This window comes from Phyllobacterium pellucidum, from assembly GCF_013327855.1.
Classification (GTDB): Bacteria; Pseudomonadota; Alphaproteobacteria; order Rhizobiales; family Rhizobiaceae; genus Phyllobacterium; species Phyllobacterium pellucidum.
The window spans coordinates 1-115,343 of sequence record NZ_JABUMX010000007.1 but is presented as its reverse complement, the minus strand read 5'-3'; the positions used below and the strand labels follow the sequence as shown (position 1 = coordinate 115,343).

The 115,343-nt window shown below is 58.5% G+C and carries 102 protein-coding genes, 1 tRNA gene and 2 pseudogenes (1 of these 105 running past the window's edge); 51 read left to right on the top strand and 54 right to left on the bottom strand.

The features are described 5' to 3' along the window. The 8 genes and pseudogenes from fdnG to HQ945_RS20905 all read left to right on the top strand — a co-directional run. Positions 1-1,293, top strand: the final stretch of a protein-coding gene (gene fdnG / locus HQ945_RS20940; RefSeq protein ID WP_113282168.1) for a formate dehydrogenase-N subunit alpha. Its footprint begins 1,794 nt before the window's first position; 1,293 of the gene's 3,087 nt are visible here — the last part of the coding sequence; its start codon lies off the left edge, out of view; the stop codon is at positions 1,291-1,293. Between the two features lie 11 nt (positions 1,294-1,304). After that, on the top strand, positions 1,305-2,249 hold the full coding sequence (gene fdxH / locus HQ945_RS20935; protein WP_113282167.1) for a formate dehydrogenase subunit beta: 945 nt from the start codon (positions 1,305-1,307) through the stop codon (positions 2,247-2,249). Then, complete coding sequence (locus tag HQ945_RS20930; protein WP_091925208.1) at positions 2,246-2,947, top strand: formate dehydrogenase subunit gamma; 702 nt, start codon at positions 2,246-2,248, stop codon at positions 2,945-2,947. The genes fdxH and HQ945_RS20930 overlap by 4 nt, the downstream gene beginning before the upstream one ends. A gap of 59 nt (positions 2,948-3,006) precedes the next feature. After that, on the top strand, positions 3,007-3,924 hold the full coding sequence (gene fdhE, locus HQ945_RS20925; RefSeq protein ID WP_113282166.1) for a formate dehydrogenase accessory protein FdhE: 918 nt from the start codon (positions 3,007-3,009) through the stop codon (positions 3,922-3,924). Between the two features lie 9 nt (positions 3,925-3,933). Next, complete coding sequence (gene selA, locus HQ945_RS20920) at positions 3,934-5,358, top strand: L-seryl-tRNA(Sec) selenium transferase (protein WP_113282165.1); 1,425 nt, start codon at positions 3,934-3,936, stop codon at positions 5,356-5,358. Further along, positions 5,355-7,181 (top strand): annotated as a pseudogene (selB, locus tag HQ945_RS20915) (selenocysteine-specific translation elongation factor); the annotation flags it as partial. The gene selA and the pseudogene selB, both read left to right, overlap by 4 nt. A gap of 126 nt (positions 7,182-7,307) precedes the next feature. Next, a tRNA-Sec gene (locus HQ945_RS20910) sits at positions 7,308-7,403 on the top strand. A gap of 26 nt (positions 7,404-7,429) precedes the next feature. Then, positions 7,430-7,891, top strand: coding sequence for a hypothetical protein (locus HQ945_RS20905; RefSeq protein ID WP_113282164.1), 462 nt, complete (start codon positions 7,430-7,432; stop codon positions 7,889-7,891). Positions 7,892-7,893: 2 nt separating this feature from the next. Here the strand turns inward: HQ945_RS20905 and HQ945_RS20900 are convergent, their stop codons facing one another. Both HQ945_RS20900 and HQ945_RS20895 read right to left on the bottom strand, forming a co-directional pair. Continuing rightward, on the bottom strand, positions 7,894-9,516 hold the full coding sequence (locus tag HQ945_RS20900) for an autotransporter family protein (RefSeq protein WP_174208467.1): 1,623 nt from the start codon (positions 9,514-9,516) through the stop codon (positions 7,894-7,896). Further along, positions 9,476-11,359 carry a hypothetical protein gene (locus tag HQ945_RS20895; RefSeq protein WP_174208466.1) on the bottom strand — a complete coding sequence of 628 codons (1,884 nt, stop codon included), beginning with the start codon at positions 11,357-11,359 and terminating at the stop codon, positions 9,476-9,478. Before HQ945_RS20895 ends, HQ945_RS20900 begins: the two co-directional genes overlap by 41 nt. Positions 11,360-11,756: 397 nt before the next feature. Here HQ945_RS20895 and fae point away from each other — a divergent pair, with 397 nt between their 5' ends. Further along, positions 11,757-12,296: a formaldehyde-activating enzyme gene (gene fae, locus HQ945_RS20890; RefSeq protein WP_027233032.1), complete on the top strand. Its 540-nt coding sequence runs from the start codon at positions 11,757-11,759 to the stop codon at positions 12,294-12,296. A gap of 358 nt (positions 12,297-12,654) precedes the next feature. Here the strand turns inward: fae and HQ945_RS20885 are convergent, their stop codons facing one another. After that, positions 12,655-14,109: a sensor domain-containing diguanylate cyclase gene (locus tag HQ945_RS20885; protein ID WP_027233033.1), complete on the bottom strand. Its 1,455-nt coding sequence runs from the start codon at positions 14,107-14,109 to the stop codon at positions 12,655-12,657. A gap of 118 nt (positions 14,110-14,227) precedes the next feature. Next, a complete protein-coding gene (locus HQ945_RS20880) occupies positions 14,228-16,498 on the bottom strand; it encodes an NADP-dependent malic enzyme (RefSeq protein WP_113282162.1) in 2,271 nt (756 codons plus the stop codon). Positions 16,499-16,739: 241 nt separating this feature from the next. On the opposite strand from HQ945_RS20880, the gene HQ945_RS20875 reads away from it, so the two are divergent. Beyond that, complete coding sequence (locus HQ945_RS20875) at positions 16,740-17,081, top strand: PilZ domain-containing protein (RefSeq protein ID WP_027233035.1); 342 nt, start codon at positions 16,740-16,742, stop codon at positions 17,079-17,081. A 7-nt stretch (positions 17,082-17,088) separates the two neighbouring features. Here HQ945_RS20875 and HQ945_RS20870 read toward each other — a convergent pair whose 3' ends face one another. The 7 genes from HQ945_RS20870 to HQ945_RS20840 form a co-directional block, all read right to left on the bottom strand. Then, on the bottom strand, positions 17,089-17,562 hold the full coding sequence (locus HQ945_RS20870; RefSeq protein ID WP_113282161.1) for a hypothetical protein: 474 nt from the start codon (positions 17,560-17,562) through the stop codon (positions 17,089-17,091). Then, the gene (locus HQ945_RS20865) at positions 17,559-17,987 is read right to left on the bottom strand and encodes a hypothetical protein (RefSeq protein WP_027233036.1); all 429 of its coding nucleotides are present in this window, start codon (positions 17,985-17,987) and stop codon (positions 17,559-17,561) included. The genes HQ945_RS20870 and HQ945_RS20865 overlap by 4 nt, the downstream gene beginning before the upstream one ends. 26 nt (positions 17,988-18,013) lie before the next feature. Continuing rightward, the gene (locus HQ945_RS20860; protein ID WP_027233037.1) at positions 18,014-18,586 is read right to left on the bottom strand and encodes a rod-binding protein; all 573 of its coding nucleotides are present in this window, start codon (positions 18,584-18,586) and stop codon (positions 18,014-18,016) included. A 70-nt stretch (positions 18,587-18,656) separates the two neighbouring features. Further along, positions 18,657-19,052 (bottom strand): hypothetical protein, encoded by a 396-nt coding sequence (locus tag HQ945_RS20855; RefSeq protein WP_091925183.1) that lies wholly within the window; start codon positions 19,050-19,052, stop codon positions 18,657-18,659. Position 19,053: 1 nt separating this feature from the next. Beyond that, positions 19,054-19,794: a flagellar biosynthetic protein FliR gene (gene fliR, locus HQ945_RS20850; RefSeq protein ID WP_425500682.1), complete on the bottom strand. Its 741-nt coding sequence runs from the start codon at positions 19,792-19,794 to the stop codon at positions 19,054-19,056. A 19-nt stretch (positions 19,795-19,813) separates the two neighbouring features. Beyond that, the gene (gene flhA / locus HQ945_RS20845) at positions 19,814-21,904 is read right to left on the bottom strand and encodes a flagellar biosynthesis protein FlhA (RefSeq protein WP_113282159.1); all 2,091 of its coding nucleotides are present in this window, start codon (positions 21,902-21,904) and stop codon (positions 19,814-19,816) included. Between the two features lie 95 nt (positions 21,905-21,999). Next, entirely contained in the window at positions 22,000-22,305 is a 306-nt protein-coding gene (locus HQ945_RS20840; protein ID WP_027233041.1) for a hypothetical protein, read from the bottom strand. 139 nt (positions 22,306-22,444) lie between these two features. Between HQ945_RS20840 and HQ945_RS20835 the strand changes: the two genes are divergently transcribed. After that, positions 22,445-22,852, top strand: coding sequence for a nuclear transport factor 2 family protein (locus tag HQ945_RS20835; RefSeq protein ID WP_113282158.1), 408 nt, complete (start codon positions 22,445-22,447; stop codon positions 22,850-22,852). 46 nt (positions 22,853-22,898) lie between these two features. On the opposite strand, the gene HQ945_RS20830 is transcribed toward HQ945_RS20835, so the two are convergent. The 4 genes from HQ945_RS20830 to HQ945_RS20815 all read right to left on the bottom strand — a co-directional run bounded on the left by HQ945_RS20830 (position 22,899) and on the right by HQ945_RS20815 (position 35,117). Beyond that, positions 22,899-27,560, bottom strand: coding sequence for a hypothetical protein (locus tag HQ945_RS20830; protein ID WP_174208465.1), 4,662 nt, complete (start codon positions 27,558-27,560; stop codon positions 22,899-22,901). Between the two features lie 11 nt (positions 27,561-27,571). After that, positions 27,572-31,879, bottom strand: a complete 4,308-nt coding sequence (locus HQ945_RS20825; protein WP_207719728.1) for a hypothetical protein — start codon at positions 31,877-31,879, stop codon at positions 27,572-27,574. Positions 31,880-32,619: 740 nt separating this feature from the next. After that, positions 32,620-33,837, bottom strand: a complete 1,218-nt coding sequence (locus HQ945_RS20820; RefSeq protein ID WP_113282157.1) for an MFS transporter — start codon at positions 33,835-33,837, stop codon at positions 32,620-32,622. A 383-nt stretch (positions 33,838-34,220) separates the two neighbouring features. Further along, on the bottom strand, positions 34,221-35,117 hold the full coding sequence (locus HQ945_RS20815; protein ID WP_246272754.1) for an adenylate/guanylate cyclase domain-containing protein: 897 nt from the start codon (positions 35,115-35,117) through the stop codon (positions 34,221-34,223). A 291-nt stretch (positions 35,118-35,408) separates the two neighbouring features. On the opposite strand from HQ945_RS20815, the gene HQ945_RS20810 reads away from it, so the two are divergent. Continuing rightward, entirely contained in the window at positions 35,409-36,134 is a 726-nt protein-coding gene (locus tag HQ945_RS20810) for a phytanoyl-CoA dioxygenase family protein (protein ID WP_246272753.1), read from the top strand. A gap of 85 nt (positions 36,135-36,219) precedes the next feature. Here the strand turns inward: HQ945_RS20810 and katE are convergent, their stop codons facing one another. The 3 genes from katE to HQ945_RS20795 form a co-directional block, all read right to left on the bottom strand. Beyond that, positions 36,220-38,340: a catalase gene (katE, locus tag HQ945_RS20805; RefSeq protein ID WP_174208462.1), complete on the bottom strand. Its 2,121-nt coding sequence runs from the start codon at positions 38,338-38,340 to the stop codon at positions 36,220-36,222. A 49-nt stretch (positions 38,341-38,389) separates the two neighbouring features. Beyond that, a complete protein-coding gene (locus HQ945_RS20800; RefSeq protein WP_207719727.1) occupies positions 38,390-38,893 on the bottom strand; it encodes a YciE/YciF ferroxidase family protein in 504 nt (167 codons plus the stop codon). Positions 38,894-39,109: 216 nt separating this feature from the next. Beyond that, positions 39,110-39,727, bottom strand: a complete 618-nt coding sequence (locus HQ945_RS20795) for a Type 1 glutamine amidotransferase-like domain-containing protein (protein ID WP_174208461.1) — start codon at positions 39,725-39,727, stop codon at positions 39,110-39,112. 307 nt (positions 39,728-40,034) lie between these two features. Between HQ945_RS20795 and HQ945_RS20790 the strand changes: the two genes are divergently transcribed. The 6 genes from HQ945_RS20790 to HQ945_RS20770 all read left to right on the top strand — a co-directional run bounded on the left by HQ945_RS20790 (position 40,035) and on the right by HQ945_RS20770 (position 50,011). Further along, on the top strand, positions 40,035-41,249 hold the full coding sequence (locus tag HQ945_RS20790; protein ID WP_113282152.1) for a glycosyltransferase: 1,215 nt from the start codon (positions 40,035-40,037) through the stop codon (positions 41,247-41,249). Positions 41,250-41,350: 101 nt separating this feature from the next. Continuing rightward, the gene (glf, locus tag HQ945_RS20785) at positions 41,351-43,603 is read left to right on the top strand and encodes a UDP-galactopyranose mutase (RefSeq protein WP_174208485.1); all 2,253 of its coding nucleotides are present in this window, start codon (positions 41,351-41,353) and stop codon (positions 43,601-43,603) included. Continuing rightward, positions 43,596-45,659, top strand: coding sequence for a glycosyltransferase (locus HQ945_RS23165; protein ID WP_343051290.1), 2,064 nt, complete (start codon positions 43,596-43,598; stop codon positions 45,657-45,659). The genes glf and HQ945_RS23165 overlap by 8 nt, the downstream gene beginning before the upstream one ends. Before the next feature lie 439 nt (positions 45,660-46,098). Next, entirely contained in the window at positions 46,099-46,776 is a 678-nt protein-coding gene (locus HQ945_RS23210) for a zinc-dependent alcohol dehydrogenase (RefSeq protein WP_425500685.1), read from the top strand. Beyond that, positions 46,769-49,018 carry a glycosyltransferase family 4 protein gene (locus tag HQ945_RS20775; RefSeq protein WP_113282150.1) on the top strand — a complete coding sequence of 750 codons (2,250 nt, stop codon included), beginning with the start codon at positions 46,769-46,771 and terminating at the stop codon, positions 49,016-49,018. Before HQ945_RS23210 ends, HQ945_RS20775 begins: the two co-directional genes overlap by 8 nt. A gap of 255 nt (positions 49,019-49,273) precedes the next feature. Beyond that, the gene (locus tag HQ945_RS20770) at positions 49,274-50,011 is read left to right on the top strand and encodes an SDR family oxidoreductase (RefSeq protein ID WP_174208460.1); all 738 of its coding nucleotides are present in this window, start codon (positions 49,274-49,276) and stop codon (positions 50,009-50,011) included. Here HQ945_RS20770 and HQ945_RS20765 read toward each other — a convergent pair. After that, positions 49,974-50,897 carry a LysR family transcriptional regulator gene (locus HQ945_RS20765; protein ID WP_091944573.1) on the bottom strand — a complete coding sequence of 308 codons (924 nt, stop codon included), beginning with the start codon at positions 50,895-50,897 and terminating at the stop codon, positions 49,974-49,976. The genes HQ945_RS20770 and HQ945_RS20765 overlap by 38 nt on opposite strands. A gap of 220 nt (positions 50,898-51,117) precedes the next feature. Between HQ945_RS20765 and HQ945_RS20760 the strand changes: the two genes are divergently transcribed. Beyond that, positions 51,118-51,468 (top strand): hypothetical protein, encoded by a 351-nt coding sequence (locus HQ945_RS20760; protein WP_162737289.1) that lies wholly within the window; start codon positions 51,118-51,120, stop codon positions 51,466-51,468. A gap of 68 nt (positions 51,469-51,536) precedes the next feature. Then, positions 51,537-52,199, top strand: a complete 663-nt coding sequence (locus HQ945_RS20755; RefSeq protein ID WP_113282149.1) for a hypothetical protein — start codon at positions 51,537-51,539, stop codon at positions 52,197-52,199. Between the two features lie 86 nt (positions 52,200-52,285). Here HQ945_RS20755 and HQ945_RS20750 read toward each other — a convergent pair whose 3' ends face one another. Further along, positions 52,286-53,590 (bottom strand): PQQ-dependent sugar dehydrogenase, encoded by a 1,305-nt coding sequence (locus HQ945_RS20750; RefSeq protein WP_174208459.1) that lies wholly within the window; start codon positions 53,588-53,590, stop codon positions 52,286-52,288. A gap of 779 nt (positions 53,591-54,369) precedes the next feature. Here HQ945_RS20750 and HQ945_RS20745 point away from each other — a divergent pair. The 9 genes and pseudogenes from HQ945_RS20745 to HQ945_RS20710 all read left to right on the top strand — a co-directional run bounded on the left by HQ945_RS20745 (position 54,370) and on the right by HQ945_RS20710 (position 63,393). Further along, entirely contained in the window at positions 54,370-57,798 is a 3,429-nt protein-coding gene (locus tag HQ945_RS20745) for a response regulator (protein ID WP_174208458.1), read from the top strand. Then, on the top strand, positions 57,795-58,634 hold the full coding sequence (locus HQ945_RS20740; RefSeq protein WP_174208457.1) for a CheR family methyltransferase: 840 nt from the start codon (positions 57,795-57,797) through the stop codon (positions 58,632-58,634). The genes HQ945_RS20745 and HQ945_RS20740 overlap by 4 nt, the downstream gene beginning before the upstream one ends. Beyond that, entirely contained in the window at positions 58,634-59,197 is a 564-nt protein-coding gene (locus HQ945_RS20735; protein ID WP_091925138.1) for a chemotaxis protein CheB, read from the top strand. Before HQ945_RS20740 ends, HQ945_RS20735 begins: the two co-directional genes overlap by 1 nt. 7 nt (positions 59,198-59,204) lie before the next feature. After that, positions 59,205-60,263, top strand: a complete 1,059-nt coding sequence (locus HQ945_RS20730) for a response regulator (RefSeq protein WP_091925135.1) — start codon at positions 59,205-59,207, stop codon at positions 60,261-60,263. 70 nt (positions 60,264-60,333) lie between these two features. Further along, a pseudogene (locus HQ945_RS22990) lies at positions 60,334-60,453 on the top strand (cysteine hydrolase); the annotation flags it as partial. A 120-nt stretch (positions 60,454-60,573) separates the two neighbouring features. Continuing rightward, positions 60,574-61,191: a flavodoxin family protein gene (locus HQ945_RS20725; RefSeq protein ID WP_174208456.1), complete on the top strand. Its 618-nt coding sequence runs from the start codon at positions 60,574-60,576 to the stop codon at positions 61,189-61,191. 76 nt (positions 61,192-61,267) lie between these two features. Then, complete coding sequence (locus HQ945_RS20720) at positions 61,268-61,501, top strand: hypothetical protein (RefSeq protein WP_091944596.1); 234 nt, start codon at positions 61,268-61,270, stop codon at positions 61,499-61,501. A gap of 988 nt (positions 61,502-62,489) precedes the next feature. Next, a complete protein-coding gene (locus HQ945_RS20715) occupies positions 62,490-62,939 on the top strand; it encodes a MarR family winged helix-turn-helix transcriptional regulator (protein WP_425500681.1) in 450 nt (149 codons plus the stop codon). Positions 62,940-63,009: 70 nt separating this feature from the next. Next, positions 63,010-63,393 (top strand): hypothetical protein, encoded by a 384-nt coding sequence (locus tag HQ945_RS20710; RefSeq protein ID WP_113282234.1) that lies wholly within the window; start codon positions 63,010-63,012, stop codon positions 63,391-63,393. 221 nt (positions 63,394-63,614) lie between these two features. Here the strand turns inward: HQ945_RS20710 and HQ945_RS23060 are convergent, their stop codons facing one another. Next, positions 63,615-63,749 (bottom strand): hypothetical protein, encoded by a 135-nt coding sequence (locus tag HQ945_RS23060; protein ID WP_280139099.1) that lies wholly within the window; start codon positions 63,747-63,749, stop codon positions 63,615-63,617. 17 nt (positions 63,750-63,766) lie between these two features. On the opposite strand from HQ945_RS23060, the gene HQ945_RS20705 reads away from it, so the two are divergent. After that, positions 63,767-64,987, top strand: coding sequence for a hypothetical protein (locus tag HQ945_RS20705; RefSeq protein ID WP_175585083.1), 1,221 nt, complete (start codon positions 63,767-63,769; stop codon positions 64,985-64,987). Between the two features lie 117 nt (positions 64,988-65,104). Here the strand turns inward: HQ945_RS20705 and HQ945_RS20700 are convergent, their stop codons facing one another. From HQ945_RS20700 to fliF, 14 genes are all read right to left on the bottom strand, one after another. Next, positions 65,105-65,374 carry a flagellar biosynthetic protein FliQ gene (locus HQ945_RS20700; RefSeq protein ID WP_027233065.1) on the bottom strand — a complete coding sequence of 90 codons (270 nt, stop codon included), beginning with the start codon at positions 65,372-65,374 and terminating at the stop codon, positions 65,105-65,107. A 2-nt stretch (positions 65,375-65,376) separates the two neighbouring features. Next, positions 65,377-65,778, bottom strand: coding sequence for a flagellar hook assembly protein FlgD (flgD, locus tag HQ945_RS20695; protein WP_113282235.1), 402 nt, complete (start codon positions 65,776-65,778; stop codon positions 65,377-65,379). Then, on the bottom strand, positions 65,775-66,215 hold the full coding sequence (gene flbT / locus HQ945_RS20690; protein ID WP_113282236.1) for a flagellar biosynthesis repressor FlbT: 441 nt from the start codon (positions 66,213-66,215) through the stop codon (positions 65,775-65,777). Before flbT ends, flgD begins: the two co-directional genes overlap by 4 nt. Positions 66,216-66,217: 2 nt before the next feature. Further along, a complete protein-coding gene (flaF, locus tag HQ945_RS20685; protein ID WP_027233068.1) occupies positions 66,218-66,562 on the bottom strand; it encodes a flagellar biosynthesis regulator FlaF in 345 nt (114 codons plus the stop codon). Positions 66,563-66,605: 43 nt separating this feature from the next. Next, positions 66,606-67,655, bottom strand: coding sequence for a flagellar hook-associated family protein (locus tag HQ945_RS20680; protein ID WP_113282237.1), 1,050 nt, complete (start codon positions 67,653-67,655; stop codon positions 66,606-66,608). A 2-nt stretch (positions 67,656-67,657) separates the two neighbouring features. Further along, positions 67,658-69,130: a flagellar hook-associated protein FlgK gene (gene flgK, locus HQ945_RS20675; protein ID WP_027233070.1), complete on the bottom strand. Its 1,473-nt coding sequence runs from the start codon at positions 69,128-69,130 to the stop codon at positions 67,658-67,660. Between the two features lie 31 nt (positions 69,131-69,161). After that, entirely contained in the window at positions 69,162-70,424 is a 1,263-nt protein-coding gene (locus HQ945_RS20670) for a flagellar hook protein FlgE (protein ID WP_027233071.1), read from the bottom strand. A 125-nt stretch (positions 70,425-70,549) separates the two neighbouring features. Then, on the bottom strand, positions 70,550-71,221 hold the full coding sequence (ftcR, locus tag HQ945_RS20665) for a flagellar transcriptional regulator FtcR (protein ID WP_027233072.1): 672 nt from the start codon (positions 71,219-71,221) through the stop codon (positions 70,550-70,552). A 231-nt stretch (positions 71,222-71,452) separates the two neighbouring features. Then, positions 71,453-72,052, bottom strand: coding sequence for a transglycosylase SLT domain-containing protein (locus HQ945_RS20660; protein ID WP_113282238.1), 600 nt, complete (start codon positions 72,050-72,052; stop codon positions 71,453-71,455). Next, positions 71,985-73,205: a flagellar hook-length control protein FliK gene (fliK, locus tag HQ945_RS20655; protein WP_113282239.1), complete on the bottom strand. Its 1,221-nt coding sequence runs from the start codon at positions 73,203-73,205 to the stop codon at positions 71,985-71,987. Before fliK ends, HQ945_RS20660 begins: the two co-directional genes overlap by 68 nt. Continuing rightward, positions 73,202-74,425 (bottom strand): chemotaxis protein MotC, encoded by a 1,224-nt coding sequence (locus HQ945_RS20650; protein WP_228020285.1) that lies wholly within the window; start codon positions 74,423-74,425, stop codon positions 73,202-73,204. The genes fliK and HQ945_RS20650 overlap by 4 nt, the downstream gene beginning before the upstream one ends. Then, positions 74,422-75,663 carry a MotB family protein gene (locus HQ945_RS20645; RefSeq protein WP_113282240.1) on the bottom strand — a complete coding sequence of 414 codons (1,242 nt, stop codon included), beginning with the start codon at positions 75,661-75,663 and terminating at the stop codon, positions 74,422-74,424. Before HQ945_RS20645 ends, HQ945_RS20650 begins: the two co-directional genes overlap by 4 nt. Then, positions 75,660-76,316, bottom strand: coding sequence for a hypothetical protein (locus tag HQ945_RS20640; RefSeq protein ID WP_113282241.1), 657 nt, complete (start codon positions 76,314-76,316; stop codon positions 75,660-75,662). Before HQ945_RS20640 ends, HQ945_RS20645 begins: the two co-directional genes overlap by 4 nt. A gap of 1 nt (position 76,317) precedes the next feature. Then, positions 76,318-77,964 (bottom strand): flagellar basal-body MS-ring/collar protein FliF, encoded by a 1,647-nt coding sequence (gene fliF, locus HQ945_RS20635; RefSeq protein WP_113282242.1) that lies wholly within the window; start codon positions 77,962-77,964, stop codon positions 76,318-76,320. Positions 77,965-78,133: 169 nt separating this feature from the next. Here fliF and HQ945_RS20630 point away from each other — a divergent pair, with 169 nt between their 5' ends. After that, entirely contained in the window at positions 78,134-78,703 is a 570-nt protein-coding gene (locus HQ945_RS20630; protein WP_027233077.1) for a DJ-1/PfpI family protein, read from the top strand. Positions 78,704-78,745: 42 nt separating this feature from the next. Further along, entirely contained in the window at positions 78,746-79,096 is a 351-nt protein-coding gene (locus HQ945_RS20625; protein WP_027233078.1) for a ribbon-helix-helix domain-containing protein, read from the top strand. Between the two features lie 71 nt (positions 79,097-79,167). Here HQ945_RS20625 and HQ945_RS20620 read toward each other — a convergent pair whose 3' ends face one another. The 15 genes from HQ945_RS20620 to HQ945_RS20550 all read right to left on the bottom strand — a co-directional run bounded on the left by HQ945_RS20620 (position 79,168) and on the right by HQ945_RS20550 (position 89,904). Then, positions 79,168-79,950, bottom strand: a complete 783-nt coding sequence (locus HQ945_RS20620; protein ID WP_027233079.1) for a flagellin N-terminal helical domain-containing protein — start codon at positions 79,948-79,950, stop codon at positions 79,168-79,170. A gap of 212 nt (positions 79,951-80,162) precedes the next feature. Beyond that, entirely contained in the window at positions 80,163-80,900 is a 738-nt protein-coding gene (gene fliP, locus HQ945_RS20615) for a flagellar type III secretion system pore protein FliP (protein WP_113282243.1), read from the bottom strand. Continuing rightward, the gene (locus HQ945_RS20610; protein ID WP_113282244.1) at positions 80,897-81,385 is read right to left on the bottom strand and encodes a flagellar basal body-associated FliL family protein; all 489 of its coding nucleotides are present in this window, start codon (positions 81,383-81,385) and stop codon (positions 80,897-80,899) included. Before HQ945_RS20610 ends, fliP begins: the two co-directional genes overlap by 4 nt. A 12-nt stretch (positions 81,386-81,397) precedes the next feature. After that, the gene (gene flgH, locus HQ945_RS20605) at positions 81,398-82,111 is read right to left on the bottom strand and encodes a flagellar basal body L-ring protein FlgH (RefSeq protein ID WP_027233082.1); all 714 of its coding nucleotides are present in this window, start codon (positions 82,109-82,111) and stop codon (positions 81,398-81,400) included. Then, positions 82,108-82,635, bottom strand: a complete 528-nt coding sequence (locus HQ945_RS20600; RefSeq protein WP_343051287.1) for a MotE family protein — start codon at positions 82,633-82,635, stop codon at positions 82,108-82,110. Before HQ945_RS20600 ends, flgH begins: the two co-directional genes overlap by 4 nt. Continuing rightward, positions 82,632-83,846: a flagellar basal body P-ring protein FlgI gene (locus HQ945_RS20595; protein WP_113282245.1), complete on the bottom strand. Its 1,215-nt coding sequence runs from the start codon at positions 83,844-83,846 to the stop codon at positions 82,632-82,634. Before HQ945_RS20595 ends, HQ945_RS20600 begins: the two co-directional genes overlap by 4 nt. Next, entirely contained in the window at positions 83,846-84,328 is a 483-nt protein-coding gene (flgA, locus tag HQ945_RS20590; protein WP_174208455.1) for a flagellar basal body P-ring formation chaperone FlgA, read from the bottom strand. The genes HQ945_RS20595 and flgA overlap by 1 nt, the downstream gene beginning before the upstream one ends. Positions 84,329-84,336: 8 nt before the next feature. Further along, positions 84,337-85,128: a flagellar basal-body rod protein FlgG gene (gene flgG, locus HQ945_RS20585; protein WP_027233085.1), complete on the bottom strand. Its 792-nt coding sequence runs from the start codon at positions 85,126-85,128 to the stop codon at positions 84,337-84,339. Positions 85,129-85,178: 50 nt separating this feature from the next. Next, the gene (gene fliE, locus HQ945_RS20580) at positions 85,179-85,511 is read right to left on the bottom strand and encodes a flagellar hook-basal body complex protein FliE (protein ID WP_027233086.1); all 333 of its coding nucleotides are present in this window, start codon (positions 85,509-85,511) and stop codon (positions 85,179-85,181) included. Next, positions 85,511-85,930: a flagellar basal body rod protein FlgC gene (gene flgC / locus HQ945_RS20575; protein WP_174208454.1), complete on the bottom strand. Its 420-nt coding sequence runs from the start codon at positions 85,928-85,930 to the stop codon at positions 85,511-85,513. The genes fliE and flgC overlap by 1 nt, the downstream gene beginning before the upstream one ends. A 4-nt stretch (positions 85,931-85,934) precedes the next feature. After that, complete coding sequence (flgB, locus tag HQ945_RS20570; RefSeq protein ID WP_113282247.1) at positions 85,935-86,315, bottom strand: flagellar basal body rod protein FlgB; 381 nt, start codon at positions 86,313-86,315, stop codon at positions 85,935-85,937. Positions 86,316-86,423: 108 nt separating this feature from the next. Then, a complete protein-coding gene (locus tag HQ945_RS20565; RefSeq protein WP_246272752.1) occupies positions 86,424-86,999 on the bottom strand; it encodes a hypothetical protein in 576 nt (191 codons plus the stop codon). Further along, entirely contained in the window at positions 86,996-88,369 is a 1,374-nt protein-coding gene (gene fliI / locus HQ945_RS20560) for a flagellar protein export ATPase FliI (RefSeq protein WP_113282248.1), read from the bottom strand. The genes HQ945_RS20565 and fliI overlap by 4 nt, the downstream gene beginning before the upstream one ends. A 30-nt stretch (positions 88,370-88,399) precedes the next feature. Then, positions 88,400-89,125, bottom strand: coding sequence for a flagellar basal-body rod protein FlgF (gene flgF / locus HQ945_RS20555; protein WP_091925073.1), 726 nt, complete (start codon positions 89,123-89,125; stop codon positions 88,400-88,402). Further along, positions 89,122-89,904 (bottom strand): DUF1217 domain-containing protein, encoded by a 783-nt coding sequence (locus tag HQ945_RS20550; protein WP_091925293.1) that lies wholly within the window; start codon positions 89,902-89,904, stop codon positions 89,122-89,124. Before HQ945_RS20550 ends, flgF begins: the two co-directional genes overlap by 4 nt. A 142-nt stretch (positions 89,905-90,046) precedes the next feature. Between HQ945_RS20550 and motA the strand changes: the two genes are divergently transcribed. The 7 genes from motA to HQ945_RS20515 are packed head-to-tail and all read left to right on the top strand — an operon-like array spanning position 90,047 to position 95,252. After that, positions 90,047-90,919, top strand: coding sequence for a flagellar motor stator protein MotA (motA, locus tag HQ945_RS20545; protein ID WP_027233093.1), 873 nt, complete (start codon positions 90,047-90,049; stop codon positions 90,917-90,919). 7 nt (positions 90,920-90,926) lie between these two features. Continuing rightward, complete coding sequence (locus HQ945_RS20540) at positions 90,927-91,865, top strand: FliM/FliN family flagellar motor switch protein (protein ID WP_162737300.1); 939 nt, start codon at positions 90,927-90,929, stop codon at positions 91,863-91,865. Further along, complete coding sequence (locus HQ945_RS20535) at positions 91,846-92,298, top strand: BAB2_0123 family type IV secretion system effector (RefSeq protein WP_113282250.1); 453 nt, start codon at positions 91,846-91,848, stop codon at positions 92,296-92,298. Before HQ945_RS20540 ends, HQ945_RS20535 begins: the two co-directional genes overlap by 20 nt. A 22-nt stretch (positions 92,299-92,320) precedes the next feature. After that, positions 92,321-92,671 carry a flagellar motor switch protein FliN gene (gene fliN, locus HQ945_RS20530; RefSeq protein ID WP_036815168.1) on the top strand — a complete coding sequence of 117 codons (351 nt, stop codon included), beginning with the start codon at positions 92,321-92,323 and terminating at the stop codon, positions 92,669-92,671. A gap of 5 nt (positions 92,672-92,676) precedes the next feature. After that, the gene (locus HQ945_RS20525; protein WP_113282251.1) at positions 92,677-93,705 is read left to right on the top strand and encodes a flagellar motor switch protein FliG; all 1,029 of its coding nucleotides are present in this window, start codon (positions 92,677-92,679) and stop codon (positions 93,703-93,705) included. A 14-nt stretch (positions 93,706-93,719) separates the two neighbouring features. Further along, positions 93,720-94,784, top strand: a complete 1,065-nt coding sequence (flhB, locus tag HQ945_RS20520) for a flagellar biosynthesis protein FlhB (RefSeq protein ID WP_113282252.1) — start codon at positions 93,720-93,722, stop codon at positions 94,782-94,784. 27 nt (positions 94,785-94,811) lie between these two features. Then, positions 94,812-95,252: a hypothetical protein gene (locus HQ945_RS20515; protein WP_027233099.1), complete on the top strand. Its 441-nt coding sequence runs from the start codon at positions 94,812-94,814 to the stop codon at positions 95,250-95,252. On the opposite strand, the gene HQ945_RS20510 is transcribed toward HQ945_RS20515, so the two are convergent. Then, complete coding sequence (locus tag HQ945_RS20510) at positions 95,249-96,040, bottom strand: helix-turn-helix transcriptional regulator (protein ID WP_027233100.1); 792 nt, start codon at positions 96,038-96,040, stop codon at positions 95,249-95,251. The two genes, HQ945_RS20515 and HQ945_RS20510, sit on opposite strands and share 4 nt — an antisense overlap. 331 nt (positions 96,041-96,371) lie before the next feature. On the opposite strand from HQ945_RS20510, the gene HQ945_RS20505 reads away from it, so the two are divergent. After that, complete coding sequence (locus HQ945_RS20505; RefSeq protein WP_113282253.1) at positions 96,372-97,526, top strand: DUF3095 domain-containing protein; 1,155 nt, start codon at positions 96,372-96,374, stop codon at positions 97,524-97,526. A 5-nt stretch (positions 97,527-97,531) separates the two neighbouring features. On the opposite strand, the gene HQ945_RS20500 is transcribed toward HQ945_RS20505, so the two are convergent. Then, the gene (locus HQ945_RS20500) at positions 97,532-98,869 is read right to left on the bottom strand and encodes a nucleotide sugar dehydrogenase (RefSeq protein ID WP_174208453.1); all 1,338 of its coding nucleotides are present in this window, start codon (positions 98,867-98,869) and stop codon (positions 97,532-97,534) included. Between the two features lie 360 nt (positions 98,870-99,229). On the opposite strand from HQ945_RS20500, the gene HQ945_RS20495 reads away from it, so the two are divergent. Together HQ945_RS20495 and HQ945_RS20490 are read left to right on the top strand one after the other, a co-directional pair. Beyond that, positions 99,230-100,567, top strand: coding sequence for an adenylate/guanylate cyclase domain-containing protein (locus tag HQ945_RS20495; protein WP_027233103.1), 1,338 nt, complete (start codon positions 99,230-99,232; stop codon positions 100,565-100,567). After that, positions 100,564-101,520, top strand: coding sequence for a polysaccharide lyase family 20 protein (locus HQ945_RS20490; protein ID WP_246272751.1), 957 nt, complete (start codon positions 100,564-100,566; stop codon positions 101,518-101,520). Before HQ945_RS20495 ends, HQ945_RS20490 begins: the two co-directional genes overlap by 4 nt. Here HQ945_RS20490 and HQ945_RS20485 read toward each other — a convergent pair whose 3' ends face one another. Both HQ945_RS20485 and HQ945_RS20480 read right to left on the bottom strand, forming a co-directional pair. Next, the gene (locus HQ945_RS20485; RefSeq protein ID WP_113282255.1) at positions 101,521-101,709 is read right to left on the bottom strand and encodes a hypothetical protein; all 189 of its coding nucleotides are present in this window, start codon (positions 101,707-101,709) and stop codon (positions 101,521-101,523) included. Next, positions 101,690-101,974 carry an AbrB/MazE/SpoVT family DNA-binding domain-containing protein gene (locus HQ945_RS20480; RefSeq protein WP_174208452.1) on the bottom strand — a complete coding sequence of 95 codons (285 nt, stop codon included), beginning with the start codon at positions 101,972-101,974 and terminating at the stop codon, positions 101,690-101,692. The genes HQ945_RS20485 and HQ945_RS20480 overlap by 20 nt, the downstream gene beginning before the upstream one ends. Before the next feature lie 188 nt (positions 101,975-102,162). Here HQ945_RS20480 and HQ945_RS20475 point away from each other — a divergent pair, with 188 nt between their 5' ends. The 9 genes from HQ945_RS20475 to HQ945_RS20435 all read left to right on the top strand — a co-directional run bounded on the left by HQ945_RS20475 (position 102,163) and on the right by HQ945_RS20435 (position 115,186). Continuing rightward, the gene (locus tag HQ945_RS20475; RefSeq protein WP_091925050.1) at positions 102,163-104,052 is read left to right on the top strand and encodes an ABC transporter ATP-binding protein; all 1,890 of its coding nucleotides are present in this window, start codon (positions 102,163-102,165) and stop codon (positions 104,050-104,052) included. Continuing rightward, entirely contained in the window at positions 104,046-105,962 is a 1,917-nt protein-coding gene (locus tag HQ945_RS20470) for an ABC transporter substrate-binding protein (protein WP_174208451.1), read from the top strand. The genes HQ945_RS20475 and HQ945_RS20470 overlap by 7 nt, the downstream gene beginning before the upstream one ends. 4 nt (positions 105,963-105,966) lie before the next feature. Continuing rightward, on the top strand, positions 105,967-106,965 hold the full coding sequence (locus tag HQ945_RS20465) for an ABC transporter permease (protein WP_027233108.1): 999 nt from the start codon (positions 105,967-105,969) through the stop codon (positions 106,963-106,965). Further along, positions 106,962-108,137, top strand: coding sequence for an ABC transporter permease (locus HQ945_RS20460; protein WP_174208450.1), 1,176 nt, complete (start codon positions 106,962-106,964; stop codon positions 108,135-108,137). Before HQ945_RS20465 ends, HQ945_RS20460 begins: the two co-directional genes overlap by 4 nt. A gap of 59 nt (positions 108,138-108,196) precedes the next feature. Continuing rightward, positions 108,197-109,402, top strand: coding sequence for a glycosyltransferase family protein (locus HQ945_RS20455; RefSeq protein ID WP_027233110.1), 1,206 nt, complete (start codon positions 108,197-108,199; stop codon positions 109,400-109,402). A 7-nt stretch (positions 109,403-109,409) separates the two neighbouring features. Continuing rightward, positions 109,410-110,663 carry a glycosyltransferase family 4 protein gene (locus tag HQ945_RS20450; protein WP_113282257.1) on the top strand — a complete coding sequence of 418 codons (1,254 nt, stop codon included), beginning with the start codon at positions 109,410-109,412 and terminating at the stop codon, positions 110,661-110,663. Beyond that, on the top strand, positions 110,660-111,805 hold the full coding sequence (locus HQ945_RS20445) for a glycosyltransferase family protein (protein ID WP_113282258.1): 1,146 nt from the start codon (positions 110,660-110,662) through the stop codon (positions 111,803-111,805). Before HQ945_RS20450 ends, HQ945_RS20445 begins: the two co-directional genes overlap by 4 nt. Positions 111,806-111,949: 144 nt before the next feature. After that, complete coding sequence (locus HQ945_RS20440) at positions 111,950-114,664, top strand: ABC transporter transmembrane domain-containing protein (protein ID WP_027233113.1); 2,715 nt, start codon at positions 111,950-111,952, stop codon at positions 114,662-114,664. A 57-nt stretch (positions 114,665-114,721) separates the two neighbouring features. After that, complete coding sequence (locus tag HQ945_RS20435; RefSeq protein ID WP_091925037.1) at positions 114,722-115,186, top strand: cyclic nucleotide-binding domain-containing protein; 465 nt, start codon at positions 114,722-114,724, stop codon at positions 115,184-115,186. The last annotated feature ends 157 nt before the right edge of the window (positions 115,187-115,343 follow it).

The following is a 115,343-nucleotide window of genomic DNA, read 5'->3' as shown; positions in this document are numbered from 1 at the left end:
GAAAATCACGGCGACTTCAACGACGTGGAAACCGCACAAATCCAGACCGAGGTCATCCAGTTGCCTTCGACCTGCTTTGCAGAGGACGAGGGGTCACTGACCAATTCCGGCAGGTGGCTGCAATGGCATTGGCCGGGGGGAACGCCGCCCGGCGAGGCCAAGACCGACGTATGGATCATGGCGCAGATATATTCGCGTCTGAAGGAACTCTATCGCCGGGAAGGCGGGGCGTTCCCGGACCCGATCGTCAATCTCAATTGGTCCTACGCGGATCCCGGCGATCCGACTGCGGAAGAACTCGCCAAGGAGATGAACGGCAGGACTTCGGCCACACTTTATGATCCGACAGATCCATCCAAGGTGGTGGTGGAAGCCGGCAAACTATTACCGAGTTTTGCGGCACTAAGGGACGATGGTTCGACATCTTCCGGATGCTGGATCTATTCCGGTTGCTTCAACGAAAACGGGAACAATATGGCCAGGCGGGATACGTCGGACCCGGACGAGACGGGTGCCTATCTCAAATGGGCATTCGCATGGCCGGTCAATCGCCGCATCCTTTACAACAGGGCTTCGGCCGATCTGAACGGCAAGGCCTGGGATCCGAGCCGGAAGCTGATTGAATGGGACGGCCAGAAATGGGCCGGATACGACGTTCCGGACATTGCGCCGACGGCCAAGCCTTCCGAGGTCGGACCGTTCATCATGAATGCGGAAGGAGTATCGCGGCTTTTTGCCCGTGGCATGTTACGTGACGGACCATTCCCTGCCCACTACGAACCGTTCGAGTCGCCGCTGGCCAACATCGTCGCTCCAAATGTGCGCGGCAATCCCGTTGCCCGCGTTTTCAAGGGCGATTTCGCGCAGTTCGCCGAACCGGCTTCGGAGGAATTTCCCTATGCGGCGACTTCTTATCGCCTCACCGAGCATTTCCACTACTGGACCAAGCATGTCTGGGTGAACGCGGTGCTCCAGCCCGAGTTCTTCGTCGAGATATCGGAAGAACTCGCCAAGGAGAAAGGCATCACCAAGGGCGGCTGGGTGCGGGTTTGGTCGAAGCGCGGATCGGTTCGGGCAAAAGCGGTCGTCACCAAGCGCATAAAACCGCTGATATGCGATGGTAAGCCGGTTCACGTGGTCGGCATACCGCTGCATTGGGGATTCATGGGAGCGGCCAAGAAGGGCTTTGGACCGAATTCGCTGACGCCCTTCGTCGGTGACGCCAACATAGAGACGCCGGAGTTCAAGGCGTTCCTCGTCAATATCGAGCCCATCGCCGGGCCGGTGGCATAGGAGACGGCAGCATGTTCCCGCCTGTACCAAACCCGACGACCCGGCCCGAGCCTGCCAGATTTGGCGAGCAGGACCTGATCCGACGCTCCGCATCCAATGTTACCCCGCCGGCACAGCGTCAGACCGAGGTTGCAAAGCTTATCGACGTGTCGAAGTGCATTGGCTGCAAGGCATGCCAGTCGGCCTGTATCGAGTGGAACGACACGCACCCACCAGTTGGCGAAAATGTGGGAGTCTATGACAACCCGCATGATCTCACCCCCGATATGTTCACCCTCATGCGCTTTACCGAGTGGGAGAATCCCGAGACCAACAATCTCGAATGGCTTATCCGCAAGGATGGCTGCATGCATTGTGAGGATCCGGGGTGTCTGAAGGCCTGCCCGGCTCCCGGCGCCATCGTCCAGTACTCGAATGGCATTGTGGATTTCATCCACGAGAACTGCATCGGTTGCGGCTACTGCGTAAAGGGATGCCCGTTCAATATTCCTCGCATCTCTCCGGTCACCCATGTTGCCTATAAATGCACGCTCTGTTCCGACCGCGTGGCGGTGGGGCAGGGGCCTGCCTGCGCCAAGGCCTGCCCGACGCAAGCGATCGTGTTTGGCACCAAGGAGGAAATGAAGCAGCATGCCGAGGGCCGCATCACCGACCTGAAGTCACGCGGCTTCGATAATGCCGGGCTCTACGACCCGCAAGGCGTCGGCGGCACGCACGTGATGTACGTTCTTCATCATGCGGACAAGCCAGAAATCTATGCCGGCCTGCCGAACAATCCAAGAATAAGTCCGCTCGTGGATGCTTGGAAAGGCGTTACGCGATATGCCGGATTTGCCGTCATGGGTGTCGCAGCCATCGCCGGATTGATGCACTACCTCGTCTCCGGTCCCAATCGCGTCTCGAACGACGATGAAGAGCAGGCGGAGAAGCTGGTTGGGGAGGAGCGGCCCCGATGAGCACGCAGTACGACGTGGAGAAGGGCGACAGCGTTCATTCCGGCAAGCCCGTCACAGTCGATCGCTATACTGCCGGCGCGCGTGTGAACCATTGGATCACGGCGGTCAGTCTCGTGCTGCTCGCGCTCTCGGGCTTGGCGCTGTTCCATCCTGACCTGTTCTTCCTGACGGGTCTCTTTGGCGGCGGACCGCTTACCCGGATTATCCATCCGTGGATCGGCGTTGTCCTTTTCTTCAGCTTCTTTGGCCTTTTCCTCCGCTTCTGGCGCGCCAATCTGTGGAAGCGCGAAGACGGCACCTGGCTCGCCCGTATTCGTGACGTGCTGACGGCTCACGAGGACCGGCTGCCCGAGGTCGGTAAGTACAATGCCGGGCAGAAATTCGTCTTCTGGTCGATGTCATTGCTGATCATCGTGCTCATCACGACCGGGATCATCATATGGGACCAGTATTTCTTCGATTTGACCACGATCGAGCAGAAGCGGTGGGCTGTATTGATCCATTCCATGGCGGCGATTGTGGCGATCAGCGTCTGGATCATTCATGTCTACGCAGCGATCTGGGTGCGTGGTACTATACGCGCGATGACGCGCGGTTCCGTTACTGGCGGCTGGGCATGGCGTCACCATCGCAAATGGCTACGAGAGCTGGTGGCGAAATCGCCCAAGGACAAATCGGGAAGTACGCCCGCCGAATAAGCGGGTATGGTAGAAGTTTCATCGGTCCACGTGGCCCGGCGGGTTCGTGAGGGAGCAGCATGAACAGCAAAAGTGCGGTTGAGCCGGATCCAACGGCAATCGGAGATATCTCGTCACCGCCCTTTGTCCGACTGCCGGATCCGGGTTCGATCTTTTCCACAAGGGCAGCACGGCTGCGGCAATTGGCTGAAACAAGCCACCTTTCACCGTACCTCAGATTTGTCGAGGGACTTGCGCGGGCCCAACACGAAATCCAAGTTGATTTGCCGGCTCCCGGTGGGACAGACGCGGCGGCCGTTGCGCGTGCCCGCGAATTCGCAATGCCCCTGATCGACCGGAGCAGGATCGAGGATGAGCCGACATTGGACGATATATTCGATCGCCTGTTTGCGGCTGTTGCACCGATCGAAAAGCCCGCCGCGGCTGCTGACGCTCTATCCCGCGTGACCGCTGCCAGTGTCGAGGCTCGCCGGGCCATGGCCAGAACGGTTTTCTCCAGCGCATTGCCGGCAGATGCGATTGCCGAGCACATCTATATCTGGGCGGCCCTGCAGGTGCATTTTGCCCGGCTGGCCTCGGCTCTGGATGCAAAGATGCTCGCGCCGTTAGCCGATGGCATCTGTCCAGCGTGCGGAGGTTTGCCGGTGGCATCGATGGTCGTCGGCTGGCCCGGCTCCCATGGCGCACGATTTTGCTCCTGTTCCATGTGCGGCACGTTGTGGAACTACGTCCGCATCAAATGCATGTTGTGCGGCTCGACCAAGGGCATTGGTTACCAGGAAATCGACGGGCATGGTGGCACGATCAAGGCTGAAACCTGTGACGAGTGCCAGGGCTGGATGAAAATCCTCTATCAGGACAAGGCGCCGGATACCGAGCCGGTCGCAGATGACGTTGCCAGTCTCGGACTTGATCTCCTGATGCGAGCGGAACCCTATCGGCGGGGCGGCTTCTCGCCGCTGCTTGCCGGGTTGTGAGGATGTGCGATGGACACCAATTCCAGCCTCCGCGCTCTACCCTCTGTCGATCAGCTGCTGCGGTCTGAATTGGCCGTGGCGGCCATAGAACGCTTCGGACGGTCGGCAGTGACCGAAGTTCTCCGCGACACCGTCGCCGACCTGCGCCGGAAAGTTCTTCAAGGCCACCCTATCCAGGCGTCGGAAATTATTCTCGACAATCTTGTCGCAAGCCTTGAGGAGCGCGAGCGCACCACGCTACGCCCGCTCTATAATCTGACCGGTACGGTGCTGCACACGAACCTTGGCCGCGCGCTTCTGGCTGAGACCGCAATTGACGCTGCGGTGGCGGCAATGCGCTCGGCCGTTTCCCTTGAGTTCGATCTTGAGAGCGGCAAGCGCGGCGAACGCGACGATCATTTGCGTGCCCTGATCTGTGAACTGACCGGCGCTGAAGATGCGACGGTCGTCAACAACAATGCGGCGGCTGTCCTGCTCGTGCTCAACAGTCTGGCGGCGGGCAAGGAGGCCATCGTCTCCCGCGGCGAACTCATAGAAATAGGCGGCGCCTTTCGCATGCCCGACATCATGGCGCGTGCGGGCGCCAGGCTGGTGGAGGTCGGCACTACAAACCGGACACACAAAAGCGATTATGCGAATGCTTTGGGACCTGACACCGGACTGATCCTGAAGGTCCACACCTCAAACTACCGCATCGAAGGCTTTACTAAGGAAGTAAAGCCGCAGGAATTGAAGGATATCGCGCACAAAGGCGCCGTTCCGCTGGTCCACGATCTCGGCTCCGGCACATTGGCGGATCTCACGCCCTTCGGACTGGCGCACGAACCGACGGTGCGAGAGGCAATCGAGGAAGGTGCGGACATTGTCACCTTTTCCGGCGACAAGCTGCTCGGCGGATCGCAGGCGGGATTCATCGTTGGACGCAAGGACCTTATCCAGGCGATCAACAAGAACCCGATGAAACGGGCGCTCAGAGTCGACAAGATCCGCATGGCCGCACTCGAGGCGACGCTGAAGCTCTATCGCGATCCCGAACGACTGAGCGTGCGCCTTCCCACTATGCGGCTCCTCAGCCGCTCCCGCGAGGAGATCGGTGCGCAGGCGCAAAGACTGGCTCCAATCGTCGCGAAGGCCGTGCAAGGTGCGTTCAATGTCGCCGTCGTCGACTGTGCCAGTCAGATCGGATCGGGGGCCTTGCCGCTGGCTACGGTGCCCAGCGCTGGTCTCGCCTTGACCGCGCTCGATGGCGGCGGCAGCGCGCTTGAGGAACTGTCCGCCGCTCTCCGGCGCCTGCCCGTCCCGGTCATTGGCCGTATCGAGCGCGGGTCCCTGGTTCTTGACCTGCGTTGCCTCGAAGACGACGCAGCATTTGCTGCCAATATCGCAGGCCTCGATTTGAGAGCGGGGCAGGCCGGAGGAAACAGCCAATCATGATCGTTGGTACCGCGGGGCATATCGATCACGGCAAGACTTCGCTTGTCAAAGCTCTGACCCACGTCGATACCGACCGGCTGAAGGAAGAAAAGGCGCGCGGCATATCGATCGATCTTGGGTTCGCCTACTTGCCAGTGGAGGCCGAAACGATCGGTTTCATCGACGTGCCAGGTCATGAGAAGTTCATCCACACCATGCTCGCCGGTGCGAGCGGCATCGACTTCGTGCTGCTCGTCGTCGCTGCCGATGATGGGATTATGCCGCAATCGCGGGAGCACCTTGCCATTATCGACCTCCTTGGTATCGAGCAAGGTGTCGTTGCGCTGACGAAGGCCGACCTTGTGCCAGAGGAGAGGCTTGTCGAAGTCGAGACAGAACTGCGCAACGAGCTTGCCGCAACGGCGCTTCGCGATGCGCCAATTCTGAGCATTTCCACAGTAACTGGAAAAGGCATTGACCAACTGCGCGACCACATTGTGGAAGCAGCACGCCAGTTTGCAAGGCTCGAAGCCGATGGCCGCTTTCGGCTCGCCGTCGACCGTTCATTCACGCTGCAAGGCACGGGAACTGTCGTGACGGGCACGGTCTTGTCGGGAAGGGTCGCGGTAGAAGATCATGTGGTCGTCAGTCCCTCAGGGATCGCGGCACGTGTACGCTCCATCCATGCGCAGAGCCGGCCGAGCAGGGAAGGCAAAGCTGGCGACCGTTGCGCCCTCAATCTCGCCGGCGAAGCCATTTCCAAATCCGCGATCAGCCGCGGCGACATGATACTGGACCAGAGCTTGCACGCACCGACGAACAGGATCGACGCGACTTTGCGCGTGCTCGGTTCCGAGCCTAAGCCGATAGGGCATTGGTTTCCAATCCGGCTCCATCATGCCTCGACCGAAGTTGGTGCGCGCGTCGTGCTGCTTGGCGATGCTCCGATCGCACCGGGTACCGCAGCAAATGTGCAACTCGTACTCGACCAGCCGATCGCGGCAGCAGCCGGGGACCGCTATATTGTCCGGGACACGTCCGCGCGGCGCACAGTGGGTGGGGGCCGCTTTCTCGACCTGCGGGCACCCGCCCGCAAGCGCCGCACACCCGAACGAAGGGCACAGATCGAGGCTCACCTGCTCTCTGATCCGGCCAAAGCCATGGAGGCCTTACTCGAGACCGCGCCCTATAACCTCGACCTTACCGGCTTCGTCCGGGACAGGGCCCTCGCGGCAACTAAAACCGAGGAGCTAGCGCAGGCATTAGGCGCGATTTTGCTCCCCGCTGCACCTGATTTGATAGCGATTTCTGCTTCGCGCTGGGCTTCATTTCGTGAGGATCTGTTGGGCCGGCTTGACCTCTTCCATGCCGATAATCCCGATCTTCTCGGCATTGGAGTCGAACGGCTGCGCACCCAGCTTGAGCCGCGCTTGCCCGTCACGGCGTTTCGATCGGCTCTACAAAGGCTTGCCGGGGCGGAGGAGATCGCAATCGACGGGGCGTGGGTACGGCGCGCCGGTCATGCGGTGACGATGGGCCCTGCCGATGAACATTTTTGGCGGAACATCGAGCCATTTCTTGACGGCGCTGAACGATTTCGTCCTCCACGCGTGCGCGATGTCGCGACCGCGCTCGCCGTTCCGGAACCCGAGGTGCGCCGCCTCCTGAAACTCGCGAGCCGGATGGGCAAGACACATGAAATCGCGCACGATCATTTCTTCCTGCGTGAAGCGGTAGCGGACATGGTTGCCATCATTGCCGGACTTAGCGCGGAAGCGGAAAAGGGATGGTTTACCGCGGCCGAATTCCGCGATCAGGTCGGAAATGGCCGTAAGGTTGCCATTCAGATCCTGGATTTTTTCGATCGCCACAGTGTGACTGTGCGTCGCGAAGATCTGCGACGCATCAATCGAGACCGGCTGGATCTCTTTGGGGTTTCTGCGAAAGTAACGAGCGACAAGCTCGCGTCAGGAGGAGATGCGTCCCCGGTGGGGCGTCCGGACTTCAAATCCGGGAGGGGCCGAGAGACGGTCTTTGGTGGGTTCGACTCCCACTCTCTTCCGCCAGCGCCCCCACGGTCAGAGCCGCCGCGATGAAATACCTGGAAACGCTGCAAAAGAAGGCAGACTCCACGCAGGCAGTCGAAACCCTTTATCGGCAGGAGGCTGCGGTCCGCATAGCATCTCTCGAGCAGGAAAGGGCATTCGCATTTCGCCGGCTTAATTTGATGCGAACGCTCGCGGCTGTAATGCAACCACAAGCCGGCGATGGCGAGTGGCAGCACGATGAAGAGATCGCAGTTGCGCGTGCAATTGCTGCCTTGCTGGCAAAACTCGGCTGGTCATCGGACAGCGACGCGCGCGAGGCGATGCTGGATAATTTCACGCCTGTGATTGTCGCACTCCACCGGGCAGAATTGACCGGATCCGGCACGGTCGAAGAGGTCGTGGACGCGCTTGCGCGCTTCGAAGCATGGTACGCCGCGACCTTCAACGCTTCGTTCTGGATGCTGTTCGAAAATCCTATTCCCGACACGCCGCGTGTCGATTTCTAGGCCTACCATTTGACGCGGAAACCTGCGGTTCCGTTAAAGGCGTAGCTGTCGCCGAAACTCTCAAGGCTGGTATTGGCTGAAACCTCGCCATAGACGGAATACTTGTCGTCGTTCCAGTTGTAGCTGCCACCGATCCCGATCCCGCCCCAGAACCGCTCGGGCCGCGTCTCGAATTTTACGCCGGAGATGTCCACGGAAGATCCGTCAAGGATTTCGTAATAGAGGTTGGCGATGCCGTAGACGTGGCTGCGGCTGGTCTTGCCCGCCTTGTCTTGCCAGCTCTGCTCGCGGTCGGCCGAGATGCCCAGCCGGCCGCGCAGGCTGTCGCCCGTGCCGAGTGAAACGTCAGCGCCGAAAGGATCGGTGAAGCCGTCGAAATCGACATTGGCGTAAATCAGCTGCGCCTGTGGCGTAATCGTCCAGTTCCCGCTCAAGTCGATCTTTTTGCCGGCCTCAACCGACAGGGCATAGCCGAAACCGTCATTGCCATCATTAAGCGAGCGATTGGCGGTATCGGATGTGAGATCGCTATCGAACCAGGTCAGCGATGCTTGCCCATCCACATAAATACCGTTTTGCCCGAGCCATGTCAGCGTGCCGCCAAAACCGTAACCGTCGGTATCGATACCGCCGTCGCCAAATACGGAGGTTACGTCGCTCGAAGCCTGCCCGTAATGGACTGTAATGCCGCCGATGAGCCGGCTGCCGTCTTGCGCTTCATACAGCAGACCGTCGAGCCCGGCTTGAAGCCGCCACATATCGAGATCGTAGTCGCTGCCGCTGGTACTGACCGCCGGCTCGATATGACTGTGCAAGCCCTCGATGCGGGTCCATACGCCGTTGCCTTCGAGCCCGTTTGGCGGAGCGAGCGGCTGTTCCCAATAGCGGTTGCCGACCCGCTGCTGCATCGTCGGCATGCTCATAAGCGCTAGCAGCGCCTGCGGATATGCTTCGTAGATCGGCACACCCGCCTGGAACAGGGGCTCCGGTGGATTGGGGGGTATTGGACCCGGTGGTATCAATTGCGAGCGGAGATACCAGTTGCCATCGGTGCCATCTGCGCCGACGCCGCCAAATTTAAGCGTATAGGCATATGCCCCGCCCACGACTGCCTGCTCGCCCTGTGTAGTCACATAGTCGCCTGCAAGCGAGAATGCACCTGGATCCGAGGCCGCCTTGTTGCGCACCTCGACAAGCCCGATACCGTTGCCCGGTGTCAGGACGCCGCTGCCTCCGACATTGGTCACGCCGATTGTCGTCGCTCCTGTGCCGAGCCGGGTGCCATCGACGACCAGCATGTCGGAGTAGGAGTTGGTCTGACCGGCAACAGGTATGCCGCCATTCAGCACGGTATTGACGAGCAACCTTCCGCCGTTGGATACATAAAGTCCGCTGCCCGGAACGCCTCCAGCGGTTGGGTTGCCGGTGATGACAAGGCTGTTGCCGACAACGGGTAGGGCGTTGCCAACGGCGGGATTGCGTAGGTCGATGGTACCGGCATTGGCGAAGGTTTCGAGGTTGACAAGCTGGCCCTGAACGACCCCTTCGCGGTTGAGATCGTAAAAGGTGGATTCAAGTGGGCGGCTATCCGCGCCTGGTCGTCGGAACGTAGTAGCCGGTCGCATCGGTTATTGCCGCGCCGGTGACAGGCAGGAGTCGCACCACGCCCGCAGCTTGGTTGACGAACTGGTCGCTACCCGCACCAAAGTCGGAGATGGCAACGGCCTTTGTATCGCGGATGCCGTCACCATCCGTATCGGCAAAATTGCGAATGTCAAAGGAGGTGGGCGTCAGGTTCTGGAAAGTGTCATTTCCCGACCCAAGCGTTACATAGCCCGTTATCGTTCCGTTGTTGACGATGTTCACGTTGCCCGGAAAGCCCGGCTGAAAATAAAGATCGGCCGCGGCGACGGCTCGATCGGAAAGTGCGCCAATAGTGCCGGTATTATTCAGCGTTGCCGTCCCGGAGGTTGCGCCCAGGATAACGCCGCTCGAAGGCATCTGATAATTCGGTCCCGCGCCATCCGCGGAAGATTGCCAACCGCCGGTCACCGCTCCCGGAACGCTGACGGTGACTGAGCCGCCGGTCGCCTTGATGCCAACACCGAATTCGCCGGTCGTCACGATATTCGAGGCAGAGACATCAACCGCACCCGTGGCGGAATTGGCCCATATGCCGTGGGATTCGCTACCATGGGTCGTTATGGGTGCGGCGCTGAGGACAGTAACCGGCCCACCGATACCTGACGCCGGATCGTCTGGACCGTCGCCAGGAAAAGAAACACCCGGAGAGGTCAGTGGAAGGCTAGGGCGCGGCTGGCTGCCGCTGTCAGCCAGGATGCCAAAGGATCTGTCGCCATTGGTGGTGATGGGCCCGCTGCTTTGAACGGTGGAAGCGCCGCTCCCTGACTGCGCGACAATTCCCATGCCGCGGCCGCCATCCGTGGTGATGCCTGCGCCGGTATAGATCACCGTGACCGGAACGTCGGTATAAGCAGTCGCGCGAATGCCGATCGGGTTGCGCGAGCGTTCGCCGGCGTCCCCGGCTACTGAACCGGTGTTGTCGATGGTCGAGGCGATCTCTCCTCGTACCATCTGGCCCCCAGCAGCGCTGCCGCCGCGGGCTGTCAACGAAATGGCTGCATGCGGGTTGCCGTTTTCGTCACCGCTCAGGGAAATCGACGTCCCAGGGTCAGTAATCACCGTCGCGGAGCCATCGCCATGGGAGACGGCATTTATCCCGAACACACGCGAGCCGGTGAGGCCGATCTCGCTGGTTTCGCCGACAGCGCCCATACGATAGCGTACCGAGGCACTGCCGCTGCCGCTGCCGGTCGTGTCGGCCTCGGCAGTGATGCCAAAGAGAAGTTGCGAATTCGTGGGCACGTTGCCAATGATACCGCCGCTGGCGTCGATCGAAACATTGCCGCTGCCACCCGCCGAACGGGCTATGATGCCAGCCGCGTCACCGCCCACCACATGAATGCTGGGCCCGCGATAAATTACAGAAAGATTGGCAGGGCTCGGTGTCAAATTGTTGAGGAAGATCCCACGGATATCAGTCTGGCCCTGAGCATCCACCTCTCCTGTGACATCAATGGTGAGATCACCAAACGCCGTGGCGTTCGGATTACTCTGAAGCAGGGAAACGCCATAGATATTCACCTGCCCCTCAGCCTCGAATAGGCCGCTCAGCCTCATTGAAATCGGGCCGCTGATGGGGCCGCTGACGCCGTTGGTGTTGATCTCGACGCCCCTGACAGGATTTGTCAGCACGAGAAGCCCGTCGCCAGTCAAGATCATGCCGGCGTTTGACGTGGAGTACACGATCCCCGTCGAATAAGTTCCCGGTGCGCAGGTGACAGTCGGGACTGCTCCGCTCGTATTGGATTGACCGCATTCATCATCCGCAAGCGCAACGCCGGGGAAGAAAGACGCGACAAGAGCGGGCACGACAATTATTGCCACTTGATGGGTAAGCTTCAGGCTCCACGCGCTACGCTGCGCTGTGCAGCGCCGTGATAGACTGTATTCGCGAGTACGCTTAACATCACGCGAACGGTTGGCGATGGCCTCCTCCTCCGAAGAACGTAGCCGGCGTGCCGATAATGCTTCAACCACGTTCCAGTGTCAAAATATTGCTACTACACGTTGATTGCGGTTGCTGCTGTTAGGAAGCAGATGACAGGTGAGGATGCCCACCTTGAAAAAGAGCGCTCCCTCGTTCACTGCTGTTTGATACGCACCTGTTCTAAAACAAAAATTTCATTTGATGCGTGACAACGGAACTCACTCTCTGGGTTTTTCAACTTTACCGGTCAAGAAGTGGCAGATAGGGTCGTGCCGCAATTGGCAAGGAGGATACATGTCTGAGATTTGGTTTCGCACGGGTGAGGCAACGGTTCTTGCTGCGGAGGGCCAGGCAACGGATGCCATGCCCGAAATAGTGATTGGATCGGTGCGCGGCCCCGTTGGCCACGCGTTCGCCTCGATGATGGGTCAGGTCAAGGGACACACGCGCATGTTCGTGGTCCGCGACCTCAACCAGGCGGTACGTCCCGCCACCATGATGACGAGCAAGGTTACTATCAAGAATATGGCCTATGCCGAACTTCTGGGCGGCGTCGTGCAGGCGGCGATGGGCGATGCGATCGTCGATTGCCTGTCGGAAGGAATTCTTCCCAGGGACGAGGCCGACGACCTGTGCATGATCATCACGGTCTGGCTCGATCCGCGTTGTGTCGATGACGAGAACCTCGATCGCAAGGATTTATATCGCACCAATTATGAGGCGACGAAACTCGCAATTTCCCGCGCCATGACCGGCAGGCCAACGGTGGACGAGCTCATCGCAAATCGCAAGACCATCAAGCACTACGCTCTTGACGGCGTGATCGACTACTGAGTCGCTGGGACGGCACTTCCAAAAACAAAACGCGCTCCGGAGAGCGCGTTGTAGATGGGCGTTAGCCTGTCGTTTTCTAAGTTGTTGTCGGCCTGTATTCATTTACCCGCAGTGCTAAGCCCATATTCTAACTCGAATAAATATAGAATTTCGACCTATGCCCCCCACTGCTGTCCGCTCATTCCTTGCATGGTGGATGCTTCTTATTGTTTGTCCTATGCATCGAATTCACGATCACAGGTTGACGCTATGTTACGCAGCGTTACAGGAGCGTGACTCGAATGCGCTCAAAGCGGTTTTTCCCCGAAATCTGCATAGTTAATTGTAATTAATCTCCCGCATAGCCCTTGAACGCGGACTAGTTCGCGGCTTGTCCGGCCTTCTTGCCCGATGAGTAGTGCGCGCGTTTATCCTCGTACATCAGAAGGTCGGCGCGCTTGGCGACCAATTCCATCTTTTCGCCGATATTGCTGGTCGCCCAGCCGATCGACATGTCGAGTGGAATATTCGAATAATACTGATTGTTGATCTCAACCAGACTGCGGATCTCCTCGACAAGGCTTCCTGCACCCAATTCGTCAATGGCGGGCATCAGCACGGCAAATTCGTCGCCGCCGATACGGGCCGCATAGCAGGGGGCTCTGACAGCCTCGTTGAGCACCTCTCCCACCCGGCGCAGCATGCTGTCGCCGGCGGCGTGGCCCCACTGGTCGTTGATGACCTTGAGCCCGTTAAGATCGAGAATGATGATCGAGACCGGGTGGAATTCGCGCCGTTCCAGCCTGTTGAGTTCATCGACGTAAAAGGCGCGATTGTAGAGTTTCGTCAGGACGTCGTGCTTGCCGAGATATTCGAGATAGGCCTCGGCCTTCTTGCGCGCGGTGATGTCGGTAAGCGATATCTGCACAAGCGCCCAGTCGTCTTCGTGGCCGGGCAAGACCGAGAACTGCAGCAATACGTGACGTTCTGTACCGTCCAGCGCGTAGTTGACAGTCTCCCGCTGGTGGAACAGGTTGCCGTTCCAAAGATCGATCAGTTGCTCCCTGAAATGCGCATTCATCTCGTCCTTGAAAACGTCGTTGATGCGGCGCAGCAGCGTCATCTTGTCGGGTGCGAGAAAGAGCTTCAACGTCTCGCGATTGATGTCGACGACCCGTATCTCGCTCATGCACTGGCGGACGAATTCGGGGTGCACGTCGGTGAAAACGCGAAAATCGGTAATGCCCTTGTCGCGCACTTCGTCGAGGAGGCGCTTGATGCGGCTGAAGTCCTCGACCCATAGGGATACCGGCGAATGTTCGAAGAGCCCCTCGGCGTAGCGCTTGCTCTCCACCTGCTTGCGCCGAGCATCTTCGCGTTCGGTTACATCCTCGATCGAAAGTAGGACCTGGCTCCAGCTGTCTTCGTAACCGGGCAGTACCGTACCGCGCAACTGGATGTCGAGACGCCGACCGGACAGCGTATAGTTGACGGTGGCGCTGGAAAACTCGGTCTCGCCTTCCCAAAGCGCCGAAAGTTCCTGGACGTGCGATTGCAGCATGTCGCCGCGAAAGATGGAGCCGAGATTCTGGGTGAGATGCTCGAGGTCCTCTGCCTCAAACAGCGTCAGGGTCTTCCTGTTGACTTTGATAACCTTGATCAGGCTCGAGCACTGCTTGATGCGGTTTTCATTTTCCGTGAGGTACGCCCTGATATCGGTGACGCCAGACGCCCGCCACGTTTCAAAGAGAGACCGAACCTCGCTGAAGTCCTCGAGCCATAGTGAGATCGGTGCAAGGTCGAATGTTTCGGCGTGATGAGCCTGATCGTGCATATCGTTTTCGAACTTTCAAAGTCGGGGCCACGCTCCTTTAAGCTGTGGCCCTCCAAATCAGTGAAAGCAAAGTTGGCTCAAAATCGCGTTGCCTACAACCCGTCCGTGTGCGGCATGGTCAACATTCCAATGCTTCGGCCGCTGCAATTGCCGACATGTTGACGATGCCCCGACTGGTCACCGTGGGCGAAAGGATGTGGGCTGGACGTTTCGTGCCCATCAATATCGGGCCGACCGCCAGCGCATTGTTCAATTCCGTTAACAGGGTCATCGAGACGTTTGCCGCTTCCAGCGACGGGAATATCAGAAGGTTTGCCTCGCCCTCATAGGCGGTCTTGGTAAGGAAGCGCTCACGCAAGGCCGGGTTGATTGCAAGATCCCCCTGCATCTCCCCCTCGACCAGAAGATCGGGAGCCGCCTTGGTGAGCAGCGCATAGGCGGCCCGCATTTTTTCAGCCGGGGCGCCGCCCCGTGATCCGAAGCTGGAATAGCTGAGCAGCGCCGCCTTGGCATCGATATTGAAGCGCTTGAGGTGGTCGCGCGCCTGCAAGGCGATCTGCACGATCTCCTCGGCACTCGGGTCTATGTTCATATGCGTGTCAGCGAGGAAGAACACGCCCTTGCCCATGATCAGCATCGAGAGTGCCGAAAGCTGCGCCGAATCATCGGCAAGGCCGATGATCGAGCGGATGTCGCGTGCATGTTTGATGAAGCTGCCTTGCAGGCCGCAGATCAAGGCGTCGGCCTCGCCGCGCCGAACGGCCAATGCACCGATGACCGTCGTATTCGTGCGCACGATGGTCCGGGCCGTATCGAGCGTGACGCCTTTGCGCCCGACAAGATCGTGGAACTGGGTGACGTAATCGCGGTAGCGCGGATCATCCTCGGGATTGATGATGTCGAAGTCGCGTTCTGGGCGAATGGTAAGGCCAAAGCGCTCAATACGGTGTTCGATGACCGCAGGGCGGCCTATGAGCACCGGCCGGCCAATCGACTCCTCCATGATGACCTGCGTTGCCCGCAACACACGCTCGTCCTCGCCATCGGCAAAGGCAACGCGCTTGCCTTGTCCCATGGCGCGCTCGATCATCGGCTTCATCACCAATCCGGAGCGGAAGACGAAGCGCTTCAGGCTGTCCTGGTAGGCGCGCATGTCCGCGATTGGGCGACGCGATACGCCACTGTCCATGGCGGCTTGGGCCACGGCTGGCGCAATGCGCAGAATGAGGCGCTGATCGAACGGGGAAGGGATGAGATAGCCACGCCCGAACGTCGCGGCGGCATCACTGCCCATGGATTCCAGGGCCGGCTCATGGGCAAGCTGGGCAATCGCGTAGGCTGCTGCCCGTTTCATGTTATCATTGATCGTCGTTGCGCCTGAATCGAGCGCACCCCGGAAGATAAACGGGAAGCAGAGGACGTTGTTGACCTGATTGGGATAGTCGGATCGGCCGGTGCAGATCATCGCATCCGGACGCTCGGCAATGGCAAGCTCCGGCATGATCTCGGGTGTCGGGTTGGAAAGCGCAAGGATCAATGGGTCACGCGCCATTTCGCGAATCATTTCGGGCTTCAAAGCGCCGGCTGACGAGAGGCCTACGTAGATATCTGCACCGGCCATGACGTCGGCAAGTTCGGTCGCATTCGTGTCCTGGGCAAAGGCGCCGCGCCAGCGATCCACCGAGTTCGCCCGCTTCTTGGTGACAAGTCCCTGCCGGTCGGCAAGGTAGATGTTCTCGCGGCGCGCGCCGACGGTCTCCAGCATGTTCATGCAGGCGATCGCAGCTGCGCCAGCACCGGAGGTGCAGATCTTGACCTCGGCAATATCCTTGCCCACGAGTTTCATGGCGTTGAGCACAGCCGCCGCAACGATGATTGCCGTGCCGTGCTGGTCATCATGGAACACGGGTATGTTCATACGCTCGCGCAGGCTTTCCTCGATGTCGAAACAATCGGGCGCCTTGATGTCTTCGAGATTGATGCCGCCGAAGCTCGGCTCCAGCGGTGCAACGATCTCGATGAATTTTTTCGGATCGGTTTCATTCACCTCGATGTCGATGCTGTCGATGCCGGCGAATTTCTTGAAGAGGACCGCCTTGCCCTCCATCACAGGCTTGCTGGCGAGCGCACCGATATTGCCGAGCCCGAGCACAGCAGTCCCGTTCGAGACCACGGCGACAAGGTTACCCTTGGATGTATAGAGATAGGCCTTCTCGGGGTCGGCTGCGATCTCTTCGCATGGGGCAGCAACCCCGGGCGAATAGGCAAGTGCAAGGTCGCGCGCATTGGCGAGCCGTTTGCTCGGCGTAATTTCGATTTTTCCCGGCTTTGGAAATTGGTGGAAATCCAGAGCCGCCGCGTGAAGGCTTGCTTTTGCGTCTTGTGACATGGCCGTCTTGCCCCTTTCGTTTGGGATGAACCGTCACGCGCGCGTGCCAGCACCGACGAGAATGACCCAAGCAATTAAAAGTGGTAGCGGGCCATAAGGCAAAAGAATTTTTCCTGGAACAGTGCCAATCGGCGTGTCGCACGTTCCCAACTCGCGGCAGCCTAACGGATTTGCAATTTTTGGCTGATAGCGTGATCGCAAACCACCATCAACGGTTGCTTGCAATTCGGATCCCTTGGCAATGCCACCAGCCGCAACGGAACATAAAGCAGAAAAACGGCGCCAGGATCGCAAGCGGACCCGCCTGCGATCCGGCAAGCTTGTCACGTTGGATGGTCACTTCCTGACCGAATGCCAGTTCCAGAACATTGCCCATGGCGGGGCGAGGATAAGGCTGATCGGCTCGTGCGCCGTTCCAGCCCGCTTCTGGCTGTTCGACGATCAATATTGCGGCGCGCTGATCACGGAAGTCGTATGGCACAAGGAGCCGGAATTCGGCGTCCGCTTCGTCCAGGACCCCACCGTCGAACCCCTGAACGACACGCTGCTCCAGACGCTCGCGGGCAAATATTACTCGCTTTGATCCAGTATTAGGGCCGTTCGAGGCCCTTGGTGTTCTGGTTGCGGATTTCCTTGGAACTGATGTAGTTGAACTGCTCGACGAGGAGGTCCTTGAGGAGCGGCTGCGGGAAATGCGCGTTGACGCGGTCGATGATGGATTTCTTCACATCATCGAACTTGACCTGCTGCACGTCCTTTACGTCCGAATACTGGCCGTAGAACTGTGAGAAGATCTCGTCATTGATGAAATAAGAGACGGGCACGGTCACCGACGCCTTGACCGATTTGTCGAGCGTATAGGCAAATTGCGTCACGACATAGCCATGCACCGCATTGTCGATGATGACGGGCACGCTGAAGACATCGGTCTTGCCATCGTCGAGCACGACTTCACCGGTCTTCGGCGCGACTGATGCGGTCGCCGAATTCTGCCAAACGGCAAAATAGAGCGAGCCAAGCGCAACGCCGCAAATCCACAGGCCGATAATGGCGATGCGGATCATGCGCCCTGACCGTCCCGCAATTGCCTGACCGTATAGGTGCCGTCTGCCTCCTGCGTTTCGAGGGCGTCACGGATGAGCCCGGTCAATTCCGTAACGGCGCGCAGGTGCAACTTGAGCGCATCGCAATTGCGATCGAGCTTCTGGCGCAGATTGTCGAGGAACGGCTGCAGGGACCTCAGCGCCGACGTGTCGACGGTTTTGGCGGCTTTGCCCATTGCCTTGTTGAAGTCGCGCAAGCCGCGGCTCTTATTGGCATTGATATCGGCGAGGTCGACCGTCTGGCCATCAAGGAGCAGACGGGTCTCGCGCTCGACGACTTCTTCCAGCCTGCGGATTGCAAAGAGCACTGGATCGAGTGCGGGTTCGTTTCTCTGGGCGAAAGCTGTCATCTCGGTGCTTTTCTGATTATCGTTGACGGTTTCCATATGAATTCCCTCCAAACGTTTCGGCCTCAGCCTTGTCGGGTTGATTCGACGTCATCGGTCGATTTCAATTGCCTGTGAATGAGTTGCCGTTCGATCTGGTACAAAATGACATTTGAATCCTGCTGTTTGAAATTGGGTTGGTCATCAGTTTTGATACTGTTTTCAGTCGCGGCTTCGGCAGCGGCATTTTTTGCCTTCCGCGCACTCTGCGCTTCGAGCATGCGCGCTATACCGATTCCGCCACCGTCGGACATCTTGTTGGCGATCGCCTCGGCCATCATCGATTTCCAGTAGTCGCCGGCAATTCCCTCACCGAAGACGGCCTGATTCTCGCCAGTGAACATCGACTCGACGAAGGATTGCAGCATGAAGGCCTCGAATTTCTTGTAGGCCTTGTTAGGCGCTTCGGCAGCCTTGGCGCTCCGAGCTTCCGGTGCTGCCTGCTGCAAAGCAGCGAAACTGTCGCGCGAAAGCTGCATCTGCGCTGCAACCCGGTCGGATGTCATCGCCCGCAGCTTGTCCGCCGCTGCCCGCATCGCATCGGGATCCGCGGCCATGGCAACATCGAGCACCAGATCGGACGGCGGATTAATGGCCATTTGTTGCAGCTTCGCTTCGTTGTCTCATAGGGTGCACTTTAATCGCCCAAACTTACGGGAGGCTTGAGCCTTAAATTTTCGGCGCTGCCAGTAAATGACTGATACTCTCATCGAGCTCGGCGGCGGCCTCCGCACGTGTAAGCTTTGCGTCAAGGACACGCAGCTTGTCGCTCAAGGTGTCGATCGTGCGCGAAACTCTCAGCCAGTTCTGTCGTTCTGTCATTGCGGTATCAGCCAGTGATGCCTGTCGCGCCTTGTTCGTTTCGAGCCGTCTCATGATAATTCCGACGGGAACGATGCTGGCCTCCGCTCCGAAACGACTCTCATGCATTCTGAAGAGGTCGAGATTTTCCGCTTCGACCGCCGCTGATTGCGCTTGAAGTCGGGCAAGCTCCATCTCGTGTCGCAACTTCGCAAGTTTCTGCAGGCGGATCATCTCGCGATAGGTGGCGCGTGTCGCTGCCATATCAGAAACTCCTCAGATAGGCGCCGGCCTCGTTGGTGAAGAAACGCAAGATGTCCGGGATGGCGAAATAGAGCAGCATCAGACCGCCCGCGAGCACGAAGGGCATCGATATGAAGTAGACCGGGATAGACGGCGTCAGCTTGTTGATCAATCCGATGGCAATATTGACCACAACGGCGAAAACGATGAAGGGCGCGGCAATACGGATGGTGCTGAGGAACGCCCTCGACAATGTATCGGTCAGATTGACCATTGCCGTGGACGCCTGGAAATTTCCGTCGACGGGTATGGCCGAGTAGGATGACAGGAGCGCCCGGAAAACCTCGAGGTGGAGGTCCGAAATAAAGAACAGGCAGAGCGCTGACAGGGTCACAAAGCTTGCGATTGCCGCCTCCGGCTCCTCGGATTCGATGGCGCCACCTGAAGCTCCCGAATATCCGGTCGCCATGGCGATCGCTCCCGCCATGAATTGCAGCGCCCAGAAATAGAGGCGCGCAAGAACACCAATCATGCCGCCGGTAATGATTTCGATGACGATGATCCGCATCAGCGGAAGGGGCGCCGACCGCGCGGCTGGCTCGACTTGCGCGAGGACCATTGGCACCACCATCAGCGAGCAGGCGAGGGCGACGAACAGACGGATTTGCATCGGTATTCGCGGGCTGGAGAGGCCCGGCATGACAAGGAGGCATGCGCCCACGCGCGCGAAAACCAGAAAGGCCGCGATAATCGTGTCGCTCATTTGCGGCATTGGCGGCAACTCAGGAAATCGTGCCGAGCGAACGCACTTCGACCCCGCGAGCGATCTCGACGTGGGAGAGCACCGACAGCGTCGCGAAGAGCCGTTCGATGATCATCCGGATATAAGGACGCGCCTCGGGCGATGCGACGAGAACAAAGCGCTCCCCGGCATCGAGATATTTACGGATCGCGGCACTCGCCTCCGTGCCAAATTGTTCGAGCAGCCGTGGGTCGATGTCGAACTCGACGATCTCGCCCTTGGCATCGCGCTTCAGGCTCTGGTGGAAGACGAGATCCCAGCGATTGCCGAGCCTGAGCACCGAGAGCACGCCATGATCGGCAAGATCGCCGCAGATTTGCTGGGCCATGCGCATGCGCACGTGCTCGACGATCATCTCGGAGCGACGCACATGCGGCGCGACTTCGGCAATGGCCTCGAGGATGAGGTTGAGATTGCGGATGGATACCCGTTCCGTCAGCAGCAGCTTTAGGACTGCCTGCAGCCCCGAATAGGAAAGATGCGCAGGGCAAATGTCGTCGAGCAGTTTCTTGTATTCCGGGCCGAGGCGGTCGAGCAGACCGCGCATGTCCTTGTAGGACAGGAGCTGCGCCAGGTTGTTGCGGACGATTTCGCTGAGGTGAGTGAGCAGGACCGAAAGGTTGTCGACGGTCATGTAATTATCGCGCTTCAGCTCCGCAGCAAACGTTTCCGGCACGGAATAGGCCTTCATGCCGAAGGCGGGCTCCCGCACTTCTTCGCCGGGAACGTGCGGGGGCGGCCTGTCGCCCGGGATAACTAGGATTTCGCCGACCCGGACTTCATGGGAGGCAACGACCGTTCCGTGAATCTTGATGCGGTACGTCTTTGGGGGCAGCAGGAAGTCGTCCGTGACCTTGATCTCGGGCACGACAAATCCATATTCGACGGCAAATTTCTTGCGCATCTTGTTGACGCGGTGGGCAAGTTCGAGCTGCGAAGCCAGAAGTTTCGCCGAAAGCTGTTTGCCGAGGCAAAGCTCGATCTGCGCGGTCTCGAGCGAGGCGCGAACCGAATTGCGATCCTCTTCGGCGGCGGCGTGCTGTTTCTGGGCAATCTCGGCCTGGGCAGCCGCGGCCACCCGCGCCAGCTTGCGGGGAACCGAAATGCCGATCGCTGTCAGGCCGATCGCGAGGATAAAGAAGGGAAAGGCCGGCAGACCGGGCAGGCTGCCGAGGACGAAAAGCAGGAGCGCGGCAACGAAGAGTGCCTTCGGGTAGGCGCCGAGCTGCCCGAACACCGCCTTGTCGGCAGAGCCGCGCGTGCCGCCCTTCGAAACGAGGAGGCCGGCGGCAAGCGAAACGATCAGGGCCGGAATCTGAGTGACTAGGCCGTCGCCGACCGAGAGTTTGGTGAAGACGTCAGCGGCGTGGCTGACATCCATGCCGTGGCGGGTAACACCGATGATGATGCCGCCGAAAATGTTTACGGCGGTAATGATGAGACCGGCGATCGCGTCGCCGCGCACAAACTTGGACGCACCGTCCATGGAACCGAAAAAAGCGCTTTCCTCTTCAAGCTCACGCCGGCGATGCTGTGCCTGCTTTTCATCGATCAGGCCCGACGAGAGATCGGCATCGATGGCCATCTGCTTGCCGGGAATGGCGTCGAGGGTGAAGCGCGCGCCGACTTCCGCGATGCGCGTCGCGCCCTTGGTGATGACGAGGAAGTTGACGATGATCAGGATCGCGAAGACGACAAGACCGATGACAAAGTCGCCGCCCATGACGAATTGCGAGAAACCGTGGATCACCTGTCCCGCAGCACCGTAACCCTCGTCGCCGTGGGTGAGGATGACACGGGTTGTCGCGATGTTCAGCGAAAGCCGCATCATTGTCGCGATCAGGAGGACAGTCGGAAACGCCGAGAAGTCGAGCGGCCGCTGAATCCACAGGGCGACCATCAGGATCAGCACGGACAAGGCGATGGAGAAGGCAAGGCCGATGTCGAGAACAATTGGCGAGACCGGCAGGAAAAGCACGGTTAGGATGACGACAATGCCGAGGGCAAGGCCGACATCACTGCCGGTCAAATAGCCTTTGTCGCCCAGGCCTTTTACTGCAACTTGCTGCACGGTCGTCTCCTATTGTCGCAGTAACAATAGGGGGCGAAGCTTGCGCGAGGCAGGCAGCGGGCTGACGGAGAAGCATATATAACGACGCGAGTTCTTTAAATCCCTGAACCGTCCAGCTGCTCGGCGTCTTCGCCTTCCCAGGGGGCGGGCATGGAGGTGCGGTTGAGATTGGCCGAGGGCATCGGCATCCAGCACTTCAATTCCGGCTCGGCATATTCGACGACACGGCCGGGTGAGGAATCAGAGGCGCGCCAGCCTTCGGCACCAAACTGGTCGCCTTTGGACCAATATGCGAGGTCAACTTCTGCCTGCCCCTGTTCAGTCGGGCGGATCGTTATAAGGATTCGACTGCCGTCTTTCGGTGCGCTTGCCATGTGGCGCCAACGGTCTGGCTCGTCCATTGTTTTTTCCTCTTGCCTCGGTGGGTTGCAAGTTTCTCCCCGCTATCGAAAGCGGTCAACTAAACTTTTCACAAGCCATCGCCCGAATTCTGCTTTGTAGTTGGGATTTGATGCCCGGAAACGGAGTTCGGAGGTTGGGATGAACGATCAAACCGTGCGGATGGCGCTTCAACGTCATTGGGAAGCGTCGGACGTGAGCGACTTCGAGGTCGAGCATGAGATCTATCGTGATGACGCTGTGCTCTACTATCCGCAATCGAATGAGCGGATTCGTGGCCGGCACAACATTCAAGAGAGCCGAACAGTTCAGCCGAACAAGAAGCGCTTTACGGTCCAGCGAATTATCGGCAGCGGTGATCTCTGGGTCTCTGAATTCGTGCTCACCTATGACGGTAAACCAACCTATGCGGTGAGCATCATGGAATTCAGCGAAGGACGTGTGGTCAACGAAACGCAATATTTCGCCGATCGATTTGAACCTGCGCCCTCGCGCGCGCATCTGGTCGAACAAGCCAGCAAGGGGACAGTACCGCGTAACCAAAAATAGAGCGAGCCGCGGCGGCTTCCTCCGCGTATGGCCCGACGCTCGACGTCTACTGGAGATCAAAGAACACCGTGTAGACCAGCCTTTCCTCGACCACTTTGCGCCGTCTCGTCGCACCGCCACGTTGTTCGGCGATGGTCCGGTCCGTGTAATAGCGTTCGTATTCACGTATGGCGAGGCGAGCCGGTTTGCCAGCGGTATCTGGCAGGGTCACATTGGCGCTCCATATAACGGGATCGAATAGATCGGGCGGGATCTGGACGACGTCGATCGGGCTCGCGATGTGCGTCAGGTCGAGGCTAATCCGCTGCCCCAACCGGTCGGCGACGGCCGAGGGTGCTTCTACCCTTACGGCCGGCTGAACGAATAAGGTCGTCGTAACGATCGGCCCTATTCCAGCGACAGGCGCCAATATGGCCGAGGTCAGCACCTTCTGATCGATCCAGGCGAGGTCGGAATCGATCGCCGGGTCGCGGGTCTGCAGTACTAGCTCGACCTTGTTTCTTCCGGTTTCGACCGCTTGGCCGGGGAGGGGGATAAAGGAAATGTCCTGATATTCCGAGTCGGTCGGGAATTTCATTGGACCATGACTTGGTACCGTGCCCCGTAGCTTGACCGCGACCACGGCGCCGTCGCGTTGGAACGATGAGCGGCGGCGCGGCAGGACCTGCGAGAAATCAGCAAGCACGACCTTCGAAATCTTTGCGCCTGCAAGCGCGTTGGGCTGATAGCGGACCAGCGCGAGCCGCACGAACGGCATATAGCTGCTGCCTGGATTAAGCTCGATGTCGCAATACCAGAGGGAGCGGGCTTGATCCCAATGGACCCGGTGGCCGATGATCTGCGCCTGCTGCCCTGCCGCTTGCGGCTCAAGCAATGGTACGGCTTCATTGATAACCCGCGAGGGGAAATCGGTGATCCGAATCGCGTTTTTCGGCAGCGACGTATCCCACAAGGGATCGAGACCCCACTGCGTTACCAGCGGAACGACAGGCACCGGAATATCGGTAAAGCGCGCATTGTCCTGCAGGATCACGACGCCGAGCAGTTCGCCGTTTCCCGAGGAGAACCAGGGGCGCTCAAGCCATACGCGCAGGCCGTTGCCAAGCCGTACTGTATCGAGAGATGAATTGTCCGCGGTTTCTTCCCAGCGGAACGTGGGCATGACGTAGACGATGCGCGGTTCGTCGGGTGCCGCGCTCGATTTGACGATGGTGAGCGGCGCGGCGCCAGGCTGGACAAGGAAGGGAGCGCCCGGATCATCATCAGAGCCAAGCTGGAATTGCTGGCCTTCGGCAATAGGCCCAAGGCGCGTAACCTGATCTTTCTGTTCATAGATTGATGGCGGAAGATACTCGCGAAAACGCGTCGTAGCGCACACCTTATACTCGACCAGCCGGAATTTTGTGTCGCCGAATTCGTGCCTGTCGCCCCGGGCGCGCGGGCGCGCGGCGTCATATTGCTGGGCGTTCACCGCGCCGTTAAGATCGAATGTGTTTACGTGGTTCTCGGCAAGCAAAATTTCGCCAAGCGCCCCATGGGAATCGACAAGTTCCGGTCCCGGCTTTTCCAGATCGTCGATCCACTCCTTCCAATGCGCTTCGACTTCGAATTTTCCGGTGCTGGGTCCATGCAGCCGCACCTGCGCTCGCAAGATGGCAAACTGGTCGTTCATACTGCGGCCGGCGACGAGCTTGATCATTTCGGGCGCGCATACCGGTTGCTGGGTGGCATGGACGAGCGTGAGTTCGCGATAGGGCGTCATCATCCACGCGCAGCCGAGTTCGGCCATGCCGCGCAGAAAGTCCCGCTCGCCGGCGGTGTCGATCCATCCCGGCAAACCAAAGGAGTCCCTGAATTTTTTATGTGTGAAGCTGGCATAGCGAAGGCGTGCAATACGTCCCTTGGCGATGAATAGTGTCAGGACACGTTTGTCCTCATCCCAGGCAGGCGTCCCATCGTCGTTGAATGTTTCGTCACAAGGTGGATCAAGGAGCGATGCACCACGCTCCTGAAGGACGATCCTGAACCCGGTTGAGTCCGGCCATTCCTTGCCATGGGCGACAACCAGAACGACTTCCTGGTTCGGGGCGCGCACCACCGCAGCGCTCGGCCCGAGGACGACGGGCACGGTCACGCCGGGGATCGAATGGCCTTGCATGGCCCGCAATGCGAAGCCTCCGGATGCCCCATCCGGAAGATAGGGCGTGGAAACCTGAGCGTCGCGATGAATCACGTATTGGCCGGCGGCGAGGCGATCGCCGGTTGGGTTGTCCGGGGAGGGCAATCGCAGCGGCAATATCGTGCGTGTGGCAGTTCCTGCTATGGCCGCAGGGGTGATGAGTTCGGGCGTCGATGTTGCCGTTGGATCGTTCAACGTTCCAGCCTCGCGGCTTGCAATCGCGTAGGCTGTCTTGATCGAGGCGGGATCGGCAAAGTAGAAGTCGAACAGTCCGTGCTGCTCGCATTGCAGTTGCGAGGATTTCGGTGGCACCACATGCCGCTCGTTGCTGGCCGTGTAATCGAAATCCTGCGAAGCCGGCAGCTTGATCGCATCCTTGAACGGCTTCTTCTTCAGATAGCCTTCGGGGTCGACGTCGAAGTTGCTTCTTATCACCATCCGCTCGAGCGACTCGCCCTCACTCACGCGTGCGCGATGAACAAGTACGGGAGGGTCCACGGGCTCAAAGCGCAAATAGCCTACGGGTTCGCTGACCTGCTTGTCGTCTTCAAGCGACCTGTCGTCCACGCCGAGGCTGTTGCCGGCCAGATCCACCAACCGGGCCCGGAAGCGGTATTGCGTGCCGAATCTCAGGCGCGGCAAGCTGCCTTTGGCCGCGACGAAGGTTGCCGATACGCCATTGCCACCGCTTGTTGCCTCATCTGCAACCGTCTCTGGGGTTTCACTTTGAACGCCCGAGGTGGGATCGCTGCTCGCGCGCAGCGTTTTTCCGGGGCGCTGCGTTACCAGGCTCCATCCCGTCCAGCGAAACATCGATTCGTGCAGATAATGATCATCCGGGTCGGCATCCTCACTGGCCGAACTTGTCGTCGACGCCCCCTTCACATAGCCTTCATCGTCTTCGAGGGGGAGGTCTTCGTTCGTGGCAATGAGCTTGTAAGTGCCATGCCGGCCGCAAAGGGTATGCCACTTCTCAGGCGAGCCGCTAATTACGGGCTGAACGTCGACTCTATATCCCCGCAACAGGTCTTCAGTGAACAGAACAACCTTCTTTCCTGCGCCGGACTTTACCGCTGCGTCCTTCAGCGCCGCAGATGCAGCACTCTGGGCAATCGTGAGCGCCTTGCCATGGCGGGATATGCCAAGTCCGCCCGTGCGAAGGGCGGCGACCGCCTGCTTGTCGCCAGTCGTATAGGTGACTGCACCGTCGGCGCCGATTGCCAGGCTCTTTCCCACAAGGTTCTGTGCGGTAATGACAAAATCCACCGTCTTCAGGGCTGCACCATCCGGGTCGACCTGATAGACGTCGAACAGGGTGCGCTTGTCATTGTTCCATTTATCGTCGGCATACTGCAGTTTCAGTAAGCCCCGCTCGTGATCCTGCGTCCTTGGACGCGTCACAAACCGGTACTTGTCGGCTATCCACGCGGTCTGCGGACAGGAATCATCGGCTGGATCGTGGGCGCTTCCCCATGAAAGGTTGAGTGACATTCGCCCTTGCACCTGCGGGGCAGCATTGAGCGCGAGATCAATGGGCGAATTCGGCTGGACCACGCAATCGATCACAAGGCCAAGGCGCCACAGGAGCCGCGGATAATCGCTGTAGGAGGCGACGATCCGATGGAAATCGAAATCGGGCGCTTTGGGCGGGGCAGGGACGTCGACAAGCTTGGGGCGACGCAATTGCTTTTGCGCGTCAAGCTTGTCGAGCTTTGCTTGTGTCAGACGCTCGCGGCGGTAGAAGCGATCCGCTTGGTAGAAAGCATATTCTGCCGCGGAGGAGAATTGCCCCATAATGCTTGAATCGGCGCCACCCCCGGCAGGATCGTGCCAGTCCGGAGGCAAGGCGCGGACCGGAAACTGCCCGCTGGACCTGGGGTTTCCCTGCTCATCGACATCCACACCAACGACCTGTCCGCGGTAAATACTCTTTGTGCCGAAGACGGTATTGCGCAAACGGTTCTCAGTGCCCTCGCGGCCTTCATCGTCGAAAAAGCGGTTGAAGCCCGGCACGAGGTATTCGATTTGCCGGTCGCCGAGGTTGATTTTTTCCGTGCGGGTGCCGAGTTCGCCCAGCATGTCCTTCAGGCCTGGATGGGCTTGCGACCAGGGCAGGAGGGTTGGCGGCGTCCCTGTCGATTGAATCGCGAGGTTCTTATAGTGCTTGCGCAACGTGCCGAGAACATTGCGCATGGGGAACGAGCGGAGATTGACCTTGCTCATGTCCTTGAAAACGTAGCCGCTGACGGGGGTTTGGGCTGAAAACAGCTTGGCCCAGAGATCGGCATCGGGGTCGCTTATACGTCGAAGCTCAAGCTCGTCGGGGCCAACCTGCAAGGAAAACTTCACGTTATCGAGCGTTTTTGGCCAGTTTCGCCATTCCGGAAACGCCTTCAACACCTGCTCGTCAGACGCCTCGGGCGTCAGGCGGGGAGACGCGACCAGGGACACGCGCAATTGGCCGGCAAATTCGCCGTCTTCCACGCGCCCATTGGGCAGTACCGTCCAAAGAATGGTTTGTCTTGCCATGCTCCCCTCCCTTAGGCGAACGCCTCTACATATTCACGCCATGCGTAATCGGTATCGGTGTCGATCAGTTCGAGCTCCTCGGCGATCGGCAGCGCCGCGTTGACCCCCATGAGATCGCGGAATGTCGGATCGCCGTTAGCTCCGGCAAATTTTCGTTCGCAGGTTACGGTGACGCTTGTCGAGAACATGAATATTTCAATTTCGATTGTCAGCTGCGCCTTGCCGACGCATTTCCCACTCTCGAATTCGTAGCGAAGTTCGAGATAGAGTTCGAGCGAACAGGAAATCAGCCCAAGTACGCTCACATAACCGCCGAGGCGGAAATAGCCGGTCAACGAACAAGCATCTTTCTCCATGCGGAAGTAGATGCCCGCCATGACATGGACCCCGCCTGAAGCGACGCCGAGATCGATGGAGATGCTCGCACCGAATTCAAAAGACGCCTCGAGGATCTGTATGCCGTGCGGGTCCAGCGTAATGCCAAAAAATCCGCCGCCGCCGAAAAGCGAAACAGTCAGGTTGAACGGCTGTTCGCGGGTGCAGAAATTAAAGCGGACGGACAGCGGCTGTCCGATGAACGGCACGGTAAAGCCGGCGCCAAGGCTCAGATTGCTGAGGTTGAACAGTCCGATGGCAATTGTCGGCAAGGTAAGCGAAAAGCCGGCATCTATGCCCTGAGGGGTGATGTCGAGATAGGGCGGATCGGAGAAGCCATCGAGCGGTATGAGATCGCGCAAGGTCTCGACGAAACTCAGCGGCCCGACAAATTTGATGTCGTTGAGCATTACGTCGACGTCCATCTTCGCGGCACTGTCGACGCGGAACTCGATCTTCTCGAAATTGAGTTCGATGAAACTTGCCGGTGCGATCAAGACCAGGTCGAAATGCTTCAGGCTGCAGACGACGTTGATCTTCGGCGCGCTGCTGCCGTTCTTCTTGACCTTGGCTTCCACGGCGACGAGGAAGCCGCGTTTGTCATTGGCGCGGAACATCGGGTTCTTCGCTTTGTCGACACCCGGGAGGGCCCAGTTGTCGATCGGCGGGTTCCAGTCGAAGCGGATCGTCAGTTCATCGCCGGTCAGCATTTCGAGGAGTTTTAAAAGGTCGCCTGCCGCGTTGAGGATCTCGACGACGAGTTCGATGGCCGAAAGAATTGCCTGTTTTGGCGCGCCGTCGAGCAGTCGCGACGCTTTGACGGTATCGTGCAAGGGGGTGATCTTAGCCTGCACCGCCGTCATCAGACCGCCTAGCGTGGCGGGATCGCCCAGCAATTGCGGCAGGTTTTCCGGATGGCCGACAATCGCCTCGAGCGCCAGATAAAGCTCTTTCCCTTGCGTGATAAGGGTGGTGATCGTCGCCACGTCGTTCGCGAGTGCTTTGGTCTGGTTGGCGATCAGCTTCAACGACTGCCGGAAGCCTGCTGGAAGGGATACACCCCCGACCTGCGCATCGGCGGCCGCCAGCAACTGGTCAGCGGCGTTGTTGACATTGGTGAGAGCGCCGGCAAGTCCGCCCAGCGGCAGGGCGAGGTCGACGCTCGTTACCGCCAGCAGCGGAGCGATTTCCGATTTTACCGCAAGGACCGCATTCTTCAAATCATTTACACGCGCCTTGGCATTGGCAACGAGCGCGGCTTGATAGGCTTCGGCCTGCTCAATGAGGTCGTCCAAAGTTCCGCGGACAACCTCGAGGGCCGCGTCGGCGATGCTACCCGGACTGTCAGCCAGATGCGTGACAAATTCGAAGAGACGCACGAGCCCGTTGATGAAGCTTTCGACCTTGGTGCTGGCTTCGCTGGCAAATTTCGGGACCTGTTCGGGCTTGTCGCCAAGGTTGGTGACTGCCTGGATGACATCGCCGAGCGGAATGCAGCCAAACAGCAGCGGCAAGGGAAGATCAGACAGGGTGGCCGGAAACGCATTGCTGCCGGTCATTTTCCCATCCATGAAATCGGATACGTTGCCGGTTACAGGACCGGTCAGACGCGAGAGCGCGCTCGGCGTGAGATTCGGCTGGACAAAGCCTCCCGACCTGTCTCCCTGGGTCGAAAAATTAAGCTGAGCCATGCCGGGCTCGCTGACGACGTCGACAAAGACTTCGCCCTGATTGTTGGTAAAGCCGGCGCTCAGATAGCGTGCGTTCCATTTGACCGTGTTCGATGCGGAACTGCCGGTTAACTGCGCAAGGGCGGCGATGCGAACGCCGGCTTGTTGGACCATGGGGTAAAAGATGGGTTTGGAAAGGTTCTCGCTGTAGGCGCGGAGCTTGAGGTTCTGTTTCTCGACAAAACCGTCAAACGTTATCGATTCCGCCTCGACCGAAGTGTCGCCGGCTTTGACGCTTGGTGCCAGCGCTACGCGTTGGCGCTTGAGCGGGGCAGTCTTCCAACCTGAATGAGAAGGATCGTTCCAGGCGCCGCGGGCCTTATCGGCATTGGTTTCGGCAAGATCGAAATTGGGTTTCAGAACCGGGGCTGAGCCGTCCTTCACCGGGCTTGCCAAAGAAAAATCGATGAAGATCATCGGGAGTTCGAATTGTACCGTGCGCCCGTCGATGTCGGTGGCCGACATCTGGAACTTGAAGGGTTGCCCGCCGACGCAGGGCCAGAACATGGTCTGATTGCCGACGATGGAGCCCGGCGCCTGATCCGGCCTGTCGAGGCTTGGCGTGACGGCGGTCAGAATTCGAACACTCGAAAACGGCATTTGCCGGTGCAGCGCGATGGTCTCGTCTTTGTTGGTAAGGTCCGGATCCACGAATGTGCGTTCGCGCTCACGCACTATGATGAACAGCCGCTGGCGCAGATATGCCGTATTGCCCGGCATGGCCTGGTCCGATCCCTTGCCATTGTGGAATTTGCGCTCGCTAACCTTGATGAGGGAGACGCGATGACCGAATGGGAAGAGGAAACCCTTGTAGACGACACGCACATAGTGATCCCGCCCCATGGTGGCGCGATGAGCCCATTCCTCCACCGACAGGCCAACGGGATCCCAGCCGCCCCTTGAATCCAGCCAGCCACCAAGGGCAGAGAGCATCATGAGGTTGGCATTGACCGGCAAAGGTGCGTAGTTCGATTTCGAGAAATTCGACGAGAGATGGACGATCTGAAAGCGATCGAAATCGTCCATGGGCATACGGAACGGGCTGTTGTTGGGATTGGGCAAGTTGCCCGCGGGATAGTCCGATTGCATCGGCTTGGGCGATCCCTCGCCGGTGAGCGCCCACACGGCTCTCACGGTCCGTTGCGAGTCAGCATTTGGGGGCTCGATCGTCGGTCCGGTTTGGGATGGTGCGACCAGACGCGAATGCCACAATTCGGTCCGCCCGGTCTGCTCCGAATAAATGGGAAGCGCTGCATGGCGCCAGCGTTCCGCGCCGTGCGGACTGAGGATCAGCCGCCATGGCATTTCGATTGCGGTCTGGTTCAGGCCAGGCAGGGCCGGGCGCGGACCCCGCAACGTCGGGAAAGTGCCGGCGTCGATGACAGGTCCGATCTGGACAAGATCGGATGCGCCGAGCCTGCCGGGTTTCAGCGCCTTCAATCCGGGACCACCCGTAGCCTGGCGCAGTTCAAACGCGCTGGCATTGCCCTGGACAGCGGCGATGCGCAGGCTTCGCGCCGCAAAACTTGTCAGGGATGCTCGTTGACGCGCACTCAGCTTGCCGAAATTGGAAGCGAATATATCGGTAAAGACAATCGGAGGGCGAGGCGCTGCGGGCGGCCGTGCATTGGCGGGAACGGAAAGTTCGAGCGTTTCGCAGGCGGCAAGGACATCCTCCAGCGTATAGGGAATGTCGAAGCCGTCCGGAACTTTGAACGCGAGCCTCGATTCGCCGGCAATTCGTGCACGGACCGGTGGTCCCGTGAGTGCTTCCGCCCCGCCAGGCTCGGGTTTTGGCGGAGTGCCGGGGCGGGGAGGGTCCGGGTTGTGCGTGGCAGTGGGAGGCGTTTCGAAAAAAGTCTCCTCGGTAATGGTCTGCGGCGGGAAATGTACGATCAGGCTCGCAGAGCCGGCGGCTGACTTCTTCAGCCGCGGCTTTGCCCCGCCTGATACGGTAAGGTTGATAAATTCGAGGCGCAATACCAGCATGTCACGCGGCCGCACCACCGCATCACCCCGGCGATTGATATCGAAGAAATTCTCGTTGGGATCCGGAATGAAGATGGGGTGATCAGGAATTCGGTCGACGATGGGGCCGATGGCTCCCGTAACAAGATCGGAGGCTTGTTGCGAGGACGGCGCTGCTTGTGTTCCACGCACCAACTTTGACGGAGCGGAACTCACCGTCGTTGAAATCGGTTTCTTTGGAGGCATGGCGAACTTTCCTTCACGAAAGTCCGACCATCCATTCAACAAAGCTATCCATTGAAAAGATACGCCGGGCTCGTTCGAACCACGCCGCGTTTCCCAGGATAATGGCTCACCACCCGGATCTGGGTAGCCAACTCGTCTTCATCAAATGTCATGTGCCGCTGCGAATGGCATGCTTCTCAAGAGTCTTGCAGCGTGCACGGCATGGCCGGATAACAGGACAGTGCTTATCTTGTGATTGTTTGCGAATGCGGCATCGATGTTGGACCGGTGTGGTCCGACGCTTCGGTTCAGGCGAAATCAACAATTCGATCTAGGGCATTGGGCCAAGGTCACACTAACCGCACAAGTGCCGTTTGAACATTAGCCCATAGGGAGTATGCGTGACGTTGATGACACTGCAGTCCGTTTAGCTGAGCCGGATGGTCAATTCCTCTCGAGATGAGAGAGCTCAAACAGAAGCCTGATTTTTTTGACGAGACCAGGCATGGCGTGGATGCCAGCAATCTCGGTGCTGTTTTCGAACAAATGCTTCTCCGATTGCGCCCGCCTGCCCGACGACCCTCTTCACGTGTGACCACCAATACACCGCTTCGAACGATGAGCACTGCCCTGCTCGGCAACGAACGTTCCTGCCGTTCAGCAAGTGCGTCGCTCGCCAGTTTGTCTCGACGGCTCTTCCTCTGTGCCGTCGCTGAGAACATCAGAGGTATCGCGTTGGTTTCCCGCTGAACAACGCTTGACTAGGCTATAGCCTCGGTGTCCGAAGGGATCGATATCGTCGCAATGGCCGCGACGACCGAGGCGATGCCCGCCAGAACGAATGTCGTCGACAGCGATGACGTGATCACCATGCCGGCCAAGGCCGAACCGAGAGGGAAACCGGCCAGATTCAGGCTCATCGAAATCGACATGACGCGACCGAGTTGTTGCGGATCGGTTCGACGCTGGCGAAGCGTCAGCAGAGCAACATCGATCGGACCGGACATGATGCCGGCAAGCATAAGGCCGATCGCCAGCCCGCCAAACCCAAACTCAGCTGCCACGGGCCATGCCGCCAAGGCCGTAATTACCATTCCGATAGCCATAATGTAACGCTCGCGACCGGTTGTTCGCAGGTGCCCGGCTAACAGCGCACCAATCCCGCCGGCAATGCCCATCGCAGCCCATAGGAAACCTGTCACCGAACTCCCAATGGAGGTGTCGTAATGGTTGGCGACAAAAACCGGAACGACGACATAGAGAACGCCCCAAGTGATCTGGTACATCGAATAGGAGATGGCAAGGCCGCGCAGCGTTGATTGTCTGGCGACTATCTGGATACCTTCCCACGTCTGTTGCAGAAACGAAGCCTGCCTTGACGCCAGACCTGGAAGGAACGGCACGAGAGACATACATATTGCCGCGCCTGCATAGAAGAGGGCGATCATAGACATCGCACTTTCAGGACCAAGCCACGCGACAATAATGCCAGCCATTGCTGGCCCGACGACATCAACGACGGCATAGACTGCCGTATCCAGCGCATTTGCTCGATCGAGTGCGTGAGACGGAACCAATCGAGGCAACAGAGTGCGGGTGCCGGCCGCGCCGAGCGGACCGGCGAGGGAAAACAATATAACCAGAAAGAACAGGACCGGTGGCGTCGTCGAGTCGAGCCAGCTCACGATACTGATTGCGGCAATGAATATGGCGCTGGCAATCATGTCGATCCTGACGGCTATGGTCGGTCCGACGCGATCAAGCAGAACGCCTGCGATCGGACTAACCAGCAGGCCAGGCACGATTGCCGCGAAGGTCAGCCAGCCGGCCAACGCCGGTGACGAGAACCGCGCCAGCACGAACAGCACCAGCGTGAGAATGAACATGCGTCCGGCCAGACGCGAGAGGGTGGCAGCGACAATGAGAGGCGTCAGACCGGGAATTGTAGTGAGGGCTCGGTATGAATTTTGCTGTTCCATCGTGACCTGCTGATGGTTGGATTTTTGAACAATAATTAAGTGTGCACGGAATGTCCGAGCTGAATGCAATGCAAGTATCACGCAGTGCGCAGAATGCCCAGACGGGGTAGTTCCCGACAGACAGATCGACCGAGGCCGAGCTGTTTTGCGGGCTTCTGACGGAGATGTTTTAGCTTCGATGAGTTTGATAGCTGCGTCGATCTTTTTTGTGTCGAGGGGTTGGCGGCCTGGATCACAACCAGCTCCGTTTTCGCCCTGCAGCTTTGCACCCTTCGTCATCCCGGTGGCCTCTGGCCCGAATCCTCGGCGCGATCCCGGCTTCGATGGGAGATGCAATCAAGCGACGCAACTGTCCACCCGGCGCGTCGGCCATTCCCACAGTATTAATCAGTCTCCGAAATTTCCCTCAGGCGAATTGCAGCCAGACTTTTGAACTCACCTTCCGGATATTTTTGAAGGTAGGCTTCGAACGCGGCCGGGGAGTTGCTCTGTTTTATCGAGTTCCAAAACTCGAGTTCCACCGCCCGGTCCGCAGCGGGGACAGCCTCTGGTTCCTCAGCTTTTGCCAGGCGGGCGCGGGCGAGCGCCACAAATTCGCCGTCGGGAAACCGTTCAAGGTAAGCCTCGTATTCCGACGGATCCTTAGTCTCCTGTATCGACTGCCAAAACGTCAGTTCCACTTGGTTCGACGTGCCCTTGATCGCGTTGCTGTCGTCGGATAGTTCAATGCTTCCCCTGGAAGGCGTGGCGCGAACATCGAGAAGATCAGAGCTTGCCTCGGGATCGAAGCAGACACGAAAAATCCGAACCGGGCGCGCGATATTCTTTACGGCGTGTTCCCCAAGATCCTCGAACTGGTAGTCCACCCTGTCGCGCAGATGATCGCGCACACCGCGCGTGACGCAAATACCGCCGGGTTCCGCCTGTGCCTCAAGGCGACATGCGACGTTGACACCGTCACCAAAGATGCCGCCGTCCTTGACCATGACGTCGCCCACATTGATCCCGATCCGCCAGAGCATTCGCGCCTGTTGGGGAAGGGACTTATTGGCTACAGCCAAGGACCGTTGAATGGAAATTGCACTGTTGACGGCGTCGACGATACTGGCGAACTCGGCAAGTACACTGTCGCCAGCCGTACCGGATATCCCGCCGCGTCCCGCCGCAATAATCTCGTCAATGATAGCCCGGTGCGATGACAATGTCGCAAGGGTGCCTTCCTCGTCTTGGTGCATGAGCCGTGAATAGCCCTCTACATCGGCAGCAAGGATGGCGATCAACTTGCGATCGAGCGGAGGTGCTTCCATGGCCATGTCTCAACGCGCTCCGTCTGCACGGCCAGACTGGTTTTGGGATGGTTGGCGTGCTCCCTGAAACGATTGTGAAAGGTTGTGGTTCCGCCAGGCCTATGGGATGCTTATTGTTATAAATCAAAACGAGCATACGCATGTTTTTGTGCGCATGGAGGGGCAATGGACAGTTACGGTAACATTCAACACGATGTCTCGACCTTGAAGACCGATGGAATTGTCGGCAAGAAATCGGCCTTTCCCCGCGCATGGGCTGAACAGATGCGCGAAGACATGATGACCGCCTTTTGGTCTGCGATACAGCGGCCGGGCGGAGCTGTCGGACGTGGTCCGCGGCGGTGGTATGTCGAAATTCATCCAGAGGAGTTCGGCGGATTCATTGATCTGGTCACGCATCCTTGGGTCACTGCGATGTGCGAAAATGTACTTGGCCCGGATTATCAGATCGTCGAGATCGGGTTTGATGTTCCATTTCAAGGCGCGAAATTCCAGCCATGGCATCGGGACTTCCCCTCGCCTGTGGACACCTATGTCGAGCGGCGCATTACATCTCTCGCGTTTAATCTGACAGGCGTCGATGTCACCGAGGATATGGGCCCGTTCGAAATTGCGCCCGGAACACAATATATCGACGGTCGCGAGTGGAAACACGAGATGTTTCCTGCAAAGACCGTATGGCCGGAGTTTCAGACAAAAGCAGTGCGCAAGTTCCCGCAGCTTGGCGATATCTCCTGTCGTTCGGCGCTAACGGTGCACCGTGGCACGGAACACGCCTCTCCGATAGCGCGGCCAGTGATGGTCCTTGGCGTGGACGCCCCGGGAGCGGGCCACGCGAAACTGCACGATCTCATGGTGACGAAGGGCTACTTTGAAAGTTTGCCGGACTCGGTGAAAAGGCATTTGGTCTGCCGTGTGGTCGATGAGTTGGTGCCAGTGACGCAAAAGCACGACATCGAAGGATTGGTGATGGGAGCCGATCCGGTCTGAACCACGCGATTGCAATGCCAGTTAAGGAGGATTTGCGTCCTTGGCCTGACCGCGGCGCTTCAGCTGCGCCGCGGTCAGGGGCCTATCATTTCATTTTGACATTTGGCTCGCGTGACCAAAGGCGTAGCTTACCCAATGCCGCAGTGAAGGTCGCGACATCCTTGCCATCGGATAAAAGGATCACCCCTTCATCAAGGTCGCCGGCAATACCTGCCTTCTCGAATAAAGGCAGGGCAGCGTCGTTGTGACCGATGAATTTGCAGTGTGCGAAAGCGTCGGCGACGAAATCCCTGGCCGTGGATTCTTTGACAAGAGCGGCCGCACCTTCAGGGGAGGGCAATATGGCCACTGCGTCATATAACACCGATGGCCCGCCATCGATCATCTGGTCACCTTTTATCAGCGTACCATCGCTGCCGCGAACTCCCCCAACGACGGGGGTAATAATTTCAAACACCGCTTTTTCGGCGACAATGGCATCTTGCAGTTCCTTGACGACGGCCGCATCGAATCCGTCCGTCAACAGAATGCCGAGCTTTCGTCCCTCGAACCGCCTCGGACCTCGTTCCACGATGCTTAGCGCCGGGGAGGGGTCGAGATCCTGCCTGGTGGGAATGGCGGCGTCCGCGGCCTGGGGCATGGTTTCAAGTCCAAGCCCTTGGGCAACTTTGCTTGCCAACGAATCGTCGATATTGAGAAGATGCGAGACAACACGTTCGCGGATTACCGGGGTTTTGACCTTGCTGAGTTCAAACGTCAGCGCGGCGGCGATATGTTTTTGCTCGGGCAGGGTCTGGCTGATGAAAAACTGTCGCGCCTGGCTATAGTGATCTGCAAAGGACTCGGCCCTCAGCCTGATCTTCTGACCGGATTCTCCATCGGCAAATGACCGGAAGCCTCGCTCGGGCGACTCGCGCGGACCTACTCCCCAGGAGTTCGGTTGGTAATTGACGCGGCCCGTCGGATTTCGCATGGCCATGTGACCGTCCTGCTGGAAATTATTGAACGGGCATTTGGGCGCATTGATTGGAATATGCGTGAAATTTGGTCCGCCAAGACGCTTTATCTGCGTATCGAGATAGGAGAAATTCCGACCCTGCAGCAATGGATCATTGGAAAAATCGATCCCTGGGGGAACGTTCTGCGTCATGAACGCAACTTGTTCGGTCTCGGCAAAGAAGTTGTCAGGCATTCTATCGAGCACGAGACGGCCAACGGGTATCGGCGGCAGAATTTCTTCAGGTATTATCTTTGTCGCATCCAAAATGTCGAAATCGAAAGCATCGGCAAAATCCTGGTCAAAAAGCTGGACCTGAAGTTCCCATTCCGGAAAGGCGCCGGACTGGATGGCGTCCCACAAATCGCGCCGATGGAAATCGGGATCGGCACCATTGATCTTGACCGCCTCATTCCATGCCACCGACTGCAAGCCAAGCTTTGGCTTCCAGTGGAACTTTACGAATGTCGATTCATCATTGGTGTTCACCAGGCGGAAGGTATGAACACCGAAGCCTTCCATGAAACGGAAGGAACGCGGGATGGCCCGATCCGACATCACCCACATGATCATGTGCATGCTTTCCGGCGTCAGGCTGATGAAATCCCAAAAGTTGTCGTGGGCCGACTGGGCCTGCGGAAAACCCCTGTCCGGTTCTTGCTTGACCGCATGAACCATGTCGGGAAACCGGATAGCATCCTGAATGAAGAACACCGGAATATTGTTTCCGACCAAATCCCAGTTGCCCTCTTGCGTATAGAGTTTAACTGCGAACCCGCGCACATCGCGTGCAAGGTCGAATGATCCCTTGTTCCCCGCGACTGTTGAAAATCGAACAAACGCCGGTGTTTTTTCCCCCGGACGTTGAAAGATGTCGGCCCGGGAATATTCCGCCAAAGACAATGTGTCGTATGTCTCGAAATACCCGTGGGCCCCATATCCGCGAGCGTGCACGACGCGTTCGGGGATGCGTTCGTGATCGAAGTGAAAGATCTTTTCGCGGAAATGGAAGTCTTCCAGCAAGGTGGGCCCGCGATCCCCAATCTTCAACGAGTTTTGATCGTCTAAGATGGGTCCCCCCTGGGCTGTGGTCAGTATGGGCGTATCACCGGCGGCGTCCTGATGGAGTTCGCCGCCCGCGCCCCGCCGCAACTTTTGATCGTGGATCGTGGCTTCGTTTTTGGGATTGGATTTGTTGGTCTTGGACATGTGTGTTCCTTGGATTGGCCTGCTTAATCGGCAAAGTATTTTGCGGATTTTACTTTGATGACTTCTTTGTTTTTGCCGATCCCAAGGTGTCGGAGAGAGCATCCAGATCGGCATCGGTCTGGATTTCCTCCTGCAACGTGGCGTCAAGTAAATCGGCCGCATCGGTTAGACCCAGCAGCATTGCGAGTTTTTTCAATGCACCGTATCGGGCCATTTCATGATGCTCGACTGCTTGAGCTCCGGCAGCGAGTCCCAGGTCCAGTGCAGAACTGTCCTTGTATTCGGCGATAATCTGATTGCCTTCTTCGATAAGCGCGTCAATCGCAGGGCAGGTTTTACCTTTTGCGGGTTTGCCGGATAATTCAAAAACTTGATCAAGACGATCAACGTGAACCTGCGTTTGATCGTAGTGCTTTTGAAACGCGGCGCTAAGTTCCTGGGATTTTGCAGCAGCTGACATTGTTGGCAGCGCTTGGAGGATTTTCCGCTCAGCGTAGTAAATTTCTTTTAATCCGTCGTAATAAAGGTCTTCCAGTATCTTGGATTGCATCATTTCACCTCTCCTGTTGTAGTTGCTTAACAGGTGGGTCGGGCTCTTGTTCCGCAGCAGACTAGTTTAGATCTGACTTAATTTTCCGAGGGACATTCGAGCGCAGCGCCAGGTTGCCACCTGCACTGCGGTAGCGGCGGTGGCCCTCCTTGTGGAACCGACCGTCCGAGTTCAACCCCAGCCTCCAAGGCTCGCTTAAGCGCGGGCGCTGAACTTGGGTCAGATAACCTTGAATGAGTCGCCCACAACGTGAATGACCTGATCGTCGTTAAGACCGAGACACATTGTGCCGTTGCCTTCGAAGGCTTTGTAGGTCTTCTGAACCAAGGCGCTGAAGCTGGCATGATCCATATGCGGCAGGATCGAAAAGTTGACCAGATTGAGGCCGATATCGTTGGTTTCCTCCGCCTTTGAGCGGTCATCCAGCGCGTCGGCATAACTGATTTCCGGTGTCGCAACGATCGAGCCGGCGCTGGAGCCGATATAGACCAGTCCTTCGCTAATACGCACCCGCACATGGTCAAAGAAGCCGCTTTTGCGCATATGATGCAGAAGATAGAATGTGTTGCCTCCGCTCATGTAGACTGCGCTGACCGTATTCAGTGCAGCCTTCACCTCGTCCGGGGTCTTGCCGACGAGGTCGTAGTCAATGACCTCGAAGCCCATTTCTTCAAAGGGGCGATAGTGGCTCTCATAGTCCGGCTTCCATCCTTCGCCGTATGCCGCCGTCGGAACGATCATGATTTTTGTGCCCGCAAATCTGTCTGCGAGGATCGTTCGGATCTTCGGAAAACCCGACGTGAGTTCAGAGGCCAGCAGTAATTCCTGTGCTTTCATGAAGTCTAACAAAACTGATTGTTCTTGGAGGAGCAACCCGTTCCGCGCGTGTTCAGGTTTCTGATCGGGGACTAAGCACAACTTTGATGCAGCAGTCCTTCGTCGCGGAACGTCTTGCTTTCCTGTGACCGAATTCCGTCCTGGAATTGTTCCGGCGGAAATTAAAATTGGAGGGTGGCGACCGCCGGACCCACGTATCAGACGATGATGCCGTACGGTTTCGGACAAAACGTAAGGGGCCGGAACATCTTGAGAGTCTCCCAGTTTGCTTTCCTCGCGGCTGAAAGCGCGCAATGGGAGAGGTTGAATGACATCCATGATCGTTATCAGTGACTTTCTGGATGACAGCCGGCCCAACCAACAGCACTCCAAGGAATACCATCTGAAAAAATGGCGGGACCGGCACGGCTCTGCCCCGTCCTTGTCTGTAAAGCCTCGGGTTATGGATGTGCAGGGCGGGTACCTGCAACGGCTCCCGCTGGCTTGCATCAACGCCGGCATCGTCGACCGTGCCGAGATTTGGCATCATACCCGCTCGGAAGGCAACCATGAGCTGTCGCCCACTGATCATGAATTGATCCGCCGATCGTTTCAACTCAGCGGCGAGGGCACGCCTTACATGTCTGACGACATGCTGGCGTTTCTCGAGGTCTTTGGACCGCCAGATATTCTCGTCGTGCTCGGACTTGGGGTTTGTGAAGCTGTTCTCGAAGCGTGTGCCCCGAGTTTCAAAATCTACAACTCGATCGACGCTCCGGCTCTGCGTATACCCGAGGCCGTTAGCCGGCACTTCGACCTCGTCCTGACGGGAGCGGAATGGCAGTCGGAAGATGTGGCGCGCCGGCATCCGGACATGGAAACGGCAATAATGCCAATCGGACCGGAGTTTGCTTCCGATACCACGTTTTTTCCAACTGGCGCAGATAAGCTTTACGACATCATTTATGTAGCTGCCGCACAGGCTTACAAGCGTCACGACATCCTTTTTAACGCCCTTGCCAGACTACCGCGCACGCTCCGTACATTGTGTGTTTTCGGCTACGGGGAGGATGCAGAAAAATTACAGGATCTGGCAACTTCCCTCGGCATTGATGTCGACTTCATAGGCCCGCCCGGCGTCTCGATCGAAGCAGTCAACGGACTCATGAACAGCGCCCGGATCGGCGTTGTTTGCGGGGTCGATGACGGCGCTCCAGCAATCCTGACCGAGTATATGCTGGCGGGTCTTCCAGTTTTGGCCAATGAGGAACTGTGCTGCGGAACGCAATACATCACGCCGCGCACCGGGGAGATAGCGTCCGCCGAGCGCTTCCATCTGGCGATAACGGAAATCCTCGGCCGCGCCGAACAATTTTCACCGAGGAGCGAGGTCCAGAATAACTGGACTTGGCAACACACGGTCGAACGGTTGCGAGGGCTTATCGCTTCTCACAGAAAGTTTCACTCCGACAGGAACATTGAAAGCAAGCGGTCGTTAGGCCTAGACAACCAACAGGAGCGAATATGCTTTGGTCCAATGTGAACCGTCAATTTTCCGCCGACATGTTGCCGGTTCTGGAAGGCCCGATAATCTGCTTTTCACACTTGCGATGGGACTCGGTTCGACAGCGCCCCCAGCATTTGATGGAGCGGTTCGCCAACCAACGGCAGGTGTTTTTCTTCGAAGAATACATACCTACCGATCATCACCTGGCATATTTCGAGATCCATAGTTTTGACGACTCTCCGATCAAATCGATCCGGCCCCGCATACCCGGAGATTGGGACAATGCCCGGCGCGAAGCAGCGTTGGCGAAGATACTCGATGAGATAATTCTGCTTCTGTGTTCGGCCAAACCCATCCTTTGGTTCTATACGCCGATGATGTTTGCATTCGCCCGGCACGTTGACAGTGCGGCGATCGTTTATGATTGCATGGATGAGTTGGCGAGCTTCAAGTTTGCCCCTTCTGAACTCAAGCATATGGAGCGTTTGCTTATAGGCCACGCTGACGTCGTTTTCACCGGAGGATTTAGCCTTTACGAGTCAAAACGACTTCTCCACGAAAACATTCATCCCTTTCCGTCGGGGGTTGAAACAGATCACTTCAAGGCGGCACGAAATCCTCTCTCCACTCCCGTTGACCAGGCGGTTATCGGAGGCCCCCGACTTGGATTCTACGGGGTCATCGACGAGCGGCTTGATCTTGAACTGATTGCCTTTGCAGCGCGGGAGCTTCCCGAATGCTCCTTTGTTTTCGTAGGTCCCGTCGCCAAGATCGACAAAGCTGAGCTGCCCGTTGCGCCGAACATCCATTATCTCGGGCAGAAGGATTATGCTGAGTTGCCTGCTTATCTGGCGGGATGGGATGTGGCCCTTATGCCATTTGCTCTCAATGAATCGACGCGGTTCATCAGCCCCACCAAGACGCCCGAATATCTTGCCTCCGGCCGCCCGGTTGTCAGCACGAAAATAACCGACGTAGTTCGTCATTACGGCGATGTCGACGGCGTCCTTACCGCCGCGACACCGAGCGAATTCGTAGCAGCCTGCCGCAAAGCTCTCAAGTTGCCGAAAGGCGACGCGAGGCGGATTGCCGCGATCGATGCCCGTCTGGGCGAAATGTCATGGGACAGTATCCAGCAACGTATGCAGGCCATCGTAGAGGAGGCGATTGAGCACAGAGGACACCCGCTTGGCGGAGAGAAACGCCGCGAAAATCGGGTCGTCTCGATAGCAAACCCGGGCAAGCCGCCTTTTGACTATCTGATTGTAGGTGCGGGGTTTGCTGGCTCAGTGTTGGCCGAAAGGCTGGCGTCAGCCGGCCACCAAGTGCTCATTTCGGATCGCCGGTCTCACGTCGGCGGCAACGCCTATGACTACTACAATGAAGACGGCCTTCTCGTTCACAAATACGGGCCTCATATATTTCACACAAACAGCGAAGAAATATTCCACTATCTTTCGCGGTTCACACAATGGCGAGCTTATGAACACCGTGTGCTTTCCAGTGTGAACGGCCAATTATTGCCGGTACCTATCAACCGCACCACGCTCAATCGGCTGTATGATTTGCGCCTTTCATCCGACGCGGAAACCGCCGCTTTTCTCCTGAGCAAGGCGCAAGCTATAGAGACGATCCAAACGGCCAAAGACGTTGTGCGGGCTCAAGTCGGCGACGAACTCTATGAACTGTTTTTTGAGGGCTATACCCGCAAACAATGGGGCTTCGACCCATCGGAACTTGATAAATCGGTCACAGCCCGCATTCCGACGCGCACCAACGACGACGATCGTTATTTCCTCGATACGTTTCAGGTAATGCCTCTCCACGGATACACACGAATGTTCGAAAATATGCTCGACCGTCCAGGAATTACGATTGAGCTCGCCACCGATTTTGAACAGTTGAGGGACCTCCGTCTGGCAAGCCATACAATATTTACGGGGCCGATCGACGAATACTTCGACTTTCGTTTGGGAAAACTTCCATACCGCAGCCTGAATTTCCTTCACCAGACAATTGACAGAGAACGGTTTCAAGATGCGGCCGTGATCAACTTTCCGTCCGAAGACATCCCCTATACGCGGATAACCGAATACAAGTATCTCACCGGCCAGTCACATCCGAAGACCAGTATCTGTTACGAAACGCCTTGCGCAGATGGTGATCCCTACTATCCGATCCCACGTCCTGAAAACCAGGCGATCTATAAGCAATATGAAGCGTTAGCGAAGCAACAATCCGATGTAAGCTTTGTCGGCAGGCTCGGAACGTACAAATACTACAATATGGATCAGGTCGTGGGTCAGGCGTTGGCCACTTTCAAACGCTTGATGCAGCAGGCCGGACATGTAGACCAGATGCGAAGCGCCGATCAGGCATCGAATGCTTGATTGCGCGAAAGCCCACATCGTCCTCGCGACAGATAGTCTTGATCCGTCCGGCATGGGCGAGCACATGCTGGCATTGGGTCGCGCGCTGTCGGATCGTTTCAAAATGACGCTGGCGCTGCCGGGCTTATCCCGCGGCAGGCCGATGATGGCCCGTGCAAAGCGATACGGCATGGCGGTAAAAGTCCTTGATCGCGACTTTTCCGCCTGGCTGTCGCGGGCTCGCGTCGACCTGCTTCATGTTCACGCCGGCATCGGTTGGGAGGGACACGATCTTGCCCGCTCGGCCCTTGCCATTGGATTGCCGGTGATCCGTACGGAACATCTGCCGTATGTCCTTACGGATGACGAACAAAAAGAACGCTACTTTGAGGGAATAGCCAATATCGACCAAATCGTTGTCGTTTCAAAAGCGTCGGAGCAAAGCTACCGCGAAAACGGAATAGCGGGCCTCAAACTGACGACGGTGTTCAACGGCGTTTATCCGCTTGAGACGACGAGACCGCCCAAAAGCATAGTTGAAGATCTCGAACTTGAAGGGGCGCGGGTGCTGCTGACAACGGCAAGATTCACGCAGCAGAAAAATCATGCAATTCTGATGGAGGCGCTCCCGGCGATTGTTCGCAACCATCCCGATGTCCTGCTTCTCGCGGCGGGCGAGGGGCCGCAGCTCGACGCGATACGCTCGCTCGCAGACAATCTGGGTCTAAGCAAGCATGTGCGTTTCCTTGGCCAGCGCAGCGACATCGGCAATCTGATGAGCATTGCTGAGTTTTTTGTTTTGCCTTCGCTTTTCGAAGGGCTTCCCCTCGTTGTGCTTGAGGCGATGGCAGCCGGGGTGCCCGTCGTTGCCTCGAAAGTAGGTGGGAATTGCGACGCTCTTGGAGAAGATCATCCTTTCTACTTTTGCCCGACTGACGCAGTTGGGCTTGGCGAGATGGTGTGTTTTGCCCTGTCCCGTCCGGACCTTGGTGAAACGACCGCCAAGGCAGCACGACGCCGGTACCGCGCGCAGTTCAGCGCAGAGCGCATGGCGGCCGAAACAGCAAGCATCTACTTGCGGCATCTGCCCCAAGGGTCCCCAATCCGGAGAAAGACAACCATGGAAACTGTTCGCATCGGGTTCATAGGCGCCGGCGGAATTGCCCGGCGCCACCTTGATATCATTTCCCGTTTCGACGACGTGCAATTGGTAGGACTCGCGGACCCCGATCTGGAACGGGCCAACAGCGCCGCTAGTGTCTTTGGTATGCATGGCTTTCCTGACGCGCTGGCAATGCTGGCGGAATGCGAGATCGATGCCGCATTTGTCTGTGTTCCGCCCTTTGCGCATGGCGATATCGAGCGGGAGCTTGCAGAGCGCAGAATTCCATTCTTTGTCGAAAAGCCACTGTCACTCGACATTGAGACCGCTGAAGAAGTCGCTTGCCTTGCCGAAGACCTTGTCACCGCGGTCGGCTATCACTGGAGATATCTCGATACAGTGGAAGAAGCACGCAACCTGCTGATTAGTAACCCGGCGCAACTGGTGGCAGGCTATTGGCTAGATCAGACGCCTCCGCCGCGCTGGTGGTGGAAACAAGCTGCAGCGGGCGGACAGATTGTCGAACAAGCCACCCATATCATCGACCTTGCCCGCTATCTCGTGGGTGATATCAACGAGGTTTCGGGGCTATCCAACCACCTCGAAAGGGCCGACTTCCCTGGTCTCGATGTGGCGACTGCCTCGGTCTCAAGTCTAAGGTTCGCAACCGGGGCCGTTGGCACCATAAGTTCGACATGCCTGTTGCGTTGGGGCCACCGCATCGGGCTGCACCTCTTCGCAGACGGACTGGCAATCGAATTGTCCGAGCGCGACATCATGGTTGACGTTGGCGCCGGACGCCCCTCTCGAACTGCTGGGGGAGACCCGGTACTGCTGCAGGATCGCCATTTCATCGACGCAGTAAAAGGAAGACCCAACAATATTCGCTGCCGATACCGGGATGCACTTCAAACCCATCGTGTGGCGCTTGCAATAAGCGATTCGATGCGCACCTGCCAAACCGTAACGATTTAGCCGGAGAACGAAAGCAATGTCGTACCGTCGGTCCATTCGCTCTTTGGGTATCGAAGCCCCGGAACGCGCCTACTACTTCGAATATGAGGAAGAACCGCCAAATGGCGAACAGCTTCAGCTTGATACGCTCTTCAGTGGCCTTTCAGCGGGGACCGAGCTCACGTTTCTGAAAAACACCAACCCATTCTTCCACAGCCGCTTTGATGCCGACCGGGGCGCCTTTATCTGCGGCGAGCCCGCTTTGCGCTATCCAGTTCCCTTCCTCGGATATATGGAGGTCGCTCGCATTTCCCGTTCGCAAGCGCCTGATTTTACGGAAGGTGACATTGTCGCCACAACGTACGGCCACAAATCCGGACATATCGCCAATCCGGATTCGGAATTATTGGTGAAGCTTCCGGATAGTCTCGAGCCTATACTTGGAATCTTCGTTGCCCAAATGGGGCCAATAGCCGCCAACGGCATCCTGCATGCCGATGCCGAGACCGCAGGGCAAGATATCGCCCTACTGGGACAAGGCATCGAGGGGCGTCCAGTCATCGTAATGGGAGCCGGCACGGTCGGCTTGATGACTGCGCTCTTCGCCCGCCATTGCCACGCGGCCGATATCATCGTTGCCGATCCTTCACCGTTTCGTAGGGCGAAGGCTGAGGCGATGGGATTTGAGGCAATGAGCGAAGAACAGGTGTCTGCACACGCCAAACGATCGTGGCACCATGGCGGCAGCGACAGGGGCGCCGACTTTGTCTTTCAAACGCGCGCCCATTCAAAAAGCCTCGATACCGCATTGAAAGCCCTGCGTCCGCAGGGAACTGTTATAGACCTTGCATTTTACCAGGACGGCGCGAAAGCCTTGCGCCTCGGAGAAGAATTTCACCATAACGGCCTCAATATACGATGTGCGCAGATCAACCGCGTCCCCCGCGGCTTGTCGCACCGGTGGGATCGCCGGAGGCTCGCCCGCGAAACCATCGTGATGCTGCAGCGTAAGGGATCGCTGATTTTGGAACACATGATCACCGACATCATCCCATTCGATGACGGCGCAAAGTTTTTGAACGATCTTTCGAGCCGGCGCCGCGACTTCATCCAAGTGGTATTCAAAGCCGATGTCTGACGCGAACGCACCTTCCCCGGTCCGTCTCCTGTTCGTGTTTGCCTGGCTCGTCGTCGGGGGTGAGGAAACTGAAGTGCGCCTTCTTGTGCGCCACCTTGATCCAAAGCGTTATGTTGTAGATGTCGTTGCTTGCTTTCATAGTCCTGGAATGACGGAGCAGACGCGCGACCAGCTTATTGCGGCGGGGATCGACGTCGACACAACACCTTATGAGCTGTCATTCGAAGACACCATCGGTTATCTCGCGTCGAAAATTCCGAACTATGACATTGTCATTTCCTGCCAAAACGTCGCCGACATCTATCCTGCGTATGAGCGCTTGCATCTGCGTCCACCGCTGATCGAGCACGGCGGGTTAGTGTCCGAGGCTTTGGCCGGACCCAAACACTTCACGGCGCGGTATGTAGGTGTCTGCCGGTCCATTCGCGATGCTGCTGCGTCAAAGATGCCAAGGCGGCCGCATCACGCTCTCGAGATACCTTCAATGGTTGACCTTACGGCATTTCGGCCGGGCGTAAGGTCATCTGTCCGCGCGATGTTAAAGCTTGGCGAAGACGATGTCCTGATAGGGTGGGTGGGCCGTCTGGACCGGAAAAAGAAGGTGGAGAACTTCATCGAGGCCGCCGCGATTGTGCATTCGAGTAATCCGAAAACACGCTTCATCGTTGTGGGTGGCCCGGACGCTTTCATGCCGGATTACGAAGTCGAACTCAAACACCTGGCGCGACAACGCGGCCTCGACACTGTTTTGACATTTCTTGGGGATCGCGATGACGTTCCCGACCTGATGGCCGCGATGGATATCTTCGCGTGGCTTTCGACTGGAGAGGGCATGCCGCATGTGATCGCTGAAGCGGGGGCGGCGTCGTTGGCGGTGGTGGCCACTGCGGATAATGGCAGCATTCAACAAATCAAGGACGGAACGTCGGGCTTTTTTGTGCCGCATGATGACGCGGCGGCGGCTGCGGCAAGAATTCTCATGCTGTCAAATTCGCCGGAAGCGCGGATCAAGACGGGCGCAGCGCTGCGCCGGCGAGTAGAAAGCGAATACAGTGTCGAAGCAGTGGTACCCATGTGGCTCCGGCTGTTTCGAGAAGTCCTCGCCGAGCGACCGTGCGGGATACGCGCGGGTTTATTCGCTTCATTCATGCAGGCGGGCTTCGAGTGTTCTACACACCGCTTGCGCGCTCCCGAAACCGGCACCCCGGGCAAACGTCTTGACTTGATTGCATCGACGGGCCACGACGTGATGGCAGAACAAGATTATAATCTCGTTTCCCGTTACAACATCCGAACGGTCAGGGACGGCTTCCGCTGGCATCTCGTCGAAAATTCGCCGGGACAATACGATTGGTCAAGCGCACTTCCGATGGTTCGGGCCGCAGCGAACTCCGGCACTCAGGTAATATGGGATCTGCTCCATTATGGCTGGCCAGATCACATCGATCCGTGGCGCCCGGAGTTCGTCGGCAAGTTTGCGCGATTTGCAAAAGCTGCCGCCAGTCTCATTCGTGGCGAGAGCGACGAAATCCCATTTTATTCTCCAATCAACGAGATTTCATTCCTTGCATGGGCCGGGGGAGACGCCGGCTATCTCAATCCATTTGGGACTAGGCGCGGCTTCGAACTCAAGGTTCAGCTCGCTCGCGCTGCAATTGCTGCGATGGATGCCATTCTGGAGGTCGACGCACGCGCGCGTTTCGTTCACTGTGACCCCGTGATCAATATCCCTCATGATCCATCGCGTCTTCATGAACGATCTATTGCCGAAGGCCATCGTCAAGCGCAGTTCCAGGCATGGGACATGTTGTGCGGGCGCGCCTGGCCGCAGCTTGGCGGGGATGACAGATATCTCGATATTATCGGCGTGAATTATTACTCCAACAACCAATGGTTGTATGGGGGCGAAACGATAGACACGGGCCATTCCCGGTATAAGCCGTTTCGATATTTTCTTACCGAGACTTATGCGCGCTATGGACGCCCCATATTTGTTGCCGAGACAGGAATAGAAGGCGACCGGCGCGCGTCGTGGCTTGCCTATATGGGCGACGAGATAAATGACGCCATGCGGGCTGGCGTACCCATGGAAGGCATCTGCCTTTATCCGATCATCAATCATCTTGGCTGGGATGACGACAGGCCGTGCGAGAATGGCCTATTTTCTTGGGATCACACGCGAACGGTGCATTTACCGCTCGCCGACGAACTATCCAGGCAGAGCAGTCGTTTTGGGAATTGATGCTAGATCACTCGCACGGCAGCACCGCGACCAGAAATACCGGAACTCTGGATGCGCAAATCACGCGCATGCCGTGATTCAATTTGGCGGTTAAGTACGTTGAGGTGTTGGTAAACTCTGAAGGATTTGTGATCGGGCAGGGACAAAATTTTATCCCGTCTCTGTCATCGGAAAAAGCGGTGATCCCATCGGTTTCTTCCGTTTTTCTTTGCGCACCGCGCTGTGCATCTCTTGCAGCGAGCAAGGAGACGAGAGATGACTCATATCAAAATCGAAGACGCAGAAATTATCGTTGTTGGTGGCAGTTCGGGCATGGGCCTAGCGGTGGCGCGGCGGTTGCTTGCAGAAGGAGCGCGTGTGACGATTGCCGGCCGAAGTGGAGAAAAACTGGCGGCGGCGCAGCGGGAACTCGGTAATCATTCCGGGCTGTCGACCGCGATCCTTGATATATCGCGCGAAGAGGCAATAGCCGCCTTCTTCCTGGATCGCGGTCCAGTTGACCACATCGTCAGTACCGCGGCGGATATCGAGGGCGCCTACCAGCTTCTGCCGGACTTGCAGATATCGGCGGCGCAACGGGTGGTAGAGAGCAAGCTTTACGGGCCTTTGCTGCTGGCGAAATACGGTGCACCAAGCCTGCCACCTTCGGGTTCGATCACCTACACATCCGGTGTGGCGGCATATCGACCGGCAGCGCGCGGTTCGGTCGTTGCAGCCGTCAATGCGGCCCTGGAAGGCTTGGTGCGGGCGCTCGCGGTGGAGCTTGCGCCGGTGCGCATCAATGCCGTGTCTCCCGGATGGGTCGATACGCCTATCTGGAGTTTCTTTGCGGGTGAGGCCAAGCAGGCAACATTGGAGGCGATGGCAAAACGCCTGCCGGCGGGCCGTGTCGGTCAGCCAGAGGATATTGCCGATGCGATCCGTTTCCTAATCGGCAACGGCTTTACTACGGGTTCTATACTGCATGTCGAGGGCGGACATCGACTGATCTGAGCGAACCCAGATCCTGGCTCGCCGCAGCAAGTAGCAGCGAGAGTGCCGCCGGCTGGATGCGCCGCCGCCGCCAAGCCATGATAAGCGAGGTGGTGGGGGTAGCACCTGGCCAAGGCATTATCCTTATGTTGCCCTGCTTCGCATCCGTGCCGAGCGCGAGGCGGGGCACGACGCCATAGCCGGCGCCGGATGCAACAAGCTTCATGATCGTCGCGATACTGTCGGCCTGTGTGGCGATCCGCGGCGCCGCGATGCCGGCGTCGGCAAATGCCCGATCGAAGAGGTGGCGGTAGACACAGCCCGTTTCGGTAGCGATGAAGGGCAGGTGGATGAGATCCTCAAGCTTCTCGGGCGCAGCGGCTTTAGAATTACCGCCCGCTATCAACGCCAGTGGTTCGCGCGAAAGCAGGCGCTTGACGAAACGTTCGTCGCGAAGGCCGCGATCGAAAGTGATTGCCATGTCGATCGAGCCTTCTTCGAGTTGGCGCTGCAGTTCACCGCTGCCCCCGATTTTCAGTGTCAGGTCGATATTGGGGTTCACGTGCCGAAAGCGCGAGAGAAAGACGGCGAGCTTTTCGGCCGCAATCGTCTCGAGCGTGCCGATCCTAAGCGCAGATTCCTGTAGTTGCGCGGCGGCGCGAATTGCCGCCTTCGCCTCGTCGTTCAACGCCATGATCTCCTCGGCATAGGCCCTTAGTACCTCACCCGAGGATGTCAGGATTACGCCCAACCGAGAGCGCTCGAAAAGTTGAACGCCCAATTCCGCCTCGAGTGCCTGCATCTGGTCGCTGAGGCTTGATTGCGCAAGGTTCGATTCCTTGGCGGCGCGGGTGAGGTTGCCAAGCCGTGCGACCGTTAGGAAAGTTTTCAGTTGGCGTGGGTTCATTATCTGCTCTGCTTATCGGGAAATTGGTCAATGAGCCTATACGAGCGGTTGTCCGCAGGCGACCGTCTTGCGTGATGAAGGATGTTCTGCTTTTGCGCAAGCGGACTTCACGATGGTGAACCAGATGGGCGGGCACCCAAACGTTGCGAAATGCGGCGTGACTTCGAGCAGCGGAGAGGCTAGGCTCGGATACCATTCGCCACCACGAAGAGCGCGCCACATGCCCCGCTTTCTCGCCGTCTACACCATGAAGCCCGAAGATGTCGCCCGCTTTCGCAGCCTGCCCAAACAGGAGCAGGACGCGATCGATACCGTCGGGTTTAAGCAGTGGACGGACTGGGAGGCGAGAAACGCAGCCTCGTTTCCCGATCGTGGCGGCATGGTTGGCAAGACGACGCGCGTGACAAAGGATGGCATCGCCGGCGCCGTGAATCCTTTCTGCGGCTATATCGTCGTTGAGGCCGAGACGATCGAGGCGGCCGCCCGTCTCTTCGAGAACCACCCGCATTTCACCGTCTTTCCAGGAGACGGCGTGGATATCATGCCCTTCGTCACCGAACCCGCGTCTTAGCCTTCGCCTAGGTCGCATACGTGATGGGAACACGATGACGCGCAGACGAATTTCGCAGGACGTCTGATATGGGTGCGACCTCAAGCCCGAGAACCGTTGGCGTGCGGCAATTCCTTGACCTTGAACAGCAGCGCGACTGGATAGCGGGCAAGATTGACTTGCCAGACACGAGCGACCGCTCGGAGTCCTTGGAACAGCGCTTCAAATATGTCGCCCGCTTTGAGAAGCTCCTTGGTCGCCCGCAAGCAGGGGAAGTACTGGCGCTTCTCGGACTCTACGGTGCAAACTGCATTCCGATACCGCGCAGGACCGAGCGCTACTACTGGTCGGTTTCCTGTCTGCCGTCAACTTCGGATAAGCCGCTCGTACGCGTCAATGCAAGCTGGATGGAGCTTTTCACGCTCTATGCCCACGGCGAAGACATCCGCGCCAGATTCATCGTGCATCTTTCGGATTTCACCACAGATCGTTCAGCCACGCCGAGCCGAGTGGACGAACCCTTTCTCGAGCAAAGTGTCACGATGCCGGAGCATGTCAGTTATTTCTTCCCGCGTGGTGCGGACATTTTCGGCATCAATGTGCACGGCTCTGTCTCGACTCGACAGTTCCTTGCCAGCCGCCGCGTGGTGAGCGCCATTCGCACGTTCAACCTTACGCATATGAACCGGGGGCGGAACGCCTATCAGGCGAGCCATTGCTACAGCGTGGCAGATTACATGCTGGCAGATTGAGGGATTCTCTGATGCGCGCATCCTAGGCCGAATGCCGAATGTAGTATCAGGGCGAATGCGTTCAAACACCGGGGAAGGTTTCGTTGTCACTCCGCGCCTTTAACGCGCCAGATGACGTCGCCCACATCGTCCGCCATCAACACAGCGCCGTCTGCCGCCAGCGCCACTCCGACCGGGCGGCCATAGGAATATTTCTCATCCGGCGACAGGAAATCGGTGAGAATATCTCGTGGCATTCCCACGGGCTTGCCCTTCTCGAAGGCGACGAATGCCAGCTTGTAGCCCGAGAGCTTCGAGCGGTTCCAGGATCCGTGCTGACCGATGGCCATGCCCGGCGGAAAGCCCGGCAGTGTGCTCTCGGGTAGCCAGCAAAGACCTAGCGATGCCGTATGACCGCCCAGCGCATAATCGGGCTGCAGCGCCAAGGCCACTTTGGCGGGATCCTGCGGCACCCGATCGTCCACCACCCGGTTCCAATAGCAATAGGGCCAGCCGTAAAACCCGCCGTCGCTCACCGATGTCAGATAGTCAGGCGGCGTTTCATCGCCGAGCCCGTCACGCTCATTGACGACTGTCCAAAGCATCCCTTTCTCGGGCTCCCAGGCCATGCCCACGGGATTGCGCAGTCCACCCGCAAAAATGCGGGACCGCCCCGATGTGAGGTCATATTCGTGAATGCAGGCGCGGTTTTCTTCGGCGGCCATGCCCGCGTCGGCGATATTGCTCAAAGACCCCACGGCCACGTAAAGCTTGGTGCCATCCTTGCTGGCAATCAGATTGCGCGTCCAATGCCCGCCGGGCACCAGATCCATTAGCTTTCTGGATGGTTTGGAGATTCTGGTCGCGCCCGCCTCGTAAGGATAGGCCAGAAGCGCGTCGCTGGCACCGACATAAAGCGTCTCCCCGACGAGCGCGATGCCAAAGGGCTGCCGCACGTTCTCGATATAGGCGTGACTTTCCTCAGCCACCCCGTCGCCGTCGGCATCGCGCAGCAGGGTCACACGGTTGGGGCTATCGCCCGAAGCGCGCGCCCTCTGCATAGTGGCCAACATGGCATGGTCGAAGAAGGTGCGTGGATTTCCTGTCTCGCCCATCGATTCAGCCACGAGCACGTCGCCATTGGGCAGCACATATATGTTGCGGGGATGCACCAGGCCGCGCGCAAAGGCATTGACCTTTAGCCCCGCGGCGGCCGTCGGCTTATGCTCGCCTTCCCAGCCCTTCGCCGTCGGCATCTTCAACGTCGGTATCCTCCCTTGCGGCTTGGCCTCCGGAATGGCCGGCGCTGTGCCATAGACAGGCGCTCGCTCGCCATCCCCAGAATGTCGAATGGCAGCAATGCCTCTGCTGACAAAGGCAATAAACCGGGCAAACGGGGAAGACTCGGCCATGGATCGTCTCTTGTTATGAGGGAGATAAGGGGAGCCCGGACGCTAAAGCCTTTACGCGCCCAGCACTAGAGGGGGCAGAAAAAATATCAAGGTGAGGGAAGAGGTTACGGAAGGAATCGGCAAAGGCGCCGACAGCAGGCCATCTTCATACATGGCCGGAAATGTAGGGCCGGAACGGGCAAAATTCGAATCAATCAAATTCCCTACTCGCTATGGAACCTGTATTCGCCGTATCTCTTATGCGCTTAGAGGGACGAGATCATTGACCGACGATGAGGAAAAGCGCCGCAAAAACATAAGAGACCAGGTCTTACAGCGTGGTTTCCAAGATGTTGTGCGTAGTGCGAGTGCCCCGCCTCTTCCAACAAATGGCAGGTTCAAAGAGCTGCTCGAGCGACTCGAAGAAAGCGAAGAGCGTGCAGCCCGGGCCGCTAAACCCTCTCGCGACTAGTATCGCAAAACCGATCTATTCTATCCGAATGATTTGACCATTGGACAGTTCGAAGATGCCGCTACTACCTCCTTACGGTGAAAGGTGTTTCTGCTCGCGTCACCTATAAAATACTATACACGTCAGAGCTGTGTCTGATATTGCCTGTTGACACCAAATAGCTGTCGGCGTTTTTGCGGGCGCGACCGTTCCCAAACGGAAGTGAGCGAAGACATCGGTTTGGCTATCCAACTTCGCTCGTTGGCTGACCCGCTCCTCCGGGAGAAAGTGGTCCGACGACTCCATTATTCGCGCCCCTCTGGGGACTCTAACGCTGACGAGAGCTGCTATGAACCAGAGCCAAATGCCGCAAATTTCCGGGCGCGCCCTGGGCCTCGATCCCGGCGTTGCATTTGGCCTCGCAGTCGCGATTGTCTTTTTCATCCTTAGCGGGCTTGTTGCTTATTTCAATCTTCAGGCCTTGCGCGAAGGCAATGAACGCGTTGTGCAAACGCACGTCGCCATTGTTACGCTGGATGAGCTGTTGTCGCTTGTTCAAGACGCCGAGACTGGCCAGCGTGGTTTCCTGCTCACCAACAAGGAGACATATCTGGCGCCGTACAACACGGCGCTTCAGGCCATACCGAAGAAACTCGATGAGATCGGCCAGCGCACCGCTGGCAACTCGGGTCAGGGCCAAAGGCTGGTCACGCTTCGACAACATGTCGAAGCCAAGCTCGCAGAACTCGCCGAAACCAACGAGCTTCGGCGCACCCAAGGTCTGGATGCGGCCCTTGCTATCGTCAATTCCGATCGCGGCAAAATCGAAATGGATGGGATCCGCTCACAAATCGCGGCCATATCGGCCGGGGAGGGCGAAGTCCGCCGCCAACGGCTAGCCGAGATGGCGAGCGCTCAGAAGACGGCCTTCCTCAGCACATTATTTTCAGGGATTCTTGGTATTGCCCTGACCGCCACGATCGGCTTTCTGATCCGCAGGGCGACCTTGGCCCGCCGACGCGACGAATGGCTGCAAAACGGCCAGGTCGGATTGACCTCGGCCATGATGGGAGACCAACCTGTTGAGCAACTCGGCAACAGCATTCTCGACTATCTGGCGCTCTATGTAGGTGCCGTTGCCGGCGCCGTCTTCACCGGCGGTGGCGGTCACTTTCAGCGCGCCTCTGTCTACGGCGTTCCCGACGAGGCAAGCGTTCCGAACGCCTTCAAGCCGCGCCAAGGGTTGCTCGGTCAGGCAGTAGCGGAAGCCAGATTCATGGTGGTCGGCGAGGTGCCGGATGGATACCTGGCTTTCGGCTCCGCGCTCGGCAAGGACAAGCCGAAGCATCTGGTCATTTTTCCAGGCAGCGTCGACGGCATCGTTAATTCGGTTATCGAGCTCGGCTTCCTGCAGCCGGTAGACGAGCGCGTCATCGCGCTTCTTGACCGCGCTTCCGAAGCGGTCGCCATCGCTGTGCGGTCGGCCAACTATAGGGGCGAACTGCAAAACCTCCTCGAAGAGACGCAACGACAGTCCGAGGAGTTGCAGACTCAGTCCGAGGAACTCCGGGTCTCGAACGAGGAGCTGGAGGAGCAGAGCCGCGCCCTGAAAGAATCGCAGGCTCGCCTTGAGCAGCAGCAGGTCGAGCTCGAACAGACCAATGCCCAGCTCGAGGAACAGGCCCAGCAGCTGGAGGGACAGCGCGACGATCTCGAACGCGCCAACGCGGAAGTGCAAACCAAGGCGCGCGAGGTGGAACAGGCGAGCCAGTACAAGTCGGACTTCCTCGCCAACATGTCCCACGAGTTGCGCACGCCACTCAACTCCTCGCTGATTCTCGCCAAGCTGCTCGCTGACAATCCCGACGACAACCTCACGGAAGAACAGGTCAAATTCGCCAAGACGATTCAGTCGTCGGGCAACGATCTTTTGAACCTCATCAACGACATTCTCGATCTGTCGAAAATCGAGGCTGGCCACGAGGAGATCCGCCCCGAGACGCTCTCGGTCGAGCGCCTGGCCAATAATCTCCGGCAGGTCTTCCAGCCTCTCGCCATGGACAAAAAGCTCGACTTTGCCATCGACATTGCTGCGGATGCCCCTGCGACGATCGAGACGGATACGCAGCGGCTCGAACAGGTGCTCAAGAACCTGCTCTCCAATGCGATCAAGTTCACCGAAGCTGGACAAGTCCGGCTCTCGATTCATACCGCCGGCGACAGCAATGTAGCGTTTGCCGTGTCTGACACCGGCATCGGCATCGCCAAAGAGCAGCAGCGCAGTGTCTTCGAAGCCTTCCACCAGGCCGATAGTACCATCAGCCGCCGGTATGGTGGCACCGGGCTTGGCCTATCGATCTCGCGACAGCTGGTGCGTCTCCTCGGTGGTACGATCGGGTTAGAGAGCGAGCCGGGGCGTGGCAGCACATTCACTATTACAATTCCCCAAAACTACAGTTCCGCAAATGTCGCGCCCCGAGAGCCGCTGGCGGGCGTGCCGGTGGCCTTGAGCCTTCAGCAGCCGGAGGCCCCTCGGCCCGCAGCGCCATCAAGTCCGTCGCGCAAGGTCGATGATGATCGCGATGCGCTGACGGACGCCAAGCGCATTTTGCTGGTCATCGAGGACGACGACACCTTTGCCGCAATCGTGCGCGACGTATCGCGTGACATGGGCTTCCAGTCCATCGTGGCCGGGACGGCCGAAGAGGCATTGAGGCTCGCCAAGCAATACTTGCCAAGCGCTATCGTGCTCGATGTCGGCCTGCCGGACCAGTCCGGCCTCGCGGTCCTCGACCGGCTCAAGCATGACGTCAAGACCCGTCATATCCCCATTCACGTGGTGTCGGCGACCGATCAGGTCGAAACCGCCTATTCCCTCGGCGCAGTCGGCTTCGCAACCAAGCCCGTGACACGCGAACAGTTGACACAGGTTCTGCAAAAGCTCGAAACCAAGCTGTCACAACGTGTGCATCGCGTCTTGATCGTCGAGGACGATCCAGTCCAGCGCGAGGCTGTGGCTAAACTTCTGAAGGCGGGAGACGTCGAAACCGAAACTGCCGGCACAGCCGCCGAATGCCTCGACCTTTTGAAGGATCAGACCTTCGACTGCATGGTGCTGGACCTGTCCCTGCCAGATGCTTCGGGCTACTCGTTGCTCGAGACGCTGAGCCAGGAGAGCGCCTATGCCTTCCCGCCGGTCATCGTCTACACGGGCCGGGAACTATCGGCGCACGACGAGCAGAGGCTGCGGCGCTACTCCAAATCGATCATCATCAAGGGCGCCAAGTCCCCCGAACGCCTGCTCGATGAGGTAAGCCTGTTCCTCCACCAGGTCATCGCCGAGCTACCGGCGGAACAGCAGAAAATGATCCGCAGGGCCCGTAACCGAGATGCCCTGCTCGAAGGGCGCCGGATACTCGTGGTCGAGGACGACGTGCGCAATGTCTACGCGCTCACCAATATCCTCGAACCACGTGGCGCCATCGTCGATATTGCCCGGAACGGCCGTGAGGCCATCGAAGCACTGCAGAAAGAATCCGGTGCACCGATCGAGCTGGTGCTGATGGACGTCATGATGCCGGTTATGGACGGGCTCGCCGCTACCCGCGAGATCCGTAAGAACCCGGCCTGGAAGAAACTGCCGATCATCACGCTCACCGCCAAGGCCATGCCGGACGATCAACAGCGCTGCATCGAGGCCGGCGCCAACGATTACATGGCCAAGCCACTCGACGTGGAGAAGCTGCTGTCGCTGGTTCGCGTCTGGATGCCCAAATGACAGAAGTCACCGTGCCAGAGAAGATCGAAGACATCGAGATCCGGCTCCTGCTTGAGGCCCTGTTCCTCAAGTACCACTACGATTTCCGCAACTATGCGATGGCGTCGATAAAGCGCAGGCTTAAACAAGCGCGCCAGCAACTGGGCTTTGCGACCTTCTCCGCGCTGCAGGAGAGCCTGTTGCACGATCCCGCGCTGTTGCCGCGGCTCCTGCGCTACCTGACCGTGCAGGTCAGCGAGATGTTTCGCGATCCCGGCTACTTCAAGGCAATGCGTGAGAAGGTGGTGCCGCACCTGCGGACCTATCCTTCACTCAAGGTCTGGATCGCCGGCTGCAGCACCGGCGAGGAACTCTACTCGCTCGTCATCCTGTTCCGCGAAGAAGGGCTCGAAGACCGCACGATCTTTTACGCTACGGACATCAATCATGAGGCGCTGCAGGCTGCCGAGGCGGGCATTTTTGCCCTCGACCGGGTGGCGCTCTTTACCGAGAACCATCGAAAATCGGGCGGAAAATCCTCGCTGTCCGATTACTATCAGGCGGCCTATGGCCGCGTGTCCTTCGACAAATCGCTGCGCCGGAACGTCGTGTTTTCCGACCATAGCCTGGTCACGGACGCCGTATTCGCCGAAATGCATCTCATCTCCTGCCGCAACGTAATGATCTACTTCGATAGCGGCCTGCAGGACCATGCTCTCGGCTTGTTCAAGGATTCACTTGTCCGCAAAGGTTTCCTGGGGCTTGGCTCGAAGGAGAACCTGCGGTTTTCTCGCCACGCCAACGCTTTCACCGACTTCGTGCGGGAGGAGAAAATCTACCAGAGGCGGGCCGAATAATGTCCGTTCAACCCGAAGCCATCGTCATCGGTGCGTCGGCGGGGGCGGTGGAAGCCCTTTCGGTCGTGCTGACAGCGCTCCCCGCCAGCTTTCGTTTGCCTGTCATCGTGGTCGTCCACGTACCGCCAGACAGGCGCAGCGTCATGGCCGAACTGTTCCAGGCCAAATGCGTGCTGCCGGTACAGGAGGCCGAGGATAAGCAGCCGATCGTCGGCGGCACGATCTATTTTGCGCCGCCGGACTATCATCTCCTCATCGAAGTCGACAGGTGTCTCTCGCTTTCGAGCGATGAGCCGGTTCTGTTTTCTCGGCCATCGATCGACGTGCTGTTCGAGAGTGCTGCCGATGCTTATGGCCCCACGATGATCGCCATCGTACTGACCGGCGCCAATCACGACGGCGCTGCCGGACTGCGGGCCGTCGTCGACGCAGGCGGTAGGGGTCTCGTCCAGGACCCCGAAACCGCCTTTGCCGCTGCGATGCCCGAAGCCGCTATTCAAATGTGCCCAAGCGCCCGGGTTATGTCGCTTGAGGCAATCGCCCAATATCTGAAAGAGGTTTGACGCAAGCATGGAACCTGTCCCTTTTCTGCTGGTCGACGACCTTGAGGAAAACCTGCTGTCGCTGGAGGCGCTGTTACGGCGGGAAGACATTCTCCTGTTGAAGGCCCGGTCGGGCGACGAGGCTCTCGAGCTTCTGTTGGAGCATGACGTCGCGCTGGCACTTGTCGATGTTCAGATGCCTGGACTCAACGGTTTCGAACTCGCGGAGCTGATGCGTGGCAACGAACGAACACGTCGCATTCCGATTATTTTCGTTACGGCCGGCACCGGAGATAATCAGCGACGGTTCCGCGGCTACGAGGCGGGGGCGGTCGATTTCATTCAGAAGCCGATCGAGCCGGACATCCTGCGCAGCAAGGTCGACGTCTTCTTTGAGCTCTATCGGCAGCGGCAGCATTTGGCAGCGCAGCGGGACGAGCTGGCGATGCAAGCTGACGCGCTAAAGGAGGCAGCGCGCCACAAGGACATCCTGCTGCAGGAGATCAACCACCGGATCAAAAATCTGTTCACCCTTGCGGCCGGGCTGATCTCCTTGAGCGCCCGTCCCGCCAAAAGCGTTGCCGAACTCGAGACGGACCTCAGGTCGCGCATGCACGCATTGGCGCGGGCACATGAACTGACCTTGCCTGACTTCTCGCGCAACAGTGATGGTGCACAGACCGCCACCACCGTAACTGCGTTGCTTAAGGCCATTGTCGCGCCGCACGATCATGACGCCGATTCACGCATTACGATCACCGGCTCGGACGCTCCCTTGACGGGGCAGGCACTGACCTCCTTCGCGCTGCTCCTGCATGAGCTGACGACGAATGCCGCGAAATACGGCGCTCTATCTTCTCCGGCAGGGAAACTGACGGTCGATGTTTCCGCGGCCGACGAACAGCTTCATCTGACGTGGGATGAGCGCGGTGGCAGCGTCCTTTCTCCGGCCCCCGATCGGGCTGGTTTCGGCACGACGCTCGAAACCGCGGCGCTACGCGGTCTCGGCGGCACAATTACGCGCGACTGGCGGGCCGACGGGCTCACTTTGTCGCTGAGCGTGCCGCTGGCAAGTCTGGTTGTCTGAAGCCGAGTCGATCGCCGAACAAAGGGGCTAGACGAGGGGCGGGACTTCGCGCCGATTTTTTGAGCCGCCAATCGTGCTAAGCCACGCCCTCTGCAGCGGCGCCGACGATACCCACGATGCTCCAGTCAAATTGCTGGGCGATCGCTGCTCGGTTCAGCGCACTCTGATAAAGACCGAAGAATTTTTGTAGTTGAGGAACTCGTGGGCCTTTCAGACCTTATCCGGGAGAATTCCCGGCTGCCTACGAGGCCTTCTCGGACCGACTTTTCGAATACAGCGTTCTGTTAACAGTCAATTGAAAGGAATTTTCATGACCCTGAAGGCCTTCGCTTTTAACAGCACGCTGAAGTCTTCCGCTTCTTCGGAGCCGTCCTCGACAGGCAGACTGCTGCAACTCATCGCGGAAGAGTTCAAAAAACACGGGGTTGAAATGGAGATCATCCGGCTGGCGGATCATGACATCAAACCGGGCGTGACATCGGATGAAGGCGAGGGTGACGCATGGCCGAAAATCAGGGAGAAGGTTCTTGAGGCCGATATCCTGCTGATCGGCACACCGATCTGGCTGGGACAGCCCTCGAGCGTCTGCAAGCGGGCCCTGGAACGGATGGATGCTTTTTTAGAGGAGACCGACGATCGGGGGAGGATGGTGTCGTATGGCAAAGTGGCGGCTGTCGCCATTGTTGGCAACGAAGATGGCGCTCACCATGTCTCGGCCGAGGTGTTTCAGGCCCTCAACGATGTCGGCTTCACAATTCCTGCCAATGCAGTGGCATATTGGGTCGGGGAAGCGATGGGCTCAACGAACTTCATTGATCTCGAAGAAATCCCGGAAGAAGTCGAGACAATGATCTCCATGCTCGCCCGCAACACCGCTCATCTCGCCGGAGTGCTGAAACAGTCTCAGTATCCCGGCGAGGAAGAGTGACACATCGCCCCGCAGAAACCATGCATACCGAAGCGGAATTCTGAGTTTGAAAATTGAGCAATCGACGGAGGAAGCCATGACCCAGCTCAAGGATATTGATGGCGCGTCGAAACCGCCCGAGAAGGAAGATTGGGTCCTGATCGAGAAGGTTGACGGGAAGTTCGTTGCGGATGGATCGTTATCCGCGATCGACGGGCCTGCCTACTTCCAGCCGGAGCCATTTGATACGCTCGATGAAGCTGTCACCGCGTCACTGGCTTGGGCCGAACAGAACGAGATTCCATTCGTCTATGTGCGCGCCAGCGAATAGTTGCGCGATGCCGCTGCGGGCTCTCCGCGAGCTTCGACAGCACTTACAACAAAGGGCACTTGTCGGTTCAAACTTTCGCATGACGAAGAAAATAAGACTCGGAACCTTAGCTCAGACCATTTGTTAGCTCCGAGTATCAATCTGCGAAAGGAGACCGAGACATGACAAAATCTATCTTAATTGCATTCTTCAGCCTGGCCTTGGCCAGCGCCGCTGTCGCTCAAAATTCGGGTAGTGGCAATACTTCGGGTGGTGCATCCGGCAACACCGGATCGTCGGAAAGTTCTGGCGGCTCCAATTCCAACTCCAATAAATCGGGTGGGGCTTCGGGCAATACAGGAACGCCCGACTCATCTGGCACTGCAACCCCGAACACAGGCTCCGGCTCGTCGAGTGACAAGCCTGCCGGCAGTGGAGCTCTCGACTGCCCGGACTCCTCCGGGACTGCGTCAGGAACGCAATCCACGACCGGCCAGCCACCGAAGGATTGCCCGAAATAGGCGAGAAGCAACGAACAACGCCCGTCGTTGAAAACATCGGCGGGTTTCGCTCATTCAGTGATCGGCTGGATCCCTACTGGTTCGATCAAGAAGACAGTTCTGCCAGTTGGGGTAGCGTAGAAAGCTTTGAATTCGTGCACTATGATTAGCAATGTATGCTCACGCAGTCGCTTAAGCGTTAAAAGCAGATTGTGATCAAGGTCGCTCCTGCCGAAAGAGTAGTATTGATCCGCCCAAAAACTCCTCCGCTGTATGATACGGCGCCACACGCTCATCATTGTGATCTCCAAGGCATGCATCGGGCTTAAGCAAATCTGTGGCCATGCGCCAGGCGGCGCACGGCGATCAATCCACGATCCCACGAACCAAAGCGCGTGAGGGAAGCCGGAAGAGCTATGTTTTAACGCGAAGTCGGAAGTTTTTGACTGGCTAACGGCACGCGTGTTTCACAATGCACTTTGACATACACAAATGTTGACAAAGTGCATATGCACATATATGTTTCCTGTATGAGTGAAAGATCATCAATGGCTGCCTGCAACAGCTTCGCAACCCGGCAGGCTTCCAGGTACATAACCCGGCTTTACGACCGTCACCTTTCAGCTGCTCAAGTGACCAACACCCAGTTCGGGATACTGGTGCTGCTCTGGGAAACCCCGGGCATGACGATGAGCGAACTTGCACTTGCGATGGTGATGGAACGAACCTCGCTGGTGCGCGCCATCAAGCCGATGGAAAGGGACGGCTGGTTGAAAACTGAACGGGCCGCACAGGAGAGCCGAAAGTTAGTGCTGTCGCTGACCGAGTCCGGACACAACAAGGTGCAGGCAGCTTTGCCCCTATGGCAAAAAGCCCAGCAGGAATTCGAGGCCCAGGTAGGGCCCGAAAAAGCCGCGCAATGGCGGCATGATTTTCTAGAGTTGACGCGCAACACCTAGGATCAGTCAGAATAACAAGTTTGCGCTTCGAAAAGTGTGTGTATGCACACAAAAAGTTTATGAGGAAAACATGACTAGGTATTTTAGAATCGCCACTGCCGCCAGTCTTCTGTACGGCATTACAGTTGCCAGTTCGCAGGCTCAGGCCGCCGAACCAAAGATCGCAACTGAAGGGCAGGGCATTTCCACGGTGCTCGGCGCAGATGCGTCCGCAGTCACCTATTGGGTTAAGCAGCCAGACGGCTGGCATGTGGTGACCACGGTCGGCACGAACGGTGCAGATAACACTTATACCGAAAGTCGCGCTGTCGCCCGGTTCTCCGCAGTGCTGTTGCCCGGTCAGTCCCAATCCATCTCAGTCCCTGCAGAATTAGGTAAGCCGCAGTCTACGCTGCTTATTCGCCGCGTGGCCGATCGCATTGAAGTAGAGACCAACTCGGACCTGGTAAATTAGGACGTGGCCGTTAGCTCCGAGCCATGCGAGAGAGGACGAAGTGGGGGGGGGCCATGCTGTTTGCGTATCCCATGGCCGCCCCAAGAGCGTAGTTCCATAATTGGTCTTATGCCGCAAAGGTGTGTAGCGGCAAAGTCAGAATGTCCTTCAACCACATTGCACGATTGGCCCGCGATGGTGATGTCGTCGCTGATTGCGCGCAGGCCCATCGTATATTTGACCTAGTGCGCTGCCCCATCCACGATAACGTGATCGTAGTTCATCGAACACTTCTCGATCCGGGCATATACCTTGTAGACCTCGCGCAGCATGGCGACCGAAACCACCTCGCCCGGTTTTCCTTGGAGATGGCGCACGTATCAACAAGGGCTCCATGATCGACGGCAGTCAAGTCGAGTTGTCTCCCTCATCTGCAATCATCGCATCTGGCATCACGTCGCCGGCTCGCCTCCGCATATTGGAAGTAAATGGTCAGGCGATGTACGTCATCCAGCCACCGAAAGGTCCACAAGTGATCGTTTCGGCTACAACTGGCGAGGTCGTAGCAGGCATTTCGAGCGAAGCTGCCAAGTCGATTGCCCAGTCTTTTTCCGGAACTGCGGTCAAAACGGTGTCGAAACCGCTGAACTATGATCAGTGGATGGTGCACCATCAGTACGACAGGTATCGCCCCTTCTACAAAGTCTCGCTTGCCGATGAGGCGGGGACCGACCTCTACGTATCTCAACGCTCTGGCGAGGTAATGCAGCGTACGACAACCTTCGAGCGATCCTGGAACTATCTGGGATCTGTGCTCCACTGGATCTACCCAACGGTCCTGCGCCAAAACTGGGTTGCATGGGACCGTACCGTTTGGTGGATGTCACTCGTTGGCATCAGCCTGACAATCGCGGGCATCTGGCTGGGTATCGTACGCTCGTACAAAGGCGCCAAATTCAACCAAGGGGCAATTTCTCCCTACAGAGGTTGGATGAAGTGGCACCACGTCGGCGGGCTGGTCATGGCCACTTTTGTCTTCACGTGGATACTGAGCGGCTGGCTTTCAATGGATCACGGAAGGCTCTTCTCGACCGGCGAAATGACCGACGCTCAAGCTGAAGCGTATATCGGGTTGACGGTAACCCAAGCGGCAGAATCTGTATCGCCTGACACAATCAGAGCCATTCTTCCCGCCAGCGAGGTGGAAGTGTCTGCTGTAGCGGGTAAGCCATACCTGCTTGCTCGTGGGCCCGAGGCCGCTCCTAAGATCGCGGAAATTCGGGATGGTAAGGTGGCTGCCCAATCCGGCGCCTTTCCCAATGATGTCATCTGGCAGGCCGCTTCCATGGCGTACCCTGGACAAAGAGCGGAGCGACCAACCCCAATCCCAGCCGACGATGTCTATGCGAACCTTCGGTCGAGTGATGGCGTGGGCGGAGACGGTCTGCGCATCATGGTAAAGGACGCAGCCAACACGGCCGTCTATGTCAATCCGGTGACCGCCGTGTCATTGAGGTCATTGACGCCAGCCGACGAACCTATCGCTGGCTATTCTACGGTCTGCACACCCTGGATTTTCCGTTCCTCTCCAACAACGCGATTTGGAAACCTCTAATGTTGACGCTTCTCGCTGGCGGGTTCGCTTTTAGCGTGACAGGCGTTTTGATCGGATGGAGACGCTTGCGTCGCAAATTTGCCAGATAGAAAAACCTCCAAGCACGGCGTGCGCCCTTCAGGAGAATCCGTGCTCGATGCGCGAGTAGACGAGCAGAGTGAGCGTGTTGATCTGCGAGCCGACGAAGGGCGCCGTCAGCGCGAGCACGGCGAGAATCGCCAGGATCTTCGGCACGAAAGTCAGCGTGATCTCCTGGATCTGCGTCAGCGCCTGAAACAGCGCGATGCACACGCCAGCAAACATCGCGGCACCGACGGCTGGACCGGAGGCGACAATCACGGTCCAGATGGCCTGATTGACGATATCGAGGGCGTCGGCTTCGTTCATCGTCAGCTGACCACGATGCCGGCGGTGATCGGCAGCGTCGCGCCGCCCTTCAGCGTTGCGATCATGCCGTCATTGTAGATGCGCACGGATTCGACGACACCGCTGATCTTGCCATCGGCGCTGGTGACCGTCCGGCCGATGATGCCGTCGGCCTGCTGCAGCGATGAACTGGCCAGAAGCTGGTCGAGTTTGGTGTTGGTCTGCACCGCCTGTTCGACACTGGAGAACTGGGCAAGCTGCGTGACCTGCTGGGTTGCATCCATCGGCTGGGTCGGATCCTGGTTCTTCATCTGCGCGACCAGCAGCTTCAGGAATGTCTGGTAGTCGACACCCGGACCGTTCGTCTTGCCGGTGTCGTTGTTCGTATTCGTCTGTTGTGTGCCGACGGGCGGAACAGTGGTCATGCGTGTGCCTCCGGCCTCAAGGCCTGGTCCGTTTGGGATGGAATGACGGGCGGGACTTCGCCTGCGAGAATTTGTGCTTCCAGGGTGTATAGCAGCCGGATCGATTTCAGCGCCTCGAAGACACGGTCGTTGAAGACTAGCTCGTCGATCAGCTTGAGCTCCTTGAGCATCCGCTGATTTTCGAAGGTCGTCAGCAAGGAGGCCAGCATGCGTTTGAACGTGCGATGAGCCTCATCCTTGATTGCAGGGTTGATCAGCATGATCTGCGCCGCAAAATAGAGCTGGCGCAGCGGCGTCGTGGTCTCATCGACCTGCATGACGTGCGTTTCGAGCAGGAAACTCACGTCGTTCATGAATTCGAGCGAGACCTTGCGGTCGGCGCGCAGCACGGCGCCGTTGACATAGATCTTTTCACCGGCACGAAGCGAGATCTTCATGATCAGAGTCCGTCCCGTATCGTTCGGGTGATTTCGATGATGCTGTCGTAGTCGGTCGACGTTTCCTGGCGGATTGCCTCGAGTTCCTTGAGGATGAAGATGCCGATCGAGATAAGCGAGGCACGCAGCTCTGGCGGCAATCCGTTGGCGGGGCTGCCGAGATCTTCGAGAACGAGCATCCACAGTCGCGAGGTGAACTGAACGGCCTCGATGCCCTTGAACGAATACCCGCCCTCGTCGCGCGCTTCCTCCAGCATCATGATCGACTGATCAAACAGCGAACGCTCGGTTTCCCTGGCGTTGTCGGCGCCGTCGCTCATGATGTCATCGTATCGGGCCTGGTACATGTTTGTTTCCGTTCACCAGCCAGCGCAGTGATTGCGCTGGTCACTATTTCAGATAGTTGAGCAAGCTCAGGCTTTGAATCTTGACGGTCAGTGCATAAGACGCCTGGATCTGTGTTGTAAGCGCATTCACGCGGGTGGCGGCCTCATTCGGATCGACGGCTTCAAGGTCGAGCACGGAGCTGTTGAGGACATTGAGCTGCACGGCCAGCCGGTCAGTCGCATCCTTGGTGCGGGCCTGCGCATTGCCGAGGAACGCCTGCGTGTCGGCGAGTGCGGTAATGGCGTCCGTCGTCGTCTTCGATGCCTTGCCGACGACTTCATCAAGGGCGGACTGGCTGAGCCCGATATTGCCCAGCTCCGCAACCATGGTCATTGCCATCGCCATCTGCCGGAAACCGGCGCTGTTGGCGCTGACCGAGGTTTCGGCGATTTCAGTGGGTGCAATGCGGCTCTTGACCAGCGTATCGGAGGCCGACGACCAGTTTGCCGACCATGAGGCGGCGTCGAATTCGCCGGCAAAGGCGGTATCGAGATAGTCCTTCATGGCGGCGGGCGTAATATTGGCTGTCTGCGGATCCGTGGTCGGAAAGCCGAAATAGTCCTGGAACGACTGCAGGACGGCGGCTCGAGCCAGACCTCCCGCAGCGTCATAATCGGCAAGCGGCTTCACGTCGGTGTTGACACCCGCGAAAATATACTCGCCATTGAAGCTCGAATTGAGCAGCTCCGTCGTCGACTGCATCAGGTTTTTGGCCTTGTCGACAGCGACAGCCCTGCCCGCTGCACCACCTGACATTGCCGTCACCGTGCTCAGAAGGTCTTGCGTTCCCTTGATGATGCTGGTGAGCGCATTCTGCGACGTGGTCATTCGTTCCTTGATGACGCCGTTCGTGTCGGTCAGGACGGACAGGCGGTCATATTCCTTGCGCAGTGAGATGGACTGGCCGGTGCGGCTGCCAAGGGTCAGCCCCTTGTCGAAAACGAAGCCGGTCGTTCCCTCCTGCTGTGCCTTGATCAGCTCGGATTGGGCCTTTGCCAGAATGTTGCGGGTCGCATTTGCCAGCATATAGGAGGAAACGGATTGGGTTTTCATATCTATGACGCCGCCTGAAGGAGTTCTTTCAACATGGAGTCGATCGTGGAGATGATCCGCGCCGACGCACTATAGGAATGCTCGAGATCCAGGAGCGACTGCATTTCGGTGTCGATGTTGACGCCGGTCGCATTGGAGATGGCATCGCTCGCCCTGGAAGCCAGAATGCCATTGTATTCGTTGGTCTGCGTTGCAGACTGCCGCTTTGCCTCAAGCGAACTTATGGAGGCAGAGGAGAAGTCGAGCAGGCTCTTGTTGTTGCCGCCGTTCGCCGTTGGATCGTAAATGCGCGGTGAGGTGATCGCACCGATCAAATTCTGGAGACGTACCGAAAACCCGGCGGAACCATCGGGGTTCTGGACGTAGTCCGGATTGGCCGGCACCGTACCGCCGTCGCGCAGAAGCGCGGGATTGCCGCCTTCGCTCAGGACATAGGCCGATGAAACCTTGATGGTGCCGGCGAGACCCGGAAGGATCGTGCCATCTGCTGGCATTGCCGGTGCGCCGGGATAGGTGAACAGGCCCGGCACTGTCGGCAGCGTCGGCGGCGTCTTCTGATCGGACTCGGCGAACATGCTGACGAGGCTGCGCGCAATCTCGTCGAGTTGCTTCTGATAATCGGGCGCGACCTGGTCGCGTAGCTGCAGCAATCCGGAAAGGCGTCCCGTGCCATAGGGCTGCTGGAACGTGTCGTGCGTCAGCGGCACGCCATCGATATAGACCTGGTTGCCCGAAGTGCCGGCGCTGAAGGCGCTGGTTGGCGTGAAGCTGACGGCGCGCGGCTTGCCTTCGAACAGTGAGACGCCGTTCTGGGCGAAGATCACCATATCGTTGTCGCCGCGAACGAGCGTCGTGATGCCGATTTCGCCGGAAATCTGCTTGAGCAGGCCGTCGCGTTCATCGAGCGCGTCCGACACGTCAGCGCCGGAACGCGTGCCGTTGATCACCTTGGTGTTTACCGTTTCGAACTTGGCAAGCAGCGTATTCAGGTTCTTGACGGAGTCCGCGATGTCGGTATCGGCGTCCTGCCGCAGTTTCTGGATTTCGTCGTTGCCCCGGTTCAGGGCATTGGCAAGGTCGGCGGCTTTCGTGACCGCGGCCTGTCCTACCGTCGTATCGCTTGGCTTGTTCGCATAGAGCTGCAGGGCATCGCGCAGATCGCCAAGCAGGGCACTTGGCGACCCCGATGCGTCATTGGCGGAATAAATACCGGAAAGGCGGTCGAGACCGCCTTGAAGCGTGTCTGAGGCGCCGAGCTGGCTGTTGCTCTCGATATACTTGGACAGGAGCGCATCATCGGCGGAACGGGTGACCGAGAGATATGTCAAGCCGCCTGGACCGCTGACCACCGAGCCGATGCGCCGGGTGAAATTGGGATCGTTGGCGCCGGCAATATTGCGCGACACCAAAGCAGTCTGCTTCGATACGGTCGTTATCGCACCTTGAGCGGTGTTGAGCGCCGAAGTTAGTGACATACCCTTTGTCCAATCGCCATGAGTTGTTCAACTACCTTTTTAGATTGACCAGCACGTCCATCAGGTCCGCACCCGTCTGGAAGACTTTGGAATTCGCCGTATAGTTGCGCTGGGCCTCGATCATGTCGGTCAGATCCTGCGCGATATCGGCCGTCGACTGTTCGAGCGCACCCGAATTCAGATTGCCGAAGCTTCCCGTGCCGGGGAATCCAACCTGGATGTCGCCGGAGTCAGCACTCGGCGAGAACACGTTGCCGGACATGACGAGCAGGTTGTCGGGACTTGGGACGTCGGCGAGCGCGATCTTGTAGATCGCCCGCTTGGCGCCGTTCTTGTAGATCGCCATAACGGTGCCATCAGCACCGATGTCGACATTGTCGATCGGGCTCGGAGAGTTGCCGTCAACCTTGACCTGGATAGGCGTATAATCGCCTGCAAGCTGTTTCGTCGCGGAGAAATCGATCTCGAGCGCCTGGCCATTTGGGACATTGATCGAGATGGACTGGTCGGTGGAGTTCAGCTTTCCGGTCACCGCGTCGAACGTATAGTTCTCGGTCGTCAGCGGCGTTGCCGGCGTATAGGGGAAGCCGCCCGAGGCCGCCGCATTGGCATGGTCATAGGCCGCGACTTCCCAGGCATTATCTGCGGTCTTGGTGAAATAGAGGTCGACGACCACGACATTGCCGAGATTATCGAATGTCTGGATCGACGTTTTCGCCGTGTACTTGGCCGAGGCGGTGGCGTTCGCCGGCGGACGGTCAGCTGCTGCCACGATGTCCGCGCCTGCCGGAAGATTGGCGGTGAAGATACCGGTCCGACTGGGATCCGCGATGAGGTCGTTCTGGGCAATGCTGATTTTTTCGAGACCCTGGTAGCCGTTGGCGACAGGATTTACGTTGCCGTTGGTGATTGGATAGCCCATCAGGTAATAGCCCGCCGTATTCACCAGGTTGCCTTGCGGGTCCGGGACGAATGAACCTGCACGCGTTAGGTACGGCGTGCCGCTCGAATTGCTGACGATGAGAAAACCCTTCCCCTGTAGGGCGAGGTCGGTCGAAGAGGTCGTGTAACGCAGGGACCCATCTTCGGAAATGTGGTGGCGGACCGTGGTTTCGATGCCACCCGAATTATACTCGCCGCCCGAGCTTGGCAGCACGAGCGAGGAAAACTCGGTGCTTGCCCGCTTGTAGCCGGTCGTACTGGAATTGGCGATGTTGTCCGATACGGCCGACAGGCGGTTGGCCTGGCCGTTCATGCCCGAAATGCCGGTTCGCATCATTCCATAGAGGCTCATATCCGTCTCCTTGCGTCACACCTTGCGTACAAGATCGTTATCCTGCGATTCTTGCGCGAAGCTGACGCCTTGTAGTCCTTTGGGATTAAGGGGTTCGGCGCTTCCGCCACTGGCGAATACAGCGCCTAGTCGAGATTGATGCTGTATCCGAGGAAGCGTTTCGAATCGATCGGGTCGTAGCCGAGCTGCTCGCGCAATTTCTTGCGCAATTTGCTGATATGGCTCTCGACCACGCTCTCTTCGACATCGCTGTCGAAAATGCCGTAGATGGCGCTGAATATCTGCGCCTTGTTGAGCCGGCGGCCACGGTTGGCGATCAGGTATTCAAGGATACGGCGCTCGCGTCGCGGCAAGGAGAAATCGATGCCATTGACCTGCGGATCGCGCCCGTCCGAAAAGACCCGGATTGGACCGATCTGCGTGCCGGCATCACCGTTGCCGTAACGGCGGCGGATCGCGTTGATGCGCGCCAGGATTTCCCGCACGTGCATCGGCTTGCGGACGACGTCGTCGACACCTGCCTGAAAAAGCTCCAGTGTATGCTCGAGAGACTGTGTCTCGTTGACGGCGATAACCGGTGCCGCACAGCGTTCACGAATTTTGTGTGGAAACTTGTTCCGATCGGCGCATTCCCCTAGCAGAAATGCTTCGACGGCCATAATGTCGTTCTCCTGAACAGTGGCGACCCAGTCGCCAAAATCGTCAGGAGCAAAGCCGGTTGTCGTAATGCCCTCGCGGGCGAACCACGCAGAATACCCACTCGTCACCAAACTTCGCTCGTCGACGACTACGATCACAACCCCACCTTTCGAATCAATAAGTTGCCCCAAGCAACACACAACTAGCGGTGGTGGTGACTCGTGGACAATTCCCAAGAAATAGACCCCAATTTATTGGGAAGGACTGGCCGCTTCGAGCGTACGATTTTTCCTTGACTGTGTCCTGTTTTCTGATTCGTTTTTGGGTCGGAACAAGCTTCGCAAGAATCCCTTGAAGGGAATTCACGTTTTCTTACCAAGTGTTACGGGTCATGGTTGATTCTTGCCGCAGAATTGGCGTGCTTTCGCGGTCCAGCTACCGAAACCAGTGGCCACCATGTTTTCGATAACGCGGCAGACATAATATTGCTGGGCGGGATCATTGTTGGGCCCGGCGTGATAGCGGGCGACCGCCATGGTCCAGCTTCCCTCGCGCGAACGGAGCCCCTTTAGAAACCGCGCTGCGTAGTCGACATTGGCCTTTGGATCGAGCATTGCGGCGACGGAGGGAAATGCGTCCGCATGATAATGCTGGTTGATCTGCATGCAGCCGAGGTCGATGAGTTTGGCGCCCTGCATCTGTGCTTGGGCGAATTTGGCCGCTGCGGCGGCGGCAGACGGCATGAAGTATGGCGTGCCGTCGATATTCATGGCGTAAGGCTGGAGCGACTCCTTATGCCCGGTCTCGGTGAGGCCGACGGCATAGAGAATGCCGAGCGGAATGCCATACTTCCCCGACGCCCGGTGCATTTCGCGCTCGCAGAGGTTTTCGGATGATGCGGGGTTCGCGATGGCAAGAAGGCTAGACAACCAGACCGCGTGAAACGTGGCTTTCAATACCAAGCTTACCTGCTTTTTCCTCGCGCTCATCTGCTCTCGTGTCTCCCGGATATTGCTGGCCAGTCGATCCGCCCTGCTTGGCACCTCCGGATGCCGCCTGTCCCTGCCCATAGGCCCGCGCATCCGCTTGTGCGTCCTGCCCGCCGGAATTGAGATGGCCACCCTGAGCATTCGAAGTCGGGCTCGACCGGTCGATTACGGCGATCGTAATCGACGAGGTGTCGTCGCCAACACCTGCCAGTTTCAGAGCCTTGCCGAGGGCCTCATGATCACGGGCGAGATGTTCGGCCGCCACATTGTTCTCGGCGTTCAGCTGAATGTGCATGCCTTCGGACGTCAGCCGCAGCCGTGCTGTCACAGTGCCGAGTTCTATGGGTTGAAGCTGGATCACGAGCGTCCGCGTGGCGCTGGTGCTGCGATCGGAAATGACCTGGACATCGCTGATACCGGGACGCCCGGCAACCGGCGCGGCAGCGGCCGGCGTTAACGGCGTTGCGGTCCTGAGATCAGATTGGCCTCCAGCGCTCGCGTTCGCCATCGCAGCGTTTGTCGATGGCGCAGGAGAAGGCTCCGCCAGGCGGGGAACGCTTCGTTCCGTCGAAGGCGGCTGCGCGTTCGTTTCGCTCGCTTGCGGACGCGCGGAAGGCGGTGTGGCCGCAGGCGTAGCCTCTCCGTTGCGGAGCTGCGCGGCCTCGGTCTTCATCGGCGATGCTACCGCGCTTGTCTCAGACGCTTTGTCAGGCAATGCGGTTTCGGAGGACGCGTCGCCGACGGGTTTCACCGGAGTCGTATCGTTAATCAGCGCTGCTGCGTCGTCGACGCTGCTGGCCGCAAAGTGCGGGTCGGCTGTAGCGAGGGAATGGTCTTGCGCCTGCTGCTGATTCTGGAGCAATTTTTCAAGAGCCAACATGGTCTGGCCGAACACCCCCTGCCCGGCGGCGGGGCCAGTCGCGTCGTCGTTTTTGGCTTCGGCGTCTTTGTCCGGCGTATCGAGCACGCCGTCCTTCACCTCGCTCTTCCCGCGATGAAGTTTCGGCGCCGTCGTCTTAACCATGGTCTCGAAGTCGAGAGCCGCCTTGCCGTCCGCCGGCAACATCAGATCGACGGGGGATTCGCCGTTGCTGCTGTCCTTGATGCGGGCTCCGATCAGCGATTTCAACGGCATGTCGGCTCCAATGGTCATTTACCTGTCCTTCCGAGGAGCGCGTCGATAGCGTCTAGCTTCTTTCGGGTCTCGAGTACGAGTGGATCTGGCTCATCCGTGGTCGGCGCTGCGCTGGCCGCCGTTGGCGCGCTGGACTGCACACTGGCCTGTACCGGCGCGCTGCGGGCTGCCGACTTTGGCGGTGCCGCCAATTCGGGAATCGGTTGCGCCAGGATCCGGCTCGACATGGCAAGCGCTGCGTCCAGAAGCTTGGCATCGCGTTCGTGCAGGCGGTCGCGCGGCAGCTTCGACAGCATGAACTTCGCATCGCCGGTCTTGTCGGAGCCGACATTGCTGACTGCAAGATAGAGCTTGGCCTGTGTATCGTCGGTCTTAAGTTCGGCCGCCAATTTATCGGCTCGCTCCGAAACAAAACGAGCGCGTGCAAGATCGCCTGCGACCAGTGCTCCCCGCGCTATCCGCAGGTAGAGGGGCAGCCGCGCGCGCGGCCAGGCCAGTGCTGCGATCTCTTCGATTTCGTCGTTGCTGACGCGATCTTTCAACTCCATCAACGCGTCGACGAGCTGGCGGAAGAAATCTTCCGAATAGGGCGAATAGGAAAAACGCTGCAGGTAGTTGCGGGCGAGAAGCCTGACCTTGTCCTTGTCGCCGAGGCGAGCGGCGATCGTCAGTCCGCGGCGCAGCGCCGCTTCCTCAAGGAGCGTGCCCGGCGCATTGAGCCGGATATAATCCAGACGCTTCAGCGCTGTTCCAGCATCGATGGCGGCAAGCTGGGTGGCGGTCACGAGATAGATCGAAGCGACGAGTTCGCTTGGAACATTTGGCGGAATTTCCTGGAAGTTCTCGACGAAGTGCAGCGTGTCGCCGTCAGCATAGGCCAGTGAGCCGGCGACCAGCTTGGGGTCGACCTGGTCAAGCTTCGCCGATGCCAGGATCGCGCGCACCACCTCCGGGTTACCGCCGTTCAAGAGGTAAACGAAGATCGCATAGGCATTTGCCGGCTTCTGCCAGACTTCGGGCTTTGCCGCCCGCAGCTGTTCGGCGATATGGCCGAGCACCCGATTGAGCATCGGCAAGGCTTCCGGCTTGCCGGACGCGACCTGATCCTGCAACATCCGCATGGAGCGCACGAGGAGATAGGGTTCGGGCGTCGGCAGATTGACCTGCGCGGCCGCGCCGGCAAGCGGCAAGCTGAAAAAGCCGAAGACCAGCCAATGGATCGCGCGCCCTGCCCTCATCTGGACCCCGTCTTCAGGAAGATGTCGATACGCCGGTTCTGGGCCGCATAGGGGTCGGACGCGATCTTCGGATCGCGGTCAGCGTAACCCTCGACGCGTAGAACGCGCTTGGCGTTGAGGCCCTTGCGGGTCAGCATGTAATAGGCCATCTGCGCCCGGGCGGATGAGAGCCGCCAGTTGTCGTAGGTATCGCTCTTGAATGGCCGGCTGTCCGTATGTCCGCTGATGACGACCTCGCCGTCGCGTTTGCCGATAATCTTGGCGATTTCGTCGATCACCTGGATGACGCGTTTGTCGGGCTTGGCCGATCCGATGGCGAACATGCCGTAATCGACCTTGTCGGTCAGCTGGATAAGCAAGCCGTCATTCCTGGCGACCACGGTGATGTCTGGCGCCTTGGCATCGCTGGCTGCACCGGTTTTCTTGGCGATTTCGGTGGCAAGCTCCCGCGCCGATTCAACCTGTGCGGCATCCGGTGCTTTTTCATCCTTTGAAGGAGCAGCCGGTGTTTCGGCGGTGATGGGAGGCTTGGCCTCCGGCTGATCGGGCGCCGATCTAGCCTCGCCCGCGGCGATGCGTTTCTCGAGCGCCGCCTGCTGGGCATCGGCATCGGCCTTGGCATTCGACGCCGATATCGCTTGCTCCTGTGAAGGCGGCGGGACGGCGGGGCTATCGGTCAGCGGAAAAATGTCGTCCTCGACATGGGTCGACCAGTAATTCGGATTGAACGGATCGCGGTAGGCATCGCCACCCTTGGCACCCGTCGAAGGGCCGGCCTGGCTGGAGCCGCCTTCGCCCTTGGCTGAGCGGTTCTGGAGAACGCCGGAGTCGGTGGCGATCTCGGCGAGAACCGCATAGGGGTCCTTGAAAATCTGCCGCTCCTCCCGTTCGGGGACGGGCTCGACCTGTTTTTCGTTGCGGGCGCTCTTGGTAATGGGATCGACGGATTCGGGCCGCTCGAAGCGAACCTTGCCCTCCTCGTTATCGATCTCCTCTATGCCCTTCGGCTGCGCCTGCCGGTCCATCAGCTTTACAGGATTGAAGTAGCTGGCAACGGCGGCCTTCGTCTCCTCATTGGCGGCATTGATCAGCCACATGACGAGGAAGAACGCCATCATCGCCGTCATGAAGTCGGCATAGGCGATCTTCCAGACGCCGCCATGGTGGCCTTCCTCACCGTCGCCGCGACCGCGCCGGACGATGACGATTTCGCGATGCGTTTCAGGGTCGATGTTCATCGGGTTTGGTCCTTCAACGCGTCGATCAGGTGGCCGAGGCGTGTTTCGATCACGACATCATCGAGTTTCATCGTTAGCTCGGATTGGTTTGCCTCGCGGAACGTAAATCGGATCGCATCGATCTCCGGTCGAGTTCGCAGCGCGTCAAGCAGGTAGCGAGGCCCGGTTACGTCGATAAGAATGCCTTCGAGCCCTTTTGTAAGGCGCTCGAGTTCACCGACAAAACCACTTATCGCCCGTTCACGCAGGCTCGCCTCGACGAGAGGAGTGAGCGCAGCTGCAAGGGAACCGGAAAGATCTGCAGCAATACCTGACAAGCCATCGGCAAGTTGCGCGGCAAGGCGCGCGCCCGTATCGGCAAGAAAGGCGGCATCCGCAGCGGCGAGTTGTTCCTGGAACTCGCGCTCCAGCCGGACTTTCTCGGCTTCGAAAAGTACCGCCGCTTCCGCCTGACCTGACTCCCGCCCCGCTGCGAAGGCTTCCTTCACCTTGAGTTCGTAGTCGATGATGTCGACGATTTCCTCGGCCGGCTCGATGACCTCGTCAAGCGTAGCTGCTCGCTCGCGAACGCTGGTGAAAACCGTCACGCGATCTGGCGGCACCCGTTTCGGGGTAAAATCGGTAAGAACGCTGGCGAGGGATCGTGCGCTCATCTCAGGCGGCCTCGTGGACCCATTGCTTCAGGATCGCCGCGACCCGTTCCTCGTCCATGTCGATCATCTGTTCGAGACGATTCTGGGCAGGAACGCGCATGCGGCGCCTGAGTTCGCTCAGATCGTCGTAGGGCATGCTTTGCTCGGAGCGAGCGGGCGCGACGGCAGGAAGATTTGCTGCCATTGCAACATTCGGGACAGCAAGCTCTGACACGCCGGCAATTTGCGGGACCTCCGCCGCCTTGCCCATTTCGCGCATCAAGGGCCGGACGCCAAGCCATAGAATGAGCGCAACGGCGGCGATGAGCGCAGCCGCGTTGACGAAGCTGCCGGCCTGGCGGAAGACCATTTCCGATATAGGCGTCGAGGTCGGCTGCAGTTGCTCGTCGGTCGTTTCCATGAAATTGACGGCGGTGACGTTGATGACGTCGCCGCGCTTCTGATCGAGGCCCGCCGCCGTCGCTACAAGCTCGGTGATCTTGGCGATCTGCTGGTCGACGAAATTGGCCGGCGGCGGCGTCGCACCAGCCGTTTGCAGAAGGCGCGCCTGATCGATGACGACGGCGATCGACAGCCGCTTGATCTGGTAGCTGTCGCTGGTGGTCGATACGGTTTTCGAGTTCAGCTCGTAATTCGTCAATTCCTCGCGCTTGTCGGTCTTCTCCGACGAACTGTCTCCGTTCTTGCTGGCGATCTGTTCTTGCGGGATGTTCTGTTCGACACCGGTCGCATTATCGCTGGTCGAGTTCTGCGAATCGCCGCTCTCACGGACGACCCGAACCGAGCGCTCAACCCGGGACTCCGGATCGAATACCGTCTCATTGGTCTGTCGCTTGTCTGTATCGAGCGCCACCTGAACGCTCGTCTGGAAGTGTCCGACGCCGAGATAGGGGGCAAGCGCCTTGCGAATGTTTTCATCGACGGAGGCGGAGACATTCTGTTCAAGGGTCGCCGACATGACCGCACCGGCGCTCGTTCCATCGTCCTTGGAAGCAAGGAGGCGGCCATTGGTATCAAGTATGGTCACTTCGGCGGCGGTCAGTTGCGGCACCGCGGCGGCCACAAGCTGGCGGATCGATTGGGCAGATTCGATCGCAAAGTCGCCCTCGGTACGGATGACGACCGAGGCGGATGGCGCCTGATCACCGCGGCGGAAACTTCCTTTCTCTGGAAGAACGATATGAACCCGCGCCGCCTTGATGCCGCGGATAGCCTGGATCGTGCGGGAAATCTCGCCTTCAAGCGCCCGTACGCGCGTAATTTCCTGCATGAACGACGTAAGACCCAGCGAGCCCATATTGTCGAAGAGTTCATAGCCGGCATTGTTGCTGGTGGGCAGACCCTTTTCCGCCAGGTACATGCGGGCCTGGTCGGCCTTGCCGAAGGGAACGAGAATCGAGGTGCCGTCGGATTTCACGTCGAAGGGGATGCCGGCTTCGCCGAGCGCCATGCCCATTCGGTTCACATCATCGCGGCTGAGGCCGACATAAAGCGTCTCGTACTGGGGACGATTGAGGTAGAAACTCGACACGAGAATTACGCTGAACAGCGTCACACCAACGATGCCAAGGGCAATGAGCCGCCGCGCCCCGAGCTTCTTCAGCGCTGCAAACAGCTGCTCGAATGTGTGCCTGATATTCTTTTCCATCGATTCCCACCACGATCCCGTAACGGAACCATAGAGGTCGAAGCTTGCGCGAAGTTAGAGCCGCGCGAGACCATGTACCGATGAAAATTCTCCCGTAGTATCCGGCTAGTACCGATAGGCGATCTGCATTTGCTAGGCTTTCCTTCGTTGAAACCTTGGGAGGAAAAACATGCCAAGCGCCAAGATCCTTATGATTACCGGTGACTATACAGAAGATTACGAGACGATGGTGCCGTTTCAGACACTGCTTGCCTGCGGCCACACTGTGCATGCGGTCTGTCCGGGGAAAAAGGCCGGCGACACGGTCGCAACGGCCATTCACGATTTCGAAGGCGACCAGACCTACTCCGAAAAACGCGGCCACAACTTCGCACTCAACGCAACGTTCGCCGAGATCCGTCCCGAGGATTACGATGCGCTTGTCATTCCCGGCGGACGGGCGCCGGAATATCTTCGGCTCGATCCGAACGTGATCAAGGCCGTCCGCCACTTCTTCGACGCCGACAAGCCGGTTGCCGCGATCTGCCATGGCGCCCAGCTTCTTGCCGCAGCAGGGGTAATCGAGGGGCGCAAATGCTCGGCCTATCCCGCATGCCGCCCCGAAGTCGAACTCGCCGGCGCAAAGTTTGCGGAGATCGCCATCAACGATGCCGTTACCGATGGCAAGCTCGTAACCGCCCCAGCTTGGCCGGCCCACCCTGCCTGGTTGCAGCAGTTCATGGCTGTGCTCAACGCGTAAGCGCTGCTAAGCTCAATGGGTGTTTGCGGGTTTGGAGGCAGCATGTGTGAATTGTTCATCAAGGCGGATGCGCGTCTATGGGAAAGCACGACGCGCTCGCTGCGAATCGACGGTATGGTCACCAGCGTGCGGCTCGAGAATTTCTTCTGGTCTAAACTGGAGGAAATCGCACGGCGTGACGGAATGAACGTCGTGCAACTCATTACGCGGCTGCATCATGAGTCGATTGACGCCGGTCATGATCTCGGCAACTTCACGTCGTTCCTTCGCGTCTGCTGCGCGCGCTATCTCGATCTGCAGCTGTCGGGGGATATACCGAGGGATCTGGCGCAGCCGATTGCGGGTCTCAATGCCCGAGCGATCCTTGGCCGTGAACGCGAAAAATATCACTGAGGTTAGCAAAACGAAAAAGCCCCGGATTTGAAGTCCGGGGCAAATTTCTTGTAACGATATTATTTATCCGATTAGCCGCGGAAGAGCGACAGGATGCTCTGGTTGCTCGAGTTTGCAATCGAGAGAGCCTGTACGCCGAGCTGCTGCTGAACCTGGAGAGCCGACAGACGAGCCGATTCCTTGTTCATGTCGGCATCGACGAGCTGGCCGACGCCGCGATCGATGGCGTCCATCAGGTTGTCAGTGAAAGCCTGCTGCGTGTCGATGCGGGTCTTGGCAGAACCCAAAGCGGCAGCTGCGTCCTTCATCGTGCCGATTGCAGTTTCAACAGCCGACGAGGTCGTTGCAGACGTCAAGGCAGCTTCGAGGTCGAAAGCGGCAACGGACATGGTGGTGACGCCGGTACCGGATGTATATCCCGTCACGATGCTCTGTGCGGTGCCACCGGTAGCAAGCAGATTGACGCCCTGGAAGGTTGCGCCCTTGGCCATTTCGACGATCTGAGCCTTGAACTGGGCAATGTCGGCGTCAATAACGGTGCCGTCGGTGCCCGGGGTTTCCTTGGCAACATACTTTGCCTGGATCTTCTGAGCGAGGTCGATGGCGCTGTTGAGGGACGTGTAAGCCGTGTCGACGATCGAGGCACCGAGACCGAGGCCGTCCTTGACTGCGGACAGAGCCGTGTTCTGGGTGCGCATGCCGGTCGCGATCGACCAATAGGCGGCATTGTCGGAAGCCTGGGCGACGCGCTGGCCCGTAGCGATACGGTCCTGCGTAGTAGCAAGGTTCTTGTTCGTTGTGTTAAGCGTCTGCAGCGCCGTCATTGCCGACGCATTGGTAAGAATGCTGGTCATGGAAGTAGGTCCCTGATGAGATACAAAAAAGGGGACATACCGGGTTTTCACCGGTGTGACGGAGCGGCCTGATGCCTATTGCCCTGAAGGCAACCCGCCATATTGTGATCAGTACGTCTAATGTATTACCGTTTTAATAACAAGGTCCTACGGATTTTATCTAATATGAAAATTCCGCCGGCGAATGGAATTTTCACCGGCTAACGGACGTTTCACGTATAGGAGCGGATCAGGCTCCCGACGAGGATGTTCCATCCGTCGATCAGCACGAAAAACAGGATCTTGAACGGCAGGGAAAGTACCGTTGGCGGCAGCATCATCATGCCCATCGACATGGTCAAAGTTGCGACGATGAGGTCGATGACAAGGAATGGCAAAACGATGAGAAAGCCAATTTCGAAGCCGCGACGCAATTCGGAAATCATGAATGCCGGGATGAGAATGCGCAAATCGACGACGCCGTCGGCCTTGGTGCGAAAGGATTCGTCGGCAAGGTCTTCGAACAGGCGGAGATCCTTATCGCGTACCTGCCGCAGCATGAATTCACGAAAAGGCGTCGTGATTTCATTCATCGCGACGTCCCGGGTGATCTGGTTGTTGACGAGCGGCTGGACACCATTCTGCCACGCGCGATCGAACACGGGAGCCATGACGTAAAAGGTCATGAACAGCGCGAGGCTGATCATCACCAGGTTTGCCGGTGTGGTCTGCAGACCAAGCCCCGCACGAAGCAGGGAAAATGCAATGGCAAAGCGGGTAAAGCTGGTCACCATGATCAGGAGGCCAGGCGCGATCGACAAGACCGTGAGCACCGCCAGCATCTGGATGATCTGGCCACTTGTCGAGGCGCTGCCGGGCGGCAGGAGCCCTTCGAGGATCGATGGCGTTTGGGCCATGGCGGTCCCGCCGAGTGCGAGGACCAGCAGAGGCGTCAGCAGACGTATTTTCATTCCATCACCAGCGCCCAGATATAGACTTTTTCGATCTTGCCCTCAGAGCGCATTTTCGCTCGCTCTTCGAGGTCCGTTCGCAGATATTCGAGCCCGGCCGGGCCACGAAGCTGCATAAGGTTGACCGTGCGCAGAAATGCCATGAAATCGCCGGTGATCGTCGCGGCAAGCTCGTCCGGAATTTTCTCGCCCGGCCGCGCCACAATGCCGGCTTCAAGCCGCAACCAGACATTCTGCGGAATTCTCACATTGGTGAGGATAGGCTTCAGTGGCACGACCGTTCCAAGCGGCATGTCCTCAGCTGCAGGCCTGCGATTGGTTTCGGTAGCCGTCTCCGCCGCCTCGTTTTTCGCGAGTCCAAGCTTGCCGCCAAGGAACCATCCGCCGCCGGCAGCTATGAGGGTCAGGATGACGACAACGCCGATCAGGGCTACCAATGATGGACCCTTTGGTGGTGGTGTGGTTTCTTCGGCGACGGCGCTCATCGGTTTCGACCTTTAGAATGGTGCAACGGTGTCAAGGACCTGCTGTCCCCATGGCGGCTGCTGCACTTCGCTTTGCCGTCCGCGGCCTCCGTAGGAGATGCGCGCCTCCGCAATCTTGTCATAGGAGATCGTATTGGAACCCGAGATGTCTCGCGGCCGCACGACGCCGGCGACGTTGAGGATACGCAACTCGTAGTTCACGCGGACTTCCTGCGATCCCTGGATCACCATATTGCCGTTCGGCAGGATGTTGGTGACGATCGCGGCGACGCGCAGGTCGATCTTTTCAGAACGCTCGATCTTGCCCTCGCCCTTCGATTTCGTATCCGAGTTCAGGTCGAGATTGCCGCTGATGTCGCCGCCCGAAATCCCGCTGCCGCTGATATCGGCCGTTGCGCCGTAGACTTGCGAGGAGGCGCGCGAACGATTCGACTTGTTGTCGAACTTCGCTTCCTCGTCGAGCCTGATGATGACCGTGAGCACGTCGCCGGGATTGGCCGCGCGCGGATCGCGGAAGAATCCCGCCTGGCGGTCTTGCCAGAGCGAATATTGCTGCGGCTTCGGCTGCGTCGGATAATAGGCGGGATCGGTGACGCTGAAAGTCTGGCCGACGCCTGCTCCCACCGGCGACATGGCTGGCGCCCGGTTGAGATCGCGGAAATTATTGGCGCAGCCGGCAAGGCCCATAAGGCTGGCGACCAAGATGAAGGAGGCCGCTTTTTTCATTGGGCGGTTCTTTCTTTTTGTGAAACGACGCGCGATCCGACAATGACACGCGCGAGCTTGGAGGCCTTATCGGGCGGCATCTCGTTGAGTATGACGCTCGATACGCGCGGATTGAGCTTGAGCAACAGCGCCGCTGCCGCTTCATCGCCGAGCAGCGCCATTTGCGCAGCGGCGGCATCTGGGCGCATCTTTGAAATGATGCCGACGAGCGAATCTTCGGCCTTGTCGACGAATTCATCGCGGCGCTTCAGCCAAACTTCATATTCCTGACGCTTGGCTTCGAGTTCCTGGATGCGGCTATCGACATCGGCGCGCAGTTGCTGAAGTTCGCGCGTTTGCATGGCGTAGCGCGCATCGGCGGCCTTGTCGTTGATGTTGGTACAATAGCGGTCGATCTCCTGCGTGGCATCCTCGTGCCCTGCATCCTGCGCGCCTGCCACCCCGGCAAAGCTCAATGCCGCGCCTAGAATCATCCCGAAGAGGGCTCGATAGGCTCTACCCGAAGCCGTCCAGGCGTAACTCATTGCACCACCAGTTCCGCATGCAGGGCGCCCGCCGTCTTGATACCCTGCAGGATGGCGATGATGCCCTGAGGCTTCACGCCGATCTGGTTCAACCCCTTGACGAGACTTTCGAGATCAGTTCCACCGAGAACGCCGATATTGGACGTTTGCGTTGCCTGGATATCGGTATTGGGCTCGACGGCGGTCACGCCATCGCTGAAGGGCTCAGGCTGGACGACCATCGGCGTTTCCGTAACGCGCACCGAAAGGCTGCCGTGGCTGATGGCGACACGCGAGATGCGCACCTTTTCGCCGATCACGACGGTGCCGGTGCGCTCGTCGACGACTACGCGTGCAACCTCGTCCGTCGGTACGGGGAGACCTTCGATTTCGGCGACGAAGCGGGTGGCCGAGATGTCTTTCGGCTTGCGCAGGCGGATCGATTTCGAATCCCGCTCCTTGGCGACCGACTGTTTGTAGCGGCGCTTGGCGAAGGCATTGATCGTGTCGGTGATGCGGACGGCGGTCGTAAAGTCTGCCTCACGCAGCTCAACCACCAATTCGTCCTGGCCGAAATTGCCGGTGACTTCCTTTTCAACAAGGGCGCCGTTTGGAATGCGGCTGCTGGTCGGAACGCCCTGTGTCAGGCTCGCCGCATCGCCCGATGCGGAAAAGCCGGAAACGACGAGATTGCCTTGCGCAACGGCATAGTTCTGCCCGTCCGCGGCGGCAAGGGCCGTCATGACCAGTGTGCCCCCGGCGAGCGAAGTGGCATCGCCGAGCGACGACACCGTGACGTCGATACGCGAACCGCGCCCGGCGAAGGGCGGGAGGTTTGCTGTGACGATGACGGCCGCGATATTCTTGACGCGCGAGGCTCCGGGAGGCGGACTGATGCCAAGGTTGTCGAGCATGGCGCGCATCGACTGTTCGGTGAACGGCGCATTGCGCAGGCTGTCGCCAGTACCATTGAGGCCGATGACAAGACCATAGCCGACAAGCTGGTTCTCGCGGACGCCCTGGATATTGGCGATGTCCTTGAGGCGTGCGATCGCACCGCCCTCGCCCAGCGGCGACGCGGCACTGCCCCAGCGCTCGGCTTCGTTCTCGGCGCGGCGCCAGGCAGCGTTGGCTTCGGCAGGGGTTTTATAGCCTTTTTCGTTGGACTCGCCGGCATTGGCCGCAATCGTCCCGGTAAGAATGAAGGCAAGGAAAAAGGCGAGAAACCGCATTATTGCATCCCGACCTGAATCGAGCCGTCGGCGAGGACCGTGCCGGTCACGATGATGCCGCTGTCGACATTGCGGACCTTGACGAAATCGCCCGCATGGCCCGGCTCCATCGCCACGCCCTTTGCGCTGATGACGAGGGACCCGGTGTTGTAGACCAGCGGGACTGCAACGCCGCGCTGGATAAGGTCGGGCTCGTTGACGGCGGTCACCAGGATAGGCTGCCCCGGCAGCAGCGTCCGTCGTGCAACCTTGCCGACGAGCTGATTGACGTGGAGCACGTAATTGCCGGCAGCGCTGGCCTTGATGGTGAAGATCTTTTCGGACAGACCCTCATTGCCGATGGTCTGTCCGGGATAGATGATCTGCGACGGCACGATGAACGCGATACGCTCGGCCATGGCGCCGGTGGCATGGACCATGGCCCATAGCGCGAGTGCGATGCCGCCTGCGATGTTTGCGAATGTGCGTCCTGCTGCCGTCATGATTATCCTCAGCCGCCAAGATTCTTCGAGACGACCGATGCCATTTCATCGGCGGCCTGAATAACCTTCGAATTCATCTCGTAGGCGCGCTGTGCGGTAATGAGATCCGTGATCTCCTTGACCGGATCGACATTCGAGCTCTCGAGATAACCCTGCTTGAGCGTACCGAAGCCGGGATCGCCCGGAACGCCAACCACGGCGTCGCCGGAAGCATCGGTCTGGCGGAAGAGATTGTCCCCGAGCGGTTCGAGGCCGGCTTCGTTGGCGAAATTGGCGATCTGCAGCTGGCCGAGGTTCACGAGCTGCGTCTGGTCGGCCATCTTGGCAAAGACCTGCCCGGTATCCGTGATCTTCACCTCGACCGCATCGGTCGGGACGACGATATTCGGTTCGACGAGGTTTCCGTCGAGTGTCACGAGCTGTCCCGTATCATTCGTGTTGAAGGCGCCGGCGCGGCTGTAGAGCGTTTCGCCGGCGGCGTTCTGGATTTGGAACCAGCCGCGCCCGACCATGGCGACGTCGAAGGGATTGCCGGTCTGATTGAGCGCGCCCTGGATATGCAGGTTGCGGACAGCGGATGTCTGCACGCCGAGGCCGACCATGGCGCCTTCCGGAACGACACTCTGGTTCGAGGCATTCGGCACGCCCGCGCTGCGTTCGGCTTGATAGAGCAGGTCCGAGAACTCTGCCTTGGCGCGTTTGTAACCGGTCGTGTTGATATTGGCGATGTTGTTGGCAATCACTTCCAGGTTCAGCTGTTGGGCATTCATGCCGGTCGCAGCGATCGTGAGCGCTTTCATGGAATTTCTAATGCCCTTCCGGCCATGTCGGCCAAGTTCCGTTGATGTGCCTAGATCGGCATGCGGCTGATTTCGAGATAGGCCTGGACGATCTTGTCGCGGATGGCGATCGCCGTCTGGAGCGACTGCTCGGCATCCATGACGGCGTTGACTACATCACGCGTCGGCACGTCGCCGGTCATGCTCTTCATTGACATCGCCTCGGCATTTTCGAGCTTGCCGCTGACCGATCCGGCGAGCTGCGAGAGAACGTTGTCGAAGGAAGGCCCGCCGGTGGTGGCTGCGGGCTGAACCTGAGACGCCCCGCCGGTTCCCTGGCTCACCGTCTCGGTTAGTTTCGAAAGAGCGTTGCGGGTGGAAACACTGAGAAGTTGATCGATCATCAGGAATTCCTCAAGAGGTCGACGGTCATGGCAATGAGTTCGCGTGCTTGCTTGACCACTTGGAGATTGGCTTCATAGGAACGGTTCGCCTCGCGCATGTCCGCCATTTCGACGACCATGCTGACGTTCGGATATTTGACGTAGCCGCGCGAATCTGCGGCCGGGTGGCTGGGATCGTACTCTTCGACCAACTCGGAGGTGTCCTTGCCGACCTCGGCAATACGTACGGTTTCGACGCCGGTGCTGCGATCGAGTTCGGTGGCGAACGATACGGTCTTGCGGCGGTAAGGGTCGCCGCCGGCTGTCTTGGCCGTCGACTGGGCATTGGCAAGGTTTTCCGAAACGATGCGCAGTCGCGTCGATTGGGCGTTGAGACCGGAAGCGGCAACTTTGAGGGCGGCCTGTAGCGGATCGGACATCGGCTTAGCTCTTTACCGAAGACAGCATCATTCGGTGAAACGCCTTCACGATGCTGGTGTTGAGCGCAAACTGTCGGTTGACCTCACCGGATTTCACCATCTCGCTTTCGAGGCTGACGGTGTTTTTCGAGTGGTTCTGCTCGGCAATCGCATCCTTGCGCATGGTGGTTGCTGCAATTCCGGACGCGTCGATTTCGAGGTGTTTCGGATTGGTCGCAGCCATCGTCAACTGCGTCTGCTGCAGCACGTCCTTGAACGGTTCGACGTCCCGCGCCTTGAAGCCGGGCGTGTTGGCGTTGGCAACGTTGCCGGCAACGGCCGCTTGCCGCACCGACAGCCATTCGGCCTGACGCGATGCCAGTTCGAACAGATGGATTCCCTGCATGTCTTCCTCGCACGTCAGAAGCGCTTAATCTTTGCTTAACCTACGCTGCCAAACTTGCGTGAGACTTGCGGCCCGAGCCAGCTTCGGAACTTCTGTCGTTGGCTCGAGTCAGTTGGTTCGGGTGATGACGTCGCCATCGGAGGTCTTGATCGAGAAGCTGCCCGGATCGGCGCCGCGCTCGATGGCGACAAGCGTGCTTCCATCCGGCAAAGGCGAGCCTTTTTCGACGAACCAGTAGCCGCTTTCGTCCTCGATCATCACCAGGCCGCCTACAACCTCGCGCAGCAGGAATACCGGTTTGCCGGGGAAAGGCTGCTTGCTCGCCTCCTCGATCTGCTTGAGCCTGTCACCGGTGAGTTCCGCCGTCGTGGCCGTGGTCATCGCATCCACGCCTTCGCCGGTTTGCGCCTGTGCCGAGCCGCGATTGCCGTGCGTTTCCCTTACAACCTTTTGATTGGTCCGATTGAGGGGGTCGCGCACCGTTATTCCAGAAGCAACCGGCTTTGGGCGCGCATCGAGAATGTCGTAATACATGACGAAGGGAAGCACGGCGCAGATCGTGGCGAGCACGATGCCGGCGCCCTTCAGGTAGCCGTCGAATCGCTTGTCACGGACGCGCACTGGCGGCGGGTCAATCGCGTCTGCCTTGCCTGACGCCGGACGCTTCGTGTCGCTGGGCTTCATGATGGCTCCTTTGGTCTCAGCGCGGCGGCGAGATCGCTATAGGGATCGATCGACAGTGGCGATGCCGGAGTCTGCTGCATGGCATTGTAAATGAGCGGAACCAGTGTGACGGCCTGATCGATATGCGGATCGTTGCCTGCCTGGTAGGCACCGATCATGCGCAGGTCGCGCGTTTCCTCGAACCGCGCGATCAGACCGCGCAGGCTGGCCGCAAGCTTTGCCTGTTCGGGTGTCCAGTTGTGCTGCGCGAGGCGCGAAATCGAACTCAGGATATCGACTGCGGGAAACCGGCCCTGCGCTGCAATGGCCCGGTCGAGCACGATATGCCCATCGAGCGTGCCGCGGATTGCATCGGCAACAGGATCATTATGGTCGTCGCCGTCAACAAGGACTGCATAGATGCCTGTGATCGTGCCTTCGCCATCGAGCCCCGGTCCGGCCCGCTCGAGCAGGCGCGGCAACTGGCTGAACACGCTCGGCGGATAACCGCGCGAAACCGGGGGTTCGCCGGCCGCAATCGCGATCTCGCGTGCGGCATGGGCGAAGCGGGTGATCGAATCGACGATAAGCAGAACATTGTCACCGCGATCGCGGAAATACTCGGCGATGGCCGTCGCGGTGTTTGGCGCAAGCCGCCGCATCATCGGGCTTTCGTCGCCCGTCGAGACAACCGCAATCGTCTTGTCGAGCTTGCCCGCCATCGTATCTTCGAGCATGTCGCGCACTTCGCGGCCACGTTCGCCGGTAAGGGCTAGGACGACTGTGTCGAAGTCGGCGGCCCGGGTCATCATGGCGAGCAATGTCGATTTGCCGACGCCGGAGCCGGCGAAGATACCCATGCGCTGCCCGAAGCACATCGGGACGAAGACGTCGACGACGTTGACCCCGCAGCGCAGTCCCTTTTCGACGCGGCCGCGCCCCATGGCCATCGGCGCTGCGCGATCGACAGGCACGGGTTCGATCCCCGCTCCGAGCAGCCCCTTGCCGTCAAGCGGTTCCCCAAGCGCGTTGATGACCCTGCCCTTCCAGCTTGCCGCTGGCGACAGGCGCAGTTGTCCCTCCGGAAACACCGGCGTTCCGAGCGAAGGCACGATGCGGTCATCGAATGGCTTGATCAGCACGCGCTTCTGTTCGAGGCGGACGACTTCCGCCGGGCGCAAACCTTCGGTGGTCCGGATCATCACCATGTCGCCCAGCTGCGTGCTGTCGGAAATGCCGCGCACGCCGATCGCCGAGCGGGAGACATCCTCGACGTAGCCGCCGGTCGCCACGGCGCGTTCGCCTGTCGCCTTTGAAATCAGGCGGGCCAGCGCGTCGAGATTGCCCTTTCGCTCAGCTATGGTCTGAAGTGCGTCTTCGAGTGCGTGCATGAGCTAGCTATCGGGCGCCAGGGAAATGGCTCATGTGCTGGACCCCAGGGTCCTGACAGCATCCTTGAACGTATTCTCGCTACCACGCAGCAGCGCATCGACGCGTTCAAAGGCGCGGGAGACATTCATCAGGCGCGTCATTTCGCTGATGGCGTCGACGTTTGACCCTTCGATAGCGCCCTGGATGACACCAGCATCCGGATTGTCGATCGCAGGCTGCGCCGCAACGCTTGGAATGACAGCTGAATTGTCGAAGTAAGTGAGCTTCGCATTTGGATCGATCGTGAACAGTCCGATCACGCCAAGCTGGCGGCCGTTTTGGGTAACTGTTCCGGAAGGCGAAATCTGCGGCGGGCCACCATTGGGATCAATGGTCAGCGGCTGGCCGCCGGCATCGAGAATTGGGTAGCCCTTGACCGACAGGAGCTCGCCCGTCGTCGACATCTGCATGCGCCCGTCGCGGGTGAAAACCTGTCCGGCGGGGGATTGAAGGGAAAACCAGACATTGCCTTTGGCAGCGACGTCGAGCGGATTGCCGGTCTGGGTGATTGGCCCTGCCTCGGTCTTGATGAAGCTCTCGCCGGCGCTGACGAAGCTCGAATTCTCGGCGGCCTTCGAAACCATGACGTCGAATTTCATGCCGGTGGCGCGAAAGCCTGGCGTCGACATGTTCGCGACATTGTGCGCCAGCGCGTCCATGCGCCGTTCAAGCGAGATTTGCGAAGACAGGCCGACATAGATCGAATTTTCCATCAGCGGCCACCAAGCTTGAACGACTGCAGCGTTGTCAGGATGCTGTCGGCGATGCCGATCTGCGTGGAACCGCCGACGAGCAGCGACGGTATGCTGGTCGAGGTCGAAGGGTTTTTCATCTCATACATCGCGGTGAAGCGCGTGATCAGCTTGGCGAGCTTGGCGGGGTCCTTGAGGTCCGCCAGGTTCAGCTTGTCCTCGACCATCTTGGCCTGGCGGTCGATGTCCATGCCGGATGTCTGCGCAGGAATCGAGAAAGTGGTCTGAAAGACCTCAAGCAGTGCTTTGTCGCCAAGAATCTCGTAGGCGTTGGTAATCGCGGGCGCCTTGCGGGCGAAATAGAGCGCCAGACGAACCCCCTCATTCTGTTGGCCAGTCTCCACCTCGAGTGTCTGCCGGACATATTTGTCGACGATCGGCTGCAGCGTTCCTGGCTGGCTCGTGGCCTTGTCGCCGTACTTCACGAAGTTGAACGCGGTCGCAAGCTCCTTGTAGCGCCCGTCATTGAGTTTGTTGGCGAAAGCCTCGTTGCTGTCGATGCCCTCGGTCAACACCTTGCGGATGAACGCCTTGGCATAGGCCATGTCACCAAGGCCGAATGACTTCAATGCAAAATTGTAGAGCCGCGTGTCCTTCATGAAATCGTCGACGGATTTCACGTTCTGGATGTTCTTAAGGTAGTACTCGCTGTCGCGCTTGACCGCGGGTTCTGCAGATACACGGGCAAGTGACCGCGGCAAATCCTTAGCGATCAGGGTGTAGCTCGTCAAAGTGTTCATGATGCGCCTTTCCCGAAGGGTTTGCGCATGTGTCGCAGACCAAGCTTGCCTGAAGCTGTCCGCGCCGTCCCTCCAATCCTGCAAGGTTCACACAAGCCGCAACTGCTAGCTCTTGGCTTCGCTGGCAAACCTGCGGGAGAGTGACTTGGGTATTCTTATTGGACTGGTTGTGACGATGGGGTGCCTGCTTGGCGGATTTATCGCCATGGGCGGACATGTTGCCGTTCTTATGCAGCCATGGGAATTCGTCATCATCGGCGGCTCCGCCTTCGGCACCTTCCTCGTTGCCAATCCGTTTTCGGCGGTCAAGGATACGGGCCGCGCCTGCATGGAAGCGTTCACCAACAAGATCCCCAAACAACGCGATTATCTGGACGTCCTCGGCGTGCTCTACGCATTGATGCGCGAACTGCGCGCGAAATCGCGCAACGAAGTCGAAGTTCACATCGACAATCCAACGGAATCGCCGATCTTTCAGGCGTTTCCGAGCGTGCTGAAGAATCACGACCTGACGAACTTCATCTGCGACTACTGCCGCCTCATTATCATCGGCAATGCCCGGTCACATGAGATCGAAGCGCTCATGGATGAAGAACTCCACACAATCGCCCGCGACAAGCTGAAGCCATACAACGCCATGGTCGCCGTATCGGAAGGCCTGCCGGCGCTCGGCATCGTCGCCGCCGTGCTCGGGGTCATCAAGGCGATGGGCGCGCTCAATGAATCGCCGGAAATTCTCGGCCATTTGATCGGCGCCGCGTTGGTCGGCACCTTTGCCGGCATTTTCCTTTCCTACGGTGTCGTCGGTCCGATCGCGACGAAGATCAAGACGACGCGCGAGAAGCAGAACCGCCTTTACATGATCGTGAAGCAGACGCTGCTTGCCTACATGAACGGCGCCCTGCCCCAGATCGCGCTCGAATACGGACGCAAGACAATCTCGGCCTATGACCGTCCGTCGATCGATGTGGTCGAGCAGGAGACCCTGTCCCCGGCGCCGATGCAGCAGGCAGCATAGGGTGATCATGGAAGCCGAAGCGGAAACCAAACGACCTGACGTCCTCGCCGAGAGCATTCTTCGCGCCGCCGGGATGTCGGTTGATGACCTCAAATCGCTGGAGACCGTCTTCCGGGAGCTCGCGGCGTCATTCGGTGCGCGGTTTGCCGGACAGACCGAGGTGCCTGTTACCGCTGAGCTCGCTGGCGTCAGGACGCTGGAGAAAGACGCGATCACGAACACGCTCGCGCAATCCGGTCTTGTCGGGATGGTGCCGGTATCGAAATGGGGCTCCCGCGTCGTCCTCGCTGCGGACCGCAGCTTTGTCGATTGTGGGATCGAAGCGCTTTTCGGCTCGGGAACGAGTGCCGGAACGGGCAGCGCCGCACGTCCGCTCACATCAGTGGACCTCATCATCGCCCGACAGGTCTTTGCGGATGTAACGGCATCGCTCGACCATATGTTTGCCGCAGGTGCCGAGGGGCTGTTCCAGGTTGGAGATCTGGTCGAGCCGGCTCATCTCGCGCCAAACACAATTTCTGAAACCCGCATGATTTGCTGCGCTGTCACGTTGAAGTCAGCCGGTCGCTCGGGGCAAATACTGATCCTCTTGCCGCGATCGAGCTTCAAGCCCATGCAGGACGCCATAGCCCGCATGCTGCGGCAACCCGCCCATCATTCCGACCCCGCATGGGCAAAGAAGCTGCGGCTCGAAGTCAGCCGCGCCCACATCGATGTGGAGGCCTATCTCCAGCAAGGGTCGATGACGCTCGAGCAACTTGCGCTCCTGAAGCCGGGCCAGATACTTCAACTGCCCAAGGATGCGATCGACCAGGTGCGGCTGCGCAGCGGCCACCAGGCACTCTACAAGTGCCGTCTTGGCAAGGCTGGCAGCGCATTCACGGTCCGGATCACCGACCCCATCAATGAAGAAGAGGATCTCCTTGATGAGCTTGCCGCTGGTTAATCTCGTCTCGATCGTGCTGACCGCCGTCTCGCTTGTGGTTTTCCTGGCGGCCCTGCGCAAGGCAAATCGCCTCAACGCGATGAGCCGGATCGTGGCCCACCAGGTGGCCAGTTCAGCCGCCAACCTGCAACAGGCCTTGGCGATCCTCCAGGCGGAACGCGAGACTTGCCGCGACGAAAGCGTGCGTCTCGAAGCGCGCCTGCGCGATTCCGATCGCGTCCGTTCCGAAATTACCCGGGCCATCGATCTCGTCGAGCGCGCCAAGTCGGATCTGCAGGATGGCGTCCGCACCCCGGCGGTCTCGGTACAGCCTTCCTTTACTGCTGCAAAGGCGGCATCAGCCCCGGCGCAGCCCGAAACTCCGGCAAAAATCCTTCCGGTCTTTGTCAACCGCATCGTTCGCAGCGCAGATGTCGCAAGCGTCGTCCTCTAACCTTCATCGGGATAAATAGATCATGGCCCCCCACGACAGGAATTCGATCGAAGACGAGCTCAACGAAGCGATCGAGGAATTGAAGCGCGATGACTCGCAGCCTCGCAAACAGGCGGGCGCAAAACCCAATATCGATCTCATCATGGGTATACCTGTCGACGTTCAGGTCGTGCTCGGCAGCACCTCCATGCCAGTCGCAAATCTTATGAAGCTCGGCCGCGGCGCCGTGGTGACGCTCGACAAGCAGATCGGCGATCCAGTCGACATCGTCGTCAACGGCCGCGTCATCGCGCGCGGTGAGGTCATCGTCCTCGAAGACGATTCGTCCCGCTTTGGCGTCAGCCTCACCGAAGTCATCGGCAGCGGTGCCTGAGCCGAATGAGCGATCAGGAATCATCCGAAGCGGCAAGCGCCATCCATGACCTCAGCGGTCCGGAGAAGGTTGCTGCATTGCTGGTGGCGATCGGACGGCCGTCCGCATCGCGGCTTTTGAAGCATTTTACTGCCGATGACCTCAGGTCGCTCGCCGGCCATGCCCGCAAGCTGGAGCCGATTACGCCCGGCGACTTTGAGGAACTGGTCAAGGAATTCGAGAATGCTTTCGCCGACGGCGCGCCGGTGTCGGAAGCCGGCATGCGCTTCGAGGGGCTCTTGCGCGATACACTGTCCGCCGAGGATGCGAGCGCGGTCATTGAAAATCGGCGCCCCGAACTCATTACGCAGGAATCGGTCTGGGACCAGCTTCCGCGCGTTCCGGCGGATGTGCTCCAAAGCTATCTTATGGCGCAGCATCCGCAGGTCTCCGCCTACGTCATTTCACGCCTGCCCTCGGACGTCGCGGCAAAGTTGCTCATCCGGTTTGCTGCGGCAGAACGCAGCGCCATTATTCAGCGGACCTTGCACATTCGGAAGGTCACGCCTGCCATCTCGACCATGCTCGAAGGTATCCTGCAGCAGGAGGTGACCGGCAAGGAGAATACGAGCTCGGAAAAGAGTCATCATGGCGCCATCGCCAACATCATCAATCAGCTCGACAAGTCAGATGTCGAGGAAATCCTCGCCGGCCTTTCGGACCTTGGCGCGGACGACCTTGCCAAGATCAAGGCGAAGCTCTTCACTTTCGAGGATATTGCGCGGCTGTCGCAGCGGGCCCGGCTTGTGCTCTTCGACGAGATCCAGACCGATGTCGTTACCACGGCGCTGCACGGATGCGACCCGCATCTGCAGGAACTCATCCTGCAGTCGCTCTCGACCCGCGGCCGGCGCATGGTCGAGACCGAGCTTTCGAACCAATCGAACGTCAACACAAGTGCCGTCACCGAAGCGCGCCGGGTTATTGCCCGCACCGCGATCAGTCTCGCGGAGCGCGGCAACCTCAAGCTCGACGTGGAAGAGCCGGCATCGTGAGACGTGGATAGCCCATGTCGGACGACGCCGATAAAGACAGCAAAACCGAGGAAGCGACTGAAAAGAAGATCAGCGATGCCGTCGAAAAGGGAAATCTTCCCTTTTCGCGCGAAGTGCCGATCTTTGCATCGATCGTTGCCTTTCTCATCCTCACGGTTTTTGTCGCGGTTCCAGGTGGCATGAAACTGACCGCGGTTCTATCCGAACTGCTCGACAAATCGGATGACTGGCGGCTTACGAGCGCCGACGATGCGCGGCAGCTGTTCGGAATTGTCGGCGCTGCAGTGGCGTTGGCGCTGCTGCCGGTCCTTATCATCGTGCCCGGCGCCGGCATCCTTGCGTCTGTTCTGCAGAACGCGCCGCGCATCGTCTTCGATCGAATCGAGCCGCAATTGTCGCGAATATCGCTCGCCAAGGGCTGGTCGCGCGTTTTTGGCACTGCCGGACAGGTCGAGTTTCTGAAATCGACGGTGAAGTTCGTAGCAGCCAGTGTGATCGTCTTCATGATCTTCTTTGAAGACAGCCATTTTTTTGTCGATGCCATCATTACCGAGCCGAATGCCCTGCCGGAACTTATCCGGACTCACATTGTTCGCCTGCTTTCGTCTGTCGCCATCGCTGTAACCGTTCTGGCCGCCTTCGATCTGGCATGGACCCGTATCCATTGGCGCAGCGAACTGCGGATGACGCGACAGGAAGTTAAGGACGAGCACAAGCAGGCGGAGGGTGACCCCCTCGTCAAGTCCCGGCTCCGCTCGCTGGGTCGTGACCGGGCACGCCAGCGTATGATCGCTTCGGTCCCGGGTGCAACGCTGATCGTCGCAAATCCGACACACTTCTCAGTTGCATTGCGCTATGTTCCGGCAAAGGATTCAGCGCCGGTGGTCGTGGCCAAGGGTCAGGACATTATTGCGCTGAAGATCCGGGAGATCGCCGAAGCAAATGGGGTACCGATCTTTGAGAATGTCCAGTTGGCACGGGCGTTGTATAAACAGGTCCAGGTCAACAGTGTAATTGCTCCGGAATTTTACAAAGCAGTTGCCGAGCTCATTCAGTTCGTTAATGCACGTCGAAAATAATTGCCCAGACCGTTATCGGATCAATGCATGAAGAAAACGCAGTATTCCGCAACCCGCGTCGACATTATCTCCGGACATTTGACGGAGGTTGTGGATGATCTTCGGCTCGTGGACGTTGCGGACTACATTGCGTTCATCCGCTGCGAGCTCTTTGGCAATATTGCCGACATCGTCAATTCAGCGACGGAGCTGACATTCTATCCCGACACGCTCACATTCGGTCTAGGCGGCGAGTACACGCTCGACTGGAATACGGCACCGAAGGTAATGCTCGATCTCGAGTTCAAGAACATGGGTGTTAACGCCTATTTCCGGCTGACACTTGGCGCCGATTCAACCGAAATTGATCTCCACCACGTCAGGTTCGCGGAGACGGGCCGGAGCCCGGCCGACAATACCGCCCTTCTCGCCGCGGCCTTCGAGAATGCGCGCCTGCCACAACTGACCGCGTCCGAGAACCTCGGCTAGAATTTGTTGCTGATCGCAGGCATCTCGATCACGCCGAGCGCCAGTGCCGTCGCGACGGTAGAGGTTCGGTTGGAACAGCCGAGCTTGTTCTTGGCGTTGGTCAGATAGGTGACGACCGTCCAGCGTGCAATATTGAGAATCTCACCGATTTCCCCATCTGTCTTGCCGTTCGCCGCCCAGTAGAGGCAGTCGATTTCCCGTTTGGTCAGGAGACTGGCGACGGATGCCGCCAGCGCGGGATTGCGGTTGCTGTGGAGGCTGTTGTGAAGCTTTGCCGACACGCCGGCCAGTCGCTTGCCGATGGCGCCGATCGAGGCCATCTGTTCGGCTGATTGCACGTCGAAGGTGAATTCGGTAACGCCGCGAAAACCGTGCGAGTTCGATGTAGGCACGACGAGAAAGAGGTTGCCGAGGCCGCGCAACTGGCTGTCACGCAGGAACTTCCTTGATTCCAGCGGTAAGCTTTTGTCTTCCGCAAGATTGCGAATCGTGCCGATCGCATCGAAATGCCGGCGCGCCTGCATGATGCCCTGCACCAGCGGATCGACGCGATAATAGTTCTTAGCCGAATAGCGCACGACCCAATGGACCGGCAAGGTCGTCAACACCGAGATTTCAGGATCGCTGCCGCGCTGCGGCTTCGTCAGATCTGAATAGCCGATATGAGTGATGTAGCGACAGCCTAATTGCTGGCGAATATCCCTCAGCATTTCCAGTGTATCTAGTTTTAGGCTGCCACTGGAAAAGCCTTCCTGGAAATCCGGGAAATGGGCCAGATCAAAATGCATGTACAGCGCAAACCATTATTTTCAGCATAATATGCTGGCATCACCAAATAACTCTAGAAAATCAATCGTAGTTTGACGTTCAGAATCAATCACGTGTGGATGGTTGCACTAGCTTGACGCAGTGCACAAGACGCGCACAACTCTATTTTTGGTTCTACACACTTTTGCAGCAATTGAACAATTCATGTTTCGTGCAATTGGTAGTTGAAGATTTCACATCCCGCCACTGTCTCTTATGGTGCATTAAATAAAGACCCAGTTGTATTGCCGCCATGCAGCTTGAAGACTAAACCGGATCGCCTGCTACCGGCGATTGTGCTAATGGCAAACAATGTCCACACAATCGAGCGAAAATTTCTTTGATAGGATCCCCGTCTTTGTGGAATTCGAAGGCGTTGTCGATACGGCGAACTACCAGCCGCTACCCGATGACTGGGTGCTTGCGACAGCAGATATTGTCAGTTCGACCGAGGCCATTGCGGAAGGCCGCTACAAAGCGGTCAATACCGCCGGGGCAAGCGTGATCTCGGCACTGCTCAATGCAGTTGGCAAGAAGGACTATCCCTTTGTTTTTGGCGGTGACGGTGCACTTGTAGCGCTTCCTGTATCGCTCTCGGAAAAGGCGCGCGAAGCGCTCGCCGCCGTTCAGTCCTGGGTCGCCGAGGAACTCGGGCTCAATCTTCGCGCCGCCCTTGTGCCCATAGCGGACATACGGGCGATCGGGCTCGACGTCCGTGTTGCCCGTTTTGCAGTGAGCCCCGACGTTTCCTATGCCATGTTTGCGGGCGGTGGCACAAGTTGGGCAGAAGCGCAAATGAAGGCCGGCAAATATGCGGTGGATCGCGCACCCACGGGGACACGGCCCGACCTCACCGGCCTGTCCTGCCGGTGGAATCCGATTGAAGCGCGCAACGGGGCAATCGTCTCGATCATTGCGGTTCCTGGCACCACCGGTGCCAACGTGCAGTTCCGCAAACTCGTCTCGGATGTCCTGGCTGTTGCCGCTGGCCAGGGACGCGGCGCGCACCCGCTGCCCGCGGAAGGTCCCACCGTCAAGTTTACGACGGCGGGCGTCGACGCCGAAGCGCGCGCAGCAGCGCCGCCGGGCAAGCGATTTACCCGCAAGCTCGCCATCATTGCACAGATCATCCTGATATACGTGCTCGACAAGTTCGGACTGACGGCCGGGGGATGGGACCCGAAAATATACAAGCGCGAGCTGGCGCAGAATTCCGACTTCCGCAAGTTCGATGACGGGCTGAAGCTGACCATTGATATCGAGCCTGAACGCCTGCGCCGTATCGAAATGCTGCTCGACCAAGCTTCGGCCGCCGGTATCGCGCGCTATGGCCTGCACAAGCAGGATTCCGCGCTGATCACGTGTTTCGTGCCGACCCCGATGGCGCACGATCACATTCATTTCATCGACGGCGCATCGGGCGGCTATGCGATGGCAGCGAGCAATCTGAAGGCCAAGCTTTCTTAGTCCGTTCAGGACTTCACGATGTGTTCGACCGAAAGTCCGAGCTTCGCAAAGACGTTGCGCGTATCGATGATCAAGGGCGACCAACGTGCGAGGTGAGCATAATTGACATTATCGTGGTCTGTTGCAATGAGCACGGCGTCATAGGACCGAACGATCTCCTCGGTCAGAGCGATGGATTTGCGTCCTTTCAGACTCATATGTTCACGTGTGGTCGGCACGGTCGCAACGAAAGGATCATGATAGTCGGTAGTGCCGCCGCGTTCCTCGATGATTTCGATCAGGCGCAGGGAGGGGCTTTCGCGGATGTCCGGAACATTCTTCTTGTAGGCAAGACCGACGATGAGGATACGCGAGCGGCTGAGCGCCTTGCCCGCGCGCCTGTCGAGCGCTTCCGCGAGGTTGGCGACGACATAGCGCGGCATCGCTGCGTTGATCTCGCCGGCAAGTTCGATGAACCGTGTCGGCAGTTCGTACTCGCGCGATTTCCAGGTCAGATAGAACGGATCGATTGGGATGCAGTGGCCGCCTAGCCCGGGGCCGGGGTAAAAAGGCATGTAGCCGAAGGGTTTTGTCTTCGCGGCCTCGATGACTTCCCAAATGTCGATCCCCATTGCCGCATAGAGTGTCTTAAGCTCGTTGACGAGCGCGATGTTGACCGCCCTGAAGATGTTCTCGGTAAGCTTGACTGCTTCGGCTGTCGCGTTCGAGGAAACCGGGACGACGGTCTTCACGGCGGCGCCATAAAAAGCCAGCATCAGGGCGCGTGCCTCGTCCCCGTCTCCGGCGACGATCTTCGGAATGGTGGCGGTATCGAAATCGCGGTTGCCCGGATCCTCACGTTCCGGCGAAAAGCCGAGAAAGAAGTCGGTTCCGGATTCAAGCCTGGTCTCCTCGAGGATGGTTTTGACGATATCGTCGGTGGTGCCGGGGTATGTTGTGGACTCCAGGACAATCAACTGCCCGCGACGCAGTGTACGGGCGATCGAGCGGCTCGTCGCCTCGACATAGGATAGATCGGGATCGCGGTGCTTGGTTAGTGGGGTCGGCACGCAAATGACGATAACGTCGCAGGTTGCGAGCAGTGCGAAGTCAGTCGTGGATTTGAAGCGCTTTGTCTTCATCTCGCCGGAGAGCGCTTCGCTGGAAACGGCTTCGATATAGGACTGGCCGGCATCGAGCGCGATGATCTTCTCCGGGTCGATATCGAAACCTGTTACGGCAAACCCGCTCCGCGCCAGCGTTATCGCCAATGGAAGGCCGACGTAACCGAGACCGATCACCCCCGCATGCGCCTGGCGTGTTTCGATTTTGCCGGAAAGAGCAAGATAGGGTGAAGCAGACAAGGTGATCTCTTTCGTGCCAAAGCGTGCGCAAATCTGGGTGCTTTAGATGGCGGCAATGAACAGGTGTGTCAAGCAAGAGCAGCTACTCCGGCGCATGTCAGCTTTTTGAAGACCGGAGGTGCCGACCTATTGCTTCGGCCGGTCGTGACACCCATGTGTGGGAAATAGAACAATGATCGATAAAGGACTGCCCGACGAAGTATCCCCGGTTGCATCGGACTGGTCTCGCCAATGCTGACGTGCCCCACGGGCGACGTTGACTCCAAAGCCCGATTCACTCATTTTCGATCTACACGGATTGGTTGTGCCGATCCGAATTGTGGGGAACGGACGTGGCTCGTATTTTTGTAAGGACAAGCGATGAGCGCGACCCAATCTGATGTCTCCACCATTCTCCTCGACAAGGTAGCCGACTGGCTTACGCACGCCTCTCTCGCCGGTGACAATCTTGAAACCATCGTCAGGGGTTTTTGCGAACGCATAGCTGCGGCTGGCCTCCCCATCGCGCGCGTCAACCTGTCCTTTTCCATGCTGCACCCGCTCTACGACGCACTGGGTTTTACATGGATGCGCGCCACGGGCATGAGCGTCGAGGGATATCGCCACGATCCGGCCGGCAAGCCAGAGCGTTTCCTGCAAAGCCCGTATTTTTATCTTCTCAACAATAATCTTGAACATTTGCGCCGCCGGCTCGACAGGGACGGTCCGGTGGAATTCCCGGTCCTCGAAGAACTGCGCCAGGAGGGAATGACCGATTACCTCGCCTTCCTGCAGCCATTCGGCGGCCAATCCACGCAAGGCATGATGGGTTCGTGGTCGACTGACAGCACCGGGGGGTTCAGCGATGCGATGATTGCTGCGCTGCTGCGGCTGCAAAACCATCTCGCCGTTGCGGCCAAGATGGCCGTTCTGGGCAAGCTCGCGGACAATATGCTGACGACTTATCTCGGCGGCAATGCCGGCAAGCGTGTTCTCGACGGCCAGATTAGGCGCGGGGACGGCGAGACCATTCGCGCCGCCCTCGTCATGGGCGATATGCGGGAATCGACCATGCTTGCCGAAAAGGAAGGCCGGCAGGCCTATATCGACACACTCAATCATTTCTTCGACGCGATTGCCGCCCCGTTCAACCGCAGCGGCGGTGAAATCATGAGCTTCATGGGTGACGGCTTCCTTGCGGTCTATCCGTGCGGCCGCCACAAGGATCCGTCGAAGATTGCCTGCGATGCAGCGCTTGCTGCCGTTTTCAAGGCGCAGGCGCGTGTTGCCGAACTCAACAAGGATCGCCGCAGCAACGGGCTCAGCGATGTTCGCTACGGCATCGGCCTCCACGTCGGCAATGTGATGTTCGGCAATGTCGGGCTCAAGGATCGCCTGACGTTTTCGGCATTCGGCTCGGCCGTCAATGAAGTGCAGCGGTTGCAGGTGCTGACCAAAAAATATTCGCATGAAGTCATCGCCAGCCAGGCCTTTGCCTCCTATTGCGGGGGCGACTGGACCACGCTCGGCGAAGAACAATTGCGCGGTGTCGGCCACAAGGTGACGGTGCTGCTGCCGAACGCTTCAGGCGATCCGATTAAGATTGATGACGCCTACGACGATGTTGCTTATGATGGCCTCTCGGAAGCCGAACAAGTCATGCTTCTGCACCGTGATGCCAAAACCCGTCGCCCTCTATTGGAAAAATTCATGCAATGATCGGAAAGACGCTTGCCATGGCTTTCTTCGCCGGAACTCTGAGCCTCAGCCCCGCGGCAGCCGATCCGGCAAGCGACTTTCTCCATGACGGGTTTGACGGCGCCGACTTCGCGCCAAGCGGCGGGCTCTACTATCGCAAGAATTTTGAGCAGCGTGCGGGAACGGCCGAATTTCAGTCGGAGGTGAAGCTCACTGGTTCCGGGGCCCTGAAACTGAGCGTGCGGCCATTCTGCCCGGCTTCGCGAAAGAACTGCAGCGAGCGGGCTGAAATCTGGGAAAAGACCGATCGTCGCGTCCCCTATGATCAGGGCGTCTGGTATGGCTTCGCGGTCAAGTTCGCCGATCCAATACCGATGGGCGACCACCGCTACCTGATTGCCCAATGGAAGCGTGAAATCGGACCGGACGCCGTGGGCGATTTCAGTCCTTTCCTGGCGCTGCGCCTCAATCAAGGCAAGCTCTTTGCGACGATCGAAACGAATTATGTGGCGCCTGGCGCCCAGACCACCGACAGCGTGAAGTCGTGCGGCGAAGCCAAGACGCCCATTTGGTATCGGCCGGACGTCAACCAAATGCGCGCACTGATTGCCACAGACCCGACATGGACACCTGAGAACGGTAGCCAGTTCAGCGCGTGCACCAACGAGATCGTTGTGACCGATCGCGGCAATAAACTGCCGACACCGGATTCAGGCTGGATCGACTTTGCCATTTACAGCAAGCCCGGCCCGGATGGCTCAGGCCATGTCGAGATTTTCGCCAACAAGAAGTGGATTGTCACGGTCAAGGGCCGCATTGGCCATGGTGACGAGGGCCTCGGCAAGAACCAGTACTTCAAGTTCGGTCCCTACCGCGCCGCGGACGATACCAATTGGACGCTCTATTATGACAATTTTCGCCGCTCATCGCGCTGCGAGGACGTGCTTGGCGCGGATGCCTGTCCGACGCCGTAGCTAGACCGGCCGCCTCACCTCCAGCGTAGCTTCACGTTTGGCGATCTTGATGAAGTCCGCATCGAACGACATCATCGCTTCGCAATTGGCACTTGAGGCGAGGTGAAAAAGTCCATGCCTTCTCTCGCCAATGTCAGCGCCTCGCGGCCAGAAAGCAGACACAATAATATCAGAATCGACCGCGATCATTCTTTTCCCTGAAGGCCTCTGTTACCGCGTTGTCCATGTCCTGCAGTGATCGCGGTCGGCCGTCGTGTTTCAACATGCCGGCCACGTCTTCGATTCTGGTCGGTGCAAACAGGGGAGCGTTCTTCAATAAGATGCCGTCAAGCGTTTCTTCGATAAGAAGGCGGGTGCCGGCATGCCAGTGCCGCTCCTTGCGCACTGCCGCCGGAAGGACGACCTGACCCCTTGTGGATACGACTGTTGTCAGCCTCTCATCATGCTTGGTCATTGAAAAACCACCCCGTTAGCAAGACGATAGTAAGTTCGTGGCTCCCAGCGCAATTGCCAAGAGCCTTCACTCTAATTGGCAGGCGCACGATCACGCCTGAGCCTATCACGCTAGACTCCCCCAAGACCGTACGATAGTCTCGGCACAATAAACGATAAATGATGTGCTGCGGGGAACAGTTGGCTCTCATGAAATCCGGGTCTGATCTTCTGCGTATCGAAAACCTCGGTATCTCCTTTTCGATGCTCGGTGGCCGTTTGCACGTCGTCAAGGGCGCCAATCTGCGCGTGCTCCCCGGGAAAGTCACAGCGCTCGTCGGCGAGTCCGGATCCGGTAAATCCGTTATAAGCCAGTCGGTCATGGGTATACTGCCGAACACGGCAAAGGCTACCGGCAAGATTCTTTTTACCGATCCTCTCGATGGCAGGACCACCGACATTCTGCAATTGCCGACTGACGGCGAGCAGATCAGGGCGCTGCGCGGCAGCCGCATGGCCAAGATTTTTCAAGAGCCCATGACCTCCCTGTCGCCGCTTCATACTGTCGGCAACCAGATCAGCGAGGTCCTGGCGATCCACACTGAGTCTTCCAAGGAAGAGCGCCGCGCGCGAACCGAGGAGATGCTGGATAACGTCGGATTTTCCAATCCAAGCCGCACCTATGATATGTACCCTTTCGAGCTTTCGGGCGGTATGCGCCAGCGTGCAATGATCGCCATGGCGCTGATCTGCCGGCCCGCGCTCCTGATTGCCGATGAGCCGACGACGGCGCTCGATGTGACGATCCAGGCGCAGATACTGGAGTTGCTTCGGGAACTCCAGCACAAGCTGAACATGGCGATGCTTCTGATCACCCATGATCTCGGCGTTGTCGCCAACATGGCCGATGAAGTCGTGGTGATCTATCACGGCGAGATCATGGAAGCCGGACCCGTCGAAGCGATTTTCCGCAATCCGCAGCACGCCTATCTCAAGGGACTCATGGCCGCGGTCCCGCATTTCGATATGAAGCCGGGCGAGCGTCTGAAGGCTCTGCGCGAAGTCCCGGTGAAGACGGACACGCTGTGGGCCAAGAAAAAGGAAGTTGCGAACGCGCCTGAGATCCTGCTTTCGGTCCGCGATCTGACGAAATCGTACAAAACCCGAAAATCCGGTCTTTTTGGCCGCAAGCATACGACGGAAGTGCGCGCTGTCGATGGTGTCAGTTTCGATATCAGGCGGGGCGAATGCCTTGGCCTCGTTGGTGAAAGCGGCTCCGGCAAGACCACAGTCAGCAAGATCCTTATGCGGGCCGTCACGCCCGACAGCGGGTCGGTGACGTTCGATGACGGCTCTGGCAAGATTAATGTACTCACGGCCCAGGGCGACGATCTCATGGATCTGCGCACCCATATCCAGATGGTTTTCCAAGACCCGGTGTCGTCGCTTTCGCCGCGCATGACCGTCCAGAATATCCTGAGCGAGCCGCTTGAGATCCATGGACGTGGCGACCGGGCCTACAGGCTCGAAAAGGTGCGCGGCCTGATGCAGGCCATAGGTCTCGACCAGCGCTTTCTCAATCGCTACCCGCACAGCTTTTCCGGCGGTCAACGCCAGCGTATCGGCATCGCCCGTGCGCTTGCCCTTGGCCCGCAACTGCTGATTTGCGACGAGCCAGTATCAGCGCTCGATGTGTCGGTGCAGGCCCAAATCCTCAACCTCCTCAAGGACTTGCAGAAGCAGCTCGGCTTGACCTATCTCTTCATTTCGCACAACCTCGCCGTCGTTGATTACATGGCGGACCGTATCGCGGTCATGTGGGGCGGGCGCATTGTCGAACTCGCCCCGAGGGAGGTCATCCTGCGCAACCCGGTCCACCCCTATACGCGCGGTCTTCTCGCCGCCGTCCCCTTCCCCGACCTTGATCGCCCGCTCGATTTTACGACGCTGCAGGCGAGCGGTGCTTCGGAACAGGGCGAGTGGGCGCCGCAATTCAGGCCCGATGAAGCAGGAGACCCGCTGATACCCGCCGATCTCGGCGACGGTCATTTTGTCCTTGCACGAAAGAACGTTGACGTTCGGGAGCTTCGCCCTTGGTAACGCGTCGTACAGTTCTCGGCGCACTCGGCTGCGCCGTCCTGCCCGGGGTCGCGCGAGCGGCAGACCGCGAGATGGAGCACGAGCCGGATTTCCTTGCCGATCGGCTCCTTGCCCGCAGTCTTCCTCCGATTTCCGAGCGGCTGCCCAAGCAACCGCGCATCGTACCGCTGAAGAGCATGGGACGGATGCCCGGCAAATATGGCGGGACGATCCGTACCATCATCGGCAGTGCCAAGGATATCCGGCTGATGACGATTTACGGCTATGCGCGGCTTGTCGGGTACGACGAGCGTCTGGTCTTCCAGCCGGACGTTCTCGAAGCATTCCAGTCGGACAAGGATACGGTCTTTACCTTCAAGTTGCGGGAAGGACACAAGTGGTCGGACGGATCGCCATTCACGACCGCGGATTTCCGCTATTGGTGGGAAGACGTCCTTTTGAACAAGGACCTGACACCAGGTGGCGGTGCGCTTGAGCTGCGGGTCGATGGCAATCTGCCGCGTTTCGAGGTCGTGGATGATCTGACGGTCCGCTATTCCTGGGAGCGGCCCAATCCGAATTTCCTCCCTGCCCTCGCCGGGCCGCAGCCACTCATCATTGTTGGCCCGTCGGCCTATATGAAGCAGTTCCACAAGAAGTATCAGGACGAATTTCGGCTTTCCGCACTGATGAAGGAAAACCGCGTCAAGAAATGGGCTGATCTTCACATCAAGATGGCGCGCGAGTACCGCCCCGAGAACCCTGAACTGCCGACGCTCTATCCTTGGAGGAATACCACAGCGCCCCCGGCGGAGCAGTTCATCTTCGAGCGGAACCCCTATTTCCACCGCGTCGACGAGAACGGCAAGCAATTGCCCTATGTCGACAAGTTCATCCTCAATGTCAGCTCGTCGTCCATCATCCCCGCCAAGACCGGGGCGGGTGAAAGCGACCTGCAGGCGACGGGTATCGATTTCAACGATTACACGTTCCTGAAAGACGCCGAAGATCGCTATCCGGTGAAGGTCGATCTGTGGAAACTGACGCGCGGCTCGCGCCTCGCCATCCTGCCGAATCTGAATTGCGGTGACGATGTGTGGCGAAACCTTTTCCGCGATGTGAGGGTGCGGCGCGCGCTGTCGCTCGCCATCGACAGGCATGAGATCAACATGGCTGCTTTCTACGGCCTCGGAAAGCCCAGCGCCGATACTGTTTTGCCGGAAAGCCCGCTGTTCAAGCCGGAATATGCCAAGGCGTGGATAGACCATGATCCTGAGCAGGCCAACGCATTGCTCGATGAAGCCGGCCTTCAGATTCGCAATGACGATGGCATTCGGCTTCTACCTGATGGCCGGCCTGCGGAGATTACGGTCGAGACTCCGGGCGAAAGCACGCTCGACACCGACGTTCTCGAACTCATCACCGATCATTGGCGCAAGGTGGGCCTGGCCTTGTTCACGCGAACATCGCAACGCGACATCTTCCGTAGCCGCGCGCAAGGCGGCCACATCATGATGTCGATCTGGTATGGCATCGAAAATGGCGTGGCAACCGCCGACATGAACCCGCAGCAGCTCGCCCCGACTGCCGACGACCAGCTGCAATGGCCGCTCTGGGGGATGTACTATCTCTCGCTCGGCCAAAACGGCAAGGCCCCCGATCTGCCGGAGGCCGTGGAACTCGTCAATCTGCAGAACAGCTGGCGCGCATCCTCCAGCATGGCCGAGCGTACGGAAATCTGGCACAAGATGCTGTCAATCTATACGAGCCAGGTTTTCTCGATCGGTATCGTGAACGGGACGCTGCAGCCCATCTTGCGCACAGCGCGCTTGCAGAATGTTCCGAAGCAGGCGCTCTACGGCTTCGATCCCACCTGCTATCTCGGAATTTACATGCCCGATACATTCTGGCTGAACGAGGAGCAGGTTTAGAATGTTGTTGAAGTACATCTTGTGGCGCATCGCCGCGATGATCCCGACCCTGCTCATCATATCCGCTCTCGTGTTCACCATCATCGAATTGCCGCCCGGCAACTTCCTCGATAGTCAGATCGCGGAGATGCAGGCACAGGGCGAAACGGTGAACCTCCAGGATATCGAGGAACTGCGCCATCAATACGGTTTCGACCAGCCGCCTGTACTGCGCTATTTCCACTGGCTCGGCGGGATGCTCCATGGCGATTTCGGCTACTCCTTCGAGTATCAGCTGCCGGTCAGCGAAGTCGTCGGCGAGCGCATGTGGCTGACGATACTCGTGTCGTTCGTGACGATCATTTTTACCTGGCTGATTGCATTTCCGATCGGCATGTATTCCGCGACGCACCAATATAGCTGGGGCGACTACGGACTGACGCTTTTTGGTCTCCTTGGCATTGCTATTCCGAATTTCATGCTGGCGTTGATCCTGATGTATTTCGCCAATATCTGGTTCGGCACGTCCATCGGGCATTTGATGGACCAGAAATTCCTGAACGAGCCGATGAGCTGGGAGAAAGCCAGGTCGATACTTTCGCATCTTTGGATCCCCGTCATCATCGTCGGGACGGCCGGCACCGCGGGCATGATCCGGCGCCTGCGTGCCAACCTGCTCGACGAGTTGCAAAAGCAATATGTCATGACGGCGCGCGCCAAGGGGCTTCACCCGTTCAAGACATTGGTCAAATATCCGTTGCGGATGGCGCTCAACTTCTTCGTTTCCGATATCGGATCCATTCTGCCGGCGATCATCTCGGGTGCGGAGATCACGGCCATCGTGCTTTCGCTCGAGACCACCGGTCCCATGCTCATCAAGGCGTTGCAAAGCCAGGATATGTACCTTGCCGGCTCCTTCCTGATGTTCCTCGCTTTCCTGACGGTCATCGGCGTCCTGATATCGGATATCGCTCTTGCCTTTCTCGACCCGCGAATTCGGCTTGCCGGCAGGAGCACCAAATGACGGCACAGCTCCCCTCTCCCGGTGCGCCGCTGCAGCACTATGTTTCGACGGCGCCGTTCGATCCCATGTCGATCGAGGTGATGACGGAGGAGCAGGCGAAGCTTCATCTGGCTTCGCAGCGGAAGCTCATGTGGTGGAAGTTCAAGCGTCACAGGCTCGCGCTTGCTTCGGGTATATTCCTGCTCCTGCTCTACGGCATGATCGTCATTGCTGAGTTCCTGGCGCCGTACAACCTGCATACGCGTAATGTCGACTTCATCTATTCGCCGCCGCAGCGAGTTCGCCTGTTCCACGACGGCAATTTCGTCGGGCCTTTCGTTTACGGGCGCCAGATGTCGCTCGACATGGATACGCTGAAGCGCACCTATTCCGATAACCGCAATGACGTCCAACCAATCCGCTTCTTTTGTCGGGGTGACAGCTATAAGTTCTGGGGAGCTATCGAGAGCAACATCCATCTTGTTTGCCCGGCGGTGGGCGGGCAGATGTTCCTTCTCGGCACGGACCGTCTTGGCCGCGATGTCCTGTCGCGCATTATCTACGGCGCCCGCATATCGCTCACGATCGGCCTTATCGGCATTACGATCAGCTTCGTCCTCGGCATCGTTATCGGCGGGCTTGCCGGCTATCACGGCGGGGTCTTCGATCTCCTGGTGCAGCGCGTCATCGAAGTGTTGCAATCTTTGCCTAGCTTGCCGCTTTGGATGGCATTGGCGGCTATCATGCCGGTAAGCTGGAGTCCGATCCTGATCTATTTCGGTATCACGCTCATTCTCGGCATGCTGGACTGGACGGGGCTGGCGCGATCCGTACGCTCCAAGCTGCTTTCGCTGCGCGAGGAGGATTACGTTCTCGCCGCACAGTTGATGGGCGCCAGCAGCGCCCGCATAATCGGGCGTCACCTGGTGCCCGGTTTCATGTCGCATCTAATTGCAACGGCTACGATTTCCATTCCCGGGATGATCCTCGGCGAGACCGCGCTGAGTTTTCTCGGACTTGGCCTGCGGCCACCCATAACGAGCTGGGGCGTGCTGCTGACTGAGGCGCGCAGTGTCAATGTGATCGCATTCTATCCCTGGCTGCTGTTTCCGATGATTCCGGTTATTCTTGTCATTCTCGCATTCAATTTCTTGGGAGATGGGTTGCGCGATGCCGCCGATCCATACAGATAAGGGCCCAACAGGTTCGGGTGCACTGTGCGGGTCAACCCGCAAAACAAAGGGTTTTGACCATGATGCGGCGTTTCGAAGATGCTCGGATCCTGATGTACAGTCACGACACGTTCGGACTCGGCCACTTGCGCCGTTGCAGGACCATTGCGCATTCGCTGGTCGAGGATTATCGCGGGCTTAACATCCTCATCATCTCTGGCGCCACTATTGCGGGGGCGTTCGACTACCGCGCCCGCGTCGATTTTGTGAAGGTGCCGAGCGTCATCAAGTTGCGCAACGGTGAATATACCTCGCTTGCGCGGCATATCGATCTGCATGAGACCTTGAAGATGCGCCAATCGATCATCAGGCACACTGCGGAGACGTTCCAGCCGGATATCTTCATCGTCGACAAGGAGCCGATGGGGCTCAAGGGCGAAGTCGAAGAAACGCTCGCTTACCTTAAATCGCGCGGGACCACCCTTGTCCTCGGATTGCGCGAGGTCATGGATGCACCGCATCTGCTCGAGGCCGAGTGGAAGAACAACAATGTGATGCGCAAGATCGACCAGTTCTACGACACGGTGTGGGTCTATGGTCCGCCGGACTTTTATGACCCGCTGGTCGAACTCGACGTGCCGACGTCTGTGCGCGACAAAATGAAATTTGTCGGTTTCCTCCAGCGTAGCCTCTCGAACGACAGTGCGCCCACACATGTCCCCGAGGGCGACTATATATTGGTGACGACCGGCGGGGGCGGTGACGGCGCCGATCTCGTGCACAATGTCATCCACGCCTACCAGCAGGACCCGACCCTGCAGCACAAGGCGTTCATCGTGCTCGGACCCTATATGCCTGCCAAGCAAAGGGCCAAGCTCGTCCAGAAGGGCAGCAAAATACCGCAGATCCAGGTCATCGAGTTCGATAACCGCATGGAAGAACTGATCGCGGGCGCGAAGGCCGTGGTCGCCATGGGCGGCTACAACACCTATTGCGAGATCCTCTCCTTCGACAAGCCGGCGCTTATCGTTCCACGCGTAGCTCCCCGCGCCGAGCAGCTCATCCGTGCGCGGCGGGCCTCCGAACTCGGCCTTGTCGAGATGCTGCTGCCCGAACAGGCGGACAATCCGCAGCTTCTGGCGGAAGTGCTGAAGCGCCTACCGCATCGTGCGCCGCCGTCGCAGACCGGCAAGGGCATGCGCCTCGAAGGGCTCGTCCATATTTCCGAGATCGTCGGCGACTGGCTCGACGAGCGCGAGCAGCCGCTTCCGGCCGTCGCGGAATAGCCTTTATATGCATTCGCCTCTGATACGTCGAAAGACGCTTGTCGTTCTTAAAGGCTACCCGCGCCTTTCGGAAACGTTTATCGCTCAGGAACTGCTTGGACTGGAGCGCGCCGGCTTCGATCTCACGCTCATCTCGATGCGAAGGCCGACCGACAAGAAGCGCCATCCCATTCATGACGAAATACGCGCGCGGGTGGTCTACCTACCTGAGTATTTGCACGAAGAACCCTTGCGCGTTTTGCGTGCGCTGGTTGCCGGATGGCGCAAGCCGAACTTCAGCGAACTCCTAAAAAGATTCTGGAAAGATTTGCGCCGCGATGTCTCGCGCAACCGCTTCCGCCGGCTCGGCCAGGCCCTTGTCCTTGCCCATGAATGGCCGGACGCAGGCGAATGGCTCCATGCCCATTTCATCCATACGCCGGCCTCCGTCACGGCATATACCAGCATCATGACCGGCGTGCCCTGGTCCTGCTCGGCACATGCGAAAGATATCTGGACGTCGCCCGATTGGGAGCTGACTGAAAAGCTCGCTGACGCACGGTGGAGCGTGACGTGCACGCGCTCGGGATTCGAGCACATGCGCGATCTTGCTCCAGCCAAGGACCGGGTGCACCTGAGTTATCATGGGCTCGATCTCGAGCGGTTCGGACGCTTCGATGCCGAGCGGTCAAGACGCGACGGATCGGATGCGTCCAACCAGGTACAGATCTTGAGCGTCGGCCGTGCTGTGCCCAAGAAGGGTTATGATGTGCTTTTGGAGGCCTTGGCGCTTCTGCCGCGCGACCTTCATTGGCGGTTCGTGCATATCGGTGGGGGCAATGAACTATCGCGGCTGCAGCCGCTTGCCACGAGGCTGGGCATCGCAGATCGAATCGACTGGAAGGGCGCCCTCGCTCAGGTGGATGTGCTGGACCACTATCGCCGCGCTGATGTTTTTGCTCTCGCCTGCCGGGTAGCAGCAGACGGCGATCGCGACGGCCTGCCCAATGTTCTGGTAGAAGCGTCCAGCCAAAATCTCCTCTGTGTTTCAACGAATATTTCGGGCGTTCCGGAATTGCTGACGGATGACGCGAATGGTCTTGTCGTCGCGCCCGAAGATCCGCAAGCGCTGGCGGCCGCGCTCGAGCGTGCCATCCGCGATCCGGATCTGCGGCATCGGCTCGGTGAAGCAGCAGAAGCACGCGTGCGCGAACATTTCGACCACGATTCGAGTATCCGGCAATTGACGCGGCTCTTCGAAAGCGAATGGCAGAAGGTATGACTCCACCGCGCATATTCTTTTACGTTCAGCATTTGCTGGGTATCGGTCATCTGGCGCGGGCGAGCCGAGTAGCTTCGGCGCTCGCTGCCGCCCATTTTGACGTCCTGGTCGTCACAGGAGGCACAAAGGTTCCAGGATTTCCCGCAGAAGGGATCAAATCTGTCGCCCTTCCCGCCGTTGTCGCCGCCAGCGCCGGTTTTTCGGGCCTTGCCGACATCAATGGTGACACGGTGGGTGAGGAATTTCTCGCCCGCCGCCGCGCCCTTCTGCTGGAAGCTTTCCACGAGATGCAGCCTGATATCGTGATTACAGAGGCTTTTCCGTTCGGCCGCCGCCAGATGCGCTTCGAACTCCTGCCTCTACTCGGCGCGATTGAAGCCATGGCCCCGCGTCCGATTGTCGTGGCGTCGATCCGCGACATCTTGCAGGAACGCGCGAAGCCTGGACGGGATGAAGAGACGGTGGCACTCGCTAAAGAGCATTTCGATCACGTACTCGTTCATGGCGATCGCTCCTTCGTCAGCCTGCCGGAAACCTTTCCGCTGGCGGGCGAGATCGAGGAGAAAATCATTTATACGGGGCTCGTCGCCGCACCGGCCCCCGAGGAACCGGATGACGTGTTCGACATCGTTGTTTCTGCCGGTGGAGGCGCGGTCGGAATTGACCTTATTCTTGCCGCCCTTGCTTTAGCGCGACGGTCGAACCCGAACAGATCCTGGTGTCTTATCACCGGCCCCAATCTGTCAGAGACCGAGTTCGCCGGACTTGCAGCGGACTTGCCTGATCATGTCCGCCTTTTTCGCTTTCGCAAGGATTTTCCCGCCTTGCTCAAGCGCGCAGAGCTTTCCATCTCGCAGGCCGGGTACAACACCGTCTGCGACATCCTTCAGGCGGGGTGCCGCTCGATACTGGTTCCCTTCACTGCCGGCGGCGAAACGGAGCAACGCTTGCGTGCAACGCGGCTCGCGGCCATGGATCGCGCGGTCGTCGTGCCGGAAATGGGGCTGAATGCCGGGACGCTCGGCAATGCGCTGGACGTGGTTCTGGCAAAGCCGCGCCCGCTTGCGGGCGGGCTCGATCTGAAAGGCGCGCAACGCACCGCCGAGATCTTGCGGGAACTCGTCGAGGCGCGCGGGATTTAAACAAATCGCGCTTGCGACCTGTCATATAGCCTTCGCGGAACGGATGCTGTAGGCTAGGACGATTCAACCATGGAGTTCATCCATGTGCACTTCAAACGTTTCAGTTCTTGAAATGCCTGCTGGATTCACAGCGTACGGTTACCAATGGAAAAAAGCCTAACCCGTTATATCTGGTCGCATACCCGGCTCCAGCAGATGTGGATTCTGTTCGTGGTCGCGGTTTCAATGATTCCGTACTTCCTGTCGTTCGACCTGCCGAAACAGATCGTCAACGGTCCGATTCAGGGAACGGGGTTTGACACGCCAGGTTCGACGCAAACCTTCATGCGCATTGAGTATGACTTTCCCTATATCGGCAACATCCTGTTCTTCGAGGGACTGCAACTGACGCGCTTCCAGATGCTGATGGCCCTCAGCCTGGTATTTCTCTTCCTGGTCGTCATCAACGGTCTCTTCAAGCTTTACATCAACACCTATAAGGGCCGGCTGGGGGAGCGAATGTTGCGGCGCATACGCTTCGAACTGGTCGACCGGGTGCTGCGTTTCCCGCCGGCAACTTTCAAGCGGGTGAAGTCGGCCGAGATCGCGACGATGATCAAGGACGAGGTCGAGCCGATGGGCGGCTTTACCGGCGATGCCTTCGTTCAGCCCGCGCTTCTGGGCGGCCAGGCAATCACGGCGCTGGTCTTCATCATCATGCAGAATTTCTGGCTGGGAATGATTGCGGCGGGCATTGTCGCCGTGCAGGGCGTCGTCATTCCGCGCATGCGCAAGCGTTTGCTCGAACTTGGCCGCCAACGCCAGCTGACCGCGCGCGAGCTTTCGGGGCGCGTCGGCGAAATCGTCGATGGCATCGGCACGATTCACGGCAACGATACGTCTAATTTCGAGCGTGCCGACATTGCGGCCCGTCTCGGTCTTATCTTTTCGATCCGCTATGACCTTTACCAATGGAAGTTCCTGGTGAAGTTCATCAACAACTTCCTCGCGCAGGTTACGCCCTTCCTGTTTTATTCCATCGGCGGCTTTCTGGCGCTGCAGGGACGGCTCGACATCGGTCAGCTCGTCGCGGTGATCAACGCCTACAAGGATCTGCCGGGGCCGCTCAAGGAGCTCATCGACTGGGATCAGGCGCGGCAGGACGTTCAGGTCAAGTATGCGCAAGTGGTCGAACAGTTCAACGTCGAGCGCCTGGTCGATCCCAAGATCCAGGCCCTGTCGACCGATCCCATCAGTCCCCTCGAACATTCGCTCCATGCAGTGAATCTAACCGTGTCAGACGATGCAGGCGCGCCGCTCCTGCGGCATGTCTCGCTGGAAATCATGCCTGGCGAGACCGTTGCCATCGTCGGCAACAGCAGCAGCGGCGCGGAGGCACTTGCCGAGGCATTCAGCCGTCAGGTCTGGCCGGATCAGGGCCGCATCACCATTGACGGGCGCGATATTCTGGAACTGCCCGAAGCGATTACCGGGCGACGCATCGCCTATGCTTCGTCCGACACATATTTCTTCCAGGGAAGCTTGCGCGACAATCTTCTCTATGGCCTGAAGCATGCGCCGATGGTCCCGGTGGAGTATGAGGGCAAGCTTGCGGATCAGTACAAATGGAACATCATCGAGGCCCGCAAGGCCGGTAATCCCGAGCTCGACGTAAACAGCGACTGGGTCGATTATGCTTCGGCCGGGGTGACAGGGCCCCAGGATCTCTTTGACGTCTTGCGGCCGGTGCTCGATGCCGTGCTGATTTCGCAGGACATCCTCGACATGGCGCTGAATTCGCGCGTCAATACCGCCGCCCATGGCGATTTGACGAGCCGTATCGTCGAGTTGCGCGAAGCGCTGCGCGAGCGCCTGAAAAAAGAGGATCTCGACGACCTGGTCGTGCCGTTCAAGCTCGATGCCTACAATCCACAGGCGACAGTCGGCGAGAACTTCCTGTTCGGGTCGATGAAGCGGCCGATGATGACCAATCGAAAGCTTGCGGCGAATCCCTATTTCCGTTCGGTTATGCGCGAGACCGGCCTGCTCGATGACCTTTACGCAATGGGTCTCGAGATTGCCGAGAACGCAGTCGAACTCTTCCAGGATCTGCCCCCCGACCATCCGTTCTTCCAGCAGCTCACTTTCATGACCGCCGACGATATTCCAGGCTATCAGCAGCTCCTGCAAAAACTGAAGGGGCGCGACATCGATGCCGCCTCCTCGGATGAACGCACCAGCATTATCCGCTTGAGCTTCTCCTATATCGAGCCGCGGCACCGTTTCGGTCTCTTGAATGATGAATTGATGGCCAAGATCGTCGAAGCGCGCGGTCGGTTCCATCGCGATATGCCGGAGGATCTCAAAGCCGTCATCGAGCGCTACGACCCGGAGAAATTCATCGCCTCGGCGACACTCATGGACAACGTTTTGTTTGGCAGGGTTGGGGTTACGCAAGCAGATGGGACGGACCGCATCCGCGCCATCCTTCGCGATTTGTTCGACAAGCTCAGCCTTTTCGAAAGCGTGCTCTCCATCGGCATGGATTTCGATGTGGGTTCGGGCGGCAAACGCATCACAAATGTGCAGCGGCAGAAGCTCAACGTCGCCCGTGCCCTGTTGAAGCGCGCGGACTATGTGATCTTCAATCGCCCGCTTCCGGCACTCGACCAGCGCGTTCAGGATCAGATAACCCACAAGATCATGGAGGACCTTCACAAGGAAGGACGCCCGCCAGCCATCGTCTGGGTGCTGTCGAATTCGGCGCTTGCAAACCTCTTTGACCGTGTCATCGTGTTCGACAAAGGCACGCTGGTCGAAGAGGGAACGCACGCGACTCTTCTTGAGAAAAACGGTATATTCAAGGAGCTGGTATCGTAGAATACCACGGAACCAAGGGGCGAAGTGGAAGACCTAAAAAGGGGGCAGTGTACGTTCATGTTGCTGAAAGACGAAGTCGAAATGCTACGGCGGGTGCCGCTGTTTTCGGGTGTTGCCCCTGCCAAACTCAAGCTGCTGGCCTTCACCTCCGACCGCGTGAGCTACAAGGCCGGGCAGACCCTTTTTCGCCAAGGGGATCCAGCCGACGCCGCCTATGTCATCCTGACCGGCGGCGCCGATATTCTGTCGGAGACCCCGAGCGGCGAGATCAAGGTCGCCGAGATCGAACATGATTCCATCGTCGGTGAAATCGCCATTCTGTGCGACGTATCGCGAACTGCGACCGTGCGCGCCAACTCGGCGCTGGAAGCGCTGCGCATCAGCAAGGATCATTTTTTCAAGCTTCTGAGCGACTATCCGGAAATGACCATTGAAATCATGCGCGTCCTTGCCGACCGTCTCAGCCATACGACGACCGAGCTTAGCGAAGCACGCAGCAGGCAAAAGCAAACGGCAAAGTAGTCCACGGCCTTAGGCTTATTCGATTTCGCAGATTTTTCCGGTTGCGAGATCGATCGTGAAATTGCGTGATGGATGGCCAGATAGATATCGGGCCATCATGCGAAACAACCGCATAAACGTGTCCTGTGCCTCGCCCGATTTCACCGAACTTTGGTCG

Coding starts and splice junctions, on each gene's coding strand:
- fdxH (WP_113282167.1), top strand. CDS start 1,305: ATGTTCCCGCCTGTACCAAACCCGACGACCCGGCCCGAGCCTGCCAGA.
- HQ945_RS20930 (WP_091925208.1), top strand. CDS start 2,246: ATGAGCACGCAGTACGACGTGGAGAAGGGCGACAGCGTTCATTCCGGC.
- fdhE (WP_113282166.1), top strand. CDS start 3,007: ATGAACAGCAAAAGTGCGGTTGAGCCGGATCCAACGGCAATCGGAGAT.
- selA (WP_113282165.1), top strand. CDS start 3,934: ATGGACACCAATTCCAGCCTCCGCGCTCTACCCTCTGTCGATCAGCTG.
- HQ945_RS20905 (WP_113282164.1), top strand. CDS start 7,430: ATGAAATACCTGGAAACGCTGCAAAAGAAGGCAGACTCCACGCAGGCA.
- HQ945_RS20900 (WP_174208467.1), bottom strand. CDS start 9,516: ATGCGACCGGCTACTACGTTCCGACGACCAGGCGCGGATAGCCGCCCA.
- fae (WP_027233032.1), top strand. CDS start 11,757: ATGTCTGAGATTTGGTTTCGCACGGGTGAGGCAACGGTTCTTGCTGCG.
- HQ945_RS20885 (WP_027233033.1), bottom strand. CDS start 14,109: ATGCACGATCAGGCTCATCACGCCGAAACATTCGACCTTGCACCGATC.
- HQ945_RS20880 (WP_113282162.1), bottom strand. CDS start 16,498: ATGTCACAAGACGCAAAAGCAAGCCTTCACGCGGCGGCTCTGGATTTC.
- HQ945_RS20875 (WP_027233035.1), top strand. CDS start 16,740: ATGCCACCAGCCGCAACGGAACATAAAGCAGAAAAACGGCGCCAGGAT.
- HQ945_RS20870 (WP_113282161.1), bottom strand. CDS start 17,562: ATGATCCGCATCGCCATTATCGGCCTGTGGATTTGCGGCGTTGCGCTT.
- HQ945_RS20865 (WP_027233036.1), bottom strand. CDS start 17,987: ATGGAAACCGTCAACGATAATCAGAAAAGCACCGAGATGACAGCTTTC.
- HQ945_RS20860 (WP_027233037.1), bottom strand. CDS start 18,586: ATGGCCATTAATCCGCCGTCCGATCTGGTGCTCGATGTTGCCATGGCC.
- HQ945_RS20855 (WP_091925183.1), bottom strand. CDS start 19,052: ATGGCAGCGACACGCGCCACCTATCGCGAGATGATCCGCCTGCAGAAA.
- fliR (WP_425500682.1), bottom strand. CDS start 19,794: ATGAGCGACACGATTATCGCGGCCTTTCTGGTTTTCGCGCGCGTGGGC.
- HQ945_RS20840 (WP_027233041.1), bottom strand. CDS start 22,305: ATGGACGAGCCAGACCGTTGGCGCCACATGGCAAGCGCACCGAAAGAC.
- HQ945_RS20835 (WP_113282158.1), top strand. CDS start 22,445: ATGAACGATCAAACCGTGCGGATGGCGCTTCAACGTCATTGGGAAGCG.
- HQ945_RS20830 (WP_174208465.1), bottom strand. CDS start 27,560: ATGGCAAGACAAACCATTCTTTGGACGGTACTGCCCAATGGGCGCGTG.
- HQ945_RS20825 (WP_207719728.1), bottom strand. CDS start 31,879: ATGCCTCCAAAGAAACCGATTTCAACGACGGTGAGTTCCGCTCCGTCA.
- HQ945_RS20820 (WP_113282157.1), bottom strand. CDS start 33,837: ATGGAACAGCAAAATTCATACCGAGCCCTCACTACAATTCCCGGTCTG.
- HQ945_RS20810 (WP_246272753.1), top strand. CDS start 35,409: ATGCGCGAAGACATGATGACCGCCTTTTGGTCTGCGATACAGCGGCCG.
- katE (WP_174208462.1), bottom strand. CDS start 38,340: ATGTCCAAGACCAACAAATCCAATCCCAAAAACGAAGCCACGATCCAC.
- HQ945_RS20800 (WP_207719727.1), bottom strand. CDS start 38,893: ATGATGCAATCCAAGATACTGGAAGACCTTTATTACGACGGATTAAAA.
- HQ945_RS20795 (WP_174208461.1), bottom strand. CDS start 39,727: ATGAAAGCACAGGAATTACTGCTGGCCTCTGAACTCACGTCGGGTTTT.
- HQ945_RS20790 (WP_113282152.1), top strand. CDS start 40,035: ATGACATCCATGATCGTTATCAGTGACTTTCTGGATGACAGCCGGCCC.
- glf (WP_174208485.1), top strand. CDS start 41,351: ATGGAGCGGTTCGCCAACCAACGGCAGGTGTTTTTCTTCGAAGAATAC.
- HQ945_RS23165 (WP_343051290.1), top strand. CDS start 43,596: ATGCTTGATTGCGCGAAAGCCCACATCGTCCTCGCGACAGATAGTCTT.
- HQ945_RS23210 (WP_425500685.1), top strand. CDS start 46,099: ATGGGGCCAATAGCCGCCAACGGCATCCTGCATGCCGATGCCGAGACC.
- HQ945_RS20775 (WP_113282150.1), top strand. CDS start 46,769: ATGTCTGACGCGAACGCACCTTCCCCGGTCCGTCTCCTGTTCGTGTTT.
- HQ945_RS20770 (WP_174208460.1), top strand. CDS start 49,274: ATGACTCATATCAAAATCGAAGACGCAGAAATTATCGTTGTTGGTGGC.
- HQ945_RS20765 (WP_091944573.1), bottom strand. CDS start 50,897: ATGAACCCACGCCAACTGAAAACTTTCCTAACGGTCGCACGGCTTGGC.
- HQ945_RS20760 (WP_162737289.1), top strand. CDS start 51,118: ATGCCCCGCTTTCTCGCCGTCTACACCATGAAGCCCGAAGATGTCGCC.
- HQ945_RS20755 (WP_113282149.1), top strand. CDS start 51,537: ATGGGTGCGACCTCAAGCCCGAGAACCGTTGGCGTGCGGCAATTCCTT.
- HQ945_RS20750 (WP_174208459.1), bottom strand. CDS start 53,590: ATGGCCGAGTCTTCCCCGTTTGCCCGGTTTATTGCCTTTGTCAGCAGA.
- HQ945_RS20745 (WP_174208458.1), top strand. CDS start 54,370: ATGAACCAGAGCCAAATGCCGCAAATTTCCGGGCGCGCCCTGGGCCTC.
- HQ945_RS20740 (WP_174208457.1), top strand. CDS start 57,795: ATGACAGAAGTCACCGTGCCAGAGAAGATCGAAGACATCGAGATCCGG.
- HQ945_RS20735 (WP_091925138.1), top strand. CDS start 58,634: ATGTCCGTTCAACCCGAAGCCATCGTCATCGGTGCGTCGGCGGGGGCG.
- HQ945_RS20730 (WP_091925135.1), top strand. CDS start 59,205: ATGGAACCTGTCCCTTTTCTGCTGGTCGACGACCTTGAGGAAAACCTG.
- HQ945_RS20725 (WP_174208456.1), top strand. CDS start 60,574: ATGACCCTGAAGGCCTTCGCTTTTAACAGCACGCTGAAGTCTTCCGCT.
- HQ945_RS20720 (WP_091944596.1), top strand. CDS start 61,268: ATGACCCAGCTCAAGGATATTGATGGCGCGTCGAAACCGCCCGAGAAG.
- HQ945_RS20715 (WP_425500681.1), top strand. CDS start 62,490: ATGCACATATATGTTTCCTGTATGAGTGAAAGATCATCAATGGCTGCC.
- HQ945_RS20710 (WP_113282234.1), top strand. CDS start 63,010: ATGACTAGGTATTTTAGAATCGCCACTGCCGCCAGTCTTCTGTACGGC.
- HQ945_RS20705 (WP_175585083.1), top strand. CDS start 63,767: ATGATCGACGGCAGTCAAGTCGAGTTGTCTCCCTCATCTGCAATCATC.
- HQ945_RS20700 (WP_027233065.1), bottom strand. CDS start 65,374: ATGAACGAAGCCGACGCCCTCGATATCGTCAATCAGGCCATCTGGACC.
- flgD (WP_113282235.1), bottom strand. CDS start 65,778: ATGACCACTGTTCCGCCCGTCGGCACACAACAGACGAATACGAACAAC.
- flbT (WP_113282236.1), bottom strand. CDS start 66,215: ATGAAGATCTCGCTTCGTGCCGGTGAAAAGATCTATGTCAACGGCGCC.
- flaF (WP_027233068.1), bottom strand. CDS start 66,562: ATGTACCAGGCCCGATACGATGACATCATGAGCGACGGCGCCGACAAC.
- HQ945_RS20680 (WP_113282237.1), bottom strand. CDS start 67,655: ATGAAAACCCAATCCGTTTCCTCCTATATGCTGGCAAATGCGACCCGC.
- flgK (WP_027233070.1), bottom strand. CDS start 69,130: ATGTCACTAACTTCGGCGCTCAACACCGCTCAAGGTGCGATAACGACC.
- HQ945_RS20670 (WP_027233071.1), bottom strand. CDS start 70,424: ATGAGCCTCTATGGAATGATGCGAACCGGCATTTCGGGCATGAACGGC.
- HQ945_RS20660 (WP_113282238.1), bottom strand. CDS start 72,052: ATGAGCGCGAGGAAAAAGCAGGTAAGCTTGGTATTGAAAGCCACGTTT.
- fliK (WP_113282239.1), bottom strand. CDS start 73,205: ATGACCATTGGAGCCGACATGCCGTTGAAATCGCTGATCGGAGCCCGC.
- HQ945_RS20650 (WP_228020285.1), bottom strand. CDS start 74,425: ATGAGGGCAGGGCGCGCGATCCATTGGCTGGTCTTCGGCTTTTTCAGC.
- HQ945_RS20645 (WP_113282240.1), bottom strand. CDS start 75,663: ATGAACATCGACCCTGAAACGCATCGCGAAATCGTCATCGTCCGGCGC.
- HQ945_RS20640 (WP_113282241.1), bottom strand. CDS start 76,316: ATGAGCGCACGATCCCTCGCCAGCGTTCTTACCGATTTTACCCCGAAA.
- fliF (WP_113282242.1), bottom strand. CDS start 77,964: ATGGAAAAGAATATCAGGCACACATTCGAGCAGCTGTTTGCAGCGCTG.
- HQ945_RS20630 (WP_027233077.1), top strand. CDS start 78,134: ATGCCAAGCGCCAAGATCCTTATGATTACCGGTGACTATACAGAAGAT.
- HQ945_RS20625 (WP_027233078.1), top strand. CDS start 78,746: ATGTGTGAATTGTTCATCAAGGCGGATGCGCGTCTATGGGAAAGCACG.
- HQ945_RS20620 (WP_027233079.1), bottom strand. CDS start 79,950: ATGACCAGCATTCTTACCAATGCGTCGGCAATGACGGCGCTGCAGACG.
- fliP (WP_113282243.1), bottom strand. CDS start 80,900: ATGAAAATACGTCTGCTGACGCCTCTGCTGGTCCTCGCACTCGGCGGG.
- HQ945_RS20610 (WP_113282244.1), bottom strand. CDS start 81,385: ATGAGCGCCGTCGCCGAAGAAACCACACCACCACCAAAGGGTCCATCA.
- flgH (WP_027233082.1), bottom strand. CDS start 82,111: ATGAAAAAAGCGGCCTCCTTCATCTTGGTCGCCAGCCTTATGGGCCTT.
- HQ945_RS20600 (WP_343051287.1), bottom strand. CDS start 82,635: ATGAGTTACGCCTGGACGGCTTCGGGTAGAGCCTATCGAGCCCTCTTC.
- HQ945_RS20595 (WP_113282245.1), bottom strand. CDS start 83,846: ATGCGGTTTCTCGCCTTTTTCCTTGCCTTCATTCTTACCGGGACGATT.
- flgA (WP_174208455.1), bottom strand. CDS start 84,328: ATGACGGCAGCAGGACGCACATTCGCAAACATCGCAGGCGGCATCGCA.
- flgG (WP_027233085.1), bottom strand. CDS start 85,128: ATGAAAGCGCTCACGATCGCTGCGACCGGCATGAATGCCCAACAGCTG.
- fliE (WP_027233086.1), bottom strand. CDS start 85,511: ATGATCGATCAACTTCTCAGTGTTTCCACCCGCAACGCTCTTTCGAAA.
- flgC (WP_174208454.1), bottom strand. CDS start 85,930: ATGTCCGATCCGCTACAGGCCGCCCTCAAAGTTGCCGCTTCCGGTCTC.
- flgB (WP_113282247.1), bottom strand. CDS start 86,315: ATGCAGGGAATCCATCTGTTCGAACTGGCATCGCGTCAGGCCGAATGG.
- HQ945_RS20565 (WP_246272752.1), bottom strand. CDS start 86,999: ATGAAGCCCAGCGACACGAAGCGTCCGGCGTCAGGCAAGGCAGACGCG.
- fliI (WP_113282248.1), bottom strand. CDS start 88,369: ATGCACGCACTCGAAGACGCACTTCAGACCATAGCTGAGCGAAAGGGC.
- HQ945_RS20540 (WP_162737300.1), top strand. CDS start 90,927: ATGGAAGCCGAAGCGGAAACCAAACGACCTGACGTCCTCGCCGAGAGC.
- HQ945_RS20535 (WP_113282250.1), top strand. CDS start 91,846: ATGAGCTTGCCGCTGGTTAATCTCGTCTCGATCGTGCTGACCGCCGTC.
- fliN (WP_036815168.1), top strand. CDS start 92,321: ATGGCCCCCCACGACAGGAATTCGATCGAAGACGAGCTCAACGAAGCG.
- HQ945_RS20525 (WP_113282251.1), top strand. CDS start 92,677: ATGAGCGATCAGGAATCATCCGAAGCGGCAAGCGCCATCCATGACCTC.
- flhB (WP_113282252.1), top strand. CDS start 93,720: ATGTCGGACGACGCCGATAAAGACAGCAAAACCGAGGAAGCGACTGAA.
- HQ945_RS20515 (WP_027233099.1), top strand. CDS start 94,812: ATGAAGAAAACGCAGTATTCCGCAACCCGCGTCGACATTATCTCCGGA.
- HQ945_RS20510 (WP_027233100.1), bottom strand. CDS start 96,040: ATGCATTTTGATCTGGCCCATTTCCCGGATTTCCAGGAAGGCTTTTCC.
- HQ945_RS20505 (WP_113282253.1), top strand. CDS start 96,372: ATGTCCACACAATCGAGCGAAAATTTCTTTGATAGGATCCCCGTCTTT.
- HQ945_RS20495 (WP_027233103.1), top strand. CDS start 99,230: ATGAGCGCGACCCAATCTGATGTCTCCACCATTCTCCTCGACAAGGTA.
- HQ945_RS20490 (WP_246272751.1), top strand. CDS start 100,564: ATGATCGGAAAGACGCTTGCCATGGCTTTCTTCGCCGGAACTCTGAGC.
- HQ945_RS20485 (WP_113282255.1), bottom strand. CDS start 101,709: ATGATCGCGGTCGATTCTGATATTATTGTGTCTGCTTTCTGGCCGCGA.
- HQ945_RS20480 (WP_174208452.1), bottom strand. CDS start 101,974: ATGACCAAGCATGATGAGAGGCTGACAACAGTCGTATCCACAAGGGGT.
- HQ945_RS20475 (WP_091925050.1), top strand. CDS start 102,163: ATGAAATCCGGGTCTGATCTTCTGCGTATCGAAAACCTCGGTATCTCC.
- HQ945_RS20460 (WP_174208450.1), top strand. CDS start 106,962: ATGACGGCACAGCTCCCCTCTCCCGGTGCGCCGCTGCAGCACTATGTT.
- HQ945_RS20455 (WP_027233110.1), top strand. CDS start 108,197: ATGATGCGGCGTTTCGAAGATGCTCGGATCCTGATGTACAGTCACGAC.
- HQ945_RS20450 (WP_113282257.1), top strand. CDS start 109,410: ATGCATTCGCCTCTGATACGTCGAAAGACGCTTGTCGTTCTTAAAGGC.
- HQ945_RS20445 (WP_113282258.1), top strand. CDS start 110,660: ATGACTCCACCGCGCATATTCTTTTACGTTCAGCATTTGCTGGGTATC.
- HQ945_RS20440 (WP_027233113.1), top strand. CDS start 111,950: ATGGAAAAAAGCCTAACCCGTTATATCTGGTCGCATACCCGGCTCCAG.
- HQ945_RS20435 (WP_091925037.1), top strand. CDS start 114,722: ATGTTGCTGAAAGACGAAGTCGAAATGCTACGGCGGGTGCCGCTGTTT.